This is a genomic window from Microbacterium sp. NRRL B-14842 (genome assembly GCF_050470785.1).
This window is the reverse complement of record NZ_JBFLUM010000001.1, coordinates 3267115-3379833: the sequence shown is the minus strand read 5'-3', so window position 1 is coordinate 3379833 and position 112719 is coordinate 3267115. Positions and strand designations below refer to the sequence as shown.

106 protein-coding genes and 1 tRNA gene (2 of these 107 cut by a window edge) are annotated in these 112719 nt (G+C 70.4%); 37 read left to right on the top strand and 70 right to left on the bottom strand.

Annotated features, from left to right (window positions below; translation table 11 throughout):
- A protein-coding gene (locus AB1285_RS16465) for a bifunctional proline dehydrogenase/L-glutamate gamma-semialdehyde dehydrogenase (RefSeq protein WP_370428974.1) crosses the window boundary here: on the bottom strand, positions 1-926 show its 5' end (the start). The gene continues 2593 nt to the left of window position 1, outside the view; 926 of the gene's 3519 nt are visible here — the first part of the coding sequence; the start codon lies at positions 924-926; the stop codon falls past the left edge of the window.
- Positions 927-1065: 139 nt separating this feature from the next.
- Between AB1285_RS16465 and AB1285_RS16460 the strand changes: the two genes are divergently transcribed.
- Positions 1066-1974, top strand: coding sequence for a LysR family transcriptional regulator (locus tag AB1285_RS16460; RefSeq protein WP_259953824.1), 909 nt, complete (start codon positions 1066-1068; stop codon positions 1972-1974).
- 99 nt (positions 1975-2073) lie between these two features.
- The gene (locus AB1285_RS16455) at positions 2074-2661 is read left to right on the top strand and encodes a nitroreductase family protein (RefSeq protein ID WP_187662611.1); all 588 of its coding nucleotides are present in this window, start codon (positions 2074-2076) and stop codon (positions 2659-2661) included.
- A gap of 68 nt (positions 2662-2729) precedes the next feature.
- Here the strand turns inward: AB1285_RS16455 and AB1285_RS16450 are convergent, their stop codons facing one another.
- Both AB1285_RS16450 and coaBC read right to left on the bottom strand, forming a co-directional pair.
- Positions 2730-4940, bottom strand: coding sequence for an ATP-dependent Clp protease ATP-binding subunit (locus AB1285_RS16450; RefSeq protein ID WP_187662612.1), 2211 nt, complete (start codon positions 4938-4940; stop codon positions 2730-2732).
- Between the two features lie 85 nt (positions 4941-5025).
- Positions 5026-6225, bottom strand: a complete 1200-nt coding sequence (gene coaBC, locus AB1285_RS16445; RefSeq protein ID WP_187662613.1) for a bifunctional phosphopantothenoylcysteine decarboxylase/phosphopantothenate--cysteine ligase CoaBC — start codon at positions 6223-6225, stop codon at positions 5026-5028.
- 93 nt (positions 6226-6318) lie between these two features.
- On the opposite strand from coaBC, the gene AB1285_RS16440 reads away from it, so the two are divergent.
- Positions 6319-7017, top strand: coding sequence for an NRDE family protein (locus AB1285_RS16440; protein WP_429977492.1), 699 nt, complete (start codon positions 6319-6321; stop codon positions 7015-7017).
- 723 nt (positions 7018-7740) lie between these two features.
- Here AB1285_RS16440 and AB1285_RS16435 read toward each other — a convergent pair.
- Positions 7741-8706 (bottom strand): GlxA family transcriptional regulator, encoded by a 966-nt coding sequence (locus AB1285_RS16435; RefSeq protein WP_315636526.1) that lies wholly within the window; start codon positions 8704-8706, stop codon positions 7741-7743.
- Between the two features lie 86 nt (positions 8707-8792).
- Here AB1285_RS16435 and AB1285_RS16430 point away from each other — a divergent pair, with 86 nt between their 5' ends.
- Positions 8793-8954: a hypothetical protein gene (locus AB1285_RS16430; RefSeq protein ID WP_259953815.1), complete on the top strand. Its 162-nt coding sequence runs from the start codon at positions 8793-8795 to the stop codon at positions 8952-8954.
- A 37-nt stretch (positions 8955-8991) separates the two neighbouring features.
- Complete coding sequence (locus tag AB1285_RS16425) at positions 8992-9588, top strand: hypothetical protein (RefSeq protein WP_370429163.1); 597 nt, start codon at positions 8992-8994, stop codon at positions 9586-9588.
- A 4-nt stretch (positions 9589-9592) separates the two neighbouring features.
- Here the strand turns inward: AB1285_RS16425 and AB1285_RS16420 are convergent, their stop codons facing one another.
- Together AB1285_RS16420 and AB1285_RS16415 are read right to left on the bottom strand one after the other, a co-directional pair.
- Entirely contained in the window at positions 9593-10819 is a 1227-nt protein-coding gene (locus AB1285_RS16420; RefSeq protein WP_370429165.1) for a glycosyltransferase, read from the bottom strand.
- 5 nt (positions 10820-10824) lie between these two features.
- Positions 10825-12054 carry a glycosyltransferase gene (locus AB1285_RS16415; protein WP_370429164.1) on the bottom strand — a complete coding sequence of 410 codons (1230 nt, stop codon included), beginning with the start codon at positions 12052-12054 and terminating at the stop codon, positions 10825-10827.
- A 121-nt stretch (positions 12055-12175) separates the two neighbouring features.
- On the opposite strand from AB1285_RS16415, the gene AB1285_RS16410 reads away from it, so the two are divergent.
- On the top strand, positions 12176-12763 hold the full coding sequence (locus tag AB1285_RS16410) for a hypothetical protein (protein WP_370429162.1): 588 nt from the start codon (positions 12176-12178) through the stop codon (positions 12761-12763).
- 12 nt (positions 12764-12775) lie between these two features.
- The gene (locus AB1285_RS16405; protein WP_187662620.1) at positions 12776-13543 is read left to right on the top strand and encodes a hypothetical protein; all 768 of its coding nucleotides are present in this window, start codon (positions 12776-12778) and stop codon (positions 13541-13543) included.
- A 75-nt stretch (positions 13544-13618) separates the two neighbouring features.
- Here the strand turns inward: AB1285_RS16405 and AB1285_RS16400 are convergent, their stop codons facing one another.
- The gene (locus AB1285_RS16400) at positions 13619-16633 is read right to left on the bottom strand and encodes an alpha-mannosidase (protein ID WP_370429161.1); all 3015 of its coding nucleotides are present in this window, start codon (positions 16631-16633) and stop codon (positions 13619-13621) included.
- 152 nt (positions 16634-16785) lie between these two features.
- Between AB1285_RS16400 and AB1285_RS16395 the strand changes: the two genes are divergently transcribed.
- Positions 16786-17793 carry a LacI family DNA-binding transcriptional regulator gene (locus AB1285_RS16395; protein ID WP_429977491.1) on the top strand — a complete coding sequence of 336 codons (1008 nt, stop codon included), beginning with the start codon at positions 16786-16788 and terminating at the stop codon, positions 17791-17793.
- A gap of 78 nt (positions 17794-17871) precedes the next feature.
- Here AB1285_RS16395 and AB1285_RS16390 read toward each other — a convergent pair whose 3' ends face one another.
- Complete coding sequence (locus AB1285_RS16390) at positions 17872-19176, bottom strand: glycoside hydrolase 5 family protein (RefSeq protein WP_280564518.1); 1305 nt, start codon at positions 19174-19176, stop codon at positions 17872-17874.
- A 178-nt stretch (positions 19177-19354) separates the two neighbouring features.
- Between AB1285_RS16390 and AB1285_RS16385 the strand changes: the two genes are divergently transcribed.
- From AB1285_RS16385 to AB1285_RS16370, 4 genes are read left to right on the top strand one after another with little or no spacing between them, the layout of a single operon-like run.
- Positions 19355-20656, top strand: a complete 1302-nt coding sequence (locus AB1285_RS16385; RefSeq protein ID WP_126893964.1) for an ABC transporter substrate-binding protein — start codon at positions 19355-19357, stop codon at positions 20654-20656.
- A 41-nt stretch (positions 20657-20697) separates the two neighbouring features.
- Complete coding sequence (locus AB1285_RS16380) at positions 20698-21585, top strand: carbohydrate ABC transporter permease (protein ID WP_060922295.1); 888 nt, start codon at positions 20698-20700, stop codon at positions 21583-21585.
- On the top strand, positions 21582-22514 hold the full coding sequence (locus AB1285_RS16375; RefSeq protein ID WP_085605062.1) for a carbohydrate ABC transporter permease: 933 nt from the start codon (positions 21582-21584) through the stop codon (positions 22512-22514). Before AB1285_RS16380 ends, AB1285_RS16375 begins: the two co-directional genes overlap by 4 nt.
- Entirely contained in the window at positions 22511-25711 is a 3201-nt protein-coding gene (locus AB1285_RS16370; RefSeq protein ID WP_370429136.1) for a GH92 family glycosyl hydrolase, read from the top strand. Before AB1285_RS16375 ends, AB1285_RS16370 begins: the two co-directional genes overlap by 4 nt.
- Before the next feature lies 1 nt (position 25712).
- On the opposite strand, the gene AB1285_RS16365 is transcribed toward AB1285_RS16370, so the two are convergent.
- Entirely contained in the window at positions 25713-26645 is a 933-nt protein-coding gene (locus AB1285_RS16365) for an endo-beta-N-acetylglucosaminidase H (protein WP_429977490.1), read from the bottom strand.
- A gap of 136 nt (positions 26646-26781) precedes the next feature.
- On the opposite strand from AB1285_RS16365, the gene AB1285_RS16360 reads away from it, so the two are divergent.
- Together AB1285_RS16360 and AB1285_RS16355 are read left to right on the top strand one after the other, a co-directional pair.
- Entirely contained in the window at positions 26782-28644 is a 1863-nt protein-coding gene (locus AB1285_RS16360) for a heavy metal translocating P-type ATPase (RefSeq protein WP_259953804.1), read from the top strand.
- Between the two features lie 115 nt (positions 28645-28759).
- Positions 28760-29038, top strand: coding sequence for a hypothetical protein (locus tag AB1285_RS16355; protein ID WP_060922290.1), 279 nt, complete (start codon positions 28760-28762; stop codon positions 29036-29038).
- Between the two features lie 12 nt (positions 29039-29050).
- Here AB1285_RS16355 and AB1285_RS16350 read toward each other — a convergent pair whose 3' ends face one another.
- Positions 29051-30685, bottom strand: a complete 1635-nt coding sequence (locus AB1285_RS16350; RefSeq protein WP_187662628.1) for a fucose isomerase — start codon at positions 30683-30685, stop codon at positions 29051-29053.
- Positions 30682-32199: an FGGY-family carbohydrate kinase gene (locus AB1285_RS16345; protein ID WP_370429134.1), complete on the bottom strand. Its 1518-nt coding sequence runs from the start codon at positions 32197-32199 to the stop codon at positions 30682-30684. Before AB1285_RS16345 ends, AB1285_RS16350 begins: the two co-directional genes overlap by 4 nt.
- A gap of 202 nt (positions 32200-32401) precedes the next feature.
- On the opposite strand from AB1285_RS16345, the gene AB1285_RS16340 reads away from it, so the two are divergent.
- Complete coding sequence (locus AB1285_RS16340) at positions 32402-33235, top strand: hypothetical protein (RefSeq protein ID WP_370429133.1); 834 nt, start codon at positions 32402-32404, stop codon at positions 33233-33235.
- A 10-nt stretch (positions 33236-33245) separates the two neighbouring features.
- Here the strand turns inward: AB1285_RS16340 and AB1285_RS16335 are convergent, their stop codons facing one another.
- From AB1285_RS16335 to AB1285_RS16260, 16 genes are all read right to left on the bottom strand, one after another.
- Positions 33246-34229: a LacI family DNA-binding transcriptional regulator gene (locus AB1285_RS16335; protein ID WP_187662631.1), complete on the bottom strand. Its 984-nt coding sequence runs from the start codon at positions 34227-34229 to the stop codon at positions 33246-33248.
- Positions 34230-34257: 28 nt separating this feature from the next.
- Positions 34258-35169, bottom strand: a complete 912-nt coding sequence (locus tag AB1285_RS16330) for a dihydrodipicolinate synthase family protein (protein ID WP_259953796.1) — start codon at positions 35167-35169, stop codon at positions 34258-34260.
- A complete protein-coding gene (locus tag AB1285_RS16325) occupies positions 35163-35990 on the bottom strand; it encodes an SDR family oxidoreductase (RefSeq protein ID WP_370429132.1) in 828 nt (275 codons plus the stop codon). Before AB1285_RS16325 ends, AB1285_RS16330 begins: the two co-directional genes overlap by 7 nt.
- A gap of 14 nt (positions 35991-36004) precedes the next feature.
- Entirely contained in the window at positions 36005-37090 is a 1086-nt protein-coding gene (locus AB1285_RS16320; RefSeq protein ID WP_370429131.1) for a mandelate racemase/muconate lactonizing enzyme family protein, read from the bottom strand.
- A gap of 42 nt (positions 37091-37132) precedes the next feature.
- On the bottom strand, positions 37133-37987 hold the full coding sequence (locus tag AB1285_RS16315; protein ID WP_187662635.1) for a carbohydrate ABC transporter permease: 855 nt from the start codon (positions 37985-37987) through the stop codon (positions 37133-37135).
- On the bottom strand, positions 37984-38937 hold the full coding sequence (locus AB1285_RS16310; RefSeq protein ID WP_187662636.1) for a carbohydrate ABC transporter permease: 954 nt from the start codon (positions 38935-38937) through the stop codon (positions 37984-37986). The genes AB1285_RS16315 and AB1285_RS16310 overlap by 4 nt, the downstream gene beginning before the upstream one ends.
- An 8-nt stretch (positions 38938-38945) precedes the next feature.
- Positions 38946-40193, bottom strand: coding sequence for an ABC transporter substrate-binding protein (locus AB1285_RS16305; RefSeq protein WP_268776953.1), 1248 nt, complete (start codon positions 40191-40193; stop codon positions 38946-38948).
- A gap of 87 nt (positions 40194-40280) precedes the next feature.
- Positions 40281-40997 carry a FadR/GntR family transcriptional regulator gene (locus tag AB1285_RS16300; protein WP_187662638.1) on the bottom strand — a complete coding sequence of 239 codons (717 nt, stop codon included), beginning with the start codon at positions 40995-40997 and terminating at the stop codon, positions 40281-40283.
- Positions 40998-41179: 182 nt separating this feature from the next.
- On the bottom strand, positions 41180-42049 hold the full coding sequence (locus AB1285_RS16295; RefSeq protein ID WP_370429130.1) for a dihydrodipicolinate synthase family protein: 870 nt from the start codon (positions 42047-42049) through the stop codon (positions 41180-41182).
- A complete protein-coding gene (locus AB1285_RS16290) occupies positions 42046-43716 on the bottom strand; it encodes a tripartite tricarboxylate transporter permease (RefSeq protein ID WP_370429129.1) in 1671 nt (556 codons plus the stop codon). The genes AB1285_RS16295 and AB1285_RS16290 overlap by 4 nt, the downstream gene beginning before the upstream one ends.
- Entirely contained in the window at positions 43713-44252 is a 540-nt protein-coding gene (locus AB1285_RS16285; protein WP_366237063.1) for a tripartite tricarboxylate transporter TctB family protein, read from the bottom strand. The genes AB1285_RS16290 and AB1285_RS16285 overlap by 4 nt, the downstream gene beginning before the upstream one ends.
- 59 nt (positions 44253-44311) lie before the next feature.
- On the bottom strand, positions 44312-45280 hold the full coding sequence (locus AB1285_RS16280; protein WP_429977489.1) for a tripartite tricarboxylate transporter substrate binding protein: 969 nt from the start codon (positions 45278-45280) through the stop codon (positions 44312-44314).
- Between the two features lie 84 nt (positions 45281-45364).
- Complete coding sequence (locus AB1285_RS16275) at positions 45365-46150, bottom strand: class I SAM-dependent methyltransferase (protein ID WP_187662643.1); 786 nt, start codon at positions 46148-46150, stop codon at positions 45365-45367.
- Positions 46151-46250: 100 nt separating this feature from the next.
- Positions 46251-47615, bottom strand: a complete 1365-nt coding sequence (locus tag AB1285_RS16270) for an extracellular solute-binding protein (protein WP_144881801.1) — start codon at positions 47613-47615, stop codon at positions 46251-46253.
- A 26-nt stretch (positions 47616-47641) separates the two neighbouring features.
- The gene (locus AB1285_RS16265) at positions 47642-48595 is read right to left on the bottom strand and encodes a carbohydrate ABC transporter permease (RefSeq protein ID WP_187662644.1); all 954 of its coding nucleotides are present in this window, start codon (positions 48593-48595) and stop codon (positions 47642-47644) included.
- Positions 48595-49515, bottom strand: coding sequence for a carbohydrate ABC transporter permease (locus AB1285_RS16260; protein WP_187662645.1), 921 nt, complete (start codon positions 49513-49515; stop codon positions 48595-48597). Before AB1285_RS16260 ends, AB1285_RS16265 begins: the two co-directional genes overlap by 1 nt.
- Positions 49516-49713: 198 nt before the next feature.
- Between AB1285_RS16260 and AB1285_RS16255 the strand changes: the two genes are divergently transcribed.
- The 4 genes from AB1285_RS16255 to AB1285_RS16240 are packed head-to-tail and all read left to right on the top strand — an operon-like array spanning position 49714 to position 53566.
- On the top strand, positions 49714-50868 hold the full coding sequence (locus tag AB1285_RS16255; RefSeq protein WP_292797997.1) for a PP2C family protein-serine/threonine phosphatase: 1155 nt from the start codon (positions 49714-49716) through the stop codon (positions 50866-50868).
- Positions 50865-52829, top strand: coding sequence for a glycosyltransferase family 2 protein (locus tag AB1285_RS16250; protein WP_259955102.1), 1965 nt, complete (start codon positions 50865-50867; stop codon positions 52827-52829). The genes AB1285_RS16255 and AB1285_RS16250 overlap by 4 nt, the downstream gene beginning before the upstream one ends.
- Positions 52813-53145, top strand: a complete 333-nt coding sequence (locus AB1285_RS16245) for an STAS domain-containing protein (RefSeq protein ID WP_187662648.1) — start codon at positions 52813-52815, stop codon at positions 53143-53145. Before AB1285_RS16250 ends, AB1285_RS16245 begins: the two co-directional genes overlap by 17 nt.
- On the top strand, positions 53135-53566 hold the full coding sequence (locus AB1285_RS16240; RefSeq protein WP_370429127.1) for an ATP-binding protein: 432 nt from the start codon (positions 53135-53137) through the stop codon (positions 53564-53566). Before AB1285_RS16245 ends, AB1285_RS16240 begins: the two co-directional genes overlap by 11 nt.
- Positions 53567-53570: 4 nt before the next feature.
- On the opposite strand, the gene AB1285_RS16235 is transcribed toward AB1285_RS16240, so the two are convergent.
- The 7 genes from AB1285_RS16235 to AB1285_RS16205 form a co-directional block, all read right to left on the bottom strand.
- Entirely contained in the window at positions 53571-54014 is a 444-nt protein-coding gene (locus AB1285_RS16235) for a DoxX family protein (protein ID WP_187662650.1), read from the bottom strand.
- Between the two features lie 124 nt (positions 54015-54138).
- A complete protein-coding gene (locus AB1285_RS16230) occupies positions 54139-54798 on the bottom strand; it encodes a GntR family transcriptional regulator (RefSeq protein WP_187662651.1) in 660 nt (219 codons plus the stop codon).
- Positions 54799-54845: 47 nt separating this feature from the next.
- A complete protein-coding gene (locus AB1285_RS16225; protein ID WP_363590343.1) occupies positions 54846-55259 on the bottom strand; it encodes a heat shock protein transcriptional repressor HspR in 414 nt (137 codons plus the stop codon).
- 94 nt (positions 55260-55353) lie between these two features.
- Positions 55354-56337: a DnaJ C-terminal domain-containing protein gene (locus AB1285_RS16220; RefSeq protein WP_187662653.1), complete on the bottom strand. Its 984-nt coding sequence runs from the start codon at positions 56335-56337 to the stop codon at positions 55354-55356.
- Between the two features lie 7 nt (positions 56338-56344).
- Positions 56345-56989 carry a nucleotide exchange factor GrpE gene (locus AB1285_RS16215; protein WP_071329295.1) on the bottom strand — a complete coding sequence of 215 codons (645 nt, stop codon included), beginning with the start codon at positions 56987-56989 and terminating at the stop codon, positions 56345-56347.
- Positions 56990-56991: 2 nt separating this feature from the next.
- Positions 56992-58854 carry a molecular chaperone DnaK gene (gene dnaK / locus AB1285_RS16210; RefSeq protein ID WP_187662654.1) on the bottom strand — a complete coding sequence of 621 codons (1863 nt, stop codon included), beginning with the start codon at positions 58852-58854 and terminating at the stop codon, positions 56992-56994.
- 150 nt (positions 58855-59004) lie between these two features.
- On the bottom strand, positions 59005-60270 hold the full coding sequence (locus tag AB1285_RS16205) for an HNH endonuclease signature motif containing protein (protein ID WP_370429126.1): 1266 nt from the start codon (positions 60268-60270) through the stop codon (positions 59005-59007).
- A gap of 189 nt (positions 60271-60459) precedes the next feature.
- Between AB1285_RS16205 and AB1285_RS16200 the strand changes: the two genes are divergently transcribed.
- Positions 60460-61074 (top strand): HAD-IA family hydrolase, encoded by a 615-nt coding sequence (locus tag AB1285_RS16200; protein WP_370429125.1) that lies wholly within the window; start codon positions 60460-60462, stop codon positions 61072-61074.
- A 50-nt stretch (positions 61075-61124) separates the two neighbouring features.
- Here AB1285_RS16200 and AB1285_RS16195 read toward each other — a convergent pair whose 3' ends face one another.
- Positions 61125-61586, bottom strand: a complete 462-nt coding sequence (locus AB1285_RS16195) for a DUF3817 domain-containing protein (RefSeq protein ID WP_370429124.1) — start codon at positions 61584-61586, stop codon at positions 61125-61127.
- 114 nt (positions 61587-61700) lie between these two features.
- Between AB1285_RS16195 and AB1285_RS16190 the strand changes: the two genes are divergently transcribed.
- Complete coding sequence (locus tag AB1285_RS16190; protein WP_370429123.1) at positions 61701-62636, top strand: helix-turn-helix transcriptional regulator; 936 nt, start codon at positions 61701-61703, stop codon at positions 62634-62636.
- A gap of 150 nt (positions 62637-62786) precedes the next feature.
- Here AB1285_RS16190 and AB1285_RS16185 read toward each other — a convergent pair whose 3' ends face one another.
- Entirely contained in the window at positions 62787-63983 is a 1197-nt protein-coding gene (locus AB1285_RS16185; RefSeq protein WP_370429122.1) for an MFS transporter, read from the bottom strand.
- Between the two features lie 250 nt (positions 63984-64233).
- Here AB1285_RS16185 and AB1285_RS16180 point away from each other — a divergent pair, with 250 nt between their 5' ends.
- Positions 64234-65106, top strand: a complete 873-nt coding sequence (locus tag AB1285_RS16180) for a serine protein kinase RIO (protein ID WP_370429121.1) — start codon at positions 64234-64236, stop codon at positions 65104-65106.
- A gap of 8 nt (positions 65107-65114) precedes the next feature.
- On the opposite strand, the gene speB is transcribed toward AB1285_RS16180, so the two are convergent.
- Genes speB through AB1285_RS16160 form a run of 4 tightly spaced genes read right to left on the bottom strand, consistent with a single transcriptional unit; the run spans position 65115 to position 70775 of the window.
- Positions 65115-66062, bottom strand: a complete 948-nt coding sequence (speB, locus tag AB1285_RS16175) for an agmatinase (protein ID WP_370429120.1) — start codon at positions 66060-66062, stop codon at positions 65115-65117.
- 32 nt (positions 66063-66094) lie between these two features.
- Positions 66095-67711 (bottom strand): thiamine pyrophosphate-binding protein, encoded by a 1617-nt coding sequence (locus AB1285_RS16170; RefSeq protein ID WP_370429119.1) that lies wholly within the window; start codon positions 67709-67711, stop codon positions 66095-66097.
- Between the two features lie 10 nt (positions 67712-67721).
- Positions 67722-69389, bottom strand: a complete 1668-nt coding sequence (locus AB1285_RS16165) for an amidohydrolase (protein ID WP_370429118.1) — start codon at positions 69387-69389, stop codon at positions 67722-67724.
- A 42-nt stretch (positions 69390-69431) separates the two neighbouring features.
- Positions 69432-70775, bottom strand: coding sequence for an MFS transporter (locus AB1285_RS16160; RefSeq protein ID WP_187662663.1), 1344 nt, complete (start codon positions 70773-70775; stop codon positions 69432-69434).
- Between the two features lie 218 nt (positions 70776-70993).
- Between AB1285_RS16160 and AB1285_RS16155 the strand changes: the two genes are divergently transcribed.
- The 4 genes from AB1285_RS16155 to AB1285_RS16140 all read left to right on the top strand — a co-directional run bounded on the left by AB1285_RS16155 (position 70994) and on the right by AB1285_RS16140 (position 75230).
- Positions 70994-71890: an Lrp/AsnC family transcriptional regulator gene (locus AB1285_RS16155; RefSeq protein ID WP_187662664.1), complete on the top strand. Its 897-nt coding sequence runs from the start codon at positions 70994-70996 to the stop codon at positions 71888-71890.
- 297 nt (positions 71891-72187) lie between these two features.
- The gene (locus AB1285_RS16150) at positions 72188-72700 is read left to right on the top strand and encodes a DUF3253 domain-containing protein (RefSeq protein WP_187662665.1); all 513 of its coding nucleotides are present in this window, start codon (positions 72188-72190) and stop codon (positions 72698-72700) included.
- A gap of 73 nt (positions 72701-72773) precedes the next feature.
- Complete coding sequence (locus tag AB1285_RS16145; protein ID WP_187662666.1) at positions 72774-74180, top strand: MFS transporter; 1407 nt, start codon at positions 72774-72776, stop codon at positions 74178-74180.
- A gap of 132 nt (positions 74181-74312) precedes the next feature.
- The gene (locus AB1285_RS16140; RefSeq protein WP_187662667.1) at positions 74313-75230 is read left to right on the top strand and encodes a cation diffusion facilitator family transporter; all 918 of its coding nucleotides are present in this window, start codon (positions 74313-74315) and stop codon (positions 75228-75230) included.
- A gap of 6 nt (positions 75231-75236) precedes the next feature.
- Here AB1285_RS16140 and AB1285_RS16135 read toward each other — a convergent pair whose 3' ends face one another.
- Positions 75237-75794, bottom strand: a complete 558-nt coding sequence (locus tag AB1285_RS16135) for a MarR family winged helix-turn-helix transcriptional regulator (RefSeq protein ID WP_232089121.1) — start codon at positions 75792-75794, stop codon at positions 75237-75239.
- A gap of 126 nt (positions 75795-75920) precedes the next feature.
- Here AB1285_RS16135 and AB1285_RS16130 point away from each other — a divergent pair, with 126 nt between their 5' ends.
- On the top strand, positions 75921-76700 hold the full coding sequence (locus tag AB1285_RS16130) for a MarR family winged helix-turn-helix transcriptional regulator (protein WP_370428274.1): 780 nt from the start codon (positions 75921-75923) through the stop codon (positions 76698-76700).
- Positions 76701-77358: 658 nt separating this feature from the next.
- Here AB1285_RS16130 and AB1285_RS16125 read toward each other — a convergent pair.
- Positions 77359-78006, bottom strand: coding sequence for a TetR family transcriptional regulator C-terminal domain-containing protein (locus AB1285_RS16125; protein ID WP_370428273.1), 648 nt, complete (start codon positions 78004-78006; stop codon positions 77359-77361).
- Positions 78007-78078: 72 nt separating this feature from the next.
- On the opposite strand from AB1285_RS16125, the gene AB1285_RS16120 reads away from it, so the two are divergent.
- Positions 78079-79080: an alpha/beta hydrolase gene (locus AB1285_RS16120; protein WP_370428272.1), complete on the top strand. Its 1002-nt coding sequence runs from the start codon at positions 78079-78081 to the stop codon at positions 79078-79080.
- Here AB1285_RS16120 and AB1285_RS16115 read toward each other — a convergent pair.
- Positions 79013-79486 (bottom strand): hypothetical protein, encoded by a 474-nt coding sequence (locus AB1285_RS16115; protein ID WP_187662671.1) that lies wholly within the window; start codon positions 79484-79486, stop codon positions 79013-79015. The genes AB1285_RS16120 and AB1285_RS16115 overlap by 68 nt on opposite strands.
- A gap of 1 nt (position 79487) precedes the next feature.
- Positions 79488-80093: a dCTP deaminase gene (gene dcd, locus AB1285_RS16110; protein ID WP_025102697.1), complete on the bottom strand. Its 606-nt coding sequence runs from the start codon at positions 80091-80093 to the stop codon at positions 79488-79490.
- A gap of 86 nt (positions 80094-80179) precedes the next feature.
- On the opposite strand from dcd, the gene AB1285_RS16105 reads away from it, so the two are divergent.
- Together AB1285_RS16105 and AB1285_RS16100 are read left to right on the top strand one after the other, a co-directional pair.
- Positions 80180-80253: transfer RNA gene (locus tag AB1285_RS16105), tRNA-Gly, on the top strand.
- A 174-nt stretch (positions 80254-80427) separates the two neighbouring features.
- On the top strand, positions 80428-82458 hold the full coding sequence (locus AB1285_RS16100) for an MMPL family transporter (RefSeq protein WP_370428271.1): 2031 nt from the start codon (positions 80428-80430) through the stop codon (positions 82456-82458).
- A 25-nt stretch (positions 82459-82483) separates the two neighbouring features.
- Here the strand turns inward: AB1285_RS16100 and AB1285_RS16095 are convergent, their stop codons facing one another.
- From AB1285_RS16095 to AB1285_RS16085, 3 genes are read right to left on the bottom strand one after another with little or no spacing between them, the layout of a single operon-like run.
- Positions 82484-83044, bottom strand: coding sequence for a dihydrofolate reductase family protein (locus AB1285_RS16095; RefSeq protein ID WP_370428270.1), 561 nt, complete (start codon positions 83042-83044; stop codon positions 82484-82486).
- Entirely contained in the window at positions 83041-83655 is a 615-nt protein-coding gene (locus AB1285_RS16090; protein ID WP_366237079.1) for a DUF1684 domain-containing protein, read from the bottom strand. The genes AB1285_RS16095 and AB1285_RS16090 overlap by 4 nt, the downstream gene beginning before the upstream one ends.
- 39 nt (positions 83656-83694) lie before the next feature.
- On the bottom strand, positions 83695-84504 hold the full coding sequence (locus AB1285_RS16085; protein WP_370428269.1) for a hypothetical protein: 810 nt from the start codon (positions 84502-84504) through the stop codon (positions 83695-83697).
- A 50-nt stretch (positions 84505-84554) separates the two neighbouring features.
- Here AB1285_RS16085 and AB1285_RS16080 point away from each other — a divergent pair, with 50 nt between their 5' ends.
- Entirely contained in the window at positions 84555-85583 is a 1029-nt protein-coding gene (locus tag AB1285_RS16080; protein ID WP_370428268.1) for an FUSC family protein, read from the top strand.
- A gap of 54 nt (positions 85584-85637) precedes the next feature.
- Here AB1285_RS16080 and AB1285_RS16075 read toward each other — a convergent pair whose 3' ends face one another.
- The gene (locus AB1285_RS16075) at positions 85638-86291 is read right to left on the bottom strand and encodes an MIP/aquaporin family protein (RefSeq protein WP_187662677.1); all 654 of its coding nucleotides are present in this window, start codon (positions 86289-86291) and stop codon (positions 85638-85640) included.
- A gap of 171 nt (positions 86292-86462) precedes the next feature.
- On the opposite strand from AB1285_RS16075, the gene AB1285_RS16070 reads away from it, so the two are divergent.
- Both AB1285_RS16070 and AB1285_RS16065 read left to right on the top strand, forming a co-directional pair.
- The gene (locus tag AB1285_RS16070; protein ID WP_187662678.1) at positions 86463-87818 is read left to right on the top strand and encodes an APC family permease; all 1356 of its coding nucleotides are present in this window, start codon (positions 86463-86465) and stop codon (positions 87816-87818) included.
- Positions 87805-88014 (top strand): multidrug transporter, encoded by a 210-nt coding sequence (locus AB1285_RS16065; protein WP_187662679.1) that lies wholly within the window; start codon positions 87805-87807, stop codon positions 88012-88014. The genes AB1285_RS16070 and AB1285_RS16065 overlap by 14 nt, the downstream gene beginning before the upstream one ends.
- 17 nt (positions 88015-88031) lie before the next feature.
- Here the strand turns inward: AB1285_RS16065 and corA are convergent, their stop codons facing one another.
- Positions 88032-89048, bottom strand: coding sequence for a magnesium/cobalt transporter CorA (gene corA, locus AB1285_RS16060; RefSeq protein ID WP_187662680.1), 1017 nt, complete (start codon positions 89046-89048; stop codon positions 88032-88034).
- A 28-nt stretch (positions 89049-89076) separates the two neighbouring features.
- Positions 89077-90357: a serine hydrolase domain-containing protein gene (locus AB1285_RS16055; protein WP_370428267.1), complete on the bottom strand. Its 1281-nt coding sequence runs from the start codon at positions 90355-90357 to the stop codon at positions 89077-89079.
- Between the two features lie 85 nt (positions 90358-90442).
- On the opposite strand from AB1285_RS16055, the gene AB1285_RS16050 reads away from it, so the two are divergent.
- Together AB1285_RS16050 and AB1285_RS16045 are read left to right on the top strand one after the other, a co-directional pair.
- On the top strand, positions 90443-90757 hold the full coding sequence (locus tag AB1285_RS16050; RefSeq protein WP_232089122.1) for a DUF2470 domain-containing protein: 315 nt from the start codon (positions 90443-90445) through the stop codon (positions 90755-90757).
- 57 nt (positions 90758-90814) lie between these two features.
- Positions 90815-91462 (top strand): heme oxygenase (biliverdin-producing), encoded by a 648-nt coding sequence (locus AB1285_RS16045; RefSeq protein WP_060922936.1) that lies wholly within the window; start codon positions 90815-90817, stop codon positions 91460-91462.
- Between the two features lie 13 nt (positions 91463-91475).
- On the opposite strand, the gene AB1285_RS16040 is transcribed toward AB1285_RS16045, so the two are convergent.
- Entirely contained in the window at positions 91476-92885 is a 1410-nt protein-coding gene (locus AB1285_RS16040) for an ATP-dependent DNA helicase (protein ID WP_187662682.1), read from the bottom strand.
- A gap of 117 nt (positions 92886-93002) precedes the next feature.
- On the opposite strand from AB1285_RS16040, the gene AB1285_RS16035 reads away from it, so the two are divergent.
- Complete coding sequence (locus tag AB1285_RS16035; RefSeq protein ID WP_187662683.1) at positions 93003-94073, top strand: hypothetical protein; 1071 nt, start codon at positions 93003-93005, stop codon at positions 94071-94073.
- Positions 94074-94086: 13 nt separating this feature from the next.
- On the opposite strand, the gene AB1285_RS16030 is transcribed toward AB1285_RS16035, so the two are convergent.
- The 17 genes from AB1285_RS16030 to AB1285_RS15950 form a co-directional block, all read right to left on the bottom strand.
- Entirely contained in the window at positions 94087-96099 is a 2013-nt protein-coding gene (locus tag AB1285_RS16030) for a cytochrome c oxidase assembly protein (RefSeq protein ID WP_370428266.1), read from the bottom strand.
- A gap of 82 nt (positions 96100-96181) precedes the next feature.
- Positions 96182-96469 (bottom strand): HU family DNA-binding protein, encoded by a 288-nt coding sequence (locus AB1285_RS16025; RefSeq protein ID WP_017203554.1) that lies wholly within the window; start codon positions 96467-96469, stop codon positions 96182-96184.
- Positions 96470-96793: 324 nt separating this feature from the next.
- A complete protein-coding gene (gene rpsN / locus AB1285_RS16020) occupies positions 96794-97099 on the bottom strand; it encodes a 30S ribosomal protein S14 (protein ID WP_017829734.1) in 306 nt (101 codons plus the stop codon).
- Positions 97100-97102: 3 nt separating this feature from the next.
- Positions 97103-97273 (bottom strand): 50S ribosomal protein L33, encoded by a 171-nt coding sequence (rpmG, locus tag AB1285_RS16015; RefSeq protein ID WP_017203558.1) that lies wholly within the window; start codon positions 97271-97273, stop codon positions 97103-97105.
- Complete coding sequence (gene rpmB, locus AB1285_RS16010; protein ID WP_017203559.1) at positions 97273-97509, bottom strand: 50S ribosomal protein L28; 237 nt, start codon at positions 97507-97509, stop codon at positions 97273-97275. Before rpmB ends, rpmG begins: the two co-directional genes overlap by 1 nt.
- 191 nt (positions 97510-97700) lie before the next feature.
- The gene (locus AB1285_RS16005; RefSeq protein WP_313366475.1) at positions 97701-98423 is read right to left on the bottom strand and encodes a DNA-3-methyladenine glycosylase; all 723 of its coding nucleotides are present in this window, start codon (positions 98421-98423) and stop codon (positions 97701-97703) included.
- Position 98424: 1 nt separating this feature from the next.
- A complete protein-coding gene (locus tag AB1285_RS16000) occupies positions 98425-100257 on the bottom strand; it encodes a hypothetical protein (protein ID WP_370428265.1) in 1833 nt (610 codons plus the stop codon).
- Positions 100247-101059 carry a TIGR03943 family putative permease subunit gene (locus tag AB1285_RS15995; protein ID WP_187662685.1) on the bottom strand — a complete coding sequence of 271 codons (813 nt, stop codon included), beginning with the start codon at positions 101057-101059 and terminating at the stop codon, positions 100247-100249. The genes AB1285_RS16000 and AB1285_RS15995 overlap by 11 nt, the downstream gene beginning before the upstream one ends.
- Complete coding sequence (locus tag AB1285_RS15990; RefSeq protein WP_187662686.1) at positions 101052-102092, bottom strand: permease; 1041 nt, start codon at positions 102090-102092, stop codon at positions 101052-101054. Before AB1285_RS15990 ends, AB1285_RS15995 begins: the two co-directional genes overlap by 8 nt.
- Positions 102089-102505 carry a Fur family transcriptional regulator gene (locus AB1285_RS15985; RefSeq protein WP_187662687.1) on the bottom strand — a complete coding sequence of 139 codons (417 nt, stop codon included), beginning with the start codon at positions 102503-102505 and terminating at the stop codon, positions 102089-102091. The genes AB1285_RS15990 and AB1285_RS15985 overlap by 4 nt, the downstream gene beginning before the upstream one ends.
- A gap of 121 nt (positions 102506-102626) precedes the next feature.
- Entirely contained in the window at positions 102627-103499 is an 873-nt protein-coding gene (locus AB1285_RS15980; RefSeq protein WP_370428264.1) for a metal ABC transporter permease, read from the bottom strand.
- Positions 103496-104347: a metal ABC transporter ATP-binding protein gene (locus tag AB1285_RS15975; protein WP_370428263.1), complete on the bottom strand. Its 852-nt coding sequence runs from the start codon at positions 104345-104347 to the stop codon at positions 103496-103498. Before AB1285_RS15975 ends, AB1285_RS15980 begins: the two co-directional genes overlap by 4 nt.
- The gene (locus tag AB1285_RS15970) at positions 104344-105351 is read right to left on the bottom strand and encodes a metal ABC transporter substrate-binding protein (protein WP_370428262.1); all 1008 of its coding nucleotides are present in this window, start codon (positions 105349-105351) and stop codon (positions 104344-104346) included. Before AB1285_RS15970 ends, AB1285_RS15975 begins: the two co-directional genes overlap by 4 nt.
- Positions 105352-105415: 64 nt before the next feature.
- A complete protein-coding gene (locus tag AB1285_RS15965; RefSeq protein WP_268776925.1) occupies positions 105416-107107 on the bottom strand; it encodes a glycoside hydrolase family 13 protein in 1692 nt (563 codons plus the stop codon).
- A gap of 36 nt (positions 107108-107143) precedes the next feature.
- Positions 107144-108022 carry a carbohydrate ABC transporter permease gene (locus tag AB1285_RS15960; RefSeq protein ID WP_370428261.1) on the bottom strand — a complete coding sequence of 293 codons (879 nt, stop codon included), beginning with the start codon at positions 108020-108022 and terminating at the stop codon, positions 107144-107146.
- Complete coding sequence (locus tag AB1285_RS15955; RefSeq protein ID WP_101848001.1) at positions 108022-108936, bottom strand: carbohydrate ABC transporter permease; 915 nt, start codon at positions 108934-108936, stop codon at positions 108022-108024. The genes AB1285_RS15960 and AB1285_RS15955 overlap by 1 nt, the downstream gene beginning before the upstream one ends.
- The gene (locus AB1285_RS15950; RefSeq protein WP_370428260.1) at positions 108933-110258 is read right to left on the bottom strand and encodes an ABC transporter substrate-binding protein; all 1326 of its coding nucleotides are present in this window, start codon (positions 110256-110258) and stop codon (positions 108933-108935) included. The genes AB1285_RS15955 and AB1285_RS15950 overlap by 4 nt, the downstream gene beginning before the upstream one ends.
- Before the next feature lie 96 nt (positions 110259-110354).
- On the opposite strand from AB1285_RS15950, the gene AB1285_RS15945 reads away from it, so the two are divergent.
- Entirely contained in the window at positions 110355-111569 is a 1215-nt protein-coding gene (locus AB1285_RS15945; RefSeq protein ID WP_187662691.1) for an ROK family protein, read from the top strand.
- A 248-nt stretch (positions 111570-111817) separates the two neighbouring features.
- Here the strand turns inward: AB1285_RS15945 and AB1285_RS15940 are convergent, their stop codons facing one another.
- Together AB1285_RS15940 and AB1285_RS15935 are read right to left on the bottom strand one after the other, a co-directional pair.
- Positions 111818-112489 (bottom strand): ArsR/SmtB family transcription factor, encoded by a 672-nt coding sequence (locus AB1285_RS15940; protein WP_429977488.1) that lies wholly within the window; start codon positions 112487-112489, stop codon positions 111818-111820.
- A 17-nt stretch (positions 112490-112506) separates the two neighbouring features.
- Positions 112507-112719, bottom strand: the 3' end of a protein-coding gene (locus AB1285_RS15935) for a flavin reductase family protein (RefSeq protein ID WP_370428258.1). The gene runs 411 nt beyond the window's last position; the window shows 213 of its 624 coding nt (coding positions 412-624); the start codon falls outside the window, past its right edge; it ends in the stop codon at positions 112507-112509.

Genomic DNA, 112719 nt, shown 5'->3' with positions numbered 1-112719 from the left:
TGCACCTTCGCGTCGACCTCCTCCATCGCGAGGTTCGCGCCCTTGACGACGCGCACCTTGATCGGCGCTCCGCCCTTGGCGCGGCGCGCGGCCGCCCACTCCTGGAGCCGCTGCATGGCGCCGAGCGCGTCGGGGAGATACGCCTGCAGCACGATGCCCGCCTCGAGGTCCTCCAGGCCCGGCTGGTCGAGGATGCTCGTGAAGGCCGCGATCGTCAGGTCGAGGTCGCGGTACTCCTCCATGTCGAGGTTGATGAACTTCTGCGTCCCGGTGCGGGCCCCCTTCGCCTCGGCCTTCGCCGCGAGCCGGTACAGCGGGGTGAGCTTCTCCACGACATCGGCGACGGCCTCGTCGAACGACCACATGGAGAGCTGACTGACGACGCTCGAGACCTTGATCGAGACGTAGTCGACGTCCGGGCGGGCGAGGAAGTCGTACGTGCCCTGCAGTCGGCGGCCCGCCTCGCGCTCGCCGAGCACGGCCTCGCCGAGGAGGTTGAGGTTCAGACGGTTGCCGGTCTTGCGGAGCTTGGCGATGGCCGGGCCGAGCTTGGACGGCGTCGCGTCGAGCACGAGGTGGCCGACCATGGCCCGCAGCACGCGCCGCGAGATCGGGACGACGACGTTCGGGAGCTTCGGCGCCCAGAACCCGCCGGCCTTGATGGCGGCCCGGAGGTAGCCGGGCAGCAGCGTGGGCGTGATGTCCGACAGCTCGGCGAGCTTGCGGCCGGCGACCCGCAGGTCCTCCGGACGCATGACGCCGTCGACGAAGCCGACGGTGAAGTCCAGTCCGTTCGGGTCCTTGAGCACCTCGGAGAGGCGCTGGGCGGCCGGCTCGACCGGGTGGGTCTCGCTCTCGGCGAGCCAGCGCTGCACGAGCGCGGCGACCTCTTCGGTGCGGGGGGTGGTGTCGTCGATGACGGTCATGGGGCGGGGGTACCTTCCTCGGCCTCGCACACCCGGGTGTCGTGTGCGGCTGGATCATTGTCCAGCCGCTCGGTAGGCTCCGTCTATCAACCGATTCGAGTGGATTCTGTTCACTCATCCCGAACGATTGGGAGCCGTCGTGCTGGACGCCCACCGCCTGCGTCTGCTCGTGGAACTGTCGCGCCGCGGCACGCTCTCCGCGGTGGCCGACGCGCTGTCCTACAGCAAGGCCTCCGTGTCCCAGCAGCTCGCCGCGTTGGAGCGCGATGTCGGAGTGCCACTGCTGCGTCGGGTCGGTCGCGGGGTGCAGTTCACGCCGCAGGGGAACGTGCTGGTCGCCGAGGCCATCGGCATCCTCGATCAGCTCGAGCACGCCCAGGTCGCCGTCGCCGAGTCGCTCACCGAGGTGACCGGCACCGTGCGCCTCGCGGTGTTCCAGTCCACCGCGCACTCCTTGCTGCCCCGCGCCCTCGCGGCCCTCGGCGAGCGCCACCCCGCCCTGCGCGTCGAGGTGACCGAGCGCGACCCGGAATCCGGCCTCGTGGGCGTCTCCAGCCGCGACTACGACCTCATCCTCGCCGAGCAGTATCCGGGGCGCACACGCCCCATCCACGCCGACCTCGACCGTGTCGTGCTCGCCCACGACGCCATCGCCCTCGCCCGGCGCCCCGGAGCTGCGGGAGCTGCCGACCCCGTCGCCGCCCTGTGGGCCACCCGCGCGGAGCCGTGGGTGCTCGAGCCTGCCGGCACGGCGTCCCGCGCGTGGGCCGAGCAGCTCTGTCGCACCGCCGGGTTCGAGCCGGACGTGCGTTTCGAGCTCGCCGACCTCACCGCGCACGTCCGGCTCATCCACGCCGGGCTCGCGGTGGGGCTCCTCCCCGAGCTCGTGTGGGCGGGCGACACCCCGACGGTCGACCTCGCCCCGCTCCCGCAGGAACCGCGCCGGGAGATCTTCTCCTCCGCGCGGCGGGTGTCCGCGGACGCCCCCTCGATCCGCGCCGTCCGCGCCGCGCTCGCCGACGCCGCCTCCCGCAACCTCCTGGATTGACGCGAACCGACCTCCGGGAATATGCATGCACATGCATCGGTTCATCCCCCGTGTACGCGGACGACGGTGTCCGATCCCCTCCGTCCGAAAGGCACTTCCGTGAGCACTCCCGTCATCGACCGCACCGCCCCGACCGAGCACCCCGTCCTCGACGTCCTCGCCGGCCGCTGGAGCCCCCGCGCGTACGACGCGCAGCATCCGATCGACGAGGCCAAGCTCGCCACCGCGCTCGAGGCCGCCCGCTGGAGCCCCTCCGCCAACAACATCCAGCCGTGGCGCTTCATCGTCGCCCGCCGCGGCACCGCCCTGCACGCCCAGATCGTCGACGCGCTCATGGGCTTCAACCAGGCCTGGGCCGGCAACGCGGCCGTGCTCGTCGTCGCGATCGCCGAGACCGCGACCGCCGACGGCACGCCGATCAGCCACGCGTTCTACGACCTCGGCCAGGCCGTGGCGCACTTCTCCGTGCAGGCCCACCACGACGGCCTCGTCGTGCACCAGATGAGCGGCTTCGACCCCGAGGTCGTCCGCGAGTTCGCCGACCTGGAGGCGCGCTTCACCCCCGCCACCGTCATCGCCGTCGGCGAGTTCGGCGACATCGAGGCCCTGCCGGAGGTGCTGCAGGAGCGCGAGGTCGCCCCGCGCGTGCGTCGTCCGATCGCGGAGACGGTCGTCCTCAGCGCCTGAGCATCGACACACGAAAGGCCCGGTATGCGTCGCGCATACCGGGCCTTCTCGCTATGTGCCGGTCGGGATCAGTCGTCGAGCAGCTCCGCCTCGATCACGTCGTCGTCCTCGACCTCCGGCTCGGGGGTCGTCGCCGTGAGCACGAGGCCCGTACCGTCGGCCGCCACGTCCACGCGGACGGTGTCGCCGTCGTGCACGCCACCCGAGAGGAGGGCGGTCGCGAGCTTGTTCTGCACCTCGGTCTGGATGAGGCGACGCAGCGGGCGGGCGCCGAACACCGGGTCGTAACCGCGCTCGGCCAGCCACGACCGCGCCCCAGGAGTGACCGCCAGCGTGAGGCGACGGTCGCGCAGCCGGTCGTGAAGCTGGTCGACCGACAGCTCCACGATCTGCGCGAGGTCGTCCTCGGTGAGCGCCTGGAACATCACGATGTCATCGAGACGGTTCAGGAACTCGGGCCGGAACGCCTGGCGCACGAGCGCCATCACCTGCTCCCGCTTCTCCTCCACGGAGAGCACGGGGTCGATGAGGATCGGCGAGCCCAGGTTGGAGGTCAGGATGAGGATCACGTTCGAGAAGTCGACCGTGCGCCCCTGCCCGTCGGTCAGCCGCCCGTCGTCGAGCACCTGCAGCAGCACGTCGAACACCTCGGGGTGCGCCTTCTCGACCTCGTCGAGCAGGATCACGCTGTAGGGACGACGCCGCACGGCCTCGGTGAGCTGACCGCCCTGCTCGTAGCCGACATACCCGGGAGGGGCGCCGACGAGCCGGGAGACCGAGTGCTTCTCGCCGTATTCCGACATGTCGATGCGCACCATGGCGTGCTCGTCGTCGAAGAGGAACTGCGCGAGCGCCTTGGCCAGCTCGGTCTTGCCGACACCGGTCGGTCCGAGGAAGAGGAACGAGCCCGTGGGACGACCGGGATCGCTGATGCCCGCGCGCGAGCGGCGCACGGCGTCGGACACCGCCTTGACGGCATCCTTCTGGCCGATGAGGCGCTTGCCGAGCTCGTTCTCCAGGTGCAGCAGCTTCTCGCTCTCCCCCTGCAGCAGCCGCCCGACCGGGATGCCCGTCCAGGCCGCGATTACGGCCGCGATGTCCTCCTCGGTGACCTGCTCGTTCACCATGCGCGGCTCGCTCGAGGCGGTGGCCTCGGCCTGCTCCGCCTCCGCGATGTCGCGCTCCAGGCGCTTGATCGTCTCGTACTCGAGCTTCGACGCCTTCGTGTAGTCGGCGTTGCGCATGGCGAGGTCGCGCTGGGTGATCGCGTCGTCGAGCTGCTTCTTCAGCTCACCGACGCGGTTGAGACCCTGCCGTTCCCGCGCCCACCGGGCTTCGAGTCCGGCGAGCTCCTTCTCGAGTTCGACGAGGTTCTCGCGCAGGGTGCCGAGACGCTCCTTGGACGCGGCGTCCTTCTCCCGCTTGAGCGCGAGCTCCTCCAGCTTCAGCCGGTCGACCTGGCGCTTGAGCTGGTCGATCTCGACCGGAGAGGAGTCGATCTCCATCTTCAGGCGCGACATCGACTCGTCGATCAGGTCGATGGCCTTGTCCGGAAGCTGCCGCGCGGGCAGGTAGCGGTTGGACAGCGACGCCGCGGCCACGAGGGCGCTGTCGGAGATGGTCACCCCGTGGTGCGCCTCGTAGCGGCCCTTGAGCCCGCGGAGGATCGCGATCGTGTCCTCGACGGTCGGTTCGCCGACGTACACCTGCTGGAAGCGGCGCTCGAGGGCGGCGTCCTTCTCGATGAACTCGCGGTACTCGTTGAGCGTGGTGGCGCCGATGAGCCGCAGCTCGCCGCGGGCCAGCATCGGCTTGAGCATGTTCGACGCCGCGACCGAGCCCTCGCCGCCGCCCGCACCCATGAGCACGTGCAGCTCGTCGATGAACGTGATGACCTGGCCGTCCGACTCGGTGATCTCCTTGAGGACCTGCTTCAGGCGCTCCTCGAACTGGCCGCGGTACATGGCGCCCGCGACGAGGGCGGAGATGTCGAGCGAGACGAGCTCCTTGTCCTTGAGGGACTCCGCGACGTCGCCCGCGACGATGCGCTGCGCGAGCCCTTCGACCACCGCCGTCTTGCCGACGCCGGGCTCGCCGATCAGCACCGGGTTGTTCTTGGTGCGACGAGTGAGCACCTGGCTGACACGCCGGATCTCACTGTCCCGTCCGATGACGGGGTCGAGCTTGCCCTCGCGGGCGCGGTCGGTCAGGTTGATGCCGAACTGCTCGAGGGCGGACTGCTGTTCCTGGTTCGGGGATCCGGTCTGCGGGGTGGTCATGCGCTCCTCCTGGAGATGCTCCTTCTGAAAGTTGAGTTTGGTTGACTCAAGTTTAGCATTCGGCGGTGCGCGACTCCACCGCCCCTCACCTCTCGCGGGCGACCTCGTCCCAGACGGCCGCCGCCACCTCGCGCTTGCTCCCCGCCGCGGTCCGCGCCACGACCCCGCCGGGCCCGAGTATGTGCACGGCGTTCTCGCCGCGCTCGAACCCCTGCTCCCAGCCGACCTCGTTCACCACCAGCAGGTCGACCCCCTTGCGCTCCTGCTTGCCGCGGGCGCGGGCGAGCATCTCCGCCTCATCCTCGGGCGTCTCCGCCGCGAACGCGACGATGAGCTGTCCCGCGCCTCGCTTCTCGACGAGCGCGGCGACGATGTCCTCGTTCTCGACGAGCTCGATGGTGCCGACCCCGCCGCGGTCCTTGGTGAGCTTGCGCGCGGAGACCTCGACCGGTCGATAGTCGGCCACGGCCGCCGCCATCAGCACGACGTCGGCCGCCGCGGATTCCTCCTTCATCGCCGCGGACAGCTCCGCGGCCGTGCCGACCCGGACGATCCGGACGTGCGGGTGGCGGGCCTCCGCGAGCACGTCCCCGGAGACGTTCGCCGCGACGAGCGCCACCTCCGCGCCGCGCGCCGCCGCCTCCGCCGCGAGCGCGACCCCCTGGCGCCCGCTGCTCCGGTTGCCGAGGAAGCGCACCGGATCGATGGGCTCCCGCGTCCCGCCTGCCGAGACGACGACCCGCACGCCTGCCAGGTCGCCCGGTGTCAGCAGCGCCTGGGCCGCCGCCAGGATCTCCTCCGGCTCGACCATGCGACCGGGTCCGCTGTCACCGCCGGCCAGCTCGCCGTCGGCCGGTCCGACCACGTGCACGCCGCGTTCCCGGAGCGTCGCCATGTTCGCCTGCGTGGCCGCGTTCCGCCACATCTCCGCGTGCATCGCGGGCGCGACGAGCACGGGCGCCTCGGTCGCGAGCAGCGTCGTGCCGAGGAGGTCGTCGGCCAGCCCCGCGGCCATCTTCGCGAGCGAGTTCGCCGTCGCCGGGGCGATCACGATGAGGTCCGCTCCCTGGCCCAGGGCGACGTGCCGCACACGGGCGACGTCCTCATGCACGCTCGTCGTCACCGGGTGCCGACTCAGGGCCTCCCAGGTCGGCAGGCCCACGAAGCGCAGCGCGTCCTCGGTGGGCACCACGGTCACATCATGACCGGCCTTCGTGAGCAGGCGCACGAGGTGCACCGTCTTGTACGCGGCGATGCCGCCCGTGACTCCGACGACGATGTTCACGCCTCGATTCTGCCCCAGGGTCCGGACGCTAGGGTCATCGCGCACGGATTCGTCGCGGGTCCCGCCCGCCTCGACCGACCTAGACTCGGAAGCGTGTGCACGGTGGTGATCGATGTCGAGGTCGCGGGATCCGCGCGGCTGCTGGCCGTCCGCGACGAGGACCCGGCTCGGGAGTGGGACGCCCTGGGCGAGTGGTGGCCCGAGGAGTATCCGGGGGTGATCGGCATCCGTGACCGGCGGGCCGGTGGGGCCTGGCTCGCCGTGAACCCCGTGGAACGACGCCTCGCCGTGCTCCTCAACCGTGCCGATGTGCAGGACCTCTCCGCGACCGCGGCGGTCTCCCGCGGCACCCTTCCGCTCGCCGCGGTCACCGGTCGCTCCCCGCAGGGTGCGCCGCCGATGCACGGCTTCAACCTGCTCGAAGTGGGGCCGGACGGCGCCCGGGTGCTCTCCTGGGACGGTGCCGAGCTGCGGGAGACACCCATCGAGCCCGGGACGCACATGATCGCCCACGACGACCTCGACGACGAGGAGACCCCGCGCATCGCCGCCTGGCTCCCGGAGTTCCGCGCGCTGGGTCCCGCCGCGGCGAGCGCCGACTGGGCGACCGAGTGGACCGCGCTCCTCGGAGCTTCGGCCGCCCTGCCCCCGGAAGACGACCGCGCCATCATTCGCGACAACCGCCCGCACGGCTACCCGACGCAGTCCCTCCTCTACGCGGTCGCCACGGTCACGCCCACCGGGGTCGACGTCCGCGACGTCACCCTCCCCTCCCCCGCCCACTGGCACTGACCCCTCCTCGCTTCCCGATCCCGTCCCACCCCGCCCCGCGATCCCGCGCGGGATCAAAAACGCACCTCCCAGCCCCTTCTGCGGAGCCATTCTGATCCCGCCCGCCCGTCACTTCTCGCGCGGGATCAAAAACGCACCCGGTCTGCCATTCCGCGGAGCCATTCTGATCCCGCGTCGATGCAGCTAGCCTGCCGGCCGCACCGACGAGATCCACTGCGGAGTGCACGACGCCCGCCCCGGGCGGCTCGGGCCGGAGTGGGGCGCAACGGAGCGGGACGGAAAGAGCTCCGAATGCCACCCCCGCGCGCGCAGTCTTGATCCCGCTCGACAGACGCGGAAGCGGAACGGAAGCCGCTCCGGACGCGGCTCACTCCAGCGCGTTCTTGATCCCGAACGGCAGCGGAGAACGGACGCGGCTGGTGGCGGGACGGAAACGGCCCCGGGGACGGTCCACGCCCGCGCGTTCTTGATCCCGAACGGCAGCGGAGAACGGACGCGGGACGGACGCGGCTGGTAGCGCTACGGAAAAGGCCCCGGGGACGGTCCCCGCCCCGCGCGTTCTTGATCCCGCAAGGCACCGGGGACGGACGCGGGGACGGACGTGGGGACGGAAAACGCCCCGGACACGGTCCGCTAGCGGGCGCTATCAATCCCGCACGTTGGCGGGGCCGTTGCGGGCCCGCGGGACGGGTCCGGCGCGGGCGCAGCGCGAGGGGACGAGGGTCAGGCAGCGGGGGCGGTGGCGCAGGAGAAGCGGGCGCGGTAGGCGGTGGGGGTCACGCCCAGCACGCGGGCGAAGTTCTGCCGCAGGACGGCCGCGGAACCGAAGCCGCAGTCGGTCGCGATGTGCTCGAGCGGAAGGTCGGTGCGCTCGAGGAGACGCTGGGCCTGGATGATCCGCTGCCGCCCGAGCCACGCGGCGGGGGTCGCCCCGTACTCGGCTTTGAAGCGGCGCGCGAAGGTCCGCGGCGACATGAGCGCCCGCGCCGCGAGCTGGTCGACCGTCAACTCGTCACGGAGGTTCTCCACCGCCCAGTCGGCCACCGCGGCGAGCGAGTCCGTGGGTGCGACCGGGATGGGCCGATCGATGAACTGCGCCTGACCCCCGTCGCGCTGCGGCGGCACGACCATCCGACGCGCGATCCGGTTGGTGATCTCCGCCCCGAGCTCCTGTCGCAGCAGGTGCAGGCAGGCGTCGATGCCCGCGGCAGTGCCCGCGCTGGTGATGATGCGGCCGTCCTGGACGAAGAGCACGTCAGGATCGATGTCGATGTCGGGGTACATGTCCGCCATCGTGTGCGCGTACATCCAGTGCGTCGTGGCGCGCCGCCCGTCCAGCACTCCGGCCGCCGCGAGGATGAACGAGCCGCTGCACACGCTCATCACCCAGGCTCCGCGCGCCACCGCTTCGCGGGCGACCTCGACGAGGAGCGGATCGATGTCGCCCCAAGTCTCCCGGGGCACCGGGCAGAACACGACGAGGTCGGCCTCCGCGGCGAAGGACAGATCATGCTCCACGTTGATGGAGAAGCCGATCTTGGAGCGCACGACCCCGGGCCGTGGGGCGACGATGCGGAAGTCGAAGTTCGGCACCCCGTCGGACGACCGGTCCAGACCGAACGCCTCGCAGGCGACCCCGAACTCGAACGGTGCGAAGCCGTCCTGCACCACGCACGCGACGGTCTTCATCACATCTCCCGGAATGGCAGTTTTCCTACGAACAGTGCCCGATCCGCCACTCGTGGCAGCATAACACCGAGCGTAGCTTTTCTGCCATGCTACTCCTCATCCTCCTCCTCGCCCTCAGCATCTGGGCGATCATCGCCACGTTCGTCGAACTGCGGCGCGACGGCTACCGTCGCACCCCCACGGACTGGAGCCGCGTCACCGGACAGGACGCCCTGTCGCAGGCCGACCCCGGCCACGTCTACCGCTGACCTCCCGGCCGTCCGCGAGGAGGGCTACGCTCGGGGCATGAGCGACCCCCAGCAGCCCGCACACCCCTCGCGCGACGGTGCCGGCGACCCGGCCGCAGTCCCGACCCCTCCTCCGCTTCCGGCCGAGCCGCAGTACCCCGGTGCCCAGGCCCCCGCCCCCGGGGCCCCCTACGCGCCGACGCCGGGTGGCGGGCACGTGTTCCCCACCGCCGCTGCCCCTCAGGCCTTCCCCACCGCCACCCCTCAGCCGTACCCGACCGCGCCGGGATCCGCCCCCGGATCAGCGCAGGGCGTCCCGCCCTACGGTCCGCCGGCGCCGCGCACTCCCGGCGACTCCCTCGGGCGCGCCGCCTTCATCGTCGCGCTGGTGACGCTGGCGATCGACGTGTTCCTCATCCTCGCGCGGCCGTTCGTCTACATGTCGGACCGGACCTACAGCATGATCGGACTGATCGAGGGGGGATCGGGCATCCTCACCTTCATCGGCTACGGGGCGGCGCTCGTGCTCGGCCTCATCGCGGCACGGCGGCCGGGACCGCGGCTGCTCGCGGGGATCGCCATCGGTGTCTCCGGCGCCGGTCTGCTGACGGTCGTGCTCAGCTGGCTCTCGTCGAACTTCTACGGCTTCCTGTGAGCACTCAGGCTCCGGAGAGCACCCGCTCGTAGACCTCGATCATGGCGGCCGTCCGCGAGGACTGGCGGAAGGCGTCCGCGACGGCGGGTACCGGCTGCGGCGCGGTCCCGTCCGCGATGTCCGTGGCCGCCTGCCGCAGCGTCGCGGCGAGGGCGTCGACCCGCTGCACCTCGAGGGCGCGTCCGCGGGCGTGCGGCTCCGCCGTCGGCACAGCCCAGAGCCCGCCCTGCAGCTCAGCGGCGATGTCGGGGTCGCACACGACGGAGGGCGTGCCGAGGGTGGCCGCCTCGAACGGCGTCATCCCCTGGGTCTCGAATCCGATGGACGTCTGCACGAGCGCATCGGCGGCGGCGATCCGCTCCAGGGTCTGCGCATAGGAGAGGCGACCGGCGAACCGCACGCCCGCACGCCCCGCGACGATCCGTTCGGCCGCCGCCCGCTCTCCGCCGCCGCCGATCACCTCGAGGTCGGCGTCGATGTCCGCGTCCACCCAGGCGCGGAGGAACGGGAGCAGGCGCTTCTCCGGACTCATCCGCCCGAGCCAGACGAACCGAGGACGCCCCGGCATCCGCTCGACGGGAGCCGCCGCGAGCGTCTGCGCGCGGACGTCGTCGTCGATGCCGTTCCACACCACGTCGACGGTGCGGGCGACGCCGTTCTGCTCCAGTCGCCGCGCGAAATGCCCGGAAGGCGCCGTCACGGCGGCGGCGTCCGCCGCGAGCCCGCGGAGGTACGACCACCCGTCGCTGCCGCCGACCGGCACACCGATGCCTCGGAGGGCGGTGCGGCGCCAGAGGTTGAGCACAGCGAGCACGGGCCGGTGCAGCGGCGTGACCGCGGCGAGCCCCACGTCGACCCGGTTGTGCATCGTGTGCACGACCGGGATTCCATGGCGGGCGGCGAACCGGTGACCGATGAAGGCGCCCCAGAAGTCGGCCTGCACGTGCACGAGGTCGACCGGAGGCCGATGCGCCATCGCCCGGTCAAGGGCCCGATCGGTCGCCCGACCCGGCCAGGTCATCGCGTACTCCCGGTCCAGGGTGATCGGCAGCGACGGGAGGTCGACGTTCCCGGGGGACGATGCAGCGTCGTCACGCCGTGCGTGCATACGGGGCGCGACGACCGTCACGGTATGGCCGGCGCGCTCCAGGAACGTCCGCTGCAGCCGCATCGACACCTGCGCCCCGCCGAGGGAGTCGAGGTGCTGATCGGCGAAGAAGACGACGTGCATCCGCGTCACTCGGGCAGCGGCTCGTCGCGGTACAGCGCCTCGAAGGTGTCGAGCGTGCGGTTGATGTCGTGGATGGCCACGCCGTCGAGGGACGCCTTCTGCATCCGCTCGTACTCGCCGGGGGAGGCGGTCAAAACAGCGGTGAGCTTCGCGGCGAGCTCGTCGACGTCTCCCGGCGTGAAGAGGTGGCCGTTCTCGCCGTCGTGCACGAGGTGGGGCAGGGCGACGGCGTCGGCGGCGACGATCGGCAGCGCCGATGCCATGGCCTCCATCGTCGCGATGGACTGCAGCTCGGCGATCGACGCGATGACGAAGAGGCTCGCGCGGGACAGCAGCGCCCGCAGCTCCTCGTCGGTGGTCCGGCCGTGGAAGGTCACTCGATCGGACAGGCCGAGCTGTGCCGTCAGGCTCTCGAGCTGCTTGCGCTGGTCTCCGCCGCCGACGATGTCGAACGTCGTGTTCAGCGCCGGGTCGAGCTTCGTCATCGCCTTGAGGATGACCTCGACCTGCTTCTCCGCCGTCAGCCGGCCCACGAACACGAGCCGGTTCTCCTCGCGCGGGGCGATGACCGGGGTGTACTGGGAGCGGTCGATGCCGCAGCTCACCGGGATGACGCCGCGCACCTCGACCGTCTTCTCCAGGAAGTCGGCGGCCCGACGCGTGGGCGTGGTGATCGCCCGCGTCAGGTCGAAGGTGCGCTTCGCGTCGGCCCAGGCGAACTTGAGCACCAGGTCGTCGACGAACTTCGGCATGGTCGTGTGGTCGAGGATGTTCTCGGCCATGACGTGGTTCGTCGCGATGACCGGGATGCCGCGCTGCTTCGCGATGCGGGCGAGTCCACGCCCGATCACGATGTGGGACTGGATGTGCACGACGTCGGGCTGCACGGCGTCGAGCACCTTCCGGGCGTAGTGCTTGGAGCGCCACGGCCACACGAAGCGCAGCCAGTCGTGCGGGGCCCAGCGCACGGAGGGCAGGCGGTGGAGCGTCATCGGCTCCCCCTCGATGACCTCGGTGCGAGGCGCGGTGCGACGGTAGGCCTGGTTGGGGGCGACGACGTGCACCTCGTGCCCGCGCTGCACGAGTCCGGCGGCGAGACGCTCGGCGAAGCGGGCGGCGCCGTTGATGTCGGGGGCGAACGTGTCGCACCCGAGGAGGATCTTCAGCGGGCGGGGCTGTACGGCGGTGGCGTCGCGCGACGCATCGATCGGATCGTCGGAGGAGGTCACAGAGATGCCTAACGGGGTGGCGGCCAAGGAGAAGCCCTGGTCGGGCGGTGGCAACTCTACCCGAGGGCCCTGTCCGCGACGCCGAGCCATACCGGCATCCTTCAGCCTCGGCCGATACCGTGAAGCCATGCGACTGCACGCCGACGCCGACCCCCAGCTGTGGATCCCCGTGACGGACTCGCTCGGGTGGAAGGGGCGCCGGCATCGCAAGGCCGCGATCCGGATGCTGCTCGGTCAGGTGAACGCCGCGGTCGGCGCGACGGAACGGCCCGGCTCGCGGTTCGGAGCCTGGGCGATGAGCCAGGCCGCCCCGATGCTCATGAAGAAAGCCGACGGGCGAGTGCTCGCGTGGACCTGGAAGGCGGAGCCGGACCTCGTCGTGGCGATGGCGACGGTGCAGGCGCTCACGCCCGACATCCGGATCGCCCGCGCGTCGATGCCGATGGAGTACGACGACACGACCTCCTTCCCGACCCGGCTCGGCGTGGGCGAGAAGCTCGTGGTCCCGACGCCGCCCTCTCCCTCGGCCCCGCCCTTCGCGACCTACACCTGGGACACCGGCACGCACCTGGTGACGTTGACGGCCGTCTGCAGCGACCGCGAACGCTTCGGCACGCTCATCGGTGCGCTCGACGACCTCGCCGGCAGCCTCCGCATTGCCGACGACCTCACCGGCGGCGAGTCGCCCGACGTCCTCCGCCTCCCGCCCGCCTGACAGCGGATGCCGATGAACACTGTCGCGCGGTCCCCGCGCATCGTCGACGGCTCACGATCGGTCCACCCGAACGGCCGCTTCCCGTCTGCGGCGCTCGGGCTCGTCGGCATCCTTCCTCTGCTGCCCCTGCTGCTGGCGATCATGGATACCCGTCCAGGCTTCCGCCTCATCCTGATCGCACTCGCTCTCTACGCCGGGATGCTCGCGGTGGCACTCTGGTTCTGGGTGCGGTCCTTGCGCGAACGCCTGATCCGAATCGAGGCAAGCGGCCCGCTGCGATTCACGCCGTCCACGGGCGTCCGCATCTCCTCATGGCTCGTTCCCCTGACGGGTTTGCTTCCCGCAGCGGCGGCCTTCCTCGTTCAGGCCCTGGACCTTCCGACGATGGGCGGTCGGCTTCTCGAATGGGGCCCGTACGTGCTCGCCGTCGTCTCGCTCGTCGGCCTCGGCCGGGAAGTCCTCGCGCAGGGCCAGCCGCTGGGTCTCGTACTCGACGAGAGGGGCCTGCACGGAGTCCGCAGATCTGCCCGGGTCGATGCCTCCTGGGAGGAGATCGGCACCACCACGCCTGTCGGCCCACACGGGCCGAAGCTGGCGATCTCGATCGCCGGACGCGCCCCCGTGATCCTCGATGCGCATCACCTAGGGTCTGACCCGGCAGCCGTGGCCTCCGTCGTCTCCTTCTTCCGCGACGCCCCCGATCAGCGGCCTGCGCTGGTCGACGGCGTCGCGGCGATGCGCACCGTCGAGGACGCGCACCGATCCCGCCCGGCGGGATGAGAAACGCGCCTCCCGAAGGGCGGGGAGGCGCGTTTCTGATCCGGCACGGAGCGCCGGGCGCGAGGAGGCCGGGGCTCAGCGGGCGATGCGGAGGGTGCGGACCTCGAAGGGGCGGAGGTGGAGCCCGCCCCCGAGACGGGGCGTCTCGATCTCGTCCTCGATCAGGCTCACCTCGCGCACCCCGCGGTGGTCGAAGCCGACCGAGAGCTCGCCGACCGCACGACGCCCGAGCGCCTCGTACACCCGCACGATGACGTCGCCGGAGCCGTCGTCGGCGAGCTTCACGGCCGAGACGACGATCCCCTCACCCGACACCTCCACCAGCGGCTCGACCTCGCGCGTGCCGCGGATCACCGTGGGCACGCTGTTGAGGCGGATGCCCTCGACCGTGGCGATCGCGGCGTCGGCGCCGATCACGAAGCCGACCTCGATCTCGTGCAGCCCGTGATCCGTGTCCGGGTCGGGGAAGCGCGGCGCCCGCAGCAGGGAGAGTCGCACGGTCGTGGTGACCCCGTCCTCGCCCACCTCGCGCGTCGTGTCGTACCCGTAGATCGAGTCGTTCACGAGGGCCGCGCCGAAGTCCTGCTCGCGCACCAGCACGAAGCGGTGCATCGACGTCTCGAACTTCGCCGCCTCCCAGCTCGTGTTCGTGTGGGTGACGCGCGCCTGGTAGCCGAACTGCGTCTCGGCTTCGGTGTGCGACGCCTGGATGTCGAGCGGGAAGGCGAGCTTGAGCAGCTTCTCGGTCTCGTGCCAGTCGACCTCGTTGCGGAGGTGCACGGTCCTCGAGCCCGCGGCGAGTGTGATCGTCTGCGTGATCGTCGACTCCGAGAACGGACGCACGACGACGATCTGCGCGACACCGTTCACGAGCGATGCCTCGATCGACGAGACCGCGGTGAGGTCGTCGACGCTGTTGCGGTAGTACCGGTCGATGTCCCACGCGTCCCACATGTTCGGGAAGTCCTGGTGCAGCTGGAACAGGTTGGCGGCCGTGCCTGGCGCGACCGTCTCCCGCCCTGTGGCCTTGTCGACGGCCGAGACGATCACGCCCTCGCCCGAGACGAGCACGGACACGAGCTCGTTCTCCAGGCGCCATCCCGGGTGGACCGCTGAGCCTGCCGAAGCGTCCTCGACGAGCGAGACCGCCCCTTCGACGGGCTCAGGGACCCACGAGGCGCCGAGCGCGCGCCCCCGACCGACCGAGGTCGGCTCGAACCGCAGCTCGCGGTCGCCCTCGCCGGCGAGCGACCGGCGCGCGGCATCGGCGATGTCGCGCGCATCCGACAGCACGTCCGACAGCACGGCGACGGCCTCGCGGTGCACCCACGCGATCGACGTGCCGGGCAGGATGTCGTGGAACTCGTGCAGCAGCACGGCCTGCCAGAGCCGGTCGAGCTCGGCCTGCGGGTACGCGGCGCCGGTGCGCACGGCGTCGGTCGCGGCCCACAGCTCGGCCTCCACCAGCGCGTGCTCTGCCCAGCGGTGCAGAGCCTTCGTGGCGTGCTGGCTCGTGAGCGTGCCGCGGTGCAGTTCGAGGTAGAGCTCGCCGACCCACACGGCGGGGTTCGGCAGCTCGGCCTTGGCGGCGTCGAAGAACACGTCGGGGTGCTCCCACACGACCTGCGCGCTGCCCTCGAGGTCGCGCAGCCGCTCGGCCTTGCCCGTCATCTCGCGCGTCGTGCCGCCGCCGCCATCACCCCAGCCGACAGGGGCGATCGACCGCGAGCTGAGGCGGTTCTCCTTGAACTGACGGGAGGCCTTCGCCACCTCCATGCCGCTGAGCTGCGAGTTGTAGGTGTCCATCGACGGGAAGTGCGTGAACACCTGCGAACCGTCGATGCCCTCCCAGAGGAAGGAGTGGTGCGGGAAGACGTTCTGCTGGTTCCACGAGATCTTCTGCGTGAAGAACCACTCGAACCCGGCACGGCGCATCAGCTGCGGGAGGGCCGGCGAATAGCCGAAGCTGTCCGGCAGCCACACGCCCTTCGAGCGGATGCCGAACTCCCGCTCGAAGAACCGCTGCCCGTGCGAGAACTGCCGCACGAGCGACTCGCCCGTCGGCATGACGGTGTCGGACTCGACCCACATGCCGCCCAGCGGCAGGAAGCGTCCGGCGGCGACGGCGGCCTTGACCCGCTCCCACACCTCTGGGCGGTGCTCCTTGATCCAGGCGTACTGCTGCGCACTGGACATGCCGTACTGGAAGTCGGACTGCTCCTCGATGAGCGTGGTCATGGACGAGGTCGTGCGGGCGACCTTGCGGATCGTCTCGCGCACCGGCCACAGCCAGGCGGAGTCGATATGCGCGTGGCCGACGGCCGAGATCCGGTGCGCACTCGCCTCAGCCGGGGCGGCGAGGACGTCGGCGAGCCGGGCCCGCGCGTCACCGGCGGTCTCCACGATGTGCTGCAGGTCGAGCACGTCGAGCGCGTCGTCCAGCGCCTGCAGGATGCGCATGCGGCGCGGCGACGTGGCGGGGAGCTCCGCCTGCAGCTCGAACAGCACCTCGAGGTCGAGGGACAGATCGAACACCTCGGGCTCGAACACTGCGAGGTCGAGGCGCCGCAGCCGGTACAACGGCTCCTTCGAGGAGGTGAGGATGTCGCCCTCCTGCGTCGGCAGGAAGGGGTGGTAGTCGAGGAGGACGGGGTTGGACGCGCCCTCCAGGTAGAGCTCGACGGCCTCGTCACCCGCGGCGCTCTCGGCGATCGGGACCCACTGGTTGCGCGGGTTGATGCTCTTGATCGGCGTGCCGTCGGGGCGGTAGGCGAGGGCCTCGCACTGGAAGCCCGTCATGTTCACGTCGAAGCCCAGGTCGATGAGCGCCTCCACCCGGCGGCCGGCCCAGTCCGCGGGCACCCGACCGGTGAGCTTGAACCAGGTGGTGCCCCAGGCCGGGCCCCACAGCTCGCCGACCGCGGCCGGGGCGAACGGGAGCGCCAGGCCCTCCGTCGGGGCGATGGGCTCTCCGGGGAGCTGGTGCGCCTCGACCGTGAGGGGAACCGCGGCCGAGTGGATGGCGGGGCGGATGCGCTCTTCGAGGACCCGCTTGACGCGGCCGACGGTGAGCGAGGTGTCGTCATGCATGTGGGGGTTCTCCGGGCTCGACGGTGAGGGAAGGCGTTCGATGCTCGCCGTTACTAAAACGATCTAGCACGGGAGTCTACGGTACCGTCTCCCGTGCTTATGAGAGGCTAAACCGATCAAGTAGGGTGATGCCTATGGCCCCGGGGAAACGCGTGACGATCGCGGACATCGCGCGCATGGCCGGCGTCTCCCCCGGCGCCGTCTCGTTCGCCCTCAACGGTCGTCCCGGTGTGAGCGAGGAGACGCGGCAGCGCATCCTCTCCATCATCGAAGAGCACCACTGGCAGCCGAGCTCCGCTGCCCGCGCCCTCGTCGGCGCCCGGGCCAACGCGGTCGGGTTCGCCCTCGCCCGCCCGGCACGCTCCCTCGGCTCCGAGGCCTTCTTCACCGACCTCATCGCCGGCATCGAGTCCCGGCTCTCCGAGAGCAAGGTCGGGCTGCAGCTCCGCCTCGTCGCCGACATCGACGAGGAGATGGAGGTGCATCGGCAGTGGCGGTCGTCGAATCAGGTCGACGGGATCATCCTCATCGACCCGCGCGACGACGACCCCCGCGGCGAGCGCATCATGGCCCTGGACGCCCGCGCTGTGATGATCGGCTCGAAGCCGTCCCCGGACGGCGCGGTGCCCAGCGTCTGGATCGGCGACGACGCCGTCGCGGAGACGCTCTTCTCCTACCTCGCCGCCCTGGGCCACACCCGTATCGCCTACGTCGCGGGCCCGGCGGAGCTGGAGCACACCCGCCTGCGCGCCGAGGTGCTCGAGCGGATGGCGGCGGACGGCGTCTCCGGCGAGGTCATCACGACCGACTTCTCCCCCGCGCGCGCCTCCGCGGTCACCCGCGCGCAGCTCTCCGGCCGGCAGCGCCCGACCGCGATCGTCTACGACAACGATGTGATGGCCGTCGCCGGCCTCCGGGTGGCGCAGGAGATGGGCCGGGCGGTTCCGCGCGACGTCTCACTCGCGTCGTTCGACGACTCCGTCATCGCGGGCCTCATCAACCCGTCGATCACCGCCATGACCCGCGACACGTTCGAGCTCGGCGAGCAGGCGGCCACGCTCCTGCTGCAGCAGATCGAGGCCGGCACCACGCTGCCGAGCGTCCAGGGCCCGACCCCCGTGCTCACCGCCCGCGAGAGCACCGCGCCACCGCCCCGCTGAGACCCCGCCTCCCCGCCCACACCCCGGGCTATCGCCGCGCGTACCCCGGGGTCTCGACGACAACCCGGGGTCTCGGCGTCAGACGACGGTGTTGACGGAGGCGTAGCGGGTGACGTCGGACGCGGACGGGGCGGGGTGGATGAGACGGCGGATGCCGCGCGACTCCAGCGCCGCGGGGTCCTGCGCGGTGCGGGAGGTCACCAGGGCGGGGTCCTCGCCCGCGGCGCAGGCGTCGACCCAGGCCTGGAAGACCGCACCGCCGGGGCTCAGGGCCGCCCGGCTCACCGGCACCTCCTGCTCGTCGACGTCCACCACGATCGCCGTTGGGCGGGCCGGAGCCGCGGTGCGGGTGCGCAGCTCGGGGATGAGCTCCGCGAACCGGCGGCCGAGGGGCTTCGCCGCGCCCTCCTGATCGATGAGCCCCAGGGAGTACTCGAGCTCCGGGAAGTCGGCCAGCTCCCGACTCACGTCGTGCGAGCACCACCACGTCACGCCCCAGAGGTTCTCGGTGCGGAGGGCCGAACGCACGGTGGCCTCGAGGAAGCCGGGCATCTCGCTCTCGTCGAGGCAGTTCGAGGGGGCGCCGACCTCCTGTAGCCAGATCGGACGGTCGGGATCGGTCGCGAACGCGCGGGAGAGCTCGATGAGGTACTCCGCGTGGCGGTCGGCGGCGATCGAGCGACCTCCGTAGCGCTGCGCCGTGCCGTTGAAGATCCAGGAGTGGATGGTCGTCATCGCGCCGAGCCGGGAGGCATGCGCCGGCGTGAACCCGTGGTCGTCCATGTACCAGACCGCGTCGTACTCGCTGTGCACGTGCGGCAGGCCCGGGGCGCCCCGTTCCGCGGCAGCGAGCAGCGCCTCGATCCAGCCGCCGGCCTCGTCGGTCGTGACGGGCCACGGCGAGGGGTGGGTGTGCGCGGAGAACTGGTTCGTCTCGTTGCCGAGGGTGAGGCCGAGGAAGTTCGGCGCGTCCCGCAGGGCGCCCGCGAGCCGCTCCACGAGCTGCACCTGACCGTCGAGGGCCGTCGGATCGGTGAACATGTTCCGGTCGTGCCAGGTGTACAGCCACGAAGGGACGAAGTCGAAGCTCGACAGGTGCCCCTGGATGACGTCGACGCTCACGTCCATCCCGAACTCGGCGGCGATGTCGACCATGGTGCGCACGTCGTCGATCGCCTTCGAGCGGATGAGGGTGCGGTTGGGCTGCAGGACGGTCCAGAGCGGGAACACCCGCACATGGTCGAGGCCGAGCGCGGCGAGGGCCGCGAAGTCGCGACGCACGTCGTCCGGCGTGAAGTCGAGCCAGGAGTGCATCCAGTCCTTCGACGGCGTGTAGTTCGCCCCGAAACGGAGAGGAGCGTCGAGAGCGCCGCGCTGCGTCATGTGTGCACCTTTCGGACCGCGCCCTCCCATGAGGACATGTCGCACCACTATAACGCTTGAGCAACAGCGTCGATAGCGCCCACCTTGACACCGACCGGATCCGATGGTTTCATCTGCTAAAGCGCTGTAGTCCCTTCGTCGGACCACGCCGAATCGCCCGCCTCGAGGAAGAAGCACGATGAAAGTTCCCGCACGCATTGTCGCTCTGGCAACCTTCACGATCGGCGCCCTGGCGCTCGTGAGCTGCACCGGAGGCGGTGCCGCCTCGGACGGCGCCGGCCCCATCGACACCTCCGGCGAGCTCAGCGGAACCATCCAGTTCCAGACCTGGTCGCTGAAGAACGAGAAGTTCACCCCCTATTTCGAAGACCTCATCGCAGCCTTCGAGGAGGAGCATCCGGACGTGACCGTCGAGTGGCTCGACCAGCCCGGCGACGGCTACCAGGAGAAGATCCTGAGCCAGGCGAACGCCGACACCCTCCCCGACGTGCTGAACCTGCCGCCGGACATCGCCTACCCGCTCGTCGCCGCCGGGAAGCTCGTCGACCTGGACACTGCCGACCCCGACCTGAAGGCGACGTACAACGCCGGCGCCTGGGACGCCTACAGCCAGTACCCCGGCGTCGAGGGCACGTACGGCCTGCCGTGGTACCTCTCCAGCGACGCGTCCTGGTGGAACCTCGCCCAGCTCGCCCCGTACGGCGTCACCGAGGAGAACCTGCCGACGACGGTCGACGAGCTGCTCACGCTCGCGAAGGACGTCGCCACGGAGTCCGGCGGCAAGGTCCAGCTCCTCTCCTCGATCCCTGCGCTGGATACCTTCACCGCCGCCGGCATGGAGGTCATCAACGACGAGGGCGAGTTCGACTTCAACACCGACGAGGCGGCCGCGATCATCGAGCAGTACGCCGACGCCTACGCCGCGGGCGCGATGCCCGCCGAAGCACTCACCGGCGACTACGGCGGGAACGCGGAGGCCTACATCCAGGAGAAGGTCGCCTTCACCACCGGCGGCACCGGGTTCACGACCGATCTGCAGAAGGACGCCCCGGCGCTCCTGGAGAACACCGTCGCCACCCCGCGCCTCGGCGTCGCCCCGCTCTACGTCCAGGGCCTCAACGTCTCCGCCGACTCCGACAACAAGGAAGCGGCTCTCGCGTTCGCCGAGTTCGCCACGAACGAGGAGAACCAGGTCGCATTCTCCTCCCTCGCGGTCGGCACCGCCCCCGGCACGGCCGACGGCGGCGACCAGGTCGTCGAGAACATCGCCTCCTCGGTCACCGACGAGAAGCAGCTCGCGGCAATCGACACCGTATTCGGCGCGATGAAGGACGCCAAGGCCCTGCCGTTCCAGTGGACCTCGGACATGGCCACCTACATGACTCAGCAGATCGCCCTGGCCGTGAACGGCGAGGCCGACGCCAAGACGCAGCTCGACAAGATCGTCGAGTACGCCAACGCGAACCGCGTGGACCAGTGACCATGCGCGCGGACACCGGCACCCGGCAGCGGAGGTCGACGATGAGATCCCACAAGTGGTTCACCCCGTGGCTGCTCCTCGCCCCCGCCGTGATCTGGGTGCTGGTGTTCGCGCTCTGGCCGTTCCTCAACACCGTCGTCCTCAGCTTCACGGATGCTCGCCCCCTGCGGACCCCCGAGTTCGTCGGCGGCGCCAACTACGAGCGCATGTTCGGCGACGAGATGTTCTGGAACGCGCTCACCACCTGTCTCATCTATGTGGTCGTGTGCGTGCCGCTGCTCACGGTCCTCCCGCTGCTCCTCGCCCTCCTCGTGCAGAAGAAGCTCCCCGGCATCTCGTTCTTCCGCACCACGTTCTACTTCCCCGTGATCGCGTCGGTCGTCGTGGTCGCGCTCATCTGGACGTGGCTGTTCGACAGCCGGGGCATCATCAACCAGACCCTGGAGTTCCTCGGCCTCATCGACCAGCCGATGGCCTTCCTCGTCGACCGCTGGCTGCTGCTCGGCTGCGCGATCCTGCTGACCGTGTGGAAGGGCCTGGGCTACTACATGGTGGTGTACCTCGCCGCCCTGGGGAACGTGGGCAAGGAGCTGCACGAGGCCGCGATGCTCGACGGTGCGAGCTCGTTCCGCCGCTTCCTCTCCGTCACGATCCCGTCGGTGCGCGGGGCGATGCTCCTCATCGCCGTGCTCATCGCGGTGTCCGCCATGCGGGTGTTCGCCGAGCTCGACGTGCTCTCCAAGAGCACGGGCGGCCCCGGCGGCTACGACATGTCGCTCGTGATGCTCATCCGCCAGGTGGGGTCGGGCCTGAACGGCAACATCGGCTACGCGTCCGCGATCAGCGTGGCGCTGTTCCTCCTCACGCTCGTGCCGCTCGCGGCGATCGCGTTCATGAACCGCGAGAAGAAGGCGAAGGTCTCCGCATGACGACTCTGACGACGCCCCCGGTGGAGAGCACCCCGCCTGCGGAGGAGGCTCCGCGGCCCGGTCGCGAGCGCATCTTCCGCCGCCGCGGCTCCGGCGACTTCAGCAAGCCCACGCTCGGCGGACTCATCGGACGGTACGCGCTGCTGCTGTTCGTCCTCTTCCTCGTGATCGGCCCCTTCGTCTGGCAGCTCTCCACATCGTTCAAGGGCCCCCAGGAGAACATCTACTCCTTCCCGCCCGAGCTCATCCCCCGCGATCCGACGCTGCAGAACTACACGAGGGTCGCCGACATCGTCCCCGTCTACCTCTACGCCTGGCACTCGCTGCTCGTCTCGCTCGGCACCGTACTCAGCAACGTGATCCTGGCCACGTTCGCCGGCTACGCCCTGGGCTGCATGCGCTTCCGCGGGAAGTGGATCGTCATGGGCATCCTGCTGTCCACGCTGCTGTTCCCGGGCGAGGTCACCGTGACGAGCAACTTCCTCACCATCCGCGCTCTCGGGCTCGCCGACACCCTGTGGGGCGTGTTCCTGCCCGGAGCGATCAGCGCCATGAACGTGCTGCTCGTCGCCACCGCGTGCCGGATGATCCCGAAGGACGTGCTCGACGCGGCCACCGTCGACGGTGCGACCACGTGGCAGCGCATCCGGCACATCGTGTGGCCGAACATCCGCGGCATGGTCTCGGTCGTGGCGATCTTCGCCTTCATCGGCGCGTGGGACGACTACCTCTGGCCGCTCATCGTGCTCTCCGACCCGGCCAAGTACACCCTGACCGTCGGCATGGCCTACCTCAACAGCAGCTTCTCGGTCGATCCGCGACTCATCGCCGCCGGCACCATGATCGCGCTCGTGCCGATCGTCATCATGTTCTCGTTCACGCAGCGCTTCTTCTTCAAGGGCGTGCAGGAGGGTGCGCTGAAGGGGTGAGCGCGCCGCTGCTCCGCCCGGCCTCCGGTCCCGCGGATCCCCCGTCGTCGCGCCCGCACGCCGGGGTGCTCCCCGGCCCCGTCTACGCCTACACGTTCGACCCCTCCCGCGGGGCGCAGCGGATCGACGTCCCCGGCCTCGACGGCATCGCCCTCACCCCGGACACCGTGCTGCACTGGGCGTTCTACGCCGACGGCCCCGCCGCGACCCTCGCCCCCTGGGCCGCGCTCGCGGTCACCGTCGACGTGCGGACCGCCGACGGCAGCCGGCTGAGCGACATCGCCGCCGTCCGCGACCGGTACGACTTCCCGCTCACGGCCGAGGGGCAGTTCGCCGCCCGGTGGAGCATGCCGGAGCAGTGGAACGCCGACAGCGTGGCGCTCGCGCCCCTCGGCCCCGGTGCCGGCACGGTCGAGCTCGTCCTCGGCACCGCCGCTCTCGAGGCAGCGCCGGAGCTGCCCGCGGAGGTCACCGGTTTCGTGCAGGTCCTCGTCGAGGAGCGCCCGGCCCCCGGCGACCTCCCACCCGTCGAGCGGGTCGACACCCGGCGCGGCTCCCATTCCGGCCCCCGCTTCTCCCGCGGGAACACGGTCCCGGCGGTCGCCGCGCCGCACGGGTTCACCTTCGTCACGCCGGCGACCGACGCCGCGGACGCACGCTGGCCCTACCGCCCGTTCGTGCATGACGATCCGCAGGGACGGCGTCTCGAAGCCCTGCAGTTCTCGCACCAGCCCAGCCCGTGGATCGGCGATCGCGCGGTTCTTCAGCTCATGCCGTTCTTCGGCACAGCACGGTCGGCCAGGGAGGATCGACGCCGCTGGATCGTCGAGGGAAGCGAACGCGCCCGCCCGCACGAGTACACCGCCGACCTCGGCGACGGCGTGCATGTCGAGATGACCGCGACCTCGCACACCGCGGCCTTCCGCGTGCGGTGCGACGATCCGCGCGCCGCCGTGGGTTTCGTGATCGATCAGCTCACGAACGAGGGGCTGCTCACCTTCACCGACATCGGCTTCGAGGGGTGGATCCCCGAGGGTCCAGAGGACTGGGGGAACGCGCCACGCTGCTACTTCGCCGGGACCGTGCATAGCGCGTCGAACGCCGCGCACGGCGCCCTCGACGACGACGGGCGTGCCCGGGTCGCGGGCTTCGTCCGCGCCGTGGGCGCCGTCGAGGTGCGGGTCGGGGTCTCGTTCCTCTCCGTCGCGCAGGCCCGGCACAGCCTCGCCCTCGAGGCACCTCCCGCCGTCCCGTTCGACGAGCTCCGCGCCCGCGCGGCCGCCGGGTGGAACCGGCTGCTCGGGCGCGTGACGATCCCCCCGCTCCCCGAGGCCGAGCGCCCGTTCCGCGGCCTGGCCGACGAGGAGCAGCGCGCCCGGATCGCCGCCGCGCTCCACCGTATGCATCTGTATCCGAACACGGCGGCGGAGAACACGGGCACCGCGGAGGCACCGGCGTGGCGTTTCGCCGACGTGTTCGCCCCGCGGACCGCCTTCGGCGAGTCGGCCACGGGGGCGCCGGTCGCGGAAGGCGAGCTCGTCGTCAACAACGGCTATTGGGACACGTACCGCACCGAGTGGCCCGCGCTCGCGCTCCTCGACCCCGCGCTGGCCGGACGCCTGCTGGACGGACAGCTCATGCAGTATCGCCGCGGCGGCTGGATGGCGCGGTGGAGCGCCCCCGGGTATGTGGACAGCATGGTCGGGACCTCCAGCGACCAGATCTTCGCCGACGCCGCGCGTTGGGAGGTGCCCTTCGACCGGGAGGCGGCGTTCGAGAGCGGGTGGCGCGACGCGTGCGAGCCGGGCCCGGATCCGCGACGGGGTCGCAAGGGCATCGGCCGTGGTCGCTTCCTCGGCTTCATCCCGTCCGACGTGCCGGAGGGGATGAGCTGGAGCATCGAGAACGCCGTGAGCGATGCCGCCCTCGGCCGGTTCGCCGCCGAGCTCGCGGCGTCGACGGCGGCGGACGGCGCCGCGCGCTACCGGGCCTTTGCGCGGTACTTCGCGAACCGCTCCCGCGCGGCGCGCGCCCTGTTCGATCCTGCCTCCGGATTCTTCCGCGGTCGCACGGCGGACGGGTCCTTCGCACCGGATTTCGATCCTCGCGTCTGGGGCGGCGACAACGTCGAGACGAACGCGTGGGGGATGTCCGTGGGCACGGTGCACGACGGGCCGGGCCTCGCGGCGCTCCACGGCGGCCCTGCGGGACTCGGTCGGCACCTCGACGCCCTCTTCGCCGAGCCCGAGACCGCCGACGAGCGCTTCGGCGGTGCGTACGGCACCGTCATCCACGAGCAGCGCGAAGCCCGCGCCCAGCGGTCGGGCATGTGCGCGCTGTCGAATCAGCCGGCGCACCACATACCCTTCATGTACGCCTTCACGGACCGGCCGTGGCACAGCGCGGGCCTCGTGCACGGCCTCGCGCGCCGCCTCTTCGCCGGTGCCCACATCGGCCAGGGGTTCCCCGGCGACGAGGACAACGGAGAGATGAGCGCCTGGTGGCTCTGGGCCGCGCTCGGCCTCTATCCCCTGGAACTCGCGGCGGGGACTCTGCGGATCGGGTCCCCGCTGTCCGACGACATCCGGGTCGCACGCGGGGACGGCTCGTCGCTGCGTATCCGCTCGCGACGGAGCTCCCCCGCCGCGCACGTGTTGGAGGGCGCCCGGCTGGACGGACGCCCTCTCCCCACCGCCGATCTGCCGATCGACGCGCTTCGGGGGGACGCGGTGCTCGACCTGGTGTTCGGCACGGACCCGGCGCGGGCGCTCGAGAGCGGTGAGGACGCACTCGACGCCGAGCCGTGGCGGTGCGACCTCACCGCCGACGCGGGAGAGATCGTCGCCTCCGCGGATGTCCTCGATGCGCCACGGCTGTTCGACGACGGCGATCCGCAGGGCGACGCGGGCGTCCGGCTGCCGGAAGGCTCGTGGGTGGGCTGGCGATTCCCCTCACCCCGCGGCCTCACCGACATCACCGTCACGAGCCTCGGGCCCACGGCGGCCGATGCGCTGCGCTGGGAGATGGAGGGTGCCGATGGAGCCTGGCATCCCCTCGCCACCAGACACCGCGAAGACCTGGCTCCCGACCGGACGACGCCGTTCACTCTGGAGATGCCGGTCGTGACCTCGGCCGTCCGCGTGCGGGCGACGGTCGAGGTCACGCTCCGTCAGATCGAGCTCTTCGACCTGAGCTGACTCACCGCGACGCTGCGCGGTACAGAGTCGCCTCCCCCTTCAGCGCCTGGGTGATGCCGGAGAGGTAGGCCGACTGATCCGTCGCGGTGAGGTTGTACGCGACGTAGACGCCGTACCCGTCCGCCACCGTGCGCTGGGCGAAGTCGGCGGCCGTCGTGGCGCTGGTGTTCGCGAGGTCGATCGCCGCGGCGCCGAGCCGGCCGCGGTCGTCCAGGCCCGGCACGGTGGGAGCGTCGTAGGTCGGGTAGTACGGGTTCCAGGCGTGATCGAGCACGCTGCCGGCGTCGAAGAGGCCGAAGTCCGTGGTCGTGTAGGACGGGCCGATCGCGTACAGCGTGATGAGCTTGTCCGGTCCCAGGCGATCGCGCAGCGCGGAGGCGAGCCAGCCGAAGGACTGCGGGTTCGGCTGCGGCGTGCCGTTCGCCCCGTAGTTGCTCCACTCGTCGTCGAAATCGATGCCGTCCAGGCCGTAGGTGGTGACGGTGTCGGCGAGCTGCGCGGCGAAGGCGTCGGCTTCCGCGTACGAGGTGAAGTTCGCGAAGCCGGCACCCTGGTGGTTTCCGAGCACCGACAGGAGGACCTTGGTGCCCTGGGCCTGCAGCGGGCGGATCTGGTTCTGCGCGTCCTGCAGCGTCTCGGTGACCCGCTCGTTGAGGTGGAGGACCGCCCGCTCCCCGTCGTAGTTGATGTTCGCGGCGAAGATCATGGCCAGATCGACGGCGGGGCGGCCCGACTCGGCGAGCGTGTAGTCCGCGACATTCGCTAAATCGTTCGAGTTGACCTCGACGTAGACGGCGAGCTGCGGGTCGGCGGCATCCGCATCGGCGACGGCCGTCGTCGAGGCGGCGAGGGCGGCGGCTCCGGCGGCAGCGATCGCCACTGCTGCCGCGACACCTCTTCTCAGGCGGGACGATCGTGCGGGTGAGGAACTCATGACGGTGTCTTCTCCTTCGGCGTCGTTGTCGAGAGCGGGCCGCGACGTCGCGACTCGCGGCCGACTATATCGCTTAAGCACAGGTGTCGGAAGGGGGATGCTGGCGGTGCGCACCGATTCCGACGATGCTGGACGCATGCGCGCCCTCCGACTCCTCTGGCGGTACCCCGTCATCACCCTGACGGTCATCGTCTTCGCCGTGGTCGGAGGGCTTCACGCCGCCGGGGAGGAGACCATCGGCCGGTGGGTCGCCACGGTCTTCGTGGCTGCGGTGGTGGTCTGGACCCTCATCGGCATGGTGCGCGACGTGCTCCGCGGCCACGTCGGACTCGACATCCTCGCCGTCGTCGCCATGGTCGCGACGCTCGCGGTGGGCGAATACATCGCGGCGCTCATCATCGTCCTGATGCTCTCCGGCGGTGAGGCGCTGGAGGACTTCGCGGGCCGCCGGGCGAAGCGCGACCTCTCCGCACTGCTGGATCGCTCGCCCCGCAGCGCCCATGTGCTGACGCATCCCGAGGACGCGGACTCGGACGCGGCGAGGGAGGCGCCGGTCGACGATGTGGCCGTGGGCGACGTGCTTCTCGTGCGCCCGGCGGAGATCATCCCCGTGGACGGTGAACTGCTCACGGACAGCGCGTCGTTCGACGAATCGTCGCTCACGGGCGAAAGTCTGCCCGTGACGCGCGGTGCGGGCGACGAGGTGCTGTCGGGCGCGATCAACGGCAGCCGGGCCATCCGCCTCCGCGCCCTCCGCACCGGCGCCGACAGTCAGTATCAGCAGATCGTCGCCCTGGTCGCCGAGGCCGAGTCCTCCCACGCTCCCATCGTGCGTCTCGCCGACCGGTTCGCGATTCCGTTCACCGCCGTCGCGCTCGTGCTCGCGGGGACGGCGTGGGCACTCTCCGGCGACGCGACCCGGTTCGCCGAGGTGCTCGTGCTGGCGACGCCCTGCCCGCTGCTGATCGCCGCCCCGGTGGCCTTCCTCGGCGGGCTCTCCCGGGCGGCGAAGTCGGGCGTCATCATGAAGAGCGGCGCGGTCATCGAGCAGATCGCCCGGGTGCGCTCGGCCGCGTTCGACAAGACCGGGACGCTCACCCAGGGGAGGCCGGAGCTGGTCGACGTGCGACCGTCCCGCGGTTTCGATGCGGATGAGATCCTGCGACTCGCCGCCTCCGCCGAGCAGTACTCGTCGCACGTGCTCGCCGACGGCATCCGTCGCGCCGCCGCCGCACGGGGCCTGGCCCTGCACGCGGCGACGGAGGCGAGCGAGACCGCGACGAACGGGGTGTCCGCGACGATCGGCGGCCGTTCGGTCGTCGTCGGCAAGCCGGCCTACGTGGCCTCCCTCGCCCCCGACACCGTGCGGGTGGAGCTCGCACCGGGACAGGCCGCCGCGTACGTCGCCGTGGACGGTCGGTTCGCAGGGGCCCTCGTGCTCGCCGACGCCGCCCGCCCGGAGGCGCCCGCCGTGGTCTCCTGGATGCGGACGCACGAGGTCGACAGGCTCGCGATGTTGACCGGGGATGTGGCCACCACGGCGGAGTCGATCGGACGGCAGGTCGGGATCGACGAGATCCACGCCGAGCTGCTGCCTCCCGAGAAGGTGCGTCTGGCCGCCGAGATGCAGCCACGGCCCGTGCTGATGGTCGGCGACGGTGTCAACGACGCGCCGGTGCTGGCGGCGGCCGACATCGGCATCGCGATGGGCGCGAAGGGGGCGACGGCCGCCGGGGACGCCGCCGACGTCGTCATCCTCGTGGATTCGCTCGCCAAGGTCGTCGACGCCGTCGCGATCGGACGGCACACCCTCCGCGTGGCCCTCACCGCGATCTGGATCGGGATCGGTCTGAGCGTGGGACTGATGGTCGTGGCAATGACCGGCGTCATCCCCGCGGTCGTCGGCGCACTGGTGCAGGAGCTCGTCGACCTCGCGACGATCCTCTACGCCCTGCGCGCGCTGAGCGGCCCGCCGAGCGACCTCCGCCCCTCCCCCTGAGGGCTGCTCCTGCACCGACCCCGGTACCGCTTCTCCCGTCCACAGGTCCCGTGTTCGCGGCCCTGCCCCTGCGGAATACCGTGACAGCCTGAGACCCCGGACTCAGACTGGAGGCATGACCGTGGACGACCCGCAGGTATGGACACTGATCGGCGTCTTCGCCGCCGTGATGCTCGGCGGCATGACACTCATGACGTCGCAGCTCAGCCGCGTGATCCGTGCGGAGGTGGACCGCATCGACGGCACGCTCTCCGCACGGATCGATCGCATCGACGGCACCCTCTCCGCACGGATCGACGGCCTCGACGCCCGGCTCGGACGCATCGAGACGAAGGTCGACGATCTCGACAGGGAGCTCACGAACCTCGCGACGCGGTTCTGGCGCTCGCAGTGACGAGCCGCGGCCTCAGATCGACACGTCGCCGACGAGGTTGACCTTGATGCCCATGCCGTCGAACATCGCGGCCTTCGCGATCAGCGCCTTGTCCGCGGTCTCGGCGTCGGGGGCGTAGACGAGCTGCGCGTGGTTCGCCTTGTGCCGTGCCATGAACTGATCGCGCGAGATGCCGTGCAGCACCACGTGGGCGATCGGCCACTCCGGGTTCGTGGCGTCCTTCCGGCGCTGCGTCTCCTCCGCCGGCAGCTCGACGACCGACGCCCGGAAGATGTCCGCCTGCAGGACCCCCTCGGCGATGAAAACCCGCGAGAGCACGACCTCGCCGGGCTTCGAGACGCCGTTGATCGTGGCGCCGCCCGCAGGGAAGAACACGTGCCCCTGGCGCCAGCCCTCCGCGTTCTGCCAGCCGCCGAGGTGGGAGGCCGGCACCGAGCCGGAGATCTCGTACACCCACACGAACTGCCCGTCGTGGTCCTCGCCCCAGCGGACGTCGTGGAGAGTGTTGTCGGGAACGAGCCCCATCGCGCGCCAGACGCGGTCGGTCACGAGCGCATCGACGGCGACGCCCTCGTCGGCCTCGTTGAAGTGCGGGAACGCGCGCCCCTCGTGCAGCACGCGGGAGCCGTCGCGCGAGGTCACCGGCGGGCGCTCGGTGGAGTTGAGGATGCCCTCCGCCAGGTCCGAGGCCGGAACGAGGTCCTTCAACCCCTGCTGGTACTGGATGCCGACCGCGTCGAGCCCGAAGTCGTCCGCGATGCGGAGCGCGGCGATGTACATCTTCAGCTGCCACTGCACCTGCTCACGGGTGAGCTCGGTCGCGGCGTCCTCGCCGTAGCGGAACGTCATCCCCCGCTCGATCAGCCAGTCGTACGCGGCGTCGGCCTCCTCGTCGGTCACGTTCAGCATCTCCGCGTAGAGCGCCGACTGCGACAGGCGCTCCTTGTAGATGCCGGTCTGGTTGAGGAGCTCGTCGTCGAAGATGGCGTTGTACATTCCCATGCAGCCCTCGTCGAAGACGCCGATGATGGCCTTCTCAGCGCGCAGTTCCGCGGCCAGGGCCTCGCCGAGCTGCTTCTCCGGGCTGTCGGGCAGCGCGGGGAGCGGACGCACGTGGGAGGCATCGTGGGTGATGGCGCCGGTCTCGGTCCACTCCCGGATGCCCTCGCGGAACCAGTCGTCGGTGAAGTCGACCGACCAGATCGTCGCGTACGGCTTGTCCATCTTCGTCAGGCCCGCGTTGAGGCCGAGGAGGCCGACGAGGCCGGGCCAGTCGCCCGCGAAGTTCGCCACCGTGAGGATCGGACCCTCGTGCGTGCGGAGGCCCGCGAGCACGTGGTGCGAGTACTGCCAGACGGCCTCGGCGACGATGAGCGGTGCGTCGACGGGGATGTTCTTGAAGACCTCGAGACCCATGCGCTGGCTGGAGATGAACCCGTGACCGGTCTCCGGGTCGACCTCGTTGGCGCGGATGACCGTCCAGCCGAGGTCATTCAGCACGCCGGTGACCCCGGCTTCGAGCTCGACCTGGGTGGGCCAGCCGGCCGTGTTGGCCGACTCACGGAGATCGCCGGACGCGATCAGGTAGGCGGTCTTCGGCGCCGTGGCAGGACGGGGCGCCGGGGTGGGCAGGGTGTAAGCGGTCATGAGTTCTCCGGGGTCGAGGTGGTCGGGGAGCCGTCGCGCTGGGCGGCGGCGAGTTCATGGACGACGTCCTTCGAGCCGTCGTACAGCCGCACGTAACGGTCGAAGAGGGCGTCGGCGAAGGGGCGCAGCGCCTCGTCCGGACGGACGGTGTCGGCGATGGGGTTCCAGTCGGCGATGGCGGGCGCGGCATCCTCGGCGGCCGTGGCCGTCGCCGCGAGGAAGGCGGCCCCGTAGCTCGCGCCGATCGTCGTCTGCGGCACCTCCTGCACGAGCCCGGTGATGTCGGAGACGATCTGCAGCCAGAGCCGCCCTTGCGTGCCCCCGCCGACCGCCACGATGCGGCGGATGTCGGCGCCGGCGGCGCGCATCGTCTCGACGTTGTGCCGCACGCCCAGCGCTGTGGCTTCGAGCGCGGCGCGGTAGAGGTCTCCTCGGGTGTGCCGGAGGGTGAGCCCGGCGATGACCCCGCGGGCATCCGGATCCTGGATCGGGGTGCGCTCGCCGGCGAAGTACGGCAGCATCAGCAGGCCGTTCGCGCCGGGCCCCGACTCCTCCGCCTCGGCCAGCAGCGCCGGGTAGTCGGTACCGGAGAGGTCCTTCAGCCACGCGGTGAGCGCTCCGGATGTGGACAGCCCGCCGGCGAGGTTGCGCGTGCCCGCGAAGGCGCCGGCCGTCGTCCACATCGAGGGCGTGCGGAGGGTCTGCTCCCCGGTCGCGACGAGGAACATCGTCGTACCGTACATCAGCATGAGGTCGCCGACCTCATGGGCGCCGACACTCACCGCCTCGGTCCAGGCGTCGATCGTGCCGGTGATGACCGGCGTTCCCTCGGGCAGGCCGGTCAGGGCCGCCGCAGCGACGGTCACGGTGCCCGCGATCTCCCCCGCCCAGCGCAGCGGCGGCTGCTCGACCGTCCCGGCGAACCGCTGCCACCAGGGCTCGTGCCACTGCCCGCCCTCGATGTCGTACAACGGCGAGACCTGGCTGGCGGACTGGTGGTCGAGGACGTAGGCACCGGTGAGCTTGCGAGCCAACCAGGAGGCGGGCATGTAGAGCCGCCGCGCGCGCTGCCAGGTCTCCGGTTCCTCCTCGGCGACCCAGGCGATCTTGGGCCCGCCGGCCTGCGACGTGAGGGTCGAGCCGCCCACGCGGGTGATCTCCTCGACGCCGAGCTCCGCCGTCATGCGCTCGATCTGCGCGGTGGAACGGGTGTCCACGCCGTAGAGGATCGCGGGGCGCACGGGCTCGTCGTCCTCGTCGGCGAGCAGGATGCACGGGCCCATGCCGCTCACTCCGACCCCCACGACGTCCGCGTCGGGGACCGCGGAGAGAAGGTCCGTGGCCAGCTCGACGAACTCGTCCCACCAGATCCGGCCGTCCATCTCGACCCATCCGGACTGCGGACGGGAGACGTCGTGCGCGCGGGTCGCAGTCGCGAGGATCGTGCCGGCGGGGTCGACGAGGACGCCCTTGCTGCTGGACGTGCCGATGTCCACCCCGAGAGTGCAGCGCATGGTCTCTCCTTCGATACCGACGGGCCGTGCCGACCTGGACCCAGGCTACGCGAAATCGATTTCAGGGCGCAAGGAGGTGACCGCTCCTGCACCGCGATGGCCAATCTCCGAAGATTCCACCATCCCCGCTCCTGACCGGAAAAACGCCGGTTCGGCACCGGAATACCGTGACATCCTGACCCCTCCGATCGAGACTGGAGGCATGCCCTTGGACGACCCGCAGGTATGGACGCTGATCGGCATCTTCGTGACGACGATGCTCGGCGGCATGACCCTCATGACGACGCAGTTCGGTCGCGTGCTCCGTGCGGAGATAGGCGGGCTGCGGGGAGAGATGACCGGCGAGATCGGCAGGCTCCGCACCGACATGACCACCGAGATCGCCGGCCTCCGCACTGAGATGACCACCGAGATCGCCGGCCTCCGCACCGAAATGACCGGCGAGATCGGCAGCCTCCGGACCGACATGACCGCCGAAGTCGCCGGCCTGCGCACCGAGATGACCACCGAGACCACACGACTACGCACCGAGATCGCCGGCCTCCGCACCGAAATGACCACCGAGATCGCCGGCCTCCGCACCGACATGACCACCGAGACCACACGACTACGCAGTGAGATCAACGGCCTCCGCACCGAAATGACCGGCGAGATCAACGGCCTCCGCACCGACATGACCACCGAGATCGGCACCCTCAGCACCGAAATGACCGGCGAGATCAACGGCCTCCGCACCGAGATGACCACCGAGATCGGCAGCCTCCGCATCGAGATGACGAACGAAACCGGTGGGCTGCACGCGGCGCTGGCAGCGCTGCACGGAGTGATGATGAGCGAGATCGGAGCGCTGCGCGCGGCGATGGGTGCGCTGCAGGGAGCGATGATCGGGCTGCGTGGCGAGATGATCGGGCTCCGCGGCGAGATGACCGCACGACTCGACGGCCTCGATCACCGCCTCGACCGATTGGAGGTGAAGGTCGACGATCTCGACAAGGAGATGACGAACCTCGCAGCGCGGTTCTGGCGCTCCCAGTAGCGACCTGCGGTCAGGCGCGTGCGGTCGCGCGCTGCACCTCGCCGGAGAGGACGACCGTCCGAGCCGGCTGCACGTCTCCCCTGATCCGTTCGAGCAGCATCCGCGCCGCCGTCACGCCCATGTGCCGCGCCGGCAACCGCACGACGGTCACAGCGGAGGGAGACAGCGTCGTGAAGGGCAGCGATCCGATCACCGCGACACCGAGTTCCGGAGGGGTGAGGCCGCGCTCCGTGAGGACCTGGATCGCGCCGACGCCGATGAGGTTGTTCCCGGCGACGACCGCGTCCGGCGGCTCCGGCAGCGCGAGGAGCTCCTCCATGGCCGCACGCCCGCCGTCGACCCGGAACGTGGCGAAGCGCTGGAGCGAGGACAGCTCATGATGGGGATCCATCGCCGAGAGGGCTCCCCGCCAACCTTCCGCCCGCTCGGCCGCGGTGTCGATGTGCGCGGGCCCCCCGATGTACGCGATGCGGCGATACCCGGCGTCGAGCAGGCTCTGCGTCGCTGCGGCTCCCGCCTCCCGGTTGGCCATCACCACGCCGTCGATGTCGGCGGCCGTGCGACGGTCCACGGCGACCACGGGCCGCCCCGTCGCCCGCACCGGCGCGAGATCCGAGTGCTCATCCGCTGTCGCGATGATCACCCCCGACATGTTCTCGGCGATCGCGATCCGGAGGTACGTCGCCTCCTTCTCGACCTGGGCGTCGGAGTTGCAGAGTACGACGGAGTACCCCGCCTCGGACGCCGCGTCCTCCACCCCACGCGCCATCTCGGTGAAGTACGGGTTCTCGATGTCCGGGATCACCAGGGCGATGACCTCGGAGCTCTGGGTCCGCAACGTGCGCGCCGTCCGGTTCGGCGTGAATCGGAGCTCCTCCGCCGCCGCCCGCACGGCCGCCGCCTTCTCCTCCGACACGCTCGTGCCGTTGAAGACGCGCGAGACCGTGGCCGGCGAGACGCCGGCCCGCCGCGCGACGTCGTAGATCGTGGCCATGGGCACCCACTGTAACCGGTTTCAGCCCTCAGACCTCCGCGAGGAATCGATCGAGAGTCACCCCGAGAGCATCCAGCCGGGCCCGAGCCGCGTCCGAGAGCGGTCGGAACGGACGACGGCAGTCGCCCAGTGCTCCGGCGCCACCCGCGCTGCGACCGGAGAGGTACTTCGCCGCAGGGAAGACGTCGATCGCGACCAGCTCGGCGATGACATGGTTGATCCGGCTCTGCACCCGCTGCGCTCCGGCCAGGTCGCCGACGTCGAGGAGGCGACGCGCCGCCTGGAAGAGCTCGACCTGCAGCCCGACGGTCGTGCCGATGGTCCCGCGGGCGCCGGCGGCGAGCGCCGGCACGAACACCTCGTCGAAGCCGTTGATGTAGGCCTTGTCGGGGAAAGCCGTCTTCATGCGCTCCAGGGCGTACATGTTGTGCGCGGTCTGCTTGAGTCCGATCACCCGATCGTCGTCCAGGAGCTCGCCGGCCGTCTCGACCGTGAACTCCGTCCCGGTGAACTGCGGGATGTTGTAGACGATGAGCGGGAGATCCACGGCGTCCAGCACCGCGCGGTAATGGTCGAGGACGGCCTCGATGCCGAACGAGTAGTAGATCGGCGGGATCATCGAGAGCGCGGATGCGCCGGCCTGCTGCGCCCGTCGCGCGAGCTCGATGGCCTCCCTCGTGGACAGCGCGCCGACGTGGGCGACGACGGGTATCCGCCCTTCCGCGGCGCTCACCGCGGTCTCCACCACCGCGGTCCGCTCGTCCGCCGACAGGAGGAGGCCCTCCCCCGACGACCCGCAGCAGTAGATCCCCTCGACCCCGCGCGCCACGTAGTCCCCGATGAGCGTCGAGAGCAGCCCGGTGTCGACCGCCCCCTCCGCGTCGTAGGGCGTGGCAATCGCCGCCATCAACACCCCGAGGTCCGCCGCGGTGGTCACCATGCCGTCCACCCCCCGTCCACGACGAGGTTCGCTCCGGTCATGTAGCGCGAGGCATCGGAGAGCAGGAAGACCGCGGCACCGTTGAAGTCGGTCGCCTCCGCCATCCGCCCGATCGGGATGCGCGCCGTGTAGTTCTGCCGGAAGGTCGCGTCCTGCGTGTCTCGGCCGACGCCGGACGGAGTGAGGGTGTTGACCCGGATCCCCTGCCGCCCCCAGTACGTCGCGCAGTAGCGCGTGAGGTTGTAGAGCCCCGACTTCGCCGCCGAGTAGGCCACCGGCTTCACGAACGGCACCCCGGTCTGCTCCTCCTTGTAGGCGTAGATGTCCTGCACCGGGGACACCATCCCGTAGATCGAGCCGACGTTGATGATCGAGCCCGGCTTTCCGGCGGCGCGCATCCGGGCACCGGCCGCCTGCGTCACGAGGAAGGTGCCGACGAGGTTCACGTCGACCACCTCCCGGAACACGTCGAGGGGGAAGTCCTCGAACGGGCCGGAGACCTCGGGCGGCGCGCTCGGCTGGGTGTCCAGTCCCGCGTTGTTGATCACGCCGTCCGGCGCCGCACCCCACGCATCGACGATCGCATCGAGGCCGGCCTCGACGCTGTCCTTCGAGACGATGTCCACGGAGACGCCGAGGAGGCGCGGGCTGTCGGCGATCTCGGGGAACGTCTCCTGCAGGCGCGCGGCGTCGACGGTGCGCGATGCCACGGCCACCCGGGCACCGCGCCCGTGCAGCTCGCGGACGAAGGCCGAGCCGATCTGGCCGAGGCCGCCGGTGACGAGGATGATGCGGTCGGTGAGGTCGAAGATGTCCGTCATGTCGTTCGTCTCCCTCAGCTCACCGCGTGCCGCGCGAGGTTCTCGCGGTCGTACTCCAGGCCGTTCCCCGGCGCTCCGGTCGGGACGAAGAACCCGTTCTGCGGCCGCTGCGGCACGATGACGCCGAGGTCGGTGAGCGTGCCGCCGTCCGTCATCTCGCCGAACAGGGCGTTGGGCACCGCGCAGAGCACGTTGGCCGTGAGCTCCATCACGAAGTGCGGCGTCATGGGGGCGTTGTACGCCCGGCCCAGGGCGGCGATGTCCATGTAGGGCGTGATGCCGCCCACACGACCGACGTCGGCCTGGATGAAGTCGCACGCGTCGGCGAGGAGGTACTGGTTGAACTGCTGGAGCGTGTAGACGTTCTCGCCCAGGCCGATCGGGATCGGAGAGCGCGCCCGGAGGCGGGCGTGCGAGGCGACGTCGTCCACGCGCAGCGGCTCCTCGACCCAGTACAGGTTGAGGTCGCGGAACCGGGTGACCGCCCGGACCGCCTCCCCGTAGGTCCATCCCTGGTTGGCGTCGACCATGAGCGGGTACTCGCCGACGGCCTCGCGGATCCTGGTGAGCCGGTAGACGTCCTCCTCGAGGTCCGGCTTGCCGACCTTGACCTTCCCGGCGGCGTACCCGTCGGCCTTCCACTCCTTGACCTGCTCGACGACCTCCTCGGCGGACAGGTTGAGGTTGATGCCGCTGCCGTACAGCGCGACCCGGTCGCGCACCTGCCCGAGGAGCTTCGCGAGAGGCTGCTGGTAGTGCAGCCCCAGCAGATCCCACAGCGCCACGTCGATCGCGGCGAGCGCGAGCGTGGTGGTCCCGCCGGGGCCGTTGTCGCGGAGATGCTGCCAGGAGTGCTGCCAGACGGCTCGCGGATTGACCTCACGGCCGATGAGCGTGGGGATGAGCTCGCGCAGCGCCGCCATCATCATCTGGCCGCCGACGCCGGAGGTGTGGCTGAACCCGGTGCCGACCAGGCCGGTGTCGGTGGTGATGTCGGCGAGGATGATCTCGATGTGGGTCACCCGATGGATCTGGTCCCCCCACGGCCCCTTGGGGAGGGGGATGCGGGAGAGCTGGAGGTCGATCGATTCGATTTTCATGCGTGGTCCTTCCGGGACGACGAGGAGGGGTCGGAGGGGGCGTCAGCCCTTGACGGCGCCGGCGGCGAGTCCGGCGACGAGGCGCTTCTGCACGAGGAGGAAGCCGACGACGACGGGGAGCACCGAGAGCACGCCGCCCGCGGTGAGCAGATCCCACCGGATCTGGTACTCGCCGATGAACAGGTGCAGGCCGACCGGCAGGGTTCGGGTCGCCGTCTGCGAGGTGAACGTGAGGGCGTAGAGGAACTCGTTCCAGGTGAGGATGAACGCGTAGGTTCCCGCCGCCACCATCCCCGGCCGCAGCAGGGGCAGCAGCAGGATGCGGATGATCTGCCAGGACGAGGCCCCGTCGATCTGGCCGGCCTCCTCGATCTCGCGCGGGATCGAGTCCGCGAAGCCCTTGAGCAGCCAGGTGGCGAACGGCGTGGCGAACGCGGCGTGGACCAGTGCGAGACCCAGCGTCGTGTCCATCAGCCCCATCCCGCGGAGCTGCCCCTGCAGCGAGATCACGAGCAGCACGGCGGGGAACATCTGCGCGAGCAGCAGCCCGATCATGACGGCCCCGCGGCCGCGGAAGTCGAACCGCGACATCGCGATCGCGGCGCCGGTGGAGACGACGAGGGTCACCGGGACGGCGATCGCGGCGACGGTGAGGCTGTTCCGCAGATAGGTCAGGAACGGCGTGGTCGACAGCAGCTCGGCGTAGGAGGCGGTCGTGAACTCCGAGGGGATGAGGTTCGCTCCGGCGCCGGCGAGTTGATCCCGGGGCGTGAGCGACGTCAGCAGCATGACGATGTACGGCCCGAGCACCATCGCGAGGACGCCGAGGAGGGCGATCGCGAAGCCGGTCCTTCCCGCGAAGCGGCCGAAGCGGACGGGGACGGTCGTCGTACTCATCGCGTGGTGTCCTTCCGGGTGAGGCGCACGTAGAGCGCGATGAAGACGGCGAGGAACAGGGCCTGGATGACGGCGTACGCCGCGCCGGCACCGAAGTCGCTGGCCTTGTAGGTCGTCAGATACGACTCGAGCGCCAGGGTCGTCGAGGACGTGCCCGGCCCGCCGCCGGTGAGGATGAAGATGAGGTCGACGTAGTTCGAGGTCCAGATCAGGCGCAGGAGCGTCGTGATGAGGATCGTCGGGAGGATGGCGGGCAGCACGACGTGACGGAACACGCCGACCGGCCCGCATCCGTCGATCTGCGCGGACTCCTTGAGCTCGCCGGACACGCTCTGCAGCGCCGCGAGGATCATGATCGCGAAGAGCGGGATGCCCTGCCAGACGTCGATCATCACGAGGGTCGGCAGCGCGGTGCTGTTCTGCGACAGGAACTCGATCGGGGCGTCAATGACCCCGGCGTTCAGCAGCCACTGATTGAGGACGCCGTTGTTCGGATCGAGGATCCACTTCCACATCAGCGCGACCAGGACGCTGGGCGTCGCCCACGGGATCATGATCAGCCCGCGGTACACGCCCCGCAGCGGGAAGCGGTTGTTCAGCATGAGCGCGAGCGACAGCCCGCCGATCAGCTGGAGGGAGACGGCGCCGAACGTCCAGATGGCCGTGCGGCCGAGCGTGGGCAGGAACTCCGCCGTGCCGATGACACTGGCGAAGTTCTGGAACCCGACGAACTCGAGCACGCCGGTGAAGACGCTCACGTCGTTGAACGAGAACCAGATCGAGCGGACGAGCGGATACCCGGCGAAGACCGCGACCAGCGCGATCGCCGGCGCGAGCAGGACGAGCGGGGCGACCGACCCGCGGCGAGCGCGCTGCCGGGGCCGGGTCACCGGCCGGCGCGGGGCCGGCCGGCCGGTGACGACCGCTTCCGTGAGAGTGGAGCTTGCCATGTCGGTCCTCAGCGCAGCACGTCGGACATCTTCGTCAGCACGTCCTGGCTGCTGATCTCACCCTGGAACGCCTGCTGGATGAGCGGGTTCCACTCCTTGGCGGCGAGCTCCGCCACCCCCTCCAGCGCCGGCCAGGTCTTGGCGGTGGGGATCGCGTCGACCGCGACCGCGAGCTGCGGGTCGGACGAGTACGCCTCGGTGTCGATCACCGACTCGAGCACGGGCAGCTGGCCCTGCGGCGAGGTGGAGATCTTCTCCATCTGCGCCTCCTCGCTCAGCCAGGAGATCCAGGTCCACGCGGCGTCCTTCTTGTCGGAGCCCTCGAGGATGACGTTGCCGCTCATGCTGCCGAGTGTCGCGCCCGGCTTCCCGTCCTCCGTGGGGATCGGGACGACGCCGAGCTTGTCGCCGAAGACGCCCTGCAGCTCCTTCAGGGAACCCGGGTGGTGGATCATCATGCCGGTGAGACCCTCGACGAAGTTCGTCTTGACGTCGGCGAAGGCGGCCGTGATCGATCCGGGGGGCGCGGCCTGCAGGTCGGTGACGATGCTGAGGTAGTCCTCGTTCACCGCGACGCCCTTCGCGTCGTCCAGGACGACCTCGCCGGAGTCGTCGACGACCGACGCGCCGCCGGCGTACATCCATGCGAGCCACTGGTCCTGTCCGCCCGCACCGCCGCGAACGTCGATGCCGTACCGGCCGTCGCCGGTGAGGGCCGCCGCCGCGTCGAGGAGGTCCTGCTGGGTGCGCGGCGCCTCGAGCCCGAGCTCCTCGAAGTAGTCCACGCGGTAGTAGAGGTAGAGCGTCGTGTACTGGTGCGGCAGCATGTAGACGGCGTCCTCGCCGGGCAGCTGCCCCGTCGCCCAGAGCGAGTCGACGACGTCGTCCGAGGCGTCCCAGCCATCGACGTACGGGGTGAGGTCGGCGATGGCGCCCTGCGGCGCGAACTGCCCGAGCCACCAGTCCTTGCTGCGGGCGGCATCCGGTCCGGTGCCGTTCATCGCAGAGGACACGAGCTGGTTCTGGTACTGGTCGAGGGGGATCGTCTCCAGCACGACCTCCACCTCGTCCTGCGCGTCGTTGAACTCGTCCGCGAGCTCCGTCCAGGTGGGGTCGGTCGCGTCGTCCTGCCAGAGCCAGTAGGTGATCTCGACGGGACCGTCGCCCTCGCCCGTCGGGGCGCCTCCGGCGCAGCCGGCGGTGAGGGCGACCACGCCGAGGACGGCCAATCCGGGGAGGAATCGGGTGGATCTCATGATGCGTACTCCTTCGTCGATCAGATGAGGGTTGTGCGAAATCGATTTCAAAACGGGTGCGGCAGAACGCGCCGGTGCGGGGAGGGGTCAGACCGGCAGCGCGGCCGTGGTGCCGAAGTCGATATCCGGGTAGCGGTTGCGGACGCCGTAGAAGTGGGCGTCGAGCTCGTGGACGGCTCGGCGGGTGTCGCCGGCCTCGATCGCGTCGATGATGCGACCGTGCATCGCGGCGATGGCGGGGTCCTCCTCCACGGGCTCCTCCCGTCGCGCGGCCGCGAAGACGACCCAGAAAGATTGCAGGAACTGGTCCACGAACGCATTGCGCATCGGCGCGAGCAGCCCACGGTGGAACTGCTGGTCGAGCTCCGCGAAGCTCTCGTTGCGCAGGGCTCGCTCCACCATCTCCTCCGAGAGCAGACGCAGGCGGGTCAGGTCGCTCGGCTGCAGGCGCGGGATGACCAGGGGAAGCAGCGAAGTCTCCAGCGCGTGACGCACTTCCAGGAGCTCGCGGGTGGCGGCCTCCGGGTCGTCGACGAAGCCGATCCAGCGGGTGGCGAGATCGGCGGCACGGAACCCGCGCCACACGCGGCGCGCGCCCTGCCGAGAGGCCACGATGCCGAACGCTTCGAGCACGCTGAGGGCCTCGCGGATGCGCTGCCGTCCCACCTCCAGCACGGCGCCGAGTTCGGCCTCGGTGGGCAGCGGGTCGCCGATCTCCAGCCCGGAGCGCTGCAGGTGCTGAGCCAGACGTCGAGCGAGCGCGTCTGACAAGTCGGACCCGGTGATCTCGATCTTGTCTGACATGTCCCGTTCGCTCCTTCGCGACATCGGCGGAATTTCCGTTCCTGAGCCTAGACACTCTCCCTGCGTGTCGTCAAGTAGGCTCCTGACTGCGCTCACTTGTCGGACAAGTAAAAGCGAACGCATGCAGAAATGCCGCGACCCGAAGGCCGCGGCATCCCGCCCGTGTATGTCCCGGAGTCGTGTCAGCGGTGCGTGGCCACCACCTGTGCGACGGCGGCCCGCTCGTCGGCGGAGGGTTCGGCGATCGCCATGCGGCAGTGCGTGTCCACGACGTCGAGCACGCGGTACGCCTCCTTCATGCGCCCCATGTCGCCGCCGATGAGCGCGACGACGTCGTCGACGGCTGCCTGTGCCGCCGCGATGGCCTCGGCATCTCCGGAGCGCCCGGCATCGGCGAGGGCGCGGAAGGGCTTCGGCGTCACGGAGGAGACGCCCGAGACGACACCCTGCGCCCCCGCCTCGACGGCCGCGATGAGGTCGCGGTCGGCGCCGGTGTAGAGCTCGAAGCCCGTCGGCACGGCCGCACGGTAGGCCGCGATGTCGTCGAGCGACAGCTCGCTCACCTTCGCTCCCACCACGTTCGGAAGCGCGGCGATGCGCACGAGCAGCTCCGGCGAGACCGGGTTCCCGCTACGCGCGGGGTAGATGTAGACGTAGAGGCGCCCCTCCCCCACGGCCGCCGAGACGGCGCGGTAGTAGTCCAGGATCGCATCGTCCGTGGCACGCAGGTAATAGGGGGTGAGGGCCGCGAACTCCGTGGCCCCGAGCTCCTTCGCGATGCCAACCAGGCGCACGGCCTCGAACGTGCTCGGCTGCCCGACGTGCACGATGACGCGCATCCGGCCGGCCAGCTCCTCGAGCGCGGCGGCCACGAGCGCCCGGAACTCGTCCGCGTCCACCGCGGGGAACTCGCCCGTGGTGCCGAGGACGAAGGCGCCCTCGTTCCCCGAGTCGGCCACGAATCGGAAGATCGCACGCGACCCGTCGAGGTCGAGGGTCCCGTCGCGGTGGAACGCGGTCGGGACGGCGGTCAGGATGTCGTAGCGGGTCACTTCTCGGTCTCCTCGGAGGTCGTGCTCTGGCGGTTCTTGCGGTCAGCGCGTCCCCGGCGCGTACCCGCGTCGACGTTGCGGACGGTGGAGGTGAGCAGGTCGGGCTGCGCGGCGAGCTCGTCGTGCGCCATCTCGATCTGCACGATGCTGTCGGTGTGGAGGATCGAGTCCTCCAACGAGGCCCGCTCGGCGCGGGGCGTGCGGGCGGCGCGGATCGCGGGCATCACGATCGACAGCACCGCGAGCGCGAGCAGCACGAGGGCGATCGGGCTGACGACCTCGAAGAACGGCCGCGTCGGCAGGATCGCCAGCGTGCGGGCGAGGTTCTCCTCGGCGAGCGGACCGAGCAGCAGGCCGAGCACCACGGGTCCTGCCGGGACCTGCATGCGCTTGAGCAGCACGCCGATCACCCCGAAGACGAGCATCGTGACGACCGTCGACAGACTGTTCGAGGTGGCGTAGGTGCCGATGATGCAGAAGATGAGGATGCCGCTCCACAGATACGGCTGCGGCACGTCGAGCAGCTTGACCATGCCCTTCATCCGCACGAGGCTCAGCGCGAGCGACAGGAGGGTCGCGACGAGCATGATGCCGACGATCGAGACGACGAGGTCGGGGCGGTTGGTGAACAGCGTGGGCCCGGGGGTGATGCCCCAGATGATCATCGAGCCGATCATGACCGCCATCACGGAGTCGCCGGGGATGCCGAGCGCCATCGTGGTGGTGAGCGAGCCGCCGAGCGTGGCGCTGGAGGCGGTGTCGGACGCGGCGACGCCCTCGATCGACCCCTTTCCGAACATCTCCGGGTGCTTCGACGCCTTCCGCGCCCGCTCCCAGCCGATGAGCCCGGCGATGTCGCCGCCGGCCGCGGGGATGAGGCCGACGCCGAGGCCGACCGCCCCGCCGACCGCGGTGGCCCGTCCGCTCTGCTTCAGCTCGGCGCGGTTCGGCCACCACCGGCCGAGGCTCGAGATCGGTCGGACGCGCGACTTCCGGTGCGTGAGGAGCTGATCGAACAGCTCGGCGATGCCGAAGAGACCGATGATGACGGCGATGAAGTTCACGCCCTCGACGAGTTCCAGCACGCCGAACGTGAAGCGCTGGTCGGCGGTGGCCGCGTAGGTGCCGACGCTGCCGAGCATCAGCCCGAAGAGACCGGCCAGGATGCCCTTGAGCATCGACTTCGACGAGATGCCGATCATGATCGCGATGCCGAAGACGACGAGCGCGAACAGCTCGGGCGACTTGAAGTAGTCCCGGGCGAAGCTGGCGATCGGCACGGCGGCGACCGAGAAGAGCACGAGCGAGGCGAGGATGCCGACGGCCGACACGATCGCGGAGATCGTCAGCGCCAGACCGGCCCTGCCCTGCTTCGCCATGGGATAGCCGTCGAGGGTGGTGGCGATGGAGGCGGGTGTCCCCGGGGTGTTGATGAGGATGGACGGCACCCGGTCGCCGAAGTTCGCCGCGACGTAGATCGTCAGGAGCACCGCGAGGCCCTGCACGGGCTCCAGGGTCATGGTGAAGCCGGCGGCGAGTGCGACGGCCATGGTCGCGGTGATGCCGGGGAAGGCGCCGACCATGAAGCCGAGCACGAGGCCGACTGCCATGTACAGCAGGATCGAGATGTCGAGGAGCGAGTTCAGCCCCTCCAGGAGCGCGTTCACAGGGGGATCCTCAGGAGCATGCCGAAGACGACGTAGACGAATGCCGTGACGGCGGCGGAGTAGATGACGAGGCTCAGCCAGCGGCGGTGGCCGTAGAGGAGCATCAGTGCGGCCATGAGCAGAGCACAGGCGATCGGGAAGACCTCGATCCGGTAGCCGAAGAGGATGACCGAGCCGAGGGCCCACAGCGCGATGAAGGCGCCGGCGATCGCGATCGTCGCGATCACCCGGAGGACGCCGCCCGGCTGGATGCGCTCGAGATCCTCACGCGTGGGTGCCGGTCGCGTGATCGCCACGGCGAGCAGGGCGATCGCGATCACGACGCCGGTCACGCCGATGACGAGCGGCCAGAAGCGGGCGTCGATCTGTCCGGGGGCGGCCTCGCGGCGCAGCGGGATCTGCGTGGCGAGGAAGAGGTAGCCGGCGGTGATCGCGAGGGCGACGGCGGCGAACGCGATCTCGAGGGGACGGGAGGCGGTCGCTCCCTCGTAGCCGCCCGGCGCGACCGGCTCGGCCGCGGTGTCGGGGCTGGTCATGGTGCTCCTTCGTCGGAGGACCCGGTGGGGTCGGCGCGTGCCGACCCCACCGGAGGTGTTCAGCCCAGGAGGTCCTGGAACAGGGCGAACTGGTCGTCGACGAACCCGGTCCACTCCTCGGAGTCGCGGTAGACCACGAGGTTGCCGGCGTCGGCCTGGAACTTCTGGTAGCTCTCGGACTCCACGGCCTCCTTGACGGCGGCTTCGAGGGCGTCGTGCACGTCGTCCGGCAGTCCGGCCGGTGCGTAGATGCCGCCCCAGCCGCCGAAGACGACCTCTTCGCCGATGGCCTCCTCGACCGTCTCGACATCCTCCGCGTCGGGGTGACGCTCGTCGTTCATGACCGCGAGGATGCGGACGGCCTCGCCCTGCGCGAGCGCCTCGCCGAGTCCGGAGACGGCGGCGACGGTCTCACCGGACGCGGCGGCCGCGACCGCCGTGGCGCCGCCGTCGTAGGGGACGGGGGTGAAGTCGGCGTCGGTCGCCTGGCCGAGGCCGAGCGTGGCGGCCTCCCAGATCGAGCCGGCACCGGAGTTCGCGACCGTGACCGCGCCGGACTTCGCCTGCGTCACGAGGTCGTCGAGGGTCTCGATGCCGCTGTCGGCACCCACCGTGATGACGCCGGGAGCGAGCATGATCTGGCCGAGCAGGTCGAAGTCGTCGGGCAGCACGTCGGCGCTCTGGGTCGTGTTGAGCATCGCGATCTCGACGGGCGCGAAGCCGATGACGTAGCCGTCCGGATCCTGCGAGCCGACGTACTCCATCGCGAGCGCTCCCGCGGCACCGGGCATGTTCTCCGGGATCACGCTGACACCGAGGATCTTCTCGAGCTCGGTGGCGAGCGCGCGGGACGACAGGTCGGAGCCGCCGCCGGGGTTGGCCTGGATGATCAGCCGGATGTCGTCCTCGGGATAGGTCGAGGCGGCCCCCTCGCTCTCGTCGACCTTCGTGCAGGCCGACAGCACCAGAGCGGTGGCGGCGAGGGCGGCGAAGGCAGCGGCCGCCCGAGTGATGCGCATGCGGGGCATCTTTGCTCCTCTACGTGGGTCGACCGTGTTGTCGACACCGCGAGGCTACCAGTGTTGACTGTTAACAGTCAACACTGCGGAGCGTCACCGCACCCGGCTCACGACCAGGAGGTGCGGGCTGAGCTCCCGGATTCCGGGAACGGTGCTCCCGGCTCGCGCCAGCAGGAGAGCCGCCTGTGTGAGCGCCGTCTCCTCCGCAGGCATCTCCTCCAGCAGCAGCCCGCCGGGCCCTTCGACGCCATGGACCTCCACAACGTCGAGTCCGGCGGCGGCGGCCTCCTCGGCGAGCGAATCCGCCGTGTGGAAGTGCCCGGCAGGGAAGCGACCTCGCGAGGAGGGCGCCCCGTGCTCCAGCAGTGCGCCGTGTTCATCGTCGAGGTGGAGGTCGGTCACGCCCAGCGCGAGCTGACCGAATCCGACGAATCGCGAGAGGCCTGCCGCGAACACCCAGCCGCCGGATCGCACCACCCGTGCGGCCTCGCCGAGCGCCTGGAGGCGGTCCGCGCGATCCGCCAGGTGGTACAGCGGACCGAGGAGAAGAGCGGCATCGAAGCTGTCCGCGGTGAACGGCAACGAGCGCGCGTCCCCTACACGAGCATCCACGCCCCGCTGCGCCGCGCTGTGGACGTGCCCGCGCACCGGGTCGACGAGGATGACCTGATGGCCACGGGCCAGGAGCGACCGCGCATGGACGCCCGCCCCGCCTCCGACATCGATGACGCGACCCTCGGGGAGGTGCGCGGCGATCAGCTCCTGGATGCGCTGGTGCTCCAGAGGTCCTTGCGCCGAGCGGGTCGTCAACCGCGCCGATTCGTCGAACTGGTCCTCGTAGTAGTCGCGGATCCGCTCATCGAGCTCACGCTGGTCCATGGTCGACCTCCGATCGGTAGGCCTCCATCATCCACGCCGACCCGATCCGTCGACGAGCGCCAGGCGGACATGGCCGCCTGGCGCTCTGCCCCTCCGGGGTCTAGCCGGCCGTGGCGTTCTCGTACGCCCGCATCGCCGCCTCCTGCGCCTCCTTCAGCGCGTCCTCGGGAGACTTGTCCCCGAGCAGCGCTGCGGTGATCGCGTTGTTGAGTTCGTTCTGGATCTCCTGGCCCGCGGGCGAGGAACCGAAGGACTGTCCGTAGTCCACCACGTCGTAGTAGGTCGAGATGACCTGGTCGAAGCCGGCGTTGCCGCTGTCCGTCACGAAGGTCTCACGGATCGACTGATCGGCGGACGGCGATCCGGTGAAGAGCCCGGTGTTGATACCGCCATCGGTCTTCAGCGTCTCGGCACGGGCCTCGCCCGCCGCGTTCCAGGCGTCGTCCGAGGTGAGGTTCACCATCCAGGCGCACGCCGCCGCGGGGTTCTCCGCCCCGGCCGGGATCACGAACGCGGTGCCGGACGCGACCGAGAACGGCTCCCCGTCGGCATTCCGGAACGGCACAGCCTCGAGGTCGATCTGGTCGGCGTAGGGGCTCAGCACGTTCGGATACCACTGCGCGTTCACCTGCGCGCCGACCTGCTGGGCGACGAACTGGTTCTGGTCGCCGAAGGCGTCGAACGAGTCGGTGAAGCTCTTGACGGCCGCGAAGCCGCCCTGCGCGTCGGTGATCTGCTTGAGCATCTCGATGCCGGCCACGTTGCTGGGGTCGTCCAGGGTGGGCGCGCCCTTCTCATCGTTGAGCTGGCCGCCCATGCCGAGAATCCACAGCCCGGCCTGGCCCGTCGCGACGGGGTCGAACCCGAGCCGCGTGGGCACGCCGCCGGACTCCTGGTACATCTTCTCGATCGCGCCGAGCAGCACGTCGGGCTTGGAGGTGTCGATCTCGTCCGCCGTCACCCCCGCCTCGTCGAGCACGGCCTTGTTCAGCAGGATCGCCGGCGGCTGGTAGAACTGCGGCACCGCCCACACGGCATCGTCGTAGGTGACGTCGTCGACGACGAAGGGGTACCAGTGGTCCCGCGGCGAGACGTCCTGGGCGGCGAAGCACTCGTCGAGCGGCATGATGAGGTCCTGCGCGGCATACGTGGTCACGTACCGGCGGTCCATCTGCACGACGTCGGGCACGTCGCCGCTCGCGATCCGCGTGGTGAACTTCTGCGCGTCGAAGGCCGTCGCGTCGAGGTCGACCTCGACGTCCTTCAGCTGCTCGGCGGCGTAGTCCATGCGCGAGGTGCCGACGTCGTCGGCGTTCTCGAAGCCCCACGCTTTGAGCGTGCCGCTCGGCTCCGCGCCGAAGTCGGCGTCGGCCGCCTGGTCGTCTCCCCCTCCGCCGCCGCACCCGGCGAGGACGAGGACGGATGCCGCGGCGACCGCGGTGATTCCCAGCATGCGTGTGCGCATGACTGCTCCTTTCGATCTGTGGTTCGTCATCCCTTGCGCCCCTGGGTGGCGACGCCCTCGATGAAGGCACGCTGCCCGAAGGCGAAGAGGATGAGCATGGGGAGGGTCACCAGGAGGGAGGCGACCATGACGTACTGGTAATCACCGTGACCGCCCGCCGTGGGGCTGTACTTGGTCATCGCGTAGGCGATGCCGAGCGGCGCGGTGAACTCGTCCACCGACCCGGCGTTGAGGTAGATGAGGGCGGCCTGCAGGTTGTTCCAGCTCGCCTGGAACTCGAACAGGAACACGATGACGAACGACGGTATCGACAGCGGCATCGCGATCCGCCAGAAGAGGCCCCAGGCGCTGGCCCCGTCGAGCCGCGCCGCCTCGAACAGCTCCCGAGGAAGGCCGAGGAAGAACTGCCGCTGCAGGAAGATGTAGAAGGCCGAGCCGAACAGGTTCATGCCCCACAGCGGCACCCAGGTGCCGAGGAGTCCGGTCTCCTTCCAGATGAGGTAGATCGGGATCATCGTCACCGCGCCGGGGAGCATCATCGTCGCGAGCACGAGGCCGAACAGCAGCCCGCGCCCCGGGAAGCGGAAGTAGGCGAAGCCGAACGCCACGATCGAGCTGGAGATCGCCACGGCACCGGCGGCGAGCAGCGCGATGGCGATGCTGTTGCCCATCCAGTTCAGCAGCGGGAGCTGATTCCACACCTCGACGTAGTTCTCCGGCACGAACGTCTTCGGGATGAGGGCGTTGTCGAACACCTCCCCCCGCGGCTTGAAGCTGGCAGCGATGAGCCACGCGAAGGGGTACAGGAACAGCAGCGCGAACAGCACGAGGATGATGTTCAGCACGATCCGGGCGACGAGGCTCTTCGGCTGTCGCAGGCGCCGTCGCCAGCGCGACCGGGCCGGGGCGGGAGCCGCGACGGCCTCCGGGAGGTCGTCCCCGGTGGCCTCGACGGGGACCTGACGCAGGGTCTGGGACATCAGCGGTCTCCCTCGTAGTAGACGAAGCGGTTGCCGACCTTCACCTGGATGAGCGTGATGATCATGATGATGACGAAGAGCAGCCACGCCATCGCCGCCGCGAAACCGAAGTTGAACTGCCGGAAGGCCTGTTGGAACAGGTAGATCGCGTAGAAGAGCGACGCCTCAGGAGACGAGTTGCTCTGATCCCGCCAGAACAGCAGATACGCCTGATCGAAGATCTGGAAGGCGGCGATCGAGAGCACGATGACGTTGAAGAACATGGCCCCCGAGATCATCGGCAGGGTGATCGAGAAGAACTTCCTGATCGGTCCCGCCCCGTCGAGCGAGGCCACCTCGTACAGCTCGACCGGCACGTTCTTGAGGGCGGCCAGGAAGATCACCATGGTTCCCGCGACGGTCCACAGCGTCATGATCACGATGCTCGGCTTGACCCACGCGGGGTCGACGAGCCACTGGGGCCCCTGGATGCCGAACAGTCGGAGGAACTGGTTGATCGCCCCGGAGTTGCCGTTCAGGAGGAGGAAGAACACGGCCGCCGTGGCGACGGCCGGGGTCATCTTCGGCAGGTAGTAGAGCACGCGGAAGAATCCCGCACCTCGCCCGACCCGGTTGAGCAGCAGCGCGAGGACGAGCGCGAACACGATCTCCAGCGGCACCGCCATCACCACGTAGAACAGCGTGTTGGCGAGCGAGACGCCCACCCGCGGGTCCTCGAAGAGGTTGGCGTAGTTGTCGATGCCGACCGGGCGCGCGCTGTTCGTGGCGAGGTTGTAGCTGCTGAACGAGATGTACAGGCTGTAGACCATCGCGCCGGCCGTGAAGATGAGGAATCCGATGAGCCATGGCGAGATGAAGAGATAGCCGGCGAGGGCTTCTCGGCGGTTGTACCGGTCCCGCTGGCGGGTCTTGAGCGGCATCCACCTGCCTCCTTTCCGAGGACGCGCAGACACGGCGCTCTGGTCCTGGCGCGATGGTAGATCCGGAGAAGCGGTTCTCCGCGGGGCTTGCGCAGAACCGTTTCCTGTGGTTCACCTGAATGCCGCCGGACGGCCTGGCGCCCCGGGAGCGGTTCCTCCCTAGGATGAGGGGAATAAACACGGAGGAGGGCCGGGGGAATGTTCGACGAGCGACGGCGACAGGCAGCGCTCGAGGAACTGGGGATCCTTGACACGCCACCCGATGAGCGGGTGGATCGGGTGGCACGACTGGCGAAGGAGATGTTCGGCGTGCCGATGGTCAGCGTCTCGCTGATCGATCGCGACCGGCAGTGGCGCAAATCGCAGATCGGCCTCGGGGGGAACGAGGCACCGCGACAGGATTCGTTCTGCGACTACACCGTGTCGCAGGACCGGACGGTGGTGGTGGAGGATGCGAGCACGACCGACCTCTTCGCCGAGAATCCGTTCGTGACCGGCGACCCGCACCTGCGCTTCTACGCGGCCCATCCGCTGCACGCGCCGGGAGGGGAGCCGGTCGGGACGCTGTGCGTGCTCGACACCGAGCCGCACACGTTCACCGACGCCCAGCAGGACCTCCTGCGCGACCTCGCGTTCTGGGTGCAGACGGAGCTGGCACAGGACGCCGACGTCGACCACGCCGCCGTGGTACAGCGAGCGCTGCGCCCCCGGGCGCACCCGGAGATCGCCGGGTACACGATCGCCGCCGGTGCCGCCCCGCGGGGAACGCTCGCCGGGGACTACTACGACTTCTCGCGCCACGGCGAGGCCCTGCGGGTGACCCTGGCCGATGCCATGGGCAAGGGCACGGGGCCGGCGTTGGTCGCGGCCACGGTTCGGGCGTCCCTGCGCACGGCGCCGGAGCGCTCGCTGTCCGACGCCGTGATCGAGGTGGACCGCCTGCTCGAGGACGATCTCGCGGACACGTCGATGTTCGTCACGGCGGTCGTCGCCGAGCTGCGGCCGGAGACGGGAGAGCTCGAGGTCATCGACGCGGGCCACAGCCTCGCGTTCGTCGTCCGCGCAGACGGGTCGTGGACGCCCCTGCGCTCCACGAACCTGCCCTTGGGCATGGGGATGGGCCTCGCCGACCCCCGGGTCCCGGTGACGACGCGGCTCGAGGTGGGGGACGCCTTCATCTGCTGCAGCGACGGTCTCCTCGACGTCCTCGACGCCGACGACCCGTTCGGCCACGTGGAGCGGGTGCTCACCGCGATGGGACCGGACGGCGCCGTGCGCGAGGCCCTGCGACTCGCGAACGATGAGCGCGCCACCGACGACATCACCGTCGTGGTCGTGCGGAGGGACGCGTGACCGCCCGGTTCGCGACCATCCGCGTCCTCGCGCTGCTGTCGGTCCTGCTCGGCGTGAACTACGTCGCCTGGCGCTGGCTGGAGTCGGTGAACTGGTCGGCCTGGTGGATCGCGGTGCCGCTCGTGATCGCCGAGACGTACAGCCTCATCGACACGTTCCTCTTCTGCCTGACGATGTGGCGCGCGAAGGAGCGTCCGGCGCCGGTGTCGCCTCCGCAGGGCACCGTCGACGTGTTCATCACCACCTACGACGAGCCGATCGAGCTCGTCATGACCACCGCGAAGGCGGCGAAGCGGATCGCCTACCCGCACTCGACCTGGATCCTCGACGACGGCTCGCGCCCCGAGCTCGAAGCCGAAGCCCGGGCCGCCGGCGTCGGCTATCTCACGCGTTCCGAGGACTGGACGGGCAAGCCCCGGCACGCCAAGGCGGGCAATCTCAACAGCGCCCTCTTCCAGACCGACGGCGAGTTCCTCCTCATCCTCGACGCCGACCAGGTGCCGGACCCGCTGATCCTGCACCGCACGCTCGGCTACTTCGCCGATGATCCCGAGGTCGCCCTCGTGCAGACGCCGCAATGGTTCGTGAACGTCGACGAGGCCGACCCGCTCGGCAGCCAGGCGCCCCTCTTCTACGGGCCGATCCAGCAGGGGAAGGACGGCTGGAACGCGGCCTTCTTCTGCGGCTCGAACGCCGTGCTCCGCCGCGAAGCACTGATGCAGCTCGGCATCGTCGGCTACGTGCGGAACGTGACCGACTCCGCCGCGCGGGCCCTCAAGACGTCCGAGGCCCTCATCGCCCGCGAGGCCGAGGCGGCGACCGACCCGGCGCTCGCCACCGAGCTCGGCGCGCTCCGCATCGCGATCGCACGCGGACGCAAGGAGCTCGCCGCGGGCGAGTCGGTCGCCGAGGTGGCCGCCCGCGTGGGGGAAGCCGTCGACAGCGCCTCCCGCATCCTCGTCGCCCACGACCTCGAGGGCATCCGTGCCGACCTCGCAGTGATCGAGTCCCTGCCGGTGCAGCAGGACGCGGAGCTCGGGCAGGTGATCGTGGACGAGGCCGGACTCGACGCGCTCGCCGCGTCCGACCTCTCCCCCCTCACCGCCGTCGAGGCCGTCCGCGGACTGCTCGATGCGCTCCGCCTCGACCGTGCGGATGAGGCGCAGCCGATCCTCCCCCTCGCCACGATCTCGGTGACCGAGGACATGGCCACGGCGATGCAGCTCCACGCCCTCGGCTGGAAGAGCGTCTACCACCACGAGATCCTGGCGCACGGGCTCGCCCCGGAAGACCTCCGGACGATGCTCACGCAGCGGCTGCGGTGGGCCCAGGGGACGCTGCAGGTCATGCTGCGCGACAACCCCCTGGCCAAGCGAGGACTCTCGGTGGGGCAGCGCCTCATGTACTTCGCGACGATGTGGAGCTACCTCTCGGGCTTCGCCGCGATCGTCTACCTCGCCGCCCCGGTGATCTATCTCGTGTTCGGCGTGCTCCCCGTCACCGCCTGGTCGGTCGACTTCTTCGCGCGCTTCCTGCCGTACTTCCTCGTCAATCAGGCGCTGTTCCTCGTGGTCGCGAAGGGGGTGAAGACCTGGCGAGGTCAGCAGTACTCGCTTGCGCTGTTCCCCGTGTGGATCCGCGCGTGCTGGACGGCCTTCGCCAACGTGGTGCTCGGCCGACCGCTCTCCTTCGCCGTGACCAGGAAGGACGGCCGCGATCCTCGGGGCATCCCGTGGCGCGAGATCTGGCCGCAGCTCACCGCCATGGTCGTCCTCGTGATCGCCCTCATCATCGGGGTCGCCCGGGTCATCGTCGGCACCGGCGACGGCACCGGCACCCTCGTCAACACCGCCTGGGTCCTGTACGACCTGGTCGTCCTCAGCGTCATCATCCAGGCGGCACGCTACCGCGGTCCGGCCGCGAAGGTCCTCGAGAAGGAGTCGAATGAACGTCAGCACTGACACCAGGGACGGCTATGCCGTCGTCACGATCACGGGCCGCCTGACCGCCTCGGGAGCGCCGTTGCTGCGCAACGCGGTGAGCGACCTCGTCGCCGCGGGGCAGCCGCGCATCGCGATCGATCTGAGCGGCACCGAGTTCGTCGACTCCTCCGGTCTCGGCGCCCTCGTCGGCGGCCTCAAGAGCGCCCGCGTGGCCGGCGGCGATCTGCGCATCGCCGCCGTTCCCGAGGCCGTGCGCACCGTCCTCCACCTCACCAACCTGGATCGCGTGCTCCGCGACTACCCGACGCCGGAATCGGCGTTCGATGGACGCTGACATCCGGGCCTTCCACATCGACGGGCCCGCCGGGCTCGCCCTCGTCGACCGCGCCCTCGACGAGCTCGACCGGCTGTGGCCGCTGGCTCCGGAGGTACCTGCCCAGGATCAGGTGCTGTTCACCCTGGCGCTGAGCGAGGTCACGACCAACGTCGCCCAGCACAATGAGCACGCGGACGTCGTGCTGAGCATCGACGTCCGCGTGACGGCGGAGGAGCTGCGCGCCTACATCCGCGACACGGCCCCGCCGGCACCGATCGACTGGGACGCCGTGTCGATGCCGGGCGAGGAGGCGGAGAGCGGACGCGGGCTCGCGCTGTCGCAGGCCGCGCTCGACGAGTTCACCCACACGGTCACCGATCTCGGCAACACCTGGATCCTCGTCCGGCGCGTGGATCTCGCGCGCGAGGCGGGCGACTGACCGGTCAGGCGAGCCAGGCCGGCGCGCGCCCGCGGAGGGCCGCGGCGTCGATGGAGTAGCGCCCGGCGCCGGTGAGCGCGAGCGCGAGAGCCGCGGCGCCGAGCACGGCGACGAACTCGTAGCCGCCGGCCGTCACCCACAGGCCGGCGGGCAGGTGCACGAGCACGAGTGCCACCAGCATGTCGACGGCGAGGAGGATGCCGACCGGGCGCGTCAGCAGGCCGAGGATCAGCAGGATCCCGCCGATGAGCTCGAGGAAGGCGACGACGGGTGCGGCGATCTCGGCGAGCGGCACCCCCATGCCGGCGAAGCTGCCGATGGTGCCGGGGATCGTGAACTCGAAGATCTTCTGAGCGCCGTGGGCGGCGAAGATCGCGCCGACGACGATGCGCAGGACGAGGAGTCCGAGCGACGAGGCGGAGGTGGCGGAGGCTGTGGTGTTCGTCATGAGGAGGTTCTTCCTTCGTGGCAGGACACCCGCGCGGGCGCGGACCAGGGCTCTTGCCCTGGCCCCCACGGTAGGAACCGTTCTTTTCCGTCCGCTGAACGCCTCGGCGCCGGCGGACGCAGGCTCAGCGGGAGCCGACCTCGTGGAGCATCCGCTCCCGGGCGCCGTCGAGGTGAGCCGAGAGGACCGCGGCGGCGTCCTCCGGGGCTCCCGTGCGCATGACGTCGAGCAGCGTCACGTGATCGTCCGACGACTCGTGCAGGTCCTCGTCGTGGTTGATCGTGACCTCGAGGAGGGCCGTGAAGGTCGGGAGGTACTGGTTCCAGGCACCCTCCAGCCGGGGGTGATCGGCGAGGGCGTAGATCTGGGAGTGGAAGTCGAGGTCGGCCGTGACGAAGGCCGCATGGTCGCCGGCGTCCGCGGCCTCGGCCATGCGCTGGACGGCGTCGGCCATCGGCTGCCACCGCTCGTCGTCGTCGACCCGCATCGCGCGCGAGAGGGCGAGCTGCTCCAGCGCGCCCCGGAGGCTGTAGAGCTGGTCGACGTCGTCGCTCGTGAGGCCCACGATGTAGACGCCGCGGGGACGCTGCACCTCGACGAGCTTCTCGAAGCTGAGCTGGGTCAGGGCATCGCGCACGGGGCCGCGGCTGACGGCGAACTCCTCGGCGAGGGCCTCCTCGGTGAGGCGGGCCCCCGGGGCGAGCTCCCCTCGCACGATGCGCTGGCGCAGCACGCGTGCGACCTGCGCTCCGAGCGACTCCCCGCGCGTGACGGTCTGCGTCATGGTGACCTCCTGTTAACAGTTGACAGGATACACACCGGGATGCGCGGTCAGGCTCCGGAGCGCGGACTCCAGAGCACGAGCTCCGTCGAGCGCCGGATGCGGCGGCCGCTCGGCATGGGCACGACGCCCGCGGAGCCGGCGGCGAACACCCGCACGCCGGGGCGGTTCTCCCGCTCGGCACGGAGGGCGCCCTCCAGCGCGAGCACGCGATCGCGCAGCATCCGGTTCTCGTCCTCCAGGTCGAGGAGACGGGCGATCGCCGGGAGACTGACCCCTTCGGAGGAGAGCTGGGCCACCTCGCGCAGCTGCTCGATGTTGCGGTGCGAGTAACGACGGGATCCGCCGGGCGTCCGACCCGGCACCACGAGGCCGATCCGGTCGTACTGACGGAGGGTCTGGGGGTGCAGGCCGGAGAGCTTGGCGGCTGCGGCGATCGCGAAGACCGGAGTGTCCGCGTCCATCACGCCTTCCTTCCTGGTTTCACGTCAGGCCGTCGCGCCTGGTCAGGCAGCTCCTTCCCGGAACCGCCTGACCCGGCGCGAAAGCCTGTTCTCGTCAACGGCGGGCTTTCGCCATGAGCTCGGCCCGCGGGTTCTCCTGAGGCTCCAGCTCCTGGAACCTCTCGAGGGCCTCGCGCGCGGCGTCGTCGAGGTGCGTCGGAACCGCGACCTGGAGCTCGGCGAGCAGGTCACCGGTCCCCTTCGCGGTCGCGACACCCCGACCCTTGACGCGGAGCACGCGGCCCGACGGGGTCCCGGGGGCCACACGCAGCTTCACCACGTCGCCGCCGAGCGTCGGGACCTCGATGGTCGCGCCCAGCGTCGCCTCGGTGAAGGTCACGGGGACCACCACGCGGAGGTTGAGGCCGTCCCGCGTGAAGACCGGGTGCGGACGCACCGTGATCTGCACCACGATGTCCCCGTTCTCCCCGCCATCGGGCGAGGGGCGACCACGGCCGCGCAGCCGGATCTTCTGCCCATCGGCGACACCCGCGGGGATCTTCACCTTGAACGGCTTGCCGTCCTCGCCCTGCAGGGTGATCGTCTCGCCCTGCACAGCGGTGCTGAAGTCCAGCGTGGTGCGGGCCGTGACGTCGGCGCCGCGCTGCGGACCGCCGAAGCCACGGAAGCCGCCGCTCGGCTGCCCGAATCGGCCACCGCCGAACGAGCTGCCCTGGCCCTGGTTGAACATCGCGAAGATGTCCTCGAAGTCGGCGGTCTGGCCGCGCCCCTGCTGTCCGAACCGGCTGAAGACGTCTTCGAACCCGCCGGCGCCCGAGCCGCTCGCCGTGAAGCGAGCGCCCGAACCCATGGCGCGGATCTCGTCGTACTCCTTGCGCTGCTCGGCGTCGGAGAGCACCGAGTATGCCTCGCTGATCTCCTTGAACTTGGCCTCGGCCTTCGCATCGCCCTGATTGGAATCGGGGTGATACTTGCGCGCGAGCTTGCGGTACGTCTTCTTCAGGTCAGCGTCGCTGACGTCCTTCGAGACCCCGAGGGTCTTGTAGAAGTCCTTGTCGAACCAATCCTGGCTGGCCATCGATCACCTACTCCGCAGGGACGGCGACGACGACCTTCGCAGGACGCAGCTCGACCTCGCCGAGGCGGTACCCCACCTCGACGACCTCGAGCACCGTGGTCTTCGAGGTGCCGGGGGTCGGCTGCTGGAAGATCGCCTCGTGACGCTGGGGGTCGAACTCCTCGCCCTTCTCGCCGTAAGCGACCACGCCGAGGCGCTCCACGACCGCGCGCACCTTCTCGGCGATCACGGCGAAGGGGCTGCCCTCGACCAGATCACCGTGCTGCTCGGCGCGGGCCAGGTCGTCGAGCACGGGGATGAGGCCCTTGGCGGCCTCGCCCTTCGCGCGCTCGATCTCGATCTGGCGCTGCTCCTCGGTGCGGCGGCGGTAGTTCGCGTACTCGGCCTGCAGGCGCTTGAGGTCGGTCAGCAGGGCGTTCTCGGCGTCGGCGATCGCGGCGTCGCCGGCGGCGGCATCCGCCGTCTGCGCGGCACCGAGGATGTCCTCGACCGTGAGCCCTTCCTCCGTCTCGGCAGCGGCGTCGACCGGGGTCTCGTCGGAGCCCTCGGCGGCCTTCGCCTCGCGGGAGTCCTGGTTCTGCGGCACGGGGCCGGATGCCTGAGCATCCGACCCCTCCGGAACCTCGTTCTCGTCGAAGTTCTTGTCCGTCATGATTACTTCTTCTCGTCCTCGTCGTCGACGACCTCGGCGTCGATGACGTCCTCCTCGGAGGAGGGGGCGTCACCGGTCGGGGCCTCGCCCTCGGCCGAAGCGCCGGCGGCGTCCGCCTGCGAGGAGGCGTAGATCGCCTCGCCGAGCTTCGACTGGGACTGGTTGAGCTTCTCGAACGCGGTCTTCACGGCCTCGTCGTCGTCGCCGGCCAGAGCCGTCTTGAGCGCGTCGACGTCGGCCTTGACCTCGGTCTTCACGTCCTCGGGGAGCTTGTCCTCGTTCTCGGAGATGAGCTTCTCGATCGAGTAGGCGAGGGTCTCCGCCTGGTTGCGGGTCTCCGCGGCCTCACGACGCGCCTTGTCCTCGGCGGCGTGCTCCTCGGCCTCGCGCACCATGCGCTCGATGTCCTCCTTCGACAGCGACGAGCCGCCGGAGATGACGATCGACTTCTCGGTACCGGTGCCCTTGTCCTTCGCGGACACGTGCACGATGCCGTTGGCGTCGATGTCGAAGGTGACCTCGATCTGCGGGATGCCGCGGGGAGCCGGGGCGATGCCCGTCAGCTCGAACGTGCCGAGCGGCTTGTTGTCGCGGGTGAAGTCGCGCTCACCCTGGAAGACCTGGATCGCGACGGACGGCTGGTTGTCGTCGGCCGTGGTGAAGGTCTCGCTCCGCTTGGTCGGGATGGCCGTGTTGCGCTCGATGAGCTTGGTCATCATGCCGCCCTTGGTCTCGATGCCGAGGGAGAGCGGGGTGACGTCGATGAGCAGGACGTCCTTGCGCTCGCCCTTGAGGACACCGGCCTGCAGCGCGGCGCCGACGGCGACGACCTCGTCCGGGTTCACACCCTTGTTGGCTTCCTTGCCGGTCTCGCGCTTGACGAGCTCGGCGACGGCGGGCATACGGGTCGAACCACCCACGAGGACGATGTGGTCGATGTCGGACACCTTGATGCCGGCCTCGCGGATGACGTCCTCGAAGGGCTTCTTGGTGCGGTCGAGCAGGTCCTTCGTGAGGTCCTCGAACTTCGCGCGGGTCACGGTCTCGGAGAGCGAGACGGGGCCCGAGTCGGTCAGCGACAGGTACGGGAGGTTGATGCTCGTGGACGTGGAGCTGGAGAGCTCCTTCTTCGCCTGCTCCGCAGCCTCCTTGAGGCGCTGCAGCGCGATCTTGTCACCCGAGACGTCGACGCCCGTGGTCTCCTTGAACTGCTTGATCAGATAGTCGACGAGGCGCTGGTCCCAGTCGTCACCACCGAGGCGGTTGTCACCGGCAGTGGCGCGCACCTGGATCGTGGAGAAGTCGTCGTCCTTGCCCACCTCGAGGAGGGAGACGTCGAACGTTCCACCACCGAGGTCGAAGACGAGGATGAGCTCGTCCTCCTTGCCCTTGTCGAGGCCGTAGGCGAGGGCCGCAGCGGTCGGCTCGTTGATGATGCGGAGCACGTTGAGGCCCGCGATCTCACCGGCCTCCTTGGTGGCCTGACGCTCGGCGTCGTTGAAGTACGCGGGGACCGTGATGACCGCGTCGGTCACGGTGTCGCCGAGGTAGGACTCGGCATCGCGCTTCAGCTTCTGGAGGATGCGCGCGGAGATCTCCTGCGGCGTCCACTTCTTGCCGTCGACGTCGAAGCTCCAGTCGGTGCCCATGTGGCGCTTGACCGAGGCGATCGTCCGGTCGACGTTGGTGACGGCCTGGCGCTTCGCGGTCTCGCCGACGAGCACCTCCCCGTCCTTGGTGAAGGCGACGACCGAAGGGGTCGTGCGGAAGCCCTCGGCGTTGGCGATGACCTTGGGCTCGCCACCCTCGAGGACGCTGACGACGGAGTTGGTGGTTCCGAGGTCGATACCGACAGCACGTGCCATGTGTTCTCTCCTTTGTTGGGAAGTCTGTAGTGGTCCGAAAACCTGCGGCGATCAGGGAAACCTGAGTCGCGATGGCTCAAGTGTACGCGGGGGCCGAACGGCTGTCAAATGAACTTGATATGAACAGGCTCAAGTTTTCCCGCCGGGCGGTCAGAACGGCGCGTCCGTCGATCCTTCGGCGAAGGTGACGGTGTTCGACGGCGGCGGGCGGTCGATGTAGACCCTCCCCGTCGGACTCGTCCAGGCATAGAGGCCGTCGCCACGCGCCTCGACATGCCAGGCGGACTGATGTTTCAAGACATGATGTCGACGGCACAGATGGCCGAGATTCGAGGCGGACGTCTCCCCGCCCATCGCGGCGTCACGGTGGTGATCGATGTCGCACTCCGCGGGCGGATATCCGCAACCGGGGAAGCGGCATCGCTGATCTCGGGCCCGCAGGTGGCGTCGCAGTTCCGCGTTCGGGCGATACCGGTCGACGGCGAGGACCGTGCCCGTCACGGGGTGCGTGAGGATGCGATCCCATCCGGAGGCAGCCCCTGCCAGCCTCCGTGCCGTGGCGAGGTCGATCGGGGTGCGCCCGTCGAGTTCCGCCGGCGCCGTTTTCCGACCGAGGAGGGTCATGACGGGGACTGTGATCGCGACCGTGGGGACGATGGCGACCAGGGTGCCGTCAGGATCATCATGGCCGGCCGGCGCACCGGTGAGGAGGAGGTCGAGCGCGAGGTCGGCCCGGGACTGGGCGATGGTTCGCAGGTCCGTCGGGTCGTCGCCGGCCTGCGTGGTCGTGGCCATGGTGGTCAGCCGGTCGAACACGCCGTGCACCAGCGCCGCCGGCCCCAGAAGTCCGAGCTCAGCCATCCCGTCAGGGGCATCCCGTACCCACACGCGCCGCCGCTCACGGGCATCCTCGTGACGGTCCGCGAGGGTATGCGGCTGAAACTCCTCCGCGGCCCGGCGCGCCATGCGCGCGACCCGGTTCGGCGCCTCGCTCTCGGCGAAGGCGATCATCCGCGCGGAGAAGGCGTCGCGATCCGCCTCGTCTTCGAGGTGCGCACCCGCCTCCGCGATGACGCGGGCTTGCTGGGCGGTGACCTGCCCCGCGCCCCATGCACCCCACAGCCGCGGAAAGCGCTCGACGATCCAGACCGCATCGGCCATCCGCCGCTGCACCGTCCTGTCGCTCGCCCGCAGCGCGGCAGCGAACTCGGCCGCGACCGTGCGCACGCTCAGATCCGCACCGTCCGGATGGGCGGCCTGCGCCGCGACCTCCACGGCCAGGCGCGACCCCAGCGCCAGGATCCCGTCCCGCGCGGCCTGCAGTCCATTGATTGACCGCTCGACACCGACGAGCATCTCGGTGAGCGCTCGGAGCGCCTCCACCTGCTCGATCGTCGCGTCCGCCAGTCCTCTCATACCCCGAGTGAAGCAGGCACCACCGACATTGAAACCCCAGTTCAGGTGGAGAAACGATATTCCAGGATGCAGTGCCTGCGTAGGCGATCACGCCGAGCATGCTCCGCCTCGGTGGCCGCGAGCCGACATGCTTGACTCTCACACGGTGTCAGACGGGAGAACAGAGACATGTGCGGGCAGGATGGGGGCATGATCCGTGCCGTGCTCTTCGACCTCGACGGGGTCGTCCGTCACTTCCTCCACGACCCCGACCTGGAGGCGCGGCACGGACTTCCGGCCGGGATGATCGCCCGCATCGCGTTCGCGTCACCGTTGATCGACGCGGTCACCACGGGGAACCTCACTCGCGAGGAGTGGATCGTCCGAGTCGGCGAGGCCGCGGGATCCGCAGCCGCCGCGCGGGAATGGGGACGCACACCGTTCGCCGCCGACCCGGACGTGCTCGCGCTCGTCGACGAGCTGCGCTCTCACGGGATGATGTGCGCCATCCTCACGAACGGCACGGACACCATCGCCGAGGAGCTTCACGACAGCGGCATCGCCGCGCACTTCGATCGCGTGTTCAACTCCGCGGACATCGGATACGCCAAGCCGGATGTCCGGGCGTTCGGACACGTGGTCGCCGACCTCGCCGTCGCGCCGGAGGAGGTCTTCTTCCTCGACGATTCGCCGGGGAAGCTCAGCGGCGCACGGACGCTCGGCATGACCACGCACCACTACACGGGAGTCTCCGCCTTGCGCACCGCTCTCGACGCCGCCGGCGTGCCCGTCCCGACAGCACCGACGCCGAGCCGGCGGCCGTGAGGGACGAGGCCGACGGGGCGGACGCCGTCGTCGTCACGGGCTGAGCGGGCTCACTTGCCCCCGGGCGGGCCGACCAGCAGCAGGATCACGTACAGCGCGACGATTCCCACGACGAGCAGCACCGCGAGCACCCAGGGGCGACGCAGGAACCAGCGCATCAGGCGGTCGTACCAGCGGTGGTCACGCGGGTCGTCGGACGCGTCGAGACGCCAGTCACCCCGGAGACGACCGGTGCGGTGCAGCCAGATCTCCATCGGGATGGTCGCGTACGGGACGACGGCGCTGACGACCGCGAGCACACCGACGCCCGGCTGCCAGCGCTGGTTGAGCGCGACGAGGACGGCGGTCGCGGCATAGGCGAGAAACACGAACCCGTGGATGCCGCCGCCGACCGTCACCACGACTCCGGGGGCTCCGACGGCGCGGGCGATGATCGCGGCGATGAGGATGGTCCAGGTGATCGCCTCCGCGATCGCGAGGACACGGTACAGGCGGCCAGGGGTGCGGAACACGGAACTCCTCGGGTGGGGTACCCCTCCAGCGTATCCCGCTTCGAATCGCCCACTGTGCCCCATCCGCCGCCGGAATGGAGCAAGGTGAGCGACTCGAAGGGGAATAGGGGGACGGTGGCCGACGTTGCCGAAGGCATGGTGACGGTGGATGCGGATGCGCTGTCCTCGGTGCTCGGCACGGTGGACCTGCGCGTGGGGATCGCCCGTCGGGTGCAGCTGGGCCGCGGGGGACTGCTGCCGCTGGCTCCCGGCCGGATCACCCTCGTCTACATCGCCGACGGCGCCGTGCATGGGCATCCGCCTCTCGGCACCGGCTGCCGTCTCGACGTGGACCGCTCGTCGCAGCAGCTCACACTCGAGGAGCCCGGCCGCCGAGACCGCCTCGTCACCGGCGATGCCTTCCTGCTGCTCCGCGGCGACACCTTCGCACTGGAGGCCGCCGTCGAGACTGCACTCCTCGTCGTCGACATCGAGCTCGCGGACACCGCGTCTCCCCTCCCGGCACTCCTGCCGCCCTTCCTCACGGTGACCGGGTTCGACGCGCTGGAGCCGGCCGCCGCCGCCCTCGCCGAGAACATGGGGATCGTCGACGCGGCCGCGTGCCCCGTGCGCCAGGGCGACCCGCTGATCTGCCGGATGATGGCGACCACCGTGCTGCTCTCGGTGATCCGAGCCTGGGCGGCCAACGGCTGTGCGCCCGCCGGATGGCCCTCGCTGTCGAAGGACCCCTTCCTCGACCGCGTCGTGGACGCCATCCACGAGCAGCCGGGCCGGGACTGGACCGTCGAACGCCTGGCCGCTGTCGGCGCCATGTCACGGTCGGCCTTCGCGGAGCGGTTCCGTCTCGCCGTCGGCCGCTCCCCCGCCGACTACGTCACCGAGGTGCGCATCGACGCCGCGAAGCGGATGCTCCAGGCCGGGCAATCCGTGTCGAGCGTCTCGCGCGAGCTCGGCTACGCCTCGGACGAGGGTTTCAGCCGCGCGTTCCGTCGCCGCACGGGCATGACCCCGTCCTCCTGGCGCGGCTCGCACTCCCTCGTGCCTGCCTGATCTGCCTGATCCCACGACCTCGCCCCAGCCTCGGGGCGGGCACGACTTCGGAGACCCGGGGCGACACGCCGGCTCCGAAGCCCGAGGCGACGGCGTGTCGGCGGCCGGCTCCGAAGTTGTGCCCGGGCAACCAGGGGTCAGGAGCAGGGGTCAGGAGCGGGAGCTGCGGCGGTTGGAGAGGCCGAACAGCACGGCGCCGGCGAGGAGCGAGACCGCGCCGATCGTATAGACGAGCTCGACGCTCAGGGTGTCGACGAGGAGCCCACCGACGCCGGCCGCGAGCGTGATCGCCCCCTGGAACCCGACGACCACGAGGCTCCCCCCGGCCTCCAGGCGGTCCGGCATGCGGTGACCCACCCAGGTGTTCACGACGATCAGCCACGACGAGAAGAAGAACCCCCAGAGGAGCACGACCGCGCCGATCCCGATGATCGATCCGGAGAAGAGCACCATCGACAGCACGGCGGCGGAGATCACCAGCGGCGCGAACACCGCGAAGAAGGCGAAGGAGCGGTCGATCACGAGGCCGATGGAGAGGTTGCCGAGAAGGCCTCCGACACCGAACAGCGCCAGCAGCACGACGATCGTCGAGGCGTCCACGTCCGGGATGCGCTCCAGCGCGAGGCGGACGTAGGTGTAGGCGAGGAAGTGGCCGAGCACGACGAGGACGTGTCCGACCATGCCGAGGCCGATGCCGGGCCGCCGTACCGTGTCGACGAGCAGACGGAGGCTCGACGCGCGCTCGGCCGGAACGGTCGGCAGCGCCCACCGCAACGCGACGGCGAGCACCACCATCAGCACTCCCGCGATCGCGAACACGGCACGCCAGTCGACGACCTCGCTCAGCATGACCCCGAGCGGCACTCCGGCGACCGTGGCGAGGGAGACCCCGGCGGAGGTGAACATCACCCCGCGACCGAGATGCTCGGGCCCCGCGAGCCGCGCGGCGACCGTGATCGACATCGTCCAATAGGCGCTGATCGCCGCTCCCAGCAGGAAGCGTGCCAGCAGCACGACGACGAGGTTCGGCGCGATCGCGACGATGAGGTTCGACACGGCCGCGGCGAGCGCCATCCACACCAGCAGCGATCGGCGGTCCAGCCGGGGGAACACGAGGCCGACGGTCGGAGCGACGAAGAGTCCGACGAGAGCCGTGACGGTGACGGTCTGCCCGGCCTGCCCGGGGGTCACCCCGAGGCCGTCCGCCATCTCGGTGAGCACCCCGTTGGGGAGGAACTCGGCGGTCACCAGCAGGAACCCCATCACCATGAGGGCAATGAGCCCTCCGTAGCGGATGCGATCGGCGCGGGTCGTCGGCAGGGTCGGGACGGAGGCGGTCGTGGTCATGCTTCCAGACTCGCAACGGGAACGGGGCCGCGCCCGACCGGTCGTCCGCCGCATCCGACCGATCGTCCGGCCCTGGACAACCTCCGATCGGACCCCCTAGGCTCGACGACGCACCGGGAAGCGCCCGGGAAGCCCGAGCGAAGGAGGCGATGAGATGAACGCTGTCGTCGTCGCGCCTATCGCCGACCACCTTCCCTTCGAGGCCACCCGCTCCTGATCGCCGCGTGGCCTCCCTTCCCGGAGCCACACCGTGACCGAATCCCCCGCTTCCTCGGAAGCCGCGTCCTTCGACGCCACCTCCTTCGATTCCCTCGAGACCGCCCTCTCCTTCGCCGAGGTCGAGCCCGGCGCCAACCAGCGCTGGACGACCTGGCCGTCATCCACCCCCACCGAGCGCGGGCCGGAACCGCGCCCCGCGTGGGTCGTGACCTCCGCCGGCGCCCTGGACACCGAGCTCGGCATCCTGAAGACCGGCAAGGAGGCCGACGTGTTCCTGCTGGAGCGCGCCGTGCCCGACGACCCCGCGCAGCGCACGCTCCTCGCCGCCAAGCGCTACCGCGGCATCGAGAACCGGAGCTTCCAGCGCTCCGCGGTCTACACCGAGGGGCGCAGCACGCGGAACACCCGCGACACCCGCGCCCTCGCCAAGAAGACCGCCCACGGACGGGAGGTCGCCGCAGCCCAGTGGTCGCTCGCGGAGTTCGAGGCCCTGTGCCGGATGTGGGAGCGCGGCGCCCCGGTCCCCTATCCCGTGCAGGTCAGCGGCACCGAGGTGCTCATGGAGTTCCTCGGCGACGACCGGGGCATCGCGGCACCCCGGCTCGCGCAAGTGCGCGGGTCGAACGCCGAACTGCAGGAGTGCTTCGCGCAGGTGGTCGAGCTCATGCGGGTCTTCGCCGCCGCGGGCTTCGCGCACGGCGACCTCTCCGCCTACAACCTCCTTGTGCACAACGGGCGGGTCCGGGTGATCGACCTGCCGCAGATCGTCGACGTGATCGCGAATCCGCAGGGCCTCGACCTGCTGCACCGCGACTGCGTCAACGTGTGCGACTGGTTCACGCGGCGGCGGGTGCAGTGCGACGCCGAGGCCCTGTTCGCCGACCTCCTCGGGACCCTGTTCTGACTCCCGGGTCAGGAGGCGAGTCGGGCGGCGAGAAGGGTCACCAGCTCGTAGACGACATGGCTCGCGGCGATCCCGGTCATCTGGGCGTGATCGTACGCGGGCGACACCTCCACGACGTCCGCGCCGACGATGTCCCGCTCGCGCAGGGCACGGAGGATGCGCAGCAGCTCGCGGCTCGTGAGCCCACCGGCCTCGGGGGTCCCCGTGCCGGGCGCGTGCGCGGGATCGAGCACGTCGATGTCGATCGAGACGTACAGCGGCTTGTCGCCGATGCGGGCGAGGATGCGGTCGATCGCCGCCTCCACCCCGTGCTCCTCGACGTACTCGCTGGAGACGATGGAGAAGCCGAGGCGCTCGTCGTCCTCGAGGTCCTGCTTCGAGTACAGGGGTCCGCGGGTGCCGACGTGGCAGCTCGCGGTGAGGTCGATCAGTCCCTCCTCGCTCGCGCGGCGGAAGGGGGTGCCGTGCGTTATGGGGGCGCCGAAGTAGGTGTCCCACGTGTCCAGGTGGGCGTCGAAGTGGAGGACGGCGACGGGACCGTGCTTCGCGGCCACCGCGCGCAGCAGGGGGAGGGCCACGGTGTGGTCGCCGCCGATCGTGACGATGCGCTGCACCTGCTCGCCGAGCGCCAGCGCCGCGCGCTCGACCTCGGTCACGGCCTCGGTGAGGTCGAAGGGATTCACCGGGACGTCCCCCGCATCCACCACCTGGGCGAGCTGGAACGGCGATACGTCCTGCGCGGGGTTGTAGGGCCGCAGCAGCCGGGACGACTCCCGCACGTGGGACGGGCCGAAGCGGGTGCCGGGGCGGTAGCTCACACCGGAGTCGAACGGGATGCCGACCACGGCGATGTCGGCGCGCGGCACGTCCTCGATGCGGGGCAGGCGGGCGAAGGTGGCGATGCCGGAGTACCGCGGGTTCACGGAGGCGTCGACGGGGCCGATGTTGTCGGTCATTTCTCGTTCCTGTTCGTCGGGAGGTGTGAGGCTCAGAGGGCGTGCTGCGGGATGTGCACGAGCTGCACCCCGCCGTCGGCGATGGCCGCGCGGATGCTCGGGGCGATGTCGGCGCGCGACGCCACGCGCCGTCCGGTCGCCCCGAAGGCCGTGGCCAGCGCGGCCCAGTCGGGCTGGACGAGGTCGACGCCGACGGGCGCCATCCCGCGGTCGAGTTCGTTCTGCCGGATCTCGGCGTACCCGCCGTTGTCCACGCACACCACGGTGAGGTCGAGGCGCTGCTCGACGGCCGTGACGAGCTCGTTCACGCAGAACATCAGGGCGCCGTCGCCGATGACCGTGACGACCGGGCGTTCCGTCTGCGCGACGGCCGCACCGATCGCGGCGGGCAGACCGTAGCCGAGCGTGGCGTAGGTCGGCGTGTAGAGGAGGGAGTGCGGATGCTCCTGCCGCAGCACGCTGCCGAGCGCCAGGTAGACGATCTGGGAGGAGTCGCCCGCGACGATCGCGTCGACGGGGAGGGCGGTGGCGATGACCTCGGCGAGCGCCACGGTGTCCGGTGCTGTCGCCCGCGACTCGGCCTCGAGCGCGGCCCGCTCAGTCGTGAGGTCGCGGGCGGCCCGGGCGGCATCCGGCAGCAGCGGCAGGAGGGCGTCGGTCACCGCGGCCGCGTCTCCCGTGAGGCCGACGGTCGCCGCGAGGTTCTTGTCACGCTGCTCCGGGGAGATGTCGATGCGGATCACCGCACCGCGCGCCTCGAGCCGCGGTGCCCAGAGCTCCGCCTCGCCCAGCTTCGAGCCGATCACGAGGAGCACGTCGGCGTCCTCGGCCACGGCGCGGGCGGCGGCCAGACGCAGGTTCGATCCGAGCGACAGCGGATGCCGCTCGTCGAGCACGGCCTTGCCGTTCAGGGTCGTGAGCACGGGGGCGCCGAGCCGCTCGGCCACCGCGACGATCTGGTGCGCGGCGTCCACCGCGCCCCCTCCGGCGACGATCACCGGGGTGCGGGCGGCGGACAGCAGTCGGGCGGCCTCGGCGAGCGCGATCGGGTCTCCGGAGATGCGGTCGGGCATCGACCGCGGCCTCCGGTCCTCCGCGGGCACCTCGGCGGTCCCCTCCAGCACGTCGAGCGGGATCTCGATGTGCACGGGTCGGGGGCGGCCGGTTCGGAAGAGGTGGAACGCGTCGTGCACGGCCTGCACCGCCTCCGCCGCGGACGACACCCGCCGCGACCACTCGGCGATCGCACCGACCATGGCCGTGGAGTCCTTCGTCTCGTGCAACGTGCCGACGTCGGCGAACTCCGCCCCGAGCGGCACGCCCGGGGACAGGACGATGAGTGGTCGCGACTCGCAGAACGCGGTGCCGATGGCGCTCATCGCGTTCTGCAGGCCGGGACCGGAGGTGGTGATCACCACACCGGGAAGGTCGGTCTGCTGGGACCAGCCGTCGGCGCCGTACCCCGATCCCTGCTCATGGCGGTTCGTCACGGCGCGGATGCCGAGGTCGGCGAGGGGGCGGTAGAACTCCAGGTTGTGCGTGCCGGGGATGCCGAAGATCGCAGTGACCCCGTAGCCGCGGATGGTCTCCAGGACCGCGCGGCCCGCGGTGTCGGCGTACCGGTCGTCTCCGCTGATGTCGGTGCTCATCGTGTCATCCTCACATCGCGTGGCGACGGACGCCGTCGACCCAGGTCTCACGGACCTCGATCGCGGCGATCTCCTCGGCAGGCACCGCGAGCGGGTCGCCCGAGAGCACCGCGAAGTCGGCGTACTTGCCCGGCTCCAGCGAGCCGAGGTCGTCCTCCCGTCCGATCGACACCGCGCCCTCGATCGTGTGCGCTCGGAGCGCCGCGATCGCGGAGATGCGCAGGTCGTCCGGGCCGAGCTGGTGTCCGCGACGAGTGACCCGGGTGACCGCGGTCTGGATCGCCTCCAGGGGGATGGGCTCGGCGACCGGGGCATCCGAGGAGATCGTCATGGGCACGCCGGCGCGCTCGAACTCCCCGAGGGGGTTGAAGCGCTCGCCGGGGGTGCCGATGGCCTCCTCCACACCCTCGCCCCAGTTGAAGTAGTGCTGGGTCTGGTTGACGGGACGGATGCCGGCGACCGCCATCCGCTCGATCTGTGCGGGCGTGGGCAGGCCGCAGTGCTCGATGCGGTGCCGGGCGTCGGCGTCCGGACGCTCCGCAAGGGCCGCCTCGACCGCCGACACGACCATCTCGATCGCGGTGGGCGACTGGGCGTGCGTCGCGGTCTGCAGCCCGGCCGCATGCGCCTTGCGGATGAGCTCCGCGTAGTCGGCGGGCTCGTGGTAGAGCTGGCCGGTGCGGCAGGGGTCGCCGACGTAGCCGTCCGGGAAGTACGCGGTCCAGCCGCCGAGGGTGCCGTCGGCGTAGAACTTGATGCCGGCGAAGCTCAGGTGCGCGTTGCCGAACTGCCCGACCAGCCCCATCTCCAGCGCCTCGTCGAGCAGGTGCGACAGCAGATACATCGACACCCGAAGCTCGAGCCGCCCGGCCTCGGCCAGCCGCAGGTACATGTCGAACTCGCGCCGCGTGACCTGGCAGTCGCCGATCGAGGTGACGCCGCCCGCGAGGAACCGCTGCGTCGCCGCGTCGAGCTGCCGCAGGTGCTCCTCCGGCTCGTCCGCGAGGTGGAAGTTCGGGCCGTGATGGCCGATCTTCACCCCGTGTACGCCGGTGAGGATGTTGCACGCCGCATCCGAGAGTTCACCCGTCAGCTCACCATCGGCGTCGCGGAAGAACTCGCCGCCGTCCGGGTTCGGGGTGTCCCGGTCGACGCCGTTGAGGTCGAGCGTGTACGAGTTCACCACGCCGCCGTGACCGGAGGCGTTCATGAGGTACACCTCGCGGTCGGCGGCCACCTCGTCGAGCTCGAAGCGGGTGGGATGCCGCTTCTCGGCGAGGTTGCGCTGCTCGTAGCCGTAGCCGCGAACCGGGCGTCCGGCGGGGAGGTCGGCGGCCGCGGCCTTCAGCAGGGCCACGATCTCCGGGATGCTCCCCGCCTTCTCGGGGCCGCAGTCCACCCACGTCATCATCTGCCCGAACATCAGCGGATGCGCGTGTGCGTCCACGAAGCCGGGGACGACGACCGCCTCCCCCAGGTCGACGCGCTCCGGGGTGAGGCCCGCCCGCGCCGCCACGTCCTCGCACGCCGCCGCCGTGCCGAGGGCGACGATGCGCCCCCGGTCGGTCAGCATCGCGGTCGCCGTCGTGTCGGAGGCGTCCGCCGTGTGGATCGCCCGCGCGGTGATGAGGGCGGGAGCGGCCTGGGCCGAGCGGTCGAAGGGAGTGAGCTTTCTCATGGGGAGCCTGTTCGCGGTGGTGTCGTACGGGGAAGGGGCCGGTCAGGGCAGGCGGTTCGCCGTGGTGTCGGTTCGGGCGGTGAACGAGGCCGTGACCGGAGCCTCGTCGGAGTGCTGCGGCGCGAGGCGCGTGCAGATCCCGGCGATGACCGCCATGCCCACGAACATCGCGATGACCGACCAGACGCTCCCGGTCCAGGCGATGAGCTGGGTGGCGAACCAGGGCGAGAACCCGGCCCAGATCGCAGCTCCGACACCGTAGGCCAGCGCGATCGACGTGTAGCGGGCCTGCGGACGGAACATCTGCGCGAGGATCGCCGCGATCGGCGCGTAGGTCGCGCTCATCGCGATGCGCACCAGCGAGGCGAAGAGGAAGATCAACGGCTCCACGCGTCCGGGCATCAGCAGCAGGAAGGGCGCGAAGGTCAGCACGGAGGTGATGAGACCGATGTACATGACGTTCTTGCGGCCCCACTTGTCGCCGAGCCAGGCGACCGGCAGCGTCACCACGAACTCCACGAACGAGGCCAGGGTCATCGCGTCGAGGATGACCTGCTCGCTGATCGCGATGGGCTCGCCGGTCGCGTAGGCGGTGGCGAAGGTGGTGGCCAGGTAGTAGCCGCCGGTGGAGATGGGCAGGATGCCGATGCCGAGGAGGATCGGCTTCCAGTTGACACGGAGGGCGAAGGCCAGCGGCATGGACTGCTTGCGACCCTCGATCTTCTCCTCGAAGACCGGCGACTCCTCGACGCGATACCGGACCCAGAGGCCGACGGCGATCAGCACGATGGACAGCAGGAACGGGATGCGCCAGCCGCCGTCGATGATGAACGTGTCGCCGCCGCGGGCCATGATCGCGAAGATGCCGGAGGCGAGGAGGGCACCGGCCGGGTTGCCGAGCTGGGTGAAGCCGCCGTAGAAGGTCTTCGACTTCTCGGGAGCGTGCTCGACGCTCATGAGCACCGCGCCGCCCCATTCGCCGCCGACCGCGAGGCCCTGGATGGCGCGGAGCAGGATGAGGAGGATGGGCGCGAGGATGCCGATGTTCTCGTACGTCGGGAGGCAGCCGACGAGGACGGTCGCCGCGCCCATCAGCAGCAGCGTGATGACGAGCGAGACACGCCGGCCGAGCTTGTCGCCGATGTGCCCGAAGACGATGCCGCCGAGGGGGCGGACGAGGAAGGCGACCGCGAACGTCGCGAAGGCCGCGGCGGTCTCGGCCAGGGGGTCGTCACTCGGGAAGAACAGCGGGCCGAAGACGAGGGCGGCGGCCGTGGCGTAGACGTAGAAGTCGTACCACTCGATGGTGGTGCCGACGAAGGCGGCGATGCCGGCGCGGCGTGCGCGGCTGTGGACGCCGCTTCGGGGGGTGGGGGTAGTGGTCATGGACCCGCTCCTTCGCGGATGGTGTCGGATAGCGAAGGATGCTACGGACGTGGAGCACCGTGAGCAAGGGCAGAACTCCAGCCGTACGCGTCATTCACTGGAGGTCTGTCGACAGTACCGCGCACAGCGGGCCTTCCTCTCTGCCTCGACGCGCTCTACGCTGAGGTTCTGCACGGACGACCGTGCACTGCGGGGAAATCGACGGAATCGGATCGGACATGGACTTCGACGCGGAACTCATCCGGGCGCTGCAGGAGGACGGCCGCGCCAGCATCCTCTCCCTCGCCGAGCGCGTCGGCCAGTCCCGCGCCATCGTGGCGGCACGCCTGCGCACCCTGCTCGGCGACCGCACGGTGCGAGTGGTCGCGGCCGTCGACCCGGTGTTCCTCGGCCAGCACGTCCTCGCACACGTGTCGATCCGGACCGACGGCGCCGTCGAGGTGGTCGCCGAGCACTTGCGCGACATGTCCGAGACCGTGCTGGTGTCGGCGGTCGGCGGCGCGCACGACATCGTCACGGAGGTGCGGGTGGGGTCGATGTCGGAGCTCCACGACCTGCTCGCGCGCATCCGCGGGAGCGCCGGGGTGCTCGACATCAACACCATCATCTACTCGACCGTGATCAAGGGGTTCTTCGTCTCGGAGTACCACGGCGGGGTGACGCTCGACGGGATCGACGAGGCTCTCATCGAACTCCTGCAGACCGACGGACGGATGAGCTTCCGCGCGCTCGGCGAGCAGGTGCGACTCTCCCCCAGTGCTGTCGCCACCCGGGTGCAGCGCCTCATCGACGCCGGGGTCATCAAGATCAGCGCCGTGGAGGCCCGCGGGCTCGCGCATCGACAGCTCTCGATGGGCGTGGGCATGACGCTCGGAGACGACGACGAGGCCGTGATCGACGAACTGCGGCGGGGGCGCGGCGTCGACTTCGCCGCGCGGACGCTCGGTCGGTTCGACGCCGTCGCGACCCTCGTCGAGCCCTCCGCCGGAGCCCTGTACGCAAGTCTCGAGCGGCTGCGCGCCCTCCCCGGCGTGACCCGGATCGAGGCGTGGCTGCACCTCGCGGTGCTCAAGGAGGACTACGCCCGCACCCTCCGCCCCCTCCGGACGGACTGAGCTCCTCCCGTCCCAACCCGTCCCGACCCGTCCCGGTCCCCATCCTCATACGTCTCGCTCCGTCCGGTCCCGCCCGTCCCGGGATCGAAAGCGTTCCTCCCCGTCGCGCTCGCGGCACGTTTTCGCACTCCCGTCGGGAGAGGTCCTCGGCGGGAGATGGATTCCGAACCTGGGGGGCGGGTTTTCGGAGCGTTAGTGAGCCGGAACGAGGCGCGGGGGCGGCGGGGGCGGTGGGGGGTGGGGGGGTGGGGCGTCAAGGGGATGGGAAAAGTGGAGGGCACGGCGGAGGATGGCGGCATGGCGGATGAGGAGACCGGAAGCGTCGACGGGGCCGGACCGGAGCGCGCGGCGGACGGGCATCACATCGTCGTGAACGGCCGGCGGTGGCGCGCCACCGATCCGTCGATCCCCGAGAACCTGCGACAGGAGCTCGTGGACGAGCTGATGGCCGCGCGGCGCGCGGTCAAGAACGCGGAGCCCGACGCCCGCGGTCGCGTGCAGGATGCGAAGACCGCCCTCGGCGAGCGGGGGGCGCCGTGGTGGGAGGAGCCCTCCGCAGCCCAGGCGGAGGAGCGGATCGCCGCGACGATGCGCGCCCTCACCAGGAAGCGCACCGACTCGTCGATCTGCCCGAGCGACGTCGCCCGCGCGGTCGGCGGCGAGGCATGGCGCGACCGGATGCCCGACGTCCGCCGTGTCGCGGCGGACCTCGCCTCCCGCGACGTGGTGGTCGTCACGCAGAAGGGTGAACCGGTCCGGATCGCCGACGCCCGCGGACCCGTGCGGATCCGTCGCGGTCCCGCCCTCTGACCCCGCCTCGCGCTCGGGGCCGGTGACGGCGCGCCGTCACCGGCCGTTCACCGTCCGCGGCCAGACTTCGAGCATGACCTCACCCGATCCCGCCGCGGGCGCCCCCGAGCCCGTGGCGACAGCGAACAGCGGCGCCGTTGCCGTCGTCGGACTCGAACTGCGCGGAGACACCCCCGCACCCCGCAAACAGGTGTACTCCTGGGCGCTGTGGGATTGGGCGACGCAGCCGTTCAACACCGTCATCCTCACGTTCGTCTTCACCGCGCTGTACCTCGTCAGCGCCTCATTCCTGCCGCCGGAGGTCGCCGCCCTCGACCCGAGCGACCCGGTCCGCGTCGCCGCGGAGGCTGACCTCGCCTCCGGTCTCGGACTGGGTTCGACGATCGCCGCCCTCGGCATCCTCCTGCTCGCCCCCGTCCTCGGTCAGCGCGCGGATGCGGCCGGACGACAGAAGCTCTGGCTGGGCATCGGCACCGGCGCCCTCATCCTCTGCATGCTGGGGCTGTGGTTCGTGGAGCCGCAGCCGGCCCTGTTCTGGCTCGGCGTCGCGCTGATCTCCGCCGGCTCCGTGTTCGGCGAGATCGCCGCGGTGAACTCCAACGCCATGCTCATCGGCATCGCGAACCCGAAGAACGTCGGCCGCATCTCCGGACTCGGCTGGGGCTTCGGCTACCTCGGCGGGATCATCGCCCTCGTCATCGTCGTCCTGCTGGACACCTTCGACTGGTTCGGGATGTCCACCGACAACGGCCTCGCGTACCGGCTCATCGCGGTGGGGTGCGCGGTCTGGGCGATCGTCTTCAGCATCCCGATCTTCCTCAACGTGCCGGAGCCGTCCCTCGGGCGGCCGGAGCGCAAGGTCGGGTTCTTCCGTTCGTACGCCGTGCTCGTGCAGGACGTGATCGGCCTCTACCGCGACCCGCAAACCCGGTCGACGTTCTGGTACCTGCTCGCCAGCGCCGTGTTCCGCGACGGTCTCGGCGGCGTCTTCGCGTTCGGCGCCATCATCGGCACCGCGGTGTTCCGGTTCGGCACCCAGGACATCATCGTCTTCGGCATCGCCGCGAACCTCGTCGCCGGTGTCTCGACCATCATCGCGGGACGCCTCGACGACCGCCTCGGCCCCAAGCGGATCATCCTCGGCTCGATCGGGTCGATGATCGTCGCCGGACTCGCGGTGTTCCTGCTGCGCGACGCCGGGTCCCTCGTGTTCTGGATCGGCGGCCTCGTCCTCTGCGCCTTCGTGGGACCGGCGCAGGCAGCGGCACGGTCCTTCCTCGCCCGCGTCACACCGGCCGGACGGGAAGGCGAGATCTTCGGCCTCTACGCCACGACGGGCAGGGCGGCGAGCTGGATGGCCTCGGCCGCCTGGACCGTGCTGATCGTCGCCACGAGCCAGACCGCCTACGGCATCCTCGGCATCGTCATCGTGCTCATCATCGGGTTCCTCCTCCTGCTGCCCGTGAAGGCACCGCGCTGAGTCCGCTCCGTGCACGACTTCGGACCTCGGAGCCGACACGCCGGCCGTCGGGCCCTGACGGCGGCGAGTCGCGGCGGGGCTCCGAAGCTGTGCCCGGCGAAAGAGCGGGGCCGGCGGGAGTAGCCTGACCCGGTGACCGTCGTCCTCGCCTTCCTCGCCAACATCCTCGTCGCGATCGCGAAGACGGTCGCCGCCGTCATCACCTCGTCCGCGTCGATGGTCGCGGAGGCCGCGCACTCCTGGGCCGACGCGGGGAACGAGATCTTCCTGCTCATCGCCGACCGGCGCGGCGCGAAGACCAAGGACGCCCGGCATCCGCTCGGCTACGGCCGCAACGCGTTCGTCTGGTCTCTCATCGCCGCGTTCGGCATCTTCACCGCCGGTTCGATCGTGTCGATCATGCACGGGATCCAGGAGCTGTCCGACACCGGCCCCGTGGAGAGCCCGGTCGTCGCCTATGTCGTGCTGGGCATCGCCTTCGTGCTGGAGGGGGCGTCGTTCACGCAGGCGATGGTCCGCTCCCGTCGGCTGGCCAAGGAACGCGGGTCCTCCACGTGGGACTTCGTGCTCGAGACGAGCGACACCACGCTCCGGGCGGTGTTCTTCGAGGACTCCGCCGCCCTCATCGGCCTCGTGCTGGCGGGCGGATCGATCCTCCTGCACCAGCTCACCGGCGTCGCCGCGTGGGATGCGATCGGGTCGATCCTCGTCGGGATCCTGCTCGGCGTCGTCGCCGTGATTCTGATCGGGCGGAACATCGCGTTCCTCGTGGGCACGTCGGTGTCCCCCGCACTGCGCTCGCGGGTGGGCACGGCCCTCCTCGGCATGGACGAGATCGAGCGGGTCACCTACCTGCACATCGAGTACGTGGGGCCGAATCGCCTGTTCCTCGTCGCCGAGGTCGACCTCGCGGGCGATGCGCGCGAGCACGACGTGGCCCGGCGGCTGCGGGAGGTGGAGCGGCGGATCGAGGCCCACGATGCTGTCGAGACCGTCGTGCTGTCGCTCTCGGTGGACGACGAGACCTCGCTGGATTTCGCTCGGGTGTGAGGCCGGTCAGGCGCGCCAGTTGTCGGCGAGCTTGGTGAGCAGCCGCGCGAGCTCGGTGCGCTCCTCCTCGGTGAAGGACTCCAGCGCGCGGCCGAGCATCTCGCGGCGTTCCCCCCGCATCCCGCGGGCGAGCCGCCGGCCCTCCTCGGTCAACGCGATGCGGGTGCGGCGGGCGTCGTCCGGATCGGCCTCGCGCCGCACGAACCCGGCCTGCACGCCCTGCTGCACGAGCCGGGACGCCCGCGGCTGATCCACGCCGATCGCCTGCCCGAGCGCGCTCACGCTCAGGGGCTCCGGCGCGGCGGCGAGCGCCTCGAGCATGCGGAGACGGGCCGGTCCGCCGAGGCGGCCGCCGTCGGCCATCCAGGGCGGCATCCCCGGGTGACCACGATGGTGAGCGAAGTGCTCGTGCGGGTCGCCGTGAGGGCCGTGACCGTGTGCACCGTGCGGCCCGCCGTGCTCGCGACCGCCGGGTCCGGGGCGGCGTCCGCGCAGTCGGGAGAGCGCCTGCGCGATCGCTTCGGCGGCGTCGGGGGACGCGGGGTCGATCGGATCGGTGGCCATGCCCCGATTTTACATGCAGCTTGACATGCGTCTCCCATCCATGTCACACTGCATGCACATGCACACTGACATTGATATGTCGGATGACATCCGTCATCGGTGCACCACAGACCATGAAGGATCACCATGAACACCACGACAGACAACACCTCTGACAACAGCTCCCGTCCGTTCGGCTACTGGCTCAAGGCCGTGGATCGCCTGATGGCCCAGGAATTCGCCACCGCCTTCGCCGCGGAGGGCGCGACCCGTCGCGACTGGCGGTTGCTGAACGTCGTCGACGGCTCGGCGCCCTCGCGCCGCCCGCTGAACCCGCACAAGCTGCACGACCTCGTCGACCGCGGCTGGGTCGAAGCGGACGGCGACGGGTGGACACTCACCGAGGAAGGCCGCGCGGCGAAGGAACGTCTCGGCGCCGCCGTCGACAGCATCCGCGCGAAGGTCGCCGGCGCCGTCTCCGACGAGGAGATGGCGACGACCCTCGCTGCACTCGAGAAGATCGCTCGCGCCTTCGACTGGGACGAGGAGACTCCTCTCCCCCGGAAGCGGCGTCCCGGGTTCGGCTTCGGCCCCCGGCACGGATTCGGCCGCCGGCACGGGCACGGGCACGGCTTCGGACCCGGACACGGCTTCGGACCCGGGGACTTCGAGCCCCGGCACGGCTTCGGTGCCGGACACGGCTTCGGACACGGGGACTTCGAGCCCCGGCACGGCTTCGACCGTCACGATGGCGAGGAGGACGGCGGGTACCGCGGACGCGGTCACCACGACGGTCACGCACACCGCGATCACGGTCACGCGCATCGCGGCCACGGCCACGGCCACGGCCATCGGGCGCAGCGGATGGCGGAGCGCGCATTCGAGCGCGGCTTCGACGCCGGATTCCGCCACGGCCACGCCGCCTGACCGTCCCCCTCAAGCGCCTCACCCGACTCCCGGGTGAGGCGCTTTGCGCTTCGCGAAACCGGAACCGGGATCACTTCCGCACCTTCGGGCGCCCCCGCGGCACTTTCCCAATCCCCCACCCGCACCCCAGTGCGACCCGAGGTGAGGACGCGGGCGAAGCGCCCTGAGCCGAGACGGGATCAGAGTCGCGCCTCCCAAGCCGTTCCGGGGCACATTCTCGATCCCACACCTCGGCGACGCGAGCACCCACTCTCCGAACGAGATCAGAATCGCCCCTCCCGAACAGCTCAGCGGCACGTTCTCGATCCCGCCCGGTGATCCAGGCAAGCGGCGCGGAGGGAGCGGGGACGAGGCGCCCGGTGCATGCGCAAGGGCCCGAGGTGACAAGTACAGGGAAGGCACGTGCGTGGATCAGGAACGGCCCCCCCCGTCGCGCCTCGCGGCCCATTTCTCACCCCGCACGCAAGACGGCAGGGCCCCGACCGTCGAACGGGGATCAGAAACGCCCCTTCCGGCGGATCTCGGGGCCCGATTCTCATCCCGCACGCGAAGGGGGCAGACCCGGCCGTCGGACGGGAGCAGAAGGGGGCCTTCGAAGCGGGATTGCGGGGCGTTCGTGATCCCGTAGGGGGAATGGGGCCCCGGCCGCGGGATGGGGCTAGAGGGCGAGGAGAGCGAGGGCGGTGTCGGGGGCACCGGCGTCACGGAGGCGTGCGCGCATGGCGGCCACCGCGAGCCCGTACGGCTTGTCGCTCCGCAGGAGGAGCGACCGCGCGTTGGCCTGCTCATTGAGGGCGACGAGCTCGAAGGCCAGGACCTCGACGTCGGCCGCGTCGACCTCGCCCTCCGCCGCGGCAAACCGCAGCTGCGCCTCGATGTACCCGTACCAGTCGACGAGGGCTGCCTGCACGGCATCGCTCACGGGGCCGGGCTTGGAGTCGACGTCCGCCGCAGTCGCCGCGAAGAAGCAGCCGCCCGTGAAGACGCGGTCCTTCGAGTAGACCAAGGCATTGTGGAGGAGCGCGGCCAGGCGATGCGCTCCTCTCGGCTGGGCGCGGGCAGGCTCGATGATCCGCGCGACGAAGATGTTCCGAGCGGCGGCGACCGTCGCGAGCTGCAGGCCCTCCTTGCTCTGGAACAGCGTCGCGATGCTGCTCTTGCTCGACCCCGAGGCCGCGGCGAGGCGCCCGATCGTCACGCCGTCCAACCCCTCGACGGAGGCGAGGTCGGTCGCACTCTCCAGCACGATGCGGCGGGAGGCATCGCCCCGCGCCCGCCGACCGTCCTGCATCACCGTGTCCGTCATAGCCCTAGTATACGAACGATCGTTCGCCTACTATACGGATGATCGTTCGTATAGTTCGGTGAAGGAGCCCCCATGCCGTCCGCGTCCACCCTCCTCGTCCGCACCCTCCCCGCTGTGGGACGTGTCACTCCCCGCCTCGCCGGCGACCTCGCATACCGGCTGTTCTTCTCCACCCGCCCGCGGATGGCCGTGCGTGCCGCCGACGCCGCGACCCATGAGGCCGCCCGCCGCGGGAGCATCCTCGTGCGCGACATCCCCGTCACGACCTACACGTGGGGCGGGGGTCCGCCCACCGTGCTGCTTCTGCACGGCTGGCGTGGCCGCGCCTCGCAGTTCGCGCCACTCGTGCGGGAGCTCGTCGCTGAGGGGCTCCGGGTCGTCGCCTTCGACGCTCCGGCCCACGGCTCCTCCGGCGGGCGGAGGACCGACATCCGCGACTGGGTCGAGGCCGCGCAGGAGCTGGAACACACCCACGGCCCCTTCTCCGCCCTCATCGGCCACTCCTTCGGGGGTCTCGCGGCACTGACCGTCGCCCGGACGTCCGGCCCGGTCCCCGCCGTCGCCGTCGTCGCCGGTGCCGCGGCTCCCGAGGCTTTCCTCGCCCAGTTCGCGCACGACCTCCGCCTCGACCCCGCCACCGCGGAACGGCTCCGCACCCGCTTCCACCGCCGACTCGGCCTCGATTCCGCCTCCGCCGCCGAGCGATACGATGCGGCCGCGGATCCTCTGCCCGCCGACACCGCGCTGCTCCTCGTGCACGATCGGGGCGACCGCCGGATGACCGACCAGGACACCCTCAGGCTGCACGCCGCCCACCGCGGCCGCTCCCGCCTCGTCCGCACCGTGGGTCTCGGCCATACGAAAGTGCTGTCGGCGGACCCGACCCTCGATGCGGTGGTCGCCCTCGTGACCGGAGGGCTCGACGCCGTCGATGCACTCGGCACCGCGACGGGACGGGCAGCCACCGACGCCGCAGCGGCAGACCGGGCCGCCGCCCTCCGCAGCGCTACACCCGAATCGGCAGGAAGCCCGCGTCCGGGCCGGCCGCCGCGAACGGCAGCCCGACAGTGGTGATCAGCACCACGAGCGTCACCACGGCCGCCGCGAGCAGCAGGAACAGCACGACGAAGACCACGACGGCGAGCACCCGGTAGCTCCCGGTGTCGGCGACCTCCGGCGCGATCGATCGCTGCGCCCAGTCGTCGGCGGCCGCCGCGGGCTGCTCACCCTGGAGGATCGCGGGCGTCGGACGGGATCGTTCCGAGCGACGGGTCGGGGCCGGAAGCACATCGTCTGCAGCGTCCGGCGTCGCCAGCAGCCCCTCCGGAATCGGCGTCTCCGGTGGCGGGGGCGGGATCACGTCATCGGCGGACGGGATCACCGCATCGGCGGGAGCGATCTCCGGTCCCGCCGCGTCCGGCGGCACTGCCTCGTACGGCGCCCCAGGCTCGTCGGGGGTGGTCCCGCTCGCGTCGCTCATGTCAGCCTCCGACGGCTCCGATGTCGGTCACACCCACGTCCGTGCGGTGGAAGTTCTGGAAGGAGCGGGACGCCGTCGGTCCGCGCTGGCCCTGGTAGCGGTTGCCGTAGGGACCGGAGCCGTACGGGTTCTCCGCCGGCGACGTGAGCCGGAAGAAGCAGAGCTGCCCGATCTTCATGCCGGGCCACAGCTTGATCGGCAGCGTCGCCACGTTCGCGAGCTCCAGGGTCACGTGCCCGGAGAAACCCGGGTCGATGAAGCCGGCGGTCGAGTGGGTGATGAGCCCGAGGCGACCGAGCGACGACTTCCCTTCCAGCCGCGCGGCGATGTCGTCCGGCAGGGTGACCTGCTCGAACGTGGCCCCCAGCGCGAACTCGCCGGGGTGCAGGATGAAGGGCTCGTCCGGGTCGACCTCGATCAGCCGTGTGAGCTCGGGCTGATCGACCGAGGGATCGATGAACGGGTACTTGTGATTGTCGAAGAGGCGGAAGTAGCGGTCCAGCCGCACATCGATGCTCGACGGCTGGATCATCTCCGGCGCATGCGGTTCCAGGCCGACGCGGCCGGAGGCGAGTTCTGCTCTGATATCGCGATCGCTGAGAAGCACGGCACAAGCCTAGTCACGAGCGACCCGCGCTTTGGCCATCCGGCCCGCGACAGGTAGGCTTGCTCCACCTGCTCTCGGGCGGGTGCGGGGCTGTAGTTCAATGGTAGAACTTCTGCTTCCCAAGCAGACAGCGCGGGTTCGATTCCCGTCAGCCCCTCCACATCTCTGATCCTCGCCTCGACGCGACCGGTTCGGCGTCCCCCTCGCTGACCGGCCGGCATCCATCGAAAGAGGGAGACTTCCCTCCATCGTCTTGACGATGTCGCCGCACGACGCTCCTGGTGGAGTGACAGGTATGGCACATTCTCGCGCTCTTCGGCGCTTTCCCGAGTGGATGACCTCCCGTGGCGGCGCATGGATCATGCTCGGCGTGGTCCTCCTGATCATGACGGCTCTCTTCGGCCTGTTCGGGTCGGCGAAGGCCCCGGCCGGCAACGAGCAGGCCCCCGCGGGATCGGAGTCGGCGCGAGCGAGCGCCCTGCTGGCCGAGTTCCCGAACGCGGATCGCCAGTCCGTGATCGTGGTCGCGTCGCGCAACGACGGCGCGACGCTCTCGGCACAGGACGTCGACGCCCTCGAAAGTCTCCTCCCGGTGCTCGGCACGCACGCGGACGCGGATCCGACCGGGCCTCTCGTGAGCGAGGACGAGAAGGCCGCAGTTCTGGTGACGCCGATCGCGGTCGGTCAGACGAGCACCGACACCGCCGCCGTGATCTCGGCGCTCCGCGCCGACATCGACGAGCACGCCCCGGATGGGATGACCCTGCTCGTGACCGGGGGCCCGGCGTTCGGCGCCGATATCGCCGCCTCCTTCGAAGGGGCCGACTTCACCCTGCTGCTCGTGACCATCCTGATCGTCGCGGTACTCCTCATCGTCACGTACCGGTCACCGGTGCTGTGGCTGCTGCCGCTCGCCGCCGTCGGCCTGGCCGACGGACTCGCCGGCCGCCTGACCGCGGCTGCCGGTTCCGCGTGGGACCTGCAGTTCGACGCCGGGATCATCAGCGTCCTCGTCTTCGGCGCCGGGACCAACTACGCCCTCCTCCTGATCTCGAGGTACCGGGAAGAGCTCGCCACCACCACAAGCCATCGCCGGGCGCTCAGCACCGCGTGGCGGCGGACCGCTCCGGCGATCCTCGCCTCGAACCTCACCGTCGTCCTCGCACTCTTGACGCTCGTCCTCGCGGTGATCCCCGGCACGCACGGGCTCGGCGTCTCCTCCGCGATCGGCCTGCTGGTCGCCCTGGCGTCCGTCCTCTTCCTGCTGCCTCCCCTGCTGGCGGTGTGCGGACGGAACGTGTTCTGGCCGTTCGTCCCTCGTCCCGGAGCTGCCGCACGGCGCGGCGGGGTGTGGCGGACGATCGCGACGCGCGTCGTGAGCCGGCCGGTCGGGAGCCTCCTCGGGGGTGCGGCCCTGCTGGCCGTGATGACGGTCGGCCTCGTCGGGACGACCGTCGGGCTCGACCAGGTCGACAAGTTCCGGGTCCCGTCCGAGTCCGCGACGGGTCTCGAGGTGCTCTCGAACCACTTCCCGGCGGGAGAGGCGCAGCCGATCCTCATCGTCACGGACAGCGGCGAAGCCGAAGCCGTCCTCACTGCGGCGCGCGACGTGGAGGGCATCGTCCGCGCCACTCCTGTCGGGAGGACGGATGATGAGAGGCTCACGAAGATCCTGGTGACCAGCGAGTATGCGCCCAGCACCGAGGAGAGCCTCGCCCAGATCACCGGACTCCGCGATGCCGTGCACGCTGTCCCGGGGGCCGGGGCGGTCGTCGGCGGTGCGGTGGCGACGGATCTCGACGCCCGTGCCGGGAACCTCGCGGACCTCGGCGTCGTGGTGCCTCTCGTCCTGGCGGTGAGCTTCCTGGTGCTCGTGTTCCTGCTGCGGTCGTTCGTCGCCCCGCTGCTGCTGCTCGCCGTCAATGTGGCGAGCGCCGTAGCCGCCATCGGCGCCGGGGCCTGGCTCAGTCGCGTGCTGTTCGGACAGCACGCGCTCGATCTCCCGGTGCCGCTGCTGGCCTTCCTGTTCCTGGTCGCCCTCGGCATCGACTACACGATCTTCCTCGTCCACCGTGCGCGGACCGAAGCGGCGCTGCGGGGCACGCGGGTGGGCATGGTGGAAGCGGTCGCCCACACCGGCGGCGTCATCACGAGCGCCGGCATCGTCCTCGCCGCCGTGTTCGCAGGGCTCGGCGTCCTGCCACTGGTGACCCTCGGACAGCTCGGGCTGATCGTCGGCGTGGGCGTGATCGTCGACACCCTGGTGGTCAGGACCGTGATCGTCCCGGCACTCTTCGCGCTCGTCGGCGACCGCATCTGGTGGCCGGGGCGACCTGCCTCCGGACGCGTCGCTGACGCGAGGTGATCACGGTGGAGACCGGTGCACCCGCTCAGGCCACCGGACGATACCGCTGCATGACGGCACCGGAGCGGAACTCCCGCCGCTCCACGAGTTCGAGCCGAAGACACTCGTGCACGCCGTCGAGCAGCCGAGGGCCGTGCCCCGCGACGACCGGATGCACCACGAACACGTACTCGTCGATCAACCCGAGGTCCGCGAGTTTCGCGGGCAGGGTCACTCCACCGACCGACAGGCCCGCCCCCGGCTCATCCTTCAGCTGCCGCACCGCCTCCGAGAGATCGCCGCGCACGAGGTCCGCGTTCCAGTCGACGGCATCGAGCGTCGCCGAGACCACGTGCTTCGGCATGCCATCGATGACCTCGGCGAAGGGTGTCTCCCACTCCTCCATCCAGTCCGGCCAGACCCCGGATTCCGGACGGCGCCACGCGGCCCGCATCATGTCGTACGTCACCCGTCCGTAGAGCAGGGCGTCGGCGCGCTCCAGCTCCGAGGTCCAGAAGCGCATCGACTCCTCATCCGGCGGGAGCCCCGCCTCGTGATGGCAGCAGCCGTCGAGTGTCACGTTGATCGCGTACCGCAGCGGCCTCATCGGAGCTCTCCGACCGGGATCGGCACCGTCAGCACGTTGCCGGGTGGCGCCAGCGGGCACGCCCACGCCGGGTCGTAGGCGCACGACGGGTTGTACGCGAAATTGAAGTCGAGCACGATCGTGCCGCGGCGTGGGTCGGCCCCGAGGTCGGCACCCTTGATCGTGTCGATGAGGTAGCGCCCGCCGCCGTACGTCCCCCCGCTCTGCCCGGCGGAGGCATCCCGCACCGGCACGAACAGACCGCCGCCGTAGGAGGCGAGCCGCCACACGTCGAGAGACCCGACGTCAGGGATCTCCACGACGCCGACGCGCTCGAACGGCACGACGCCATCCGTCCCCGTCGCGAACTCGAACGTGGCCGGATCCGTGTCGAGGATCGGGAGCTCGAACCGCCAGGAAGGGTCGTACGAGGCGATCGGCAGCCCCTCGAACAGCGCCCTGTCCTGCGAGAGGAGGGGCGTCGCCGGGTGCCGCAGCAGCAGCTCGTCGCGCTCGATCCGCCACAGCTCGTGCGCCTCCTCCGGGGAGTCGGCCCGCCGCACCGCTTCGTACAGGGCGAACACCCGCCGCCGCCAGTCGACGACCTCGACAGCCGTCTGCGCATTCGTCATGCGCCCACGGTACGCCGGACGACGGACGCCCGGAATGCCTCAGCTCCGGTCGATCATCTCCGTGTACCCGTCCTCGTACGTCGGGTACGCGAGGTCCCCGAGAACCGAACGCAAGAGCGTGCCGTCGTAGACGAAGCCGCTCGGCGCACTGCCGTCGTCGGGCGGTACCGGCAGACCGAGGCGGTCGGCGAGGAAGGTCATGACGTCTCCCAGAGGAGCGGGCGCCCGGTCGACGGCGTGCACGAGCGCCGGGGGCTCCGGCGTCCGCAGCAGCAGGTCGAGAGCGCGCACCAGGTCGGTCTCGTGGATCCGGTTCGTGCGGCGACGGTGGGCCACCGGAGCCCCCTCCCTGACCTTCCGGAGGAGGAACTCACGCCCGGGACCGTAGATGCCCGCGGGGCGCACGACCACCGCGTCGAAGAGCTCGACGGCCGCGCGCTCTCCGTCGCGCAGACCGCGGCCGCGATCCGTGGTGGGCACCGGCTCGACCCGCTCGGTCACCGGCTCGGCGCCACCGGCGCCGTCGAACACCCCGGTCGACGAGACGAAGAGCGTCCGCGCGGGCGGGGACGGCAACGCCGCCGCGAGGTGCGAGAGCGCCGTGCGGTACGACGACACGTCCGGCCCGGGTGGCAGCGTCACCACCATCGCGTCGACCTCGGGCAGCGGACCCGTGAGCGGGGCGGCGAGGTCGGCGGTGAGCGCCTGCACACCGTCCGGGACCGCTCCGACACTGCGGCGGAGGGCCACGACGGCGCCTCCGTCCGCGAGGAGCAGCGGGGCGAGCCGGGCGCCGAGTTTCCCGAAGCCGACGAGGAGGGTGCGGCGCGGCGGAGACGGAGTGGTCATCTCCTCCACCCTCGCACATCGGTGCCGGGTGACGGACGTAGGCTTGATCGGTGACGGAATCGCAGGGACGGGTGTGGACGGGGGTCCTCCGCGTCGGCCCGCACCGCGGCGATCACCGGGTGGCCCTGCGCGCCGCGGTGAGCGTCGCCGTGCCACTGGTCGTCCTGTGGGCGGTCGGCCGGCTCGACCTCAGCATCTATGCGAGCTTCGGCGCCTTCGCCGCGCTCTACGGTCGGCACGACGTCTTCCGCGACCGGATCCGCATGCAGGCGAGTGCCGGAGGCGTACTGCTCCTCGCGATGCTGATCGGCACGGCGCTGTCGGTCCTCGCCGCCCCCGCCGTGCTGAGCATCGTCGTCGTCGCACTCGTCGCTGCGGCCGTGACGCTCCTCGCCTACGTCCTGCAGTGGCACCCGCCCGGTCCACTGTTCACGGTCTTCGCGACCGGCGCGTGCGCGACCATCCCTGCCACCGGCGCCTCCTTCGGCGCGGTCCTGCTCGTCGGCGGGGCGAGCGTGCTCTTCGGCCTCGCGCTCACCGCCCTCGTCGCCGTGGTCACCCGGAGCACGGCGGAGGCGCCGCCGCGACGGCGCCCGTCCGTGGGCCCGGTCGCCGCCGAGATGGCCGCCTCGGTCGCCGTCGCGATCGTCGGTGCCGGAGTCGTGGGCCTGCTCCTCGGCGGCACTCACTGGTACTGGGCGGCGGTCGGCGCGGTGGCGGCGGTCAGCGGCGCGCAGCTCAACGCCCGCGTGATCCGCGGCATCCAGCGCCTCGTCGGCACGCTGCTCGGCGTGCTGGTGGCCGCCGGGATCCTCGCTCTCGACATGCCGCCTCTCGCCGTGATCGCCGTCGTCGTGGTCCTGCAGGGGACGGCGGAACTGTTCATCGGCCGCAACTACGGCATCGCGATGGTGTTCGTCACCCCGCTGGCCCTCCTGATGGTGCACCTGGCCGCACCCACACCGGTCGCCGACCTTTTGACCGATCGCGTCCTGGAGACGATCATCGGCGTCCTCGTCGGCACGATCGTCGCCGTCGCGTCGGCCGCGCTGCGCCGGCGGGGTCGGCGCCGCCCCTGACGACACGACGAAGCGCCGCACCCTGGACGGATGCGGCGCTCAGGTCGATCGTGTCTACTCGGCGTCCGCAGCGATCTTCCGTGCGTCGTCGGCGTTGAGCACCCGGAACAGCAGCGCCGCGATGATCGCACCGGCCGCGGGAGCCACGATGTAGAGCCAGAGGGAGCTCCACGCGAAGTGCCCGCTGACCGAGAGGCCGAGCGCCACCGCCGGGTTGAACCCGCCACCCGAGATGGAGCCGACCGTCGCCGCACCGACGAAGACGGTCGCACCGATCGCGAGCCCGTAGAACGAGTTGCCCGCGGTGTCCTTCGAGGTGGCGGAGTTCAGCACGACCCAGACGAGGATCAGGGTGAACAGCGCCTCGACGAGGAACGCCGGGCCGACCTCGATGACCATCGCCTTCTCCCCCGCCGGCCAGACGGCGAGAGCCACGAGAGCGGCGAGCGCCCCGCCGGCGAACTGCGCGACGAGGTAGGAGACGAAGTCGGCGACGCTGAGCCCGCCGCGCAGGAACACGCCCAGCGAGACCGCCGGGTTGAGGTGGGCGCCGGAGATGTGGCCCGTGGAGTACACGAGCACCATCAACGTGAAGCCGATCGCGAGCGGGGTGAGCGGGCTTCCGCTGTTCACCGCGGCGATGATGGCGAGGACGAAGAGGAACGTGGCGATCGCTTCTGCGAGCGCCTTACGAGGTGTACCGATCATGAGAGTGTCCTTCTGTGGGATCGCAGGCGGCCCCCCGTCTCCCCGGAACCGTCCGGGCGACGACCCGCCTTGCGGCACTGAGGATAGCGCGCGGTCGTCCTGTGCTGGCTCATTGGCGGCGGGACTGTCAAGCCCGTCGCCCCGCCGGCTTCCGGGCCGTACCGTGCAAGGATGACCGCCCAGACCGAGCCGCGCGCCGAGACACCCACCCGGCTGCGCCGCGCCATCACCGGCCCCCTCCTGTTCGCGTTCATCCTCGGTGACGTCCTGGGCGCGGGGATCTATGCGCTCATGGGCGTGCTGTCGGAGGACGTGGGCGGTCTGCTCTGGGCACCGCTCGTCCTCGCCCTCCTTCTCGCCATGCTCACCGCCGGGTCGTATGCGGAACTCGTCACCAAGTATCCGCGCGCCGGCGGCGCCGCGGTCTTCGCCGAGCGCGCGTTCCACAGCCCGCTGGTCTCCTTCCTCGTCGGCTTCAGCATGCTCGCGGCGGGTGTGACCAGCGCGGCCGGTCTCGCCATCGCCTTCGCCGGCGACTACCTCAGCACCTTCATCGACCTGCCGACCATCCCGGTCGCGATCGTCTTCCTCGCGATCGTCGGCCTGCTCAACGCCCGCGGCATCCGCGAGTCGATGGGCGCGAACCTCGTGATGACGGCGATCGAGCTCAGCGGCCTCGTCATCGTGATCGTCGTCGTGGCGGTGTTCGTCGGCGGCGGGGGCGGCGACCTGTCCCGGGCGACGCAGGTGCCGGAGGGGGCGAACGTCGCGCTGGCGGTGCTCTCCGGCGCGGTGATCGCGTACTACTCCTTCGTCGGCTTCGAGACCTCCGCCAACATGATCGAAGAGGTCAAGGACCCGCGGCGGACCTATCCCCGCGCGCTGTTCGGAGCACTCCTCACCGCGGGCGTCGTGTACGTGCTCGTCGGTATCGCCAGCGCCGTCGCCCTGCCGGCGTCCGAGCTGCAGGAGTCCAGCGGTCCGCTGCTCGCGGTCGTCGAGGCCACCGGGGTCAGCGTCCCGTCCTGGCTGTTCAGCCTCATCGCCCTCATCGCGGTCGCCAACGGTGCGCTGCTCACGATGATCATGGTCAGCCGCCTCACCTACGGCATGGCGGAGCAGAACCTCCTGCCGTCGGTGCTCGGGCGCGTCCTGCCGAAGCGGAAGACCCCGTGGGTCGCGATCCTGACCACGACGCTCGTGGCGATGGGCCTCACGCTGGTCGGAGACCTCGCGACCCTCGCCGAGACCGTCGTGCTGCTGCTGCTCGTCGTCTTCCTGAGCGTGAACATCTCGGTGCTGGTCCTGCGCCGCGACAAGGTCGAGCACGACCACTTCCGCGTGTGGACGTTCGTCCCGGTGCTGGGCATCGCGTCCTGCATCCTGCTGCTCACCCAGCAGCGTCCGCAGGTGTGGCTGTTCGGCGCCATCCTCCTCGCCGTCGGCGGGGTGCTCTACGCTGTCGCCCGATGGACCCGCAATCGATCGAAGACCGCCGACACGAAGGAGAGCCATGAGCACGCCTGACAACACCGCTGACGAGACGTTCGAGGAGAACCGTCACGACCAGCTGACCTCCGCTCCCGATGCCACGGAGGCCGACGCCGCGCCGCGAGTGGACGTCTCGGAGCACGACGGCAACACGCGCATCGACATCCGGGATGACGCGGAGGTGCGCCCGGGCCCCGGTCCTGGCATGCCGGAGGCCGACGGCGAGGACTGATCCGGTGTCGTCGGGCGCTACAGCCAGCCCTTGCGCTTGAACGCCGCGTAGAGCCCGACGCCCATCGCCACCATGAGCAGCACCGCCATGGGGTACCCGAGTGCCCAGTGCAGCTCCGGCATGTGGTCGAAGTTCATGCCGTAGACGGTGCCGACGAGCGTCGGAGCGAAGAGGATCGCCGCCCAGCCGGAGATCTTCTTCACCTCATCGTTCTGGCGGATGCTGAGTTCCGTCATCCGTCGCATCTCGTCGTTCTGGCGTCGCGCGACGATGGTCGACTCGACCGTGAGGGCGTTGTCGAGGACGGAGCGGAAGGTCGTCGCCTTGTCGCTCACGCGCAGGGTGTGGTCGAGGACGTCCCGCAGGTACCGCTGGAGCTCCTCGCTCACGCGGTACTTCTCGGATCCGCGGAGCAGCGCCTCGAGCATGCCGGTCAGCGGCTGCGTCGCCCGCTGGAAGTCGATCACCTCGCGACCGAGGTCGTAGATCCGCTGGGTCGCGTCCGCGTCCTCCTCGAAGAGCTGACCCTCGATCTCGTCGATGTCGTTCTCGAGTCCGGCGAGGACCGGGGAGTACTCGTCGACGACCTCGTCGAGGATCGCGTAGAGCACCGCCTCAGGGCCGTGGGCGAGCAGAGCGGGATCGGCCTCGAGCCGGCGACGCACGCGGCCGAGGTCCGGCGACTCCGCATGACGGATCGTCACGACGAAGTCGGGTCCTACCAGCACGTGCACCTCGCCGAACTCGACCTCCTCGCGCTCGTCGAGATAGCGGGCGGGGCGGAGGACCATGAACAGCACGTCGCCGTACCGCTCCAGCTTGGCGCGCTGGTGACCGGAGAGCGCGTCCTCCACGACCAGCTCGTGGATGCCGAACTCGTCAGCCACGGCGCGGATCTCCTCGGGGCTCGGCCGATACAGACCGATCCACCCCATGCCCCGTCGTTCGCGGATCCGCTCGAACGTGTCGTTCAGGCTCTGCGGGTTCTCGGTGCGCACGCCATCGACGTAGACGGCGTTGTCGACGATCGCCATGCGGACCTCCTGCTCATCGAAGACGCGCTCAGCCGGCCGGAGGGACGCACGCGAGCGCGGCGTTCGCGATGGCCGTGTGATACTGCTCGGCCGTATAGGGGAGACCGAACTCCGGAGCCGTCTCCCCGGCCGCCGCGGGTGCCTTGGAGGCGATCGCCGCGAGCTCCCAGGAGAGCTGCTGGGCGAAGCGCGCACCGCCCGTGGAGTCGTTCAGCACCACGGCCACCGTGAAGCCGGTCGTCGGGTCGGAGTACGCCGCCGTCGCGTAGCCGGGAGTCCAGCCGTGCTGACCGATCATGGAGCCGACGATGTAGGCGCCACCGGTCGCCTGGTACCACGATGGTGCCTTGTCGTACGCGGGGAGCGGCGACGCGAAGCGGTCCGGCTCGTCCTTCGTGCGCAGCACCTGCTTGGCCTCGGCCTGCATGTACCGCCCGAGGTCGGTGATCGTCGACACCACACCCGAATCGGTGAAGCCGGTGCTGGAGGACATCGTCGTGATGTCGACGGGCGCGGCGCAGGTGAAACCGCCCTCGACGGCTCCCATGTAGTGTCCGCCGAGCGACGCCCCCTCCGACGGCGGTGCGGCAGCGGGCGACGGCAGCGAGGTGTCGGCGAGCTCCAGCGGCTCGGTGACGTACTCGGCGATCAGTTCGCGCGCGCTCATCCCCGAGGCGCGCTCCAACGCGAGGCCGAGGAGAAGGTATCCGGCGTCGGAGTCGCGGAACGTGGTCTGCGGAGCGACGCGCGCGCGGCCGAGACCGTAACCCGCGAGCTCGAGGGGCGCCCAGACCCGCTCCGGGGTGTTCAGCCACGCGCTCTTGACCGTCGCCTCGGACGAACCGGCGCCACTGGTTCCGTTGCACAGATCGAGGAGAGTGACATCGGCCATGTCGGCGACGCCCGAGACGTACTCCGGCACCTTCGCGTCGAGCTCCACGGTGCCCTCGTCGGCGAGCGCGTAGAGGACGTCGCAGGTCATCAACCGGGTGATGTCGGCGATGCGGAACGACATGTCGGTGGAGAGCTCGCCGCCGTCCGCCTTGTCCTGCGTGCCCGTGGCGGCGACCCAGGTACCGCTCCACGGCACCCAGACCCCGACGATCGCCCCGCTGGCCCCGGAGGCCGCGAGCGCGTTGTCGACCGCGCCCTGCAGCGCCGCGACCGTGTCGTCGGGAAGCGTGGCGTCGACCTGCGGGGGTGGCGTATAGCTGAAGGAGCCCTCGGAGGAGCATCCGGTGAGGACGAGACCGAGAACGGCCGCCGTGGCCGCTGCGGCGCGCCACCGGCGCGACGAGAGAAGCTGCATGTGTGGGAACCCCCGAAGACGTGTCCCCTGAGTCTAGAACGCGGATGCTGAAAGTCGGCCCCGCGTGGCGTCGTAGGGTGTCCCTGTGCCCCATGATTTCGATGCCGACGTGATCGCCGCCGTCCTCCGCCACATGAACGGCGACCACACGGACGACAACCTCCTCATCGCCCGCGCCTTCGCCGAACCGTCCGCGGAGGCGATCGACGGGGCGGTGATGACCGGCTTCGACGGGCAGGTCGGGGTCTGGGAGATCTCCCGCGGTGGCTCGACGTCGGAGCTCCGCGTCCCGTGGCCCGGCGGTCCGATCACCGAGCGCCGAGAGGTGCGCCGCGAGGTCGTGGCCCTGTACGACGCGGCCTGCGCGCGCCTGGGCATCGAACCGCGTCCGCACGACTGAGTCGTCCCGCACAGTTCGGGCTTCCGCCCAAGGTTAGGCTGCCCTTACACTGAAGCCATGCCCGAGATCCTGTCCTTCTCCGCCGCCCTCCGCGAGCGCTCCTCCGGCTCGCACTCCCGCAGCGAGACCGCCGGCTTCATGTCCGATCTGCTCAAGGGCGAAGGATCGCGCGAGGACTACATCGCCCTGGTCGCGCAGCACTACTTCATCTACGACGCCCTCGAAGGCGCGGGAGAGCGGATGCGTCAGGACCCGGTGGCCTCCGTGTTCCTCAGCGACAAGCTCACGCGCCTCCCCGCGCTCGAAGCCGATCTCGCCTTCCTCCTCGGCCCCGAGTGGCGCGAGCGGATCGCACCCCTGCCCACCACGCAGCGCTACGTCGACCGCATCCGTCAGGTGGGCGCGACGTGGGCGGGCGGGTTCGTGGCGCACCACTACACCCGGTACCTCGGCGATCTCTCCGGCGGCATCTTCATCGGGCGGGTGATGGCGCGGCGCTTCGGCTTCGAGACCAACGGCATCGGCTTCTACCTGTTCGACGACATCGCCGACCCCTCCGCCTTCAAGGACGTCTATCGCGAACAGCTCGACGCCGCTCCGTGGGACGAGGCGGAGCGCGAGCGCGTCATCGACGAGGTGCTGCTGGCGTACCGCTTCAACACCGAGCTCTTCGAAGACCTGGACCGCGCCCGCGCCGCCGCCTGACCCGGCAGCGACCTCAGGTCCTCGGCAGCTCCGGCGTCGAGGCCGCCAGCCACGCATCGCGCATGAACCGGCGCACGTCCTCATCCACGCGGATGTCGCTCGGCCGCAGCGGACGGGAGAGGTACAGCCCGTCGAGCGACGTGAGCCGGCTCAGCGCGACGTAGGTCTGCCCCGGCGCGAAGGCCCCGGAGCCCAGGTCGATCACGGCGCGGTCGTAGGTCTTGCCCTGGGACTTGTGGATCGTCACGGCCCACGCGAGCCGCAGCGGGAACTGCGTGAACTCGGCGACGACGTCCCGGGAGAGCTTCTTCGTGTTGGGGTCGTAGGCGTACCGGAACCGCTCCCAGACGGCCGGCTCGACGTCGACCTCCTCGCCGTCGATCTCCACCCGCACGGTCCCGCCGAGGATGCGGGTCACCGTCCCGATGGTGCCGTTGACCCAGCGCGGCGGCTCTCCGGTCATCGCGGTGTCGTTGCGCAGGAACATCACCTGCGCCCCCACCTTGAGCTTGAGCTCGGATTCGGCGGGGAGAGAGGCCTCGCCGCGGCCGAAGTCGCCGTTGACCTCCGCCCGCGCGGTCTGCTCCTTGCCGGGCAGCGCGGCGAGATGCCGGCTGTTGATGCTGTTCACGATGTCGTTGCGGGTGGCGAGGGTGATCATCGGCACCTCGCCGGGCTCGGGCTCCGGCGGGGTGCGCGCGCCCTGAGCGTTGAGGATCCCGGCGATCTCCGCCGTCACCCGTCCATAGCGGACGGCGTTGAGCATGGACTTGAAGCCGTCGTCCGACTGGCGGTGGATCTGCACGAGCTCCCGCACGTGCAGCTCCGCCCGGGCGTCGACCTCGAACAACGCCCCCTGGGTCTCTTGAGTCCCTGAGCCTGTCGAAGAGCCTGTCGAAGGGCCCGCCCACACCTTCGCGTCGAAGAACCAGAACGACCGGTAGTGATCCTTCACGTACCGAGCCTCATCGCCCCGGGGCGGGACCGGAGCGAGCTGATAGGGGTCGCCGAACATGACGACCTGCACACCGCCGAAGGGCTCTCCCCGCCGACCTCTCGCCTGCCGGAGCGACCGATCGATGGCGTCCATGAGGTCGGCGTTGACCATGGAGATCTCATCGATGACGAGGGTCTCGATCGCGTTGAGGATGCGTCGGGTCGCATCGTTCTGATCGATGTCGCCGTCCCCGATGAGGCCGATCGGGAGGCGGAACAGGGAGTGGATCGTCTGCCCCTCCACGTTCAACGCTGCGACGCCCGTGGGAGCGCAGATCGCGATCTGCTTCTTCGTGTTCCAGGCGAAGTGCTGCAGCAGCGTGGACTTCCCGGTGCCGGCGCGTCCCGTGATGAACACATGCTCGCTGGTGTCCTCGATGAGCCGGAACAGCTCCTGCTGCTCCTCGGACAGGGCGGGAAGGGACACGGTTCTCACAGGGCTGACGGGGCGGACACGGGGCGCTCCCCCATGCTACGTGCCCCGTCCGGGACGGGGCCGCCGACGCTCGGCGTCCCCCCAGGACGCCCTCCTAGACTGACCGGCATGGAGCGGGCCGGGACGCGCGCGCCCCGGCGGTCGCGCCTGGGCGCCGATCTGGCGATCCTGGGCCTCATCGGCGTCCTCCTGCTGGCCGCGATCGGCGCGGGTGGCGCGACGCTCTACCGGCAGTTCTACGGCCCGTCGGCGTTCGTGGTCCGCTATCTCGACCTGCTGTCCGAGGGGCGAGCCGCCGATGCCCTCCGCGTGCCCGGTGTCGCGATCGACCGGGAGACCCTCGATGACGCCGGGATCGACCCCGCCGCGTCCGAGGCGATGCTGCGCCGCTCCGCCCTCGGTCCGCTCAGCGACGTCGAGGTCGAATCCGAGGAGCCCTCCGGCGACGGCACCGCGGTGACCGTCAGCTACCGCGCCGGCGGCCACTCCGGCACCACCACGTTCCACGTCGCGCAGGACGGCTGGGCCGGCGTCACACCGAACTGGCGGTTCACGACCAGCCCCCTCGCCGTCGTCGAGCTCACGGTGCGCGGAGCCGACCGGTTCTCCGTGAACGGGTTCGAGGTCGACCGCCGCCAGGTCTCCGCCGCCGGGCCCGCGGCGTTGCCCCTGGAGCCTCTCCCGCTGCTCGTCTTCACCCCCGGGCTCTACTCCGTGACGGTCGACACCGCGATCGCGGAGTCCACCGGGCACGGCGTGCTCGCCGACGAGCCGCTCGCCGTGACCCCTCTCGACGTGCAGACCGAGCCGACGGAGGAGTTCGTCGACGTGGTCCAGGAGCGGGTCGAGGAGTTCCTCACCGCGTGCACCACGCAGGAGGTGCTGCAGCCCACCGCCTGTCCGTTCGGCCTGCGCGTCGAGAACAGGATCGCCGCGCCGCCGAAGTGGTCCATCGCCCAGCAGCCCGAGATCATGGTCGCGCCGTCCGACGACGGTCACTGGCAGATCCCGGCGACCGACGCCGTGGCGCACGTCGAGGTCGAGATCCAGTCGCTCTTCGACGGCTCCGTGGAGCCGGTCTCCGAAGACGTGCCCTTCCGGGTCAACGGCTCCATCGCCATCCTCCCGGACGGCTCGGCATCGATCCGCGTCGGCTCCCCGGACGATCCCGTGAAGTGAGACCGGTGCCCGGTCAGCGGCGCTGGCGCTCCGCCGCGCGCTGATCCCGGGCCGCGAGGTCGGCGAGCCGCGCGTTGTACTCCTCCAGCTCGGCATCGCCGGTGCGATCGGCATGCCGGTCGCGACGACGCTGGAGCTTGGTGTCGCTCCGGCTCCACTGGATGGCAACGGTGATCGCGAGGATGAGCGTCGGGATCTCCCCGATCGACCACGCGATGCCCCCGCCCACGTACTGGTCGATCATCGGGTCGGCGCCCCAGTCGCGCCCCATCGCACCGAACCAGTCGGCGACCATGAGCCCCTCCTGCATCATGATCGCCATGCCGAAGAACGCGTGCATGGCCATCACGGCGATGAGGGTGATGAGCCGGCCGGGGTACGGCAGGCGATACGGCACCGGGTCGGCGCCGATCAGACTCATCACGAAGAGGTACCCCGAGATCAGGAAGTGGGCGACCATCCACTCGTGCCCGAGGTGCTCGAACATCGACCAGCGCACCAGGTCGGTGAAGTAGAACGCCCAGAGGGAGAGGATGAAGATCGCCGCCGCCACGATCGGGTGCGTCACGACCCTCGCGAACGGCGAGTGGACGGCCCACATGATCCATTCGCGGCCGCCGCGGGTGCCCTCGTCGCGCTTGTGGATGGCGCGCAGCGCGAGGGTGATCGGCGCCCCGGAGACGAGGAGCAGCGGGATCGCCATCGAGAGCATCATGTGCCCCAGCATGTGCACGCTGAAGAGGTACTCCTGGTACGCGTTGATGGGTCCGCCGGTCACCCATACGAGCAGGAGCAGGCCGAGCACCCAGAAGACGGTGCGGTGGATCGGCCAGCGATCGCCGCGCACCCGGAGTCGGCGCACCCCTGCGAGGTAGAAGAAGAGTCCGAAGCCCGCCGCGACGAGCCACAGCACGTCGATGTCCCAGGCCGTGAACCAGCGCTCCAGAGTGAGCTCCGGCGGCAGCAGCGAGCCGGTGAGGATCTGCGCGGGGGTCTGCGCGAACGCGGCGACCTCTCCGGTCGGCGGGGGCGTGCGAGCGAGCGCGGCCGCCGCGCCGGAGGCGAGGCCCATGAGCGCCACCTCGCCGAGGACCAGAGCCCAGAACCACCGGGAGGCGCGGGCGCCGCTCAGCTTCGGGATCAGCCGCGTGCGGTACCAGGCGCCGAGCAGTCCCATGCCGACGAGCAGGACGGCCTTGACGACGACGATGAGTCCGTAGGGGGTCGTCCACACGGCCTCCCAGCTCCCGACGGCCACGATCGACCGCGTGAAGCCGGAGAAGGCGACGACCGCGAAGGCCGCGATCGCCAGGGACGAGTAGCGGCCGACGAGCCGGGGGAGGTCGAGCCCGTGCTGCCCGCGCAACAGCACGAGAAGGAGCAGCCCGCCGAGCCACGCCGCCGCGCCGATGGTGTGCAGGAGGATCGAGTTGACGGCCATGTTGTGTCCGTCGAGGTCCCCCGCGTGCCCCTGGGTCGCCAGCGGCAGGAAAGACACCGCGGCCAGCAGGGCGGTGAGCAGCGTGGGTGTCCAGGTGCGCCAGGCGAACGCGAGCACCGTGATGACGGCGCCCAGGATCGTCGTGATCAGCCACGACTGCCCCAGCGGGAGCTCGAGCAGGAAGCGCCCGAGCTGCGAACCGAACTCGCGCTCGATGCTGAGCTGCGGGTTGAAGGCGGCCATGAACGAGAAGAACCCGGCGAGCCCGGCGGAGACGGTGAAGACGGCGGCGCCGATGGACGCGATGTTCAGGGCCGTGTCGAAGGTGCGCTCCCCCGCCCGCAGTCCGAAGAGCGCCAGCACGAGGGAGCCGAGCATGACGGCGCCGGCGATGTTCATCACGAGCTTCGCCAGCGGAGTGCCCCACAGCACCACCGGCCCTGGGTCCTGCAGCAGCGGCGGGTTCGCCCCTCCCCCGACCAGGAGCGCCCAGACCAGAGCGGCTCCGGCTGCGACGAGGAGGATCACGATGCCGGCGAGACGGTACGCCGACGTCGGGCGCGGCGTCTCGGTGCGGGAACTCACCCCTCCAGCCTAGGCGCGCGCAGCAGGGAGAACGCACGAAGGCCGCCCCCGGAGCGGGGGCGGCCTTCGAACGGGTGCGGTCTTACTTGACGGCAGCCTTGAGCTTGGAGCCGGCGGTCACCTTGACGCGCTTGCCGGCCGGGATCTTGATCTCGGCGCCGGTCTGCGGGTTGCGGCCCGTGCGGGCGGCCGTGTCGACCTGCTCGAACGAGATCCAGCCCGGGATGGAGACCTTGCTGCCCTTGGCGACGGCGTCGGAGACCGTGGCGAACAGCGAGTCGAGGACACCGGAGACGGTGGCCTGGCTCTGGCCGGTGGCGGAAGCGATGCTCGCGACGAGCTCGGTCTTGGTGATGGACTTGTCAGCCATGTCATCCTCCAGCGACGAAGGACCGTCGCATCGTGTGTGGGTGCGAGGAGCGGGTGCTCCCCGTTGGTCGTGTGACCGCCTCGAATGTACCAACGGCCACCCGGATTTCCGCGTCATTTCGCGGGTTTCGACCGATTTCCCGGCGTGTCGCGTCACATTGGCCACTCGCGTCACACGTTTTCGGGCGCCCGCTCGCGGGTTCAGGCCGCCGCGCGGCATCAGGCACTCCCTGACATATGCGCCTGATCCGGCGTGATCGCCTGCGTTCCCGGGCATGCAAAAGGGGCGAGGATCCGAAGATCCCCGCCCCTTCTCGCTGGGTGCTTACCAGCTCGACTTGGTCACGCCGGGCAGCTCGCCACGGTGCGCCATGTCACGGAAGCGGACACGCGAGATGCCGAACTTCGTGAGGACACCCCGGGGGCGGCCGTCGATGACGTCGCGCGAACGCACGCGAGCCGGCGACGCGTTGCGCGGCAGCTTCTGCAGGCCGACGCGGGCGGCCTCGCGGGCCTCGTCGGTGGCGTTCGGGTCGACCAGGGTCTTCTTCAGCTCGGCACGACGCTCGGCGTAGCGCTCGACGATGACCTTGCGCTGCTCGTTGCGCGCGATCTTGCTCTTCTTAGCCATGGATCAACGCTCCTCTCGGAATTCGACGTGCTGACGGATGACCGGGTCGTACTTCTTGAGCACGAGGCGGTCGGGGGTGTTGCGGCGGTTCTTCTTGGTCACGTACGTGTAACCCGTACCCGCCGTCGAACGCAGCTTGATGATCGGACGGACGTCCTGAGCCTTCTTGGCCATTAGAGCTTCACACCCTTCGCCTGGAGGTCCTTGACGACGTTCTCGATGCCGCGCACGTCGATCACCTTGATGCCCTTGGCGGACACGTTGAGCGTGATCTTACGACCGAGCGAGGGCACGAAATAGGTCTTCTTCTGCACGTTCGGGTCGAAGCGACGCTTCGTCCGGCGGTGCGAGTGCGAGACGTTGTGACCGAAGCCGGGAACAGCTCCGGTCACCTGGCACACTGCTGCCATGATGATGACTCCTTCATTACCGTGAGACCGGACGGCCTCACCCAAGATCCCTTGTCTGCACGCCGCCCCGCATGCCGATCTCTCGGCGGAAGAAGGGGGAGCACACGAACTGCGCACAGGAGCGTGCGCAGACGAAGAGTCAGTCTAGCACGGCTCCGAGCAGCCGCTCGAATCGCCTGAATGGCCCCATCTCAGCCCGAAACGCCGCCATTCGCGCGACTCGAAGCGTCGGCGGCGCCCCGGCCCCACCGGAACGCGGACACCGTGGGGTCGCCGGGGATCCAGAAGCGCCAAGGGAACGCGTCCGTGCCGGCGATGCCCGCCACCCCCACCCGCGGGCCCTGGGCCACGTCGACCACGGGAGGGCCGAGCCACAACTCCGCCCTGGCGCCGTTCCGCTCCTCGCCGGTGATGGCGTCGATGCCGTCGTGCAGGGAGTGCCGCAGTCCCGCGGCCTGTCCGAGCCGTCCGGGCCCACGCGCGAGGTCCCGCCGAGCGGTGCGGCCGAGCGGGAGGACCGCACGCCGTCGCCGGGCCGCCTCCTCCACCCCGGTCACGATCTCCCCCGCGCGCAGCAGCACCCCGTCACCCTGCCCCTCGGGACCGCAGGCCACGTTGACGCAGGAGTGGATGCCGTGACTCAGGTACACGTAGAGATGGCCCGGCTCGCCCCACATCGTGGCGTTCCGGGCGGTGCGGCCCATGCGGGCGTGGGACCCCGGGTCCGCCAGCGCTCCGGTGCCCTGCCCGTGATAGGCCTCCACCTCGGTGATCCGCACGCGCACCTCCACCGGGCGACCGTCCTCGACGACCACGGTCCGCAGCTCCGCGCCGAGGAGGGTCGGCGCGACCTCCACGGCGGAGCGCATCACGTCTTCGCGGGTCGCGCGCCGCAGCGCCAGGGGCCCCGTCATGTCAGAACCGCGGCGCCGTCTGGCACCAGGACGCGTCGAAACCGGTCAGCGCGACGATCTCGTCCCCGGTCTTCATGTCGATGAGGTGGGTCTCGAGCTTCTCCGGCAGCGGCAGCAGCATCCCGTCGTAGGCGTTGTCCGCCATGTCCGGCGCGATCACCACGGCGGCGTACTGCCCGCTCGGCGACGCGCAGGCCTGGAGGATCGAGTCGGCCGAACTCACCTCGACCAGCGGCGTGGCCGCGCCGGAGTCGTCGACGCGGATGACGGCCTGTCCCACCGGGAGGCCGCCCTCGTCCCTGGCGACGACGTGGCGCAGCGTTCCGCCGGGGAACGGCGTGATGGAGGTCGCGGTGCCGTAGTCCGGCTCGGACGCGGCGAGCGGCTCCTCCGATCCGTCTGCCAGGTCGAGCTCCACCACCGATCCGTCCAGTCGCTCGACGATCGCGGTGTAGGTGCCGCGGGAGATGCCCTGGATCGTCGTGGCGAGACCGAGGGACTGCACGCCGGTGTCGGCCGACTGGTCCACGAGGGAGAGCGCTCCGTCGAAGTCGATGAACAGGACGGCGGCACTGTCCGGCACGAACTGCCACACGAAGACGCTCACCTGCTTGTCTCCGACCTCGGTGATGCGGGGCTCGTCGTCGCCGCTCAGCGACTGGGTGACGAGCACGCTCGCGCGCCCCTCGGTGTCGCTGAGCTCGCGATCGGAGTAGCTGTAGCCGACGAGGTTGCCCCGTTCGGACACCTGGATCGCGCCCACGTAGCCTTCTCCGGGGAGGGGGAGCTCGCGCTGGTCGGAGCCGTCCCTGTCCATCACGAGCAGCCGCGACTGGTCGTCATCCTCGACCGCGGCCACGAGCTGCGTGGACGTGGCCCGGAAGTCGTCGATCCGCGGGTGGGAGAACACCGGCTGCGCGTTCTCGCCGCTCAGGTCGGTGCGGAAGATGATGTCGTCGCCGTCGGGGTCGCGGCGCAGGAGGAAGATCGACGACGCCGGGGTCTCGAAGGATGTCGTCAGATCGGCGGCCGGTCCTCCTCCCGCACCCGTCACGTCGGAGACGGTCACCGTGTAGGTCGTGTCGTCGTCGAGGGGCACCGTGAAGCGCACGCCGACGCCCCGACCGGCGGCATCGACCGTGAACGGCACGGACGGCTCGACCGTGACCTGCTCGGGGTCGATGGCGGAGAGCGGCTGATTCGCCGTGAGGATGACGCGGCTCCCTGAGGATTCGATGGCCTGGGCGGCGTCGACCTGCACATCGGTCACCCGGGGACCCTGGAGCAGGCTGACGATTCCGAGTCCGGTGCCGACGAGCACGAGCACTCCGACCACGGCACCGATCGTGACGAGGAAGCGGCGGCGGGACCACGGCGCGGGCGGAGGCGCATCGTCGTCGGCGGGGAGGTCGGTGGTCGGCGTCCAGCCCGGATCCGATGCATCTCCCGGTTCCCTGCTCGCCGCGGGGGTGGACGCCGGCCCCGCGGGGGTGAACACCGGCTCGGGCGCCTGCGGGATCGCGGGGACGCCGGCGGCCGCATCGGGAGCAGCGCGCTCCGCCGCCTCACGCTCCGCCGCCTCGCGCTCTGCCGCCTCACGCTCCGCCGCAGCTTCGCGATCGACGGCGGCCTGCTCGGCGGCGACCTCGGCGGCCATCCGCTCCACGGCCGCACGTTCCGCCGCGACCTGCTCCGCTTCAGCCTGCTCGGTGGCCGCGCGCTCTGCGGCCGTCTGCTCCTCGGCGGCGCGCTCCTCCGCTTCCCTGGCAGCGCGCAGCTCAGCGCGGGTCCGCGGGACGGCGGGCGGCTCCGGCCGCTCGTCGTCAGTACTCATACGGGTCCTTCGGCTCGTCGATCGCCACGACATCGGTCGGCTCGATGTGCAGGGAGCCGTTCTCATCCGCACGGACGGTCCCGGTGATCTCGACCCATTGTCCGGTCTTGTACGCGTCCGCGTCGACGCTCACCGGCAGCGCCGCCGTCTGGGCGTCGATGACGCAGTGGGTGATCACGAGCCGGGTGAGGTTGACGCCGTCGCCGTCGCCCGGCGTGACGAAGCCCTGCAACGTGACGTCGGCCCCGTCGTAGGCCGTGGTGTTCGTCGCGGCGGCGAAGACGCTCGCCCAGTCGCCCACGCCGAACGTCGACGTGTCCGCGACCCCGAGGGCGACCGTGTCGGCGCCGGCGAACAGTGCGGTCTCCTCCCCGGCGCGCGACATCGCGAGCTCGACCGAGAGCGAGGCGGGAGGCAGGACGAGTGCGGAGACGACGACCCCCGTCGCCACCACACCGCCGGCCAGAGCACCGACCCCGGCGAGGGTCCGGCGCGACGGGACGGAGGGGCGCTCGCTCTCCTCAGCGGAGGAGTGCTCCGACTCCGCAGATCGGGCGGAGGAGGGACCGTGGTCGTGCCCGTGATCCTCCTCCGCGCCCAGGGGCAGCGTGCACGACCAGACGGCTCCGGCGAGAGTGACCACGGCGGCAGCCGATGCGAACCACACCGACTCCGGGCTGATGTAGAGGCTGAGGCGGTCGGTCACCGCGAGGCCGAGGGTGACGACGGCGACGACGGAGGCCAGACCGATCCCCAGCCACCGGGTCGCGAGGGCGCGCGTGCGGACGGAGAGCTCAGGCAAGGACGTTCACCCCGATCCCGATCGCGAAGGCCGACGCCAGCACGACAGCGGTGATCCCGACGAGCGTCCGGGTGGTGAAGGTCGTGCGCATCAGCGCCAGCATCTTGATGTCGACGAGCGGCCCGACCAGGAGGAACGCCACGAGGGCCCCCGAGGAGAAGGTCGACGCGAACGACAGCGCGAAGAAGGCGTCGACATTGGAGCAGATCGCCACGACGATCGCGAGCAGCATCATCGCGACGATGGACAGCACGGGGTTGGCGCCGATCGTGAGCAGGACGTCGCGCGGGATGAGGACCTGCACGGCCCCCGCCAGCGCGGAGCCGATCACCAGCGCCGGCATCACGGCCCGCAGCTCGACGAGGAACTGCGTGAGGCTGCGGCGCACGGGAGTTCCCGGCTCGTGGGTCACGCGCTCGCACGTGTCGACGAAGCGCTGGGTGAGCAGCGACTCCGGCGAGGGGTGGCGGCTGTAGATCCAGCCGATGAGGTTCGCGATGAGGTAGCCACCGACGAGGCGGGCGACGAGGATGCCGCCGTCCCATCCGAACGCGGCGTGCGTCGTGAGGATCACGATCGGGTTCACGATCGGCGCCGCGATGAGGAAGGTCAGCGCTTCCGCGGGGGCGAGTCCGCGCATCATGAGTCCGCGGGCGAACGGGACGTTCCCGCACTCGCAGACCGGGATGAGCATGCCGAGCAGGGAGAGCACGGCGCGGCGGGCCCAGGCGCGGCGCGGGAGCCAGCGGTGGATGACGTCCGCCGGGAGCCAGACCTGCACCACGATCGACAGCAGCACGCCGAGCACCACGAACGGCAGCGCCTCGATCAGCACGCTGAGAGCGAGTGTCAGACCGTCCTGCGCGCGGGTGGGCAGCGAGGCGGGGAAGAGGGTGGGGAGGAAGGCGTCGATGAGGAACAGCGCCGCGACGATCACGACGCCGATGCCGACGGCGATCCACGTCGAGCGCGGCGAGGGCGCTCGACGGTGCGTGTGGCCCGGACGGGTGGCCGTTCGTGCCGGGGCGGTCACGCTGTCGCAGTCCTCTCGGCGTCGCGCTTGTTCGCGCAGGGGGTGCACAGTCCGAAGATGTCGACCACGTGCGCGGCCTCGGTGAAGCCGTGCAGGGCGGCCGTGCGGTGCGCCCACTGCTCCACGTCCTTCGCCTCGATCTCGACCGTGAGGCCGCAGGACCGGCAGATGAGGTGGTGGTGGTGGCCCTGGGTGGTGCACGCCCGGTAGAGCGCCTCCCCCTCGGGGCTCTGCAGCGAGTCGGCATCTCCGGCCGCCGCGAGTCCGGCGAGGGCGCGGTAGACAGTGGCCAGGCCGATCCCCGTGTTGTCGTCGCGGAGCGTCGCGTGCAGGCTCTGTGCGCTCACGAAACCGCGCGCGTCGGCGAGCGCTTCGCGCACGCGTTCGCGCTGCCAGGTGTTCCGCTGAGCCATGCCATCGATTCTAGGCCGCCGGGATCGGCGAGGGCTGGGAGCGCCCCCACCGCGGATTCGAGTCGCCCGATTGGCGGCATCTGCGACCGAAATGGAGCGAAGTGCGCGACTCGAAAAGGGGTCAGACGCGGGTGACCCGGGAACGGACGCGCTGCACGATCCAGCACACGACGTAGATCGTGAAGGACAGGGTCGTGATGTAGGGGCTGACGGGCAGGGTGCCGGCGAGCGCGAGGAGGATGCCGCCGACGGCCGAGACGAACCCGAACAGCGCCGCCAGCACCGGCACCGCGACCGGGCCCGCCGTGATCCGCATGGCTGCGGCAGCGGGCGTCACCAGGAGCGCCATCACCAGCAGCGCGCCGATGATGTGCACGCTCACCGCGACGATGAGCCCCAGAAGCACCATGAACAGCAGGCTCACGGTGCGGGTGGGCACCCCGCGGGCTGCCGCCGACTCCGGATCGAGTGAGTCGAAGCGCAGCGGATTCCACATCACGAGCAGGCCGAGCAGCACCACGAGGCTGATGCCGACGAGCCAGCCGAGGTCGGGACTCGAGACCGACACGATCTGCCCCGTGAGGAGGCTGAACCGGTTGGCGCTGCGGCCGTCGTACAGCGACAGGAACAGGATGCCGAGACCGAGGCCGAACGGCATGAGCACGCCGACGATCGAGTTGCGGTCCCTGGCCTTGGCGCCGAGGACCCCGATGAGGATCGCCGCCACGAGGGCTCCGCCGAGTGAGCCGAGCACGACGCTGCCGCCGAACAGCAGCGCCGCCGCCGCTCCCGCGAAGGAGAGCTCGCTCACCCCGTGCACCGCGAACGCGAGATCGCGCTGCATGACGAACACCCCGATGAGACCGCCGACGAGCCCGAGCACGGCGCCCGCGATGATCGAGTTCGCGAGCAGGGCGACGAGCTCGCCATAGTCCTGGAAGGAGAAGATGTCGTCCCAGCCGACCATGGGGACGAGAGCGGACGCGACGGTCATGCGGCGCCCCCGTGCTCGTGGTCATGGTCGTGGTGCGGCTCCGCATCGGGGACGCCGACCACGACGAGCCGGTCACCGGCGCGGAGCACGAACACCGGGGTGCCGTAGAGATCCGTCAGCACCCGGGTCTGCAGCACCTCCTCCGGGGTCCCGAGGAGGAACCGGCCGCCGGCGATGTAGAGGATGCGGTCGACGCGGTTCAGGATCGGGTTGACGTCGTGCGTGACGAAGAGCACGGCGGCTCCGCGCTCCCGACGCTGCCGATCGATGATGTCGGTGACGGCGACCTGGTTGGCGAGGTCGAGGTTCGACAGCGGCTCGTCGCAGAGGAGCAGCGCGGGTTCGTCGGCCAGCGCCTGCCCGACGCGGAGGCGCTGCTGCTCTCCGCCGGAGAGGAGGCCCACCCGGCGGTCCGCGTACGAGGTCGCCCCGACAGCGGCCAGCAGGGCGTCGACCTTCGCCCGGTCGCCACGGTGCGGGACCGGGAAGCCGAAGCGGCTGCCCTGCACGCCGAGGGCGACGAGATCACGGGCCCGCATGCTCGTGTCGGGAGCGAGCGAGCGCTGCTGAGGGATATAGCCGATGCGGGCGTTCCCGCGGTGCACGGGCTCGCCGGCCACGCGGATGCTCCCGCGCGAGAGGGGCTGGAGTCCCAGGATGCTGCGGAGGAGCGTCGTCTTCCCGGATCCCGATGGGCCGAGCACGGCGATGAACTCCCCGGGCTGCACCGAGAGGTCGAGTCCCGACCAGAGCTCGCGGTCGCCCCGCTGCAGGGCGCCGTCGGCGATCTCGAGGACCGGGCCGGTCTCCCTCGCGGGTCGCTGAGCCTGTGAACGGGCTCCGCTCACGACTGGACGGCGGCGGCGAGGCTCTGGATCGCGTCACTCATCCACTCAGAGTACGACGATCCGTCCTCGAGCAGCTCCGTGAACGCGACCACGGGCACCCCGGCGTCCTCCGCGGCCTTCTCCACGCGCTCCGTCTCCGCGCCGCCGGTCTGAGCGTTGGTGAGCACGGCGGTCACATCGCCGGACCCGACGACCTGCAGCGCCTCGAGCAGCATGGCGGGCGCGACATCACTGCCCTCCTCCACCGACTCCGCGAAGCCCTCGGGGGTGACGTCGGTGAGCCCGGCGGCCGTGGCCAGGTATCCGGGCAACGGCTCGGTCATGAACACCGTCGCACCGCTGGCATCCGCCTTGATCGCCTCGAGGTCGCCCTCGAAGCCCTCCAGCTCCGCGACGAGCTCGTCCGCGTTCGTGCGGAACGTGTCGGCGCCGTCGGGGTCGATCTCGGTGAGCTCGTCGGCGATCGCCTCGACGACGTGGATCATCGTGTGCGGGTCGAACCAGACGTGCTCGTTGAAGCCTTCGATGTGGTCGTGGCCGGCGTGCTCGTCCTCGCCCTCGGCGTGCTCGTGATCGTGCGGCTCGTCCGTCGCCGCCTCGTCGTGATCGTGGTCCTCGCCCTCGTCGTGACCCTCGTTGCCCGGGTAGTCGTGCGAGAACTCCACCGCGGTGACGACGTGCGGGTCCTGCGCATCCTGCAGGAGGCTGTCGATGAACGCGTCGTAGCCGCCGCCGTTCTCCACCACGAGATCGGCCTTCTGCAGCGTGAGACGGTCGCGGGCACTCGCCTCGTAGGAGTGCGGGTCCTGGGTGACCGAGTCGATGATCGAGGTGACGTCGACGCGGTCCCCGCCGACCTGCGCGGCGATGTCGCCGTAGACGTTGGTGCTCGCGACGACCGTCACCGCGCTGTCATCCTCCGCCGCGCCCGGGGTGGTCGAGCATCCGGCCAGCGTGAGGGCGGCGACGGAGGCGAGCGTGAGGGCGAGGACGGGCTTCTTCATGATTCCCACTCTAAACGCTAATGAGAACCATTATCAAACCGGTGTCCTCGCCCCGACTCTGCAGTCAGTCCGCGAGCGCCCCCGGGGCGATCCACGCCGTGGCCTCGCCCGGCAGCACGGAGCCGTCGAGGGGCACGGTCGACAGCACGGCATCGTCGGCCGCGGCGCCCAGATCGAACGGCGCGGTGCCGAAGTTCGTCACGACCTCCCACCCGTTCGGGCGGCGGAACCGCAGCACGTCCTCCCGACCCGTGTCGACCCACTCGAGCGTCTCCCCGGTCTGCAGCAGTCGCCGGAGACGCAGCGCCTCGCGGTACAGGTTGAGGGTCGAGCCGGGATCGGCGTCCTCCACCTCGACCGCGTACTCCGCAAACCAGGCAGGCTGCGGCAGGTGCGCGCCGGCCGCGCCGAAGCCGTATGAGCTGCCGGACGCCGTCCACGGCAGCGGCACGCGGCAGCCGTCGCGCCCGAGGCCGTCGAAGTCCGCGCCGCGGAAGAACCCGGGGTCCTGGCGCTGGTCGGGGGTGATGTCCGCGACCTCGTGCAGGCCGAGCTCCTCGCCCTGATAGAGGTAGGCGCTGCCGGGCAGGCCGAGCAGCAGCAGCGTCGCGGCGTGCGCCTTACGCAGACCGCCTTCCCGATCGAGTCCCTCCTCCGGGCCGCCCGCGCGCACCCACTCGGTTCCCTGCTTGACCGCACGTCCGCGCAGCGGCGGCAGGCCGTAGCGGGTGGCGTGCCGGGTCACGTCGTGGTTCGAGAGCACCCAGGTCGTCGAGGATCCGGCGGCCTGCGCCTGGGCGAGGTTGTCGGCGATGATGCGCTGGAAGTCCGCCGCGTCGAAGTCGGCGACGAGCAGGTCGAAGTTGAACGCCTGTCCGAGCCCCTCTGCGGAGGCGTACTTCGCTCGGCGCTCCGGGGTCTCCACCCATGCCTCCGCGACCGCGGTGCGCGGCGGGTCGTACTCGTTGAAGACCGCGCGCCACTGGGCGTAGATCTCGTGCACGTCGTCGCGGTCGATCATCGGGTGCGTGCCGGAGGTGCGGTCCATCGCGTCGAGCTCGGCACGCGACGGCAGCGGCTCGGTGAGGTCCTTCGTCAGCATGTGGGCCACATCGATGCGGAACCCGTCCACGCCGCGGTCCGACCAGAAGCGGAGCGTCGTGAGGAAGTCCTCGCGCACCTCGGGGTGGTCCCAGTTGAGGTCGGGCTGCTCGACGGCGAAGTTGTGCAGGTACCACTGGCCGTCCGCGACGCGCTCCCAGGCGCTGCCGCCGAAGACCGAGACCCAGTCGGTGGGCGGTTCCGCGCCGTCGGGACCGGTGCCCTCGCGGAAGATGTAGCGCTCCCGGGCGGCCGAGCCGCGGCCGGCAGCCAGCGCCTCCTGGAACCAGGCGTGCTGGTCGGAGGTGTGGTTGGGGACGATGTCGACGACCACGCGGATGCCCCGCGCGTGCAGCGCCTCGACCATGGCGTCGAAGTCGTCGAGGGTACCGAGGCGGGGGTCGACGTCCCGGTAGTCCGCCACGTCGTACCCGCCGTCGGCGAGCTCCGACGGGTAGAACGGGCTCAGCCACACCGCGTCGATGCCGAGCTCGGCGAGGTAGTCGGCGCGCGACACGATGCCGGGGATGTCGCCGAGGCCGTCGCCGTCGGCGTCCGCGAAGCTCCGCGGATAGATCTGGTACACGGCGGCCTGACGCCACCAGGTCGCGGTCTTGTCGTCTTCGCGGGTCGCGGTGAGCAGCGAATCGGTCATGAGGAAGAGGTTCTCCTTGTTTCTTGCGGGGTCGGGTCAGCCCTTGACGGCACCCTGCGTGACGCCCTCCATCACCCAGCGCTGAGTGAAGAGATAGGCGACGATCGCGGGCGCCATGGCCATCAGGTACGAGGCGAAGGCGACGTTGTAGTTGTTGCTGAACTGGTTCTGGAAGAGGTTCTGCCGCACCGGGAGCGTCTGCAGCGCCGGGTCGGAGATGATCAGCGACGGCATCATGAAGTCGTTCCAGGCGTAGAGGAAGGCGAAGATGCCGACCGTGGCGCTCATCGGCGCGAGCAGCGGGAAGATGAGCCGCCAGAACGTCTGCCAGGTCGTGGCGCCGTCGATCCGCGCGCTCTCCTCCAGCTCGATCGGGATCGAGCGCAGGAAGGCCGTGAACAGCAGCACGCTGAAGCTGAGCTGGAACATCGTGGCGAGGATGATCACGCCGAACGGGTTGTCGAGGCCGACGCGTCCGGTGAGCTGGATCTGCGGAAGTGCCACGACGGGGAACGGGATGAACATCGCCGCCAGCAGGTAGAAGAAGGAGTACCGGAACAGCCGGCGGTCCCAGTTGCGCACGATCGCGAACGACGCGAAGGCCGCGAGGACGATCGTCGCGATGACCGTCCCTGCCGTGACGAGCAGCGAGATCGCGGCGCCGACCGGGAACTTCGTCAGCGTCCACGCTTGCACGAAGCCGTCGATGCTGAACGGCGCCGGCAGCGAGAACGCGTTGCCGTCGACCGCCTGCCCGGTGGTCTTGAACGCCATCGAGATCGTCACGTACAGCGGGATGAGGATCGTCGCCGTGCACAGGATCAGGATGATGGTGCCCGACCAGTTGACGCGCTCCATCTTCTGCCGCTTCCGGCGTCCGTCCGCGGGGATGGTGGTGAGGGTCTCCGTCGACATCAGAACGTGTTCCTTCCGCGGGTCAGCGAGAGCTGGAGGACGGAGATGAGCACGGCCACGATGAAAAAGATCGTGGCGTTGGCCATCTGGTAGGCGTAGTCGCCGCCGTTGAAGCCCGCGATGATCGTCATCGCGACGCTGCGGGTGGCGGTGCCGGGACCGCCGTTGGTGAGGCCGACGATGATGTCGTAGGCGTTGAGGAAGCCCTTGAAGCCGAGGATCACGTTGATGACGACGTATCCGGCGACGAGGGGGATCGTGATGCGGGTCAGCTGCTGCGTGCGGCTGGCGCCGTCGATGCTCGCCGCCTCGTACACCTCGCCCGGCACCGACAGGAGTCCGGCGATGTAGATGAGGAGCGTGCCGGGGACCGCCTGCCAGGCGGTGACGATCACGATCGCGACCCAGGCGAGGTCGGGGTTGGCGAGCAGGCTCGTCTCCAGCCACGGGATGCCGGTGGCCGCGCCCGCCGCGGGGATCGAGTTCGAGAACAGGAAGTTGAAGACGTAGGCGATGATGATGCCCGAGATCACCATCGGGATCACGAAGATCGTCCGCAGCCCCGTCTTGAACCGGATGCGGGAGGTGAGCCCGACCGCCAGCAGGAACGCGATGACGTTGACGACGATCACTGTCGCGATCGAGAACCCGAAGGTGAAGAGATAGCTCTGCAGGATCGCCGGGTCGCTGAACAGCGCGATGTAGTTCGTCAGCCCGTTGAAGCTCCATTCGCCGATGCCGATCGAGTCGGTGAAGCTGAAGAAGATGCCGATGACGCCGGGAACGGTGATCGCGAGCGTGAAGATCACCAGGGTCGGCAGCAGGAACAGGTAGTAGATCGGCTCGACGCGGCGCGTGTGGCGGCGGATCTTCCGCTGCTCGCCGGTGACGATGGCGGTCGTGCTGGTGCTCATGGCGCGGACTCCTCTGTCTCGCCCGATGCGGAATCCTCGGAACTCGGGATCGGGGCGCGGAAGGCGATGCGGGCCCAGTCCGCGTCCATGGTGCGGAGGATGGAGGAGGGGTCGGCGCCGAGCACCATGGCCTGCGCGTAGTTGTTCATCGGCAGGGTCTTCGGGACGAGGACCGAGGGGCCCTGGTAGATCCGCCCCTCGTCGTAGTACTCGATCATGCCCTCGATACGCGGGTCGTCCGGCGGTGCCGCGTCCGTCGTCGGGGTGAACCCGAGCTGCGAGGCGTTGTACTCCTCGATGTTCTCCGGGAGGTAGAGGTACTCCAGGAAGTCGCGCGCGGCCTCCTGGTGCTGCGACTCCTCGGGGATCATGACCGCGAGGTCCATGTTCACCCGGACGGCGAGGTCGGCCGGATCGTCGGTCATGGGCAGCGGGAAGGTGCCGAGGTCGAGGTCGGGGTCGGTCTTGGCGATCTCGCTGAACGCCCACGGCCCCTGGAGGTACATCGCGGCCTCCCCCTTCGCGAAGGCGAGGTTGCCGTCTCCGTACGCCCGGCTCGCCGCATCCTCGTTCGTGTACTCGTTCGCGAGCACCATCATCCTGTCCATCGGCTCCAAGAAGTCCTTCTCGAAGGAGACCTCCGAGTCCGGGCCCACCTCTGTGCCCTCCGCGGCGAGCGCGTCGAAGAAAGCCAGCACGTCCAGCGAGCCACCGGCCGCGTAGTCGTACCAGCCCTGCGCGACGGTCCAGTCGTCCTTGAACGTGGCGTAGAACGGGTCGATCCCGGCCTCGCGGAGGCTGTCGCTGACGGCGAGGAGCTCGTCCCAGGTCTGCGGCACCTCGAGGCCCTGCTCCGCGAAGATCTGCGTGTTGTAGATGACCGAGGCGGCCATGACCGAGTACGGCAGGGCGCTGGTGCGCCCCTCGCAGGAGCCGTACTGGTCCATCAACGGCTGCAGGTCCTCACGGATGCCGGCGGCGGCCTCCGTGTCGGAGAGGTCGGTGAGCGCGCACCGCTGCACGAACCGGGCGACCTCGTAGTTGTAGTTGGCGAGCATGATGTCGGGCGGGTTCCCGCGGACGAAGCTCGCCGAGACGACGTCGACGCCGGACGTGTCGATCTCCACCCGGACGTCGTCCTGCGACGCGTTGTACTCCGCGACGAGCTCCGTCATGAACGGGATGGCCTCGCGCTTGCTGAACGTGAAGCGGATCGTCTCCGCTCCCCCGCCGGCGGCACAGCTCGTGAGCGCCGCGCCGGTCAGCACGAGGCCGAGCGCTCCGGCGGTCCAGCGCACCGCCCGTGATCGTGTGGCAGACACCGTCGTCCTTTCGTAGATCCGCGGAATAAATCTAGTGAGCGAATTTAGTCCGTCTAGAGGTACTGTCTCATCTGGGCGACAGGAAGGTCAAGGGGAGTGACAGAGGTCTCGACGGGACTCGGCACCGGCCGCGCGAGCGTGAGCGCGGTGCTCGACTTCGCCTGGACGGCCGGCGAGTTCACCGCCACCGAGGCCATGGCCGGCACCTCGCTCACGCGCTCGACCACCATCGACGCGATCGACACCCTCGTCACCGCGGAGGTGCTGCGCGAGCTGCCCAACGCGCGCGCCATCGGCGATTACCGCTCCGGGCGCCCCGCGCGCCGCTTCGCCCTCGCGGCAGACCTCGGCGTGGTGATGGGCATCGACGCCGGCGACACCCATCTCGCCGTCACCGTCGCGGATCTGCTCGATCGCACGCTCGTGCACCATCGCGTGGAGGTCGACCCCGCGCAGAGCGTCGAGGACCGCCGGGCGACGATCCTGCAGCACCTCACCGCCGCGCGCGACGAGGCCGGGGTGCCCGCGGAGCGCGTGCTCGCGGTGTGCGCCGGCGTCGCCGCCCCCGTCAACCGCGACGGCATCTCGCCCCCGCACCCCGACGGCTTCTGGGAGCGCACGAACCCCGGGCTCGCGGAGGCCCTGCGCGACTGGGCCCCGGTGGTCGAGGTGAAGAACGACGCCCAGCTCGCCGCGATCGCCGAGGGGACGCTCGGGGTGGCCGTCGACTGCCGCGACTACGTGGCCCTGCTCGCGAGTGAGCGCTTCGGCGGCGGCGTCGTCGTCGACGGGCACGTGCTGCATGGCGCCCACGGCGGCGTCGGCGAGGGCGTGGTGTTCGATCACATCATCGGTGTCGGCTCGGCGGTGGGCCTCCGTCACGCCGTGGAGGAACAGGCTCGGAGCGCCGTCGAAGACGGGGGCGCTGCCGCAGACGGAATCCTCGGGCGGCTCGTGGCGGACGGGCCGGTCGATCCGCGGCTGGTGCTGACCCTCGCCGCCTCCGGAGACGCCGACGCCCTCCGCGTCGCCGAGCGCGTGGGGGCCACCCTCGCCCGTGTCGTCGGGGTGCTCGGCAGCATGTACGACCCCGCGCGCGTGATCATCTGCGGGGCCGTGGCGGAGAGCATCGAGCCTGTGCTGGCCGCCGCCCGCCGGATCCTCCCGGACGAGCTGCACCTGCCCGCACCCGAGATCCTCGCCTCCACACTCGGCGCGGAGGTCGTGTCGGCCGGCGCGATCGCGACCGCCCGGAGGGCGGCCAGGGAGCGTGCCGTCCCCCGCCTCGCGGAACAGCGTCTCACCGCCTGACCCCCCTCTTGCGTCAGCCGCCCCCTCCCCTCGCGACCCGCCCTCTCTCGCGAGAACAGGCAAGCGCGCGAGTTCAGGCTCTCTCGCCCCTGGCAGCCTGTTCCCGCGCGAACGCCTGTCCCGCCAGCCTGTCGCGAGAACAGGCCCCCGCGCGAACTCAGGCGAACGCGGGAGTTCAGGCTCTCCCCCACTCCAGAGCCTGTTCCCGCGCGAGCGCCTGTGTCGTGGGACGCGGATGCCGATCGCGGTCAGGACAGTGTCGGCGGAATACCGAAGAGAGTGTGGAAGGCGGCCGTGCCGGCGGGAGAGACCGTCACGGCACGCGAGGTCTGCTGAGGGTGGATCCAGCCTCGGTCGCGCGCGGTGCGGAGGAGGACGGCGCCGAGGTGACCCGAGAGATGCGAGCGCCGTTCCGTCCAGTCGAGGCAGCTCCGCACAAGCGGACGACGAGACGACGGCACCAACGCGTCCGGCCCCGCGATGCTCTCGAACAGGTCGCGCCCCGTCGCGGTCACCGTCAGGTCCGGCGTGAGGTGCCCCCGATCGACGAGGGCGTCGAAGAGGGCGACCCCCAGGCGACCGGCGAGGTGGTCGTAGCAGGTGCGGGCCAGGGCCATGCCGTCTCGCGCCGTCGCCGAACGGAGGCTCGAGACCGGGGCCGCCTTCCCGGCGTACGCCGTCGCGGCCTCGATGATGTGCGCGGCATCGGGGGACGCGAGCGTGACGTAGGAGTGCCGCCCCTGTCGGCGGAGCGCGACGAGCCGGACGTCGAGGAGCGTCGTCAGATGCTCCGACGCCGTCGACCTCGACACCCCAGCGGCACGCGCGAGCTCGCCGGCCGTCCATGCCCGGCCGTCGAGGAGCGCCAGACACATCTGCACCCGGGTCGGGCTGCTGAGCGCGTGTCCCAGCTGGGACACGGACGAGGGATCGACGATCACGCCACGACGGGGTCGTCGAGGAGCGGCGCGCGGAAGTTGGAGCCGACCCGAGGCCCCTGGGCGAAGTAATGGCGGAAGGCGTAGGACAGAGGGTCCCACTTGTCCGTGTCGATGCGGTCGGGTCCGTACGCCTTCAAGATGTCCTCGTGCACGTGGACCTGCAGGACCTCGGCTTCGACCGCCAGCGCGTCGCCGCCGTCGATCGGGAT

What these genes read in the sequence shown, in the direction of transcription:
- AB1285_RS16070 (WP_187662678.1), top strand. Translation starts at nt 86,463, where the DNA reads ATGACCGCCCAGACCGAGCCGCGCGCCGAGACACCCACCCGGCTGCGC.
- AB1285_RS15960 (WP_370428261.1), bottom strand. Translation starts at nt 108,022, where the DNA reads ATGTCGACGGAGACCCTCACCACCATCCCCGCGGACGGACGCCGGAAG.
- AB1285_RS16360 (WP_259953804.1), top strand. Translation starts at nt 26,782, where the DNA reads ATGCGCGCCCTCCGACTCCTCTGGCGGTACCCCGTCATCACCCTGACG.
- AB1285_RS15985 (WP_187662687.1), bottom strand. Translation starts at nt 102,505, where the DNA reads ATGGCTCAGCGGAACACCTGGCAGCGCGAACGCGTGCGCGAAGCGCTC.
- rpsN (WP_017829734.1), bottom strand. Translation starts at nt 97,099, where the DNA reads ATGGCTAAGAAGAGCAAGATCGCGCGCAACGAGCAGCGCAAGGTCATC.
- AB1285_RS16055 (WP_370428267.1), bottom strand. Translation starts at nt 90,357, where the DNA reads ATGCAGCTTCTCTCGTCGCGCCGGTGGCGCGCCGCAGCGGCCACGGCG.
- AB1285_RS16135 (WP_232089121.1), bottom strand. Translation starts at nt 75,794, where the DNA reads ATGGCCACCGATCCGATCGACCCCGCGTCCCCCGACGCCGCCGAAGCG.
- AB1285_RS16085 (WP_370428269.1), bottom strand. Translation starts at nt 84,504, where the DNA reads ATGACCACTCCGTCTCCGCCGCGCCGCACCCTCCTCGTCGGCTTCGGG.
- AB1285_RS16420 (WP_370429165.1), bottom strand. Translation starts at nt 10,819, where the DNA reads ATGCACGTCGTCTTCTTCGCCGATCAGCACCTCGACTCCCTCGGCGGG.
- AB1285_RS16035 (WP_187662683.1), top strand. Translation starts at nt 93,003, where the DNA reads ATGGAGCGGGCCGGGACGCGCGCGCCCCGGCGGTCGCGCCTGGGCGCC.
- AB1285_RS16225 (WP_363590343.1), bottom strand. Translation starts at nt 55,259, where the DNA reads ATGGACGCGGACACTCCGGTCTTCGCGATCGCCGCAGCCGCCAAGCTC.
- AB1285_RS16000 (WP_370428265.1), bottom strand. Translation starts at nt 100,257, where the DNA reads ATGAGTACTGACGACGAGCGGCCGGAGCCGCCCGCCGTCCCGCGGACC.
- rpmG (WP_017203558.1), bottom strand. Translation starts at nt 97,273, where the DNA reads ATGGCCAAGAAGGCTCAGGACGTCCGTCCGATCATCAAGCTGCGTTCG.
- AB1285_RS16285 (WP_366237063.1), bottom strand. Translation starts at nt 44,252, where the DNA reads ATGACCAGCCCCGACACCGCGGCCGAGCCGGTCGCGCCGGGCGGCTAC.
- AB1285_RS16385 (WP_126893964.1), top strand. Translation starts at nt 19,355, where the DNA reads ATGAAAGTTCCCGCACGCATTGTCGCTCTGGCAACCTTCACGATCGGC.
- AB1285_RS16450 (WP_187662612.1), bottom strand. Translation starts at nt 4,940, where the DNA reads ATGACCACCCCGCAGACCGGATCCCCGAACCAGGAACAGCAGTCCGCC.
- AB1285_RS16100 (WP_370428271.1), top strand. Translation starts at nt 80,428, where the DNA reads ATGACCTCCCGTGGCGGCGCATGGATCATGCTCGGCGTGGTCCTCCTG.
- AB1285_RS16095 (WP_370428270.1), bottom strand. Translation starts at nt 83,044, where the DNA reads ATGAGGCCGCTGCGGTACGCGATCAACGTGACACTCGACGGCTGCTGC.
- AB1285_RS15955 (WP_101848001.1), bottom strand. Translation starts at nt 108,936, where the DNA reads ATGAGCACCAGCACGACCGCCATCGTCACCGGCGAGCAGCGGAAGATC.
- AB1285_RS15965 (WP_268776925.1), bottom strand. Translation starts at nt 107,107, where the DNA reads ATGACCGATTCGCTGCTCACCGCGACCCGCGAAGACGACAAGACCGCG.
- speB (WP_370429120.1), bottom strand. Translation starts at nt 66,062, where the DNA reads ATGACCGACAACATCGGCCCCGTCGACGCCTCCGTGAACCCGCGGTAC.
- AB1285_RS16065 (WP_187662679.1), top strand. Translation starts at nt 87,805, where the DNA reads ATGAGCACGCCTGACAACACCGCTGACGAGACGTTCGAGGAGAACCGT.
- AB1285_RS16300 (WP_187662638.1), bottom strand. Translation starts at nt 40,997, where the DNA reads ATGTCAGACAAGATCGAGATCACCGGGTCCGACTTGTCAGACGCGCTC.
- AB1285_RS16310 (WP_187662636.1), bottom strand. Translation starts at nt 38,937, where the DNA reads ATGGCAAGCTCCACTCTCACGGAAGCGGTCGTCACCGGCCGGCCGGCC.
- AB1285_RS16165 (WP_370429118.1), bottom strand. Translation starts at nt 69,389, where the DNA reads ATGAGAAAGCTCACTCCCTTCGACCGCTCGGCCCAGGCCGCTCCCGCC.
- AB1285_RS16305 (WP_268776953.1), bottom strand. Translation starts at nt 40,193, where the DNA reads ATGAGATCCACCCGATTCCTCCCCGGATTGGCCGTCCTCGGCGTGGTC.
- AB1285_RS16120 (WP_370428272.1), top strand. Translation starts at nt 78,079, where the DNA reads ATGCCGTCCGCGTCCACCCTCCTCGTCCGCACCCTCCCCGCTGTGGGA.
- AB1285_RS16185 (WP_370429122.1), bottom strand. Translation starts at nt 63,983, where the DNA reads ATGACCACGACCGCCTCCGTCCCGACCCTGCCGACGACCCGCGCCGAT.
- AB1285_RS16155 (WP_187662664.1), top strand. Translation starts at nt 70,994, where the DNA reads ATGGACTTCGACGCGGAACTCATCCGGGCGCTGCAGGAGGACGGCCGC.
- dnaK (WP_187662654.1), bottom strand. Translation starts at nt 58,854, where the DNA reads ATGGCACGTGCTGTCGGTATCGACCTCGGAACCACCAACTCCGTCGTC.
- AB1285_RS16265 (WP_187662644.1), bottom strand. Translation starts at nt 48,595, where the DNA reads ATGTCCCAGACCCTGCGTCAGGTCCCCGTCGAGGCCACCGGGGACGAC.
- AB1285_RS16340 (WP_370429133.1), top strand. Translation starts at nt 32,402, where the DNA reads ATGCCCTTGGACGACCCGCAGGTATGGACGCTGATCGGCATCTTCGTG.
- AB1285_RS16170 (WP_370429119.1), bottom strand. Translation starts at nt 67,711, where the DNA reads ATGAGCACCGACATCAGCGGAGACGACCGGTACGCCGACACCGCGGGC.
- AB1285_RS16380 (WP_060922295.1), top strand. Translation starts at nt 20,698, where the DNA reads ATGAGATCCCACAAGTGGTTCACCCCGTGGCTGCTCCTCGCCCCCGCC.
- AB1285_RS16270 (WP_144881801.1), bottom strand. Translation starts at nt 47,615, where the DNA reads ATGCGCACACGCATGCTGGGAATCACCGCGGTCGCCGCGGCATCCGTC.
- AB1285_RS16425 (WP_370429163.1), top strand. Translation starts at nt 8,992, where the DNA reads ATGAGCGACCCCCAGCAGCCCGCACACCCCTCGCGCGACGGTGCCGGC.
- AB1285_RS16205 (WP_370429126.1), bottom strand. Translation starts at nt 60,270, where the DNA reads ATGAGAGGACTGGCGGACGCGACGATCGAGCAGGTGGAGGCGCTCCGA.
- AB1285_RS16235 (WP_187662650.1), bottom strand. Translation starts at nt 54,014, where the DNA reads ATGACGAACACCACAGCCTCCGCCACCTCCGCCTCGTCGCTCGGACTC.
- AB1285_RS16200 (WP_370429125.1), top strand. Translation starts at nt 60,460, where the DNA reads ATGATCCGTGCCGTGCTCTTCGACCTCGACGGGGTCGTCCGTCACTTC.
- AB1285_RS16260 (WP_187662645.1), bottom strand. Translation starts at nt 49,515, where the DNA reads ATGCCGCTCAAGACCCGCCAGCGGGACCGGTACAACCGCCGAGAAGCC.
- AB1285_RS15970 (WP_370428262.1), bottom strand. Translation starts at nt 105,351, where the DNA reads ATGAAGAAGCCCGTCCTCGCCCTCACGCTCGCCTCCGTCGCCGCCCTC.
- AB1285_RS16115 (WP_187662671.1), bottom strand. Translation starts at nt 79,486, where the DNA reads ATGAGCGACGCGAGCGGGACCACCCCCGACGAGCCTGGGGCGCCGTAC.
- AB1285_RS16160 (WP_187662663.1), bottom strand. Translation starts at nt 70,775, where the DNA reads ATGACCACTACCCCCACCCCCCGAAGCGGCGTCCACAGCCGCGCACGC.
- AB1285_RS16255 (WP_292797997.1), top strand. Translation starts at nt 49,714, where the DNA reads ATGTTCGACGAGCGACGGCGACAGGCAGCGCTCGAGGAACTGGGGATC.
- AB1285_RS16325 (WP_370429132.1), bottom strand. Translation starts at nt 35,990, where the DNA reads ATGACGGACATCTTCGACCTCACCGACCGCATCATCCTCGTCACCGGC.
- AB1285_RS16145 (WP_187662666.1), top strand. Translation starts at nt 72,774, where the DNA reads ATGACCTCACCCGATCCCGCCGCGGGCGCCCCCGAGCCCGTGGCGACA.
- AB1285_RS16355 (WP_060922290.1), top strand. Translation starts at nt 28,760, where the DNA reads ATGACCGTGGACGACCCGCAGGTATGGACACTGATCGGCGTCTTCGCC.
- AB1285_RS16130 (WP_370428274.1), top strand. Translation starts at nt 75,921, where the DNA reads ATGAACACCACGACAGACAACACCTCTGACAACAGCTCCCGTCCGTTC.
- AB1285_RS16245 (WP_187662648.1), top strand. Translation starts at nt 52,813, where the DNA reads ATGAACGTCAGCACTGACACCAGGGACGGCTATGCCGTCGTCACGATC.
- AB1285_RS16045 (WP_060922936.1), top strand. Translation starts at nt 90,815, where the DNA reads ATGCCCGAGATCCTGTCCTTCTCCGCCGCCCTCCGCGAGCGCTCCTCC.
- AB1285_RS16220 (WP_187662653.1), bottom strand. Translation starts at nt 56,337, where the DNA reads ATGGCCAGCCAGGATTGGTTCGACAAGGACTTCTACAAGACCCTCGGG.
- AB1285_RS16075 (WP_187662677.1), bottom strand. Translation starts at nt 86,291, where the DNA reads ATGATCGGTACACCTCGTAAGGCGCTCGCAGAAGCGATCGCCACGTTC.
- AB1285_RS16335 (WP_187662631.1), bottom strand. Translation starts at nt 34,229, where the DNA reads ATGGCCACGATCTACGACGTCGCGCGGCGGGCCGGCGTCTCGCCGGCC.
- AB1285_RS16320 (WP_370429131.1), bottom strand. Translation starts at nt 37,090, where the DNA reads ATGAAAATCGAATCGATCGACCTCCAGCTCTCCCGCATCCCCCTCCCC.
- AB1285_RS16230 (WP_187662651.1), bottom strand. Translation starts at nt 54,798, where the DNA reads ATGACGCAGACCGTCACGCGCGGGGAGTCGCTCGGAGCGCAGGTCGCA.
- AB1285_RS16090 (WP_366237079.1), bottom strand. Translation starts at nt 83,655, where the DNA reads ATGACGAATGCGCAGACGGCTGTCGAGGTCGTCGACTGGCGGCGGCGG.
- AB1285_RS16240 (WP_370429127.1), top strand. Translation starts at nt 53,135, where the DNA reads ATGGACGCTGACATCCGGGCCTTCCACATCGACGGGCCCGCCGGGCTC.
- AB1285_RS16410 (WP_370429162.1), top strand. Translation starts at nt 12,176, where the DNA reads ATGCGACTGCACGCCGACGCCGACCCCCAGCTGTGGATCCCCGTGACG.
- AB1285_RS16430 (WP_259953815.1), top strand. Translation starts at nt 8,793, where the DNA reads ATGCTACTCCTCATCCTCCTCCTCGCCCTCAGCATCTGGGCGATCATC.
- AB1285_RS16005 (WP_313366475.1), bottom strand. Translation starts at nt 98,423, where the DNA reads ATGACGGGGCCCCTGGCGCTGCGGCGCGCGACCCGCGAAGACGTGATG.
- AB1285_RS16435 (WP_315636526.1), bottom strand. Translation starts at nt 8,706, where the DNA reads ATGAAGACCGTCGCGTGCGTGGTGCAGGACGGCTTCGCACCGTTCGAG.
- AB1285_RS16345 (WP_370429134.1), bottom strand. Translation starts at nt 32,199, where the DNA reads ATGCGCTGCACTCTCGGGGTGGACATCGGCACGTCCAGCAGCAAGGGC.
- AB1285_RS16350 (WP_187662628.1), bottom strand. Translation starts at nt 30,685, where the DNA reads ATGACCGCTTACACCCTGCCCACCCCGGCGCCCCGTCCTGCCACGGCG.
- corA (WP_187662680.1), bottom strand. Translation starts at nt 89,048, where the DNA reads ATGGCGATCGTCGACAACGCCGTCTACGTCGATGGCGTGCGCACCGAG.
- AB1285_RS16390 (WP_280564518.1), bottom strand. Translation starts at nt 19,176, where the DNA reads ATGACGCAGCGCGGCGCTCTCGACGCTCCTCTCCGTTTCGGGGCGAAC.
- AB1285_RS16330 (WP_259953796.1), bottom strand. Translation starts at nt 35,169, where the DNA reads ATGGTGACCACCGCGGCGGACCTCGGGGTGTTGATGGCGGCGATTGCC.
- rpmB (WP_017203559.1), bottom strand. Translation starts at nt 97,509, where the DNA reads ATGGCAGCAGTGTGCCAGGTGACCGGAGCTGTTCCCGGCTTCGGTCAC.
- AB1285_RS16405 (WP_187662620.1), top strand. Translation starts at nt 12,776, where the DNA reads ATGAACACTGTCGCGCGGTCCCCGCGCATCGTCGACGGCTCACGATCG.
- AB1285_RS16215 (WP_071329295.1), bottom strand. Translation starts at nt 56,989, where the DNA reads ATGACGGACAAGAACTTCGACGAGAACGAGGTTCCGGAGGGGTCGGAT.
- AB1285_RS16315 (WP_187662635.1), bottom strand. Translation starts at nt 37,987, where the DNA reads ATGAGTACGACGACCGTCCCCGTCCGCTTCGGCCGCTTCGCGGGAAGG.
- AB1285_RS16150 (WP_187662665.1), top strand. Translation starts at nt 72,188, where the DNA reads ATGGCGGATGAGGAGACCGGAAGCGTCGACGGGGCCGGACCGGAGCGC.
- AB1285_RS16025 (WP_017203554.1), bottom strand. Translation starts at nt 96,469, where the DNA reads ATGGCTGACAAGTCCATCACCAAGACCGAGCTCGTCGCGAGCATCGCT.
- AB1285_RS16275 (WP_187662643.1), bottom strand. Translation starts at nt 46,150, where the DNA reads ATGGACCAGCGTGAGCTCGATGAGCGGATCCGCGACTACTACGAGGAC.
- AB1285_RS16365 (WP_429977490.1), bottom strand. Translation starts at nt 26,645, where the DNA reads ATGAGTTCCTCACCCGCACGATCGTCCCGCCTGAGAAGAGGTGTCGCG.
- AB1285_RS16375 (WP_085605062.1), top strand. Translation starts at nt 21,582, where the DNA reads ATGACGACTCTGACGACGCCCCCGGTGGAGAGCACCCCGCCTGCGGAG.
- AB1285_RS15980 (WP_370428264.1), bottom strand. Translation starts at nt 103,499, where the DNA reads ATGACCGTCGCGTCCGCTCTCGTCCCCATGGTCGGCTGGGACGACATC.
- AB1285_RS16125 (WP_370428273.1), bottom strand. Translation starts at nt 78,006, where the DNA reads ATGACGGACACGGTGATGCAGGACGGTCGGCGGGCGCGGGGCGATGCC.
- AB1285_RS16280 (WP_429977489.1), bottom strand. Translation starts at nt 45,280, where the DNA reads ATGCCCCGCATGCGCATCACTCGGGCGGCCGCTGCCTTCGCCGCCCTC.
- AB1285_RS16400 (WP_370429161.1), bottom strand. Translation starts at nt 16,633, where the DNA reads ATGCATGACGACACCTCGCTCACCGTCGGCCGCGTCAAGCGGGTCCTC.